The 115,343-nt window shown below is 43.9% G+C and carries 86 protein-coding genes and 2 tRNA genes (2 of these 88 running past the window's edge); 45 read left to right on the top strand and 43 right to left on the bottom strand.

What is annotated here, in order from left to right; all coding sequences use genetic code 11:
- The 3 genes from metF to O3Q51_08120 all read right to left on the bottom strand — a co-directional run.
- On the bottom strand, nt 1-98 hold the beginning of the coding sequence (gene metF, locus O3Q51_08130) for a methylenetetrahydrofolate reductase [NAD(P)H] (protein MCZ4408771.1). Its footprint begins 856 nt before the window's first position; the window shows 98 of its 954 coding nt (coding positions 1-98); it begins with the start codon at nt 96-98; the stop codon falls past the left edge of the window.
- Nucleotides 99-177: 79 nt separating this feature from the next.
- Nucleotides 178-3,216 carry a gliding motility-associated C-terminal domain-containing protein gene (locus O3Q51_08125; GenBank protein ID MCZ4408770.1) on the bottom strand — a complete coding sequence of 1,013 codons (3,039 nt, stop codon included), beginning with the start codon at nt 3,214-3,216 and terminating at the stop codon, nt 178-180.
- A 2-nt stretch (nt 3,217-3,218) separates the two neighbouring features.
- Nucleotides 3,219-3,605, bottom strand: a complete 387-nt coding sequence (locus O3Q51_08120; GenBank protein ID MCZ4408769.1) for a hypothetical protein — start codon at nt 3,603-3,605, stop codon at nt 3,219-3,221.
- A 232-nt stretch (nt 3,606-3,837) separates the two neighbouring features.
- Here O3Q51_08120 and lepA point away from each other — a divergent pair, with 232 nt between their 5' ends.
- From lepA to O3Q51_08100, 4 genes are all read left to right on the top strand, one after another.
- A complete protein-coding gene (lepA, locus tag O3Q51_08115) occupies nt 3,838-5,625 on the top strand; it encodes a translation elongation factor 4 (protein MCZ4408768.1) in 1,788 nt (595 codons plus the stop codon).
- A gap of 94 nt (nt 5,626-5,719) precedes the next feature.
- Nucleotides 5,720-6,205, top strand: a complete 486-nt coding sequence (locus O3Q51_08110) for an RNA polymerase sigma factor (protein ID MCZ4408767.1) — start codon at nt 5,720-5,722, stop codon at nt 6,203-6,205.
- Nucleotides 6,205-7,518: a hypothetical protein gene (locus O3Q51_08105; GenBank protein ID MCZ4408766.1), complete on the top strand. Its 1,314-nt coding sequence runs from the start codon at nt 6,205-6,207 to the stop codon at nt 7,516-7,518. The genes O3Q51_08110 and O3Q51_08105 overlap by 1 nt, the downstream gene beginning before the upstream one ends.
- Nucleotides 7,519-7,569: 51 nt before the next feature.
- On the top strand, nt 7,570-8,487 hold the full coding sequence (locus O3Q51_08100; GenBank protein MCZ4408765.1) for an outer membrane beta-barrel protein: 918 nt from the start codon (nt 7,570-7,572) through the stop codon (nt 8,485-8,487).
- A gap of 52 nt (nt 8,488-8,539) precedes the next feature.
- Here the strand turns inward: O3Q51_08100 and gatC are convergent, their stop codons facing one another.
- Nucleotides 8,540-8,842 (bottom strand): Asp-tRNA(Asn)/Glu-tRNA(Gln) amidotransferase subunit GatC, encoded by a 303-nt coding sequence (gatC, locus tag O3Q51_08095; GenBank protein MCZ4408764.1) that lies wholly within the window; start codon nt 8,840-8,842, stop codon nt 8,540-8,542.
- 89 nt (nt 8,843-8,931) lie between these two features.
- Here gatC and trpS point away from each other — a divergent pair, with 89 nt between their 5' ends.
- Complete coding sequence (gene trpS, locus O3Q51_08090) at nt 8,932-9,900, top strand: tryptophan--tRNA ligase (GenBank protein ID MCZ4408763.1); 969 nt, start codon at nt 8,932-8,934, stop codon at nt 9,898-9,900.
- Between the two features lie 40 nt (nt 9,901-9,940).
- Here trpS and O3Q51_08085 read toward each other — a convergent pair whose 3' ends face one another.
- The 5 genes from O3Q51_08085 to O3Q51_08065 all read right to left on the bottom strand — a co-directional run bounded on the left by O3Q51_08085 (nt 9,941) and on the right by O3Q51_08065 (nt 16,805).
- On the bottom strand, nt 9,941-10,303 hold the full coding sequence (locus O3Q51_08085; GenBank protein ID MCZ4408762.1) for a hypothetical protein: 363 nt from the start codon (nt 10,301-10,303) through the stop codon (nt 9,941-9,943).
- A gap of 93 nt (nt 10,304-10,396) precedes the next feature.
- Complete coding sequence (locus tag O3Q51_08080) at nt 10,397-11,650, bottom strand: hypothetical protein (protein ID MCZ4408761.1); 1,254 nt, start codon at nt 11,648-11,650, stop codon at nt 10,397-10,399.
- Between the two features lie 297 nt (nt 11,651-11,947).
- Complete coding sequence (locus O3Q51_08075; GenBank protein MCZ4408760.1) at nt 11,948-12,442, bottom strand: HNH endonuclease; 495 nt, start codon at nt 12,440-12,442, stop codon at nt 11,948-11,950.
- A gap of 21 nt (nt 12,443-12,463) precedes the next feature.
- Nucleotides 12,464-13,741 (bottom strand): amidohydrolase family protein, encoded by a 1,278-nt coding sequence (locus O3Q51_08070; protein ID MCZ4408759.1) that lies wholly within the window; start codon nt 13,739-13,741, stop codon nt 12,464-12,466.
- A gap of 13 nt (nt 13,742-13,754) precedes the next feature.
- Nucleotides 13,755-16,805 carry an amidohydrolase family protein gene (locus tag O3Q51_08065; GenBank protein MCZ4408758.1) on the bottom strand — a complete coding sequence of 1,017 codons (3,051 nt, stop codon included), beginning with the start codon at nt 16,803-16,805 and terminating at the stop codon, nt 13,755-13,757.
- Between the two features lie 112 nt (nt 16,806-16,917).
- On the opposite strand from O3Q51_08065, the gene O3Q51_08060 reads away from it, so the two are divergent.
- Nucleotides 16,918-18,534, top strand: coding sequence for a hypothetical protein (locus O3Q51_08060; protein ID MCZ4408757.1), 1,617 nt, complete (start codon nt 16,918-16,920; stop codon nt 18,532-18,534).
- A gap of 4 nt (nt 18,535-18,538) precedes the next feature.
- A complete protein-coding gene (locus O3Q51_08055; protein ID MCZ4408756.1) occupies nt 18,539-19,996 on the top strand; it encodes a DUF5723 family protein in 1,458 nt (485 codons plus the stop codon).
- On the opposite strand, the gene O3Q51_08050 is transcribed toward O3Q51_08055, so the two are convergent.
- Nucleotides 19,993-20,922, bottom strand: coding sequence for an isoaspartyl peptidase/L-asparaginase (locus tag O3Q51_08050; GenBank protein MCZ4408755.1), 930 nt, complete (start codon nt 20,920-20,922; stop codon nt 19,993-19,995). The two genes, O3Q51_08055 and O3Q51_08050, sit on opposite strands and share 4 nt — an antisense overlap.
- A 53-nt stretch (nt 20,923-20,975) precedes the next feature.
- Nucleotides 20,976-21,878, bottom strand: a complete 903-nt coding sequence (locus O3Q51_08045) for a choice-of-anchor J domain-containing protein (GenBank protein MCZ4408754.1) — start codon at nt 21,876-21,878, stop codon at nt 20,976-20,978.
- Nucleotides 21,879-22,283: 405 nt separating this feature from the next.
- Between O3Q51_08045 and O3Q51_08040 the strand changes: the two genes are divergently transcribed.
- From O3Q51_08040 to O3Q51_08020, 5 genes are read left to right on the top strand one after another with little or no spacing between them, the layout of a single operon-like run.
- Nucleotides 22,284-25,403: a SusC/RagA family TonB-linked outer membrane protein gene (locus O3Q51_08040; protein MCZ4408753.1), complete on the top strand. Its 3,120-nt coding sequence runs from the start codon at nt 22,284-22,286 to the stop codon at nt 25,401-25,403.
- Between the two features lie 2 nt (nt 25,404-25,405).
- A complete protein-coding gene (locus O3Q51_08035; protein MCZ4408752.1) occupies nt 25,406-26,761 on the top strand; it encodes a SusD/RagB family nutrient-binding outer membrane lipoprotein in 1,356 nt (451 codons plus the stop codon).
- Nucleotides 26,758-27,609 carry a cyanophycinase gene (locus tag O3Q51_08030; GenBank protein MCZ4408751.1) on the top strand — a complete coding sequence of 284 codons (852 nt, stop codon included), beginning with the start codon at nt 26,758-26,760 and terminating at the stop codon, nt 27,607-27,609. The genes O3Q51_08035 and O3Q51_08030 overlap by 4 nt, the downstream gene beginning before the upstream one ends.
- A gap of 5 nt (nt 27,610-27,614) precedes the next feature.
- Nucleotides 27,615-28,904 carry a T9SS type A sorting domain-containing protein gene (locus O3Q51_08025; GenBank protein MCZ4408750.1) on the top strand — a complete coding sequence of 430 codons (1,290 nt, stop codon included), beginning with the start codon at nt 27,615-27,617 and terminating at the stop codon, nt 28,902-28,904.
- 3 nt (nt 28,905-28,907) lie between these two features.
- On the top strand, nt 28,908-30,284 hold the full coding sequence (locus tag O3Q51_08020; GenBank protein MCZ4408749.1) for a TIGR00366 family protein: 1,377 nt from the start codon (nt 28,908-28,910) through the stop codon (nt 30,282-30,284).
- On the opposite strand, the gene O3Q51_08015 is transcribed toward O3Q51_08020, so the two are convergent.
- The 9 genes from O3Q51_08015 to O3Q51_07975 all read right to left on the bottom strand — a co-directional run bounded on the left by O3Q51_08015 (nt 30,281) and on the right by O3Q51_07975 (nt 42,615).
- A complete protein-coding gene (locus tag O3Q51_08015) occupies nt 30,281-33,991 on the bottom strand; it encodes a DUF3857 domain-containing protein (GenBank protein MCZ4408748.1) in 3,711 nt (1,236 codons plus the stop codon). The genes O3Q51_08020 and O3Q51_08015 overlap by 4 nt on opposite strands.
- A 230-nt stretch (nt 33,992-34,221) precedes the next feature.
- Complete coding sequence (locus tag O3Q51_08010; protein MCZ4408747.1) at nt 34,222-36,342, bottom strand: SpoIIE family protein phosphatase; 2,121 nt, start codon at nt 36,340-36,342, stop codon at nt 34,222-34,224.
- A 70-nt stretch (nt 36,343-36,412) separates the two neighbouring features.
- Entirely contained in the window at nt 36,413-37,888 is a 1,476-nt protein-coding gene (locus tag O3Q51_08005) for a DUF853 family protein (GenBank protein MCZ4408746.1), read from the bottom strand.
- A 121-nt stretch (nt 37,889-38,009) separates the two neighbouring features.
- A complete protein-coding gene (locus O3Q51_08000; GenBank protein ID MCZ4408745.1) occupies nt 38,010-38,681 on the bottom strand; it encodes a 2-C-methyl-D-erythritol 4-phosphate cytidylyltransferase in 672 nt (223 codons plus the stop codon).
- A 153-nt stretch (nt 38,682-38,834) separates the two neighbouring features.
- Nucleotides 38,835-39,884, bottom strand: coding sequence for a tRNA preQ1(34) S-adenosylmethionine ribosyltransferase-isomerase QueA (gene queA, locus O3Q51_07995; GenBank protein MCZ4408744.1), 1,050 nt, complete (start codon nt 39,882-39,884; stop codon nt 38,835-38,837).
- Between the two features lie 73 nt (nt 39,885-39,957).
- Nucleotides 39,958-40,680, bottom strand: coding sequence for a tRNA pseudouridine(55) synthase TruB (truB, locus tag O3Q51_07990; protein MCZ4408743.1), 723 nt, complete (start codon nt 40,678-40,680; stop codon nt 39,958-39,960).
- Entirely contained in the window at nt 40,677-41,477 is an 801-nt protein-coding gene (locus tag O3Q51_07985; GenBank protein MCZ4408742.1) for an undecaprenyl-diphosphate phosphatase, read from the bottom strand. Before O3Q51_07985 ends, truB begins: the two co-directional genes overlap by 4 nt.
- The gene (locus O3Q51_07980) at nt 41,474-41,734 is read right to left on the bottom strand and encodes a DUF3098 domain-containing protein (protein ID MCZ4408741.1); all 261 of its coding nucleotides are present in this window, start codon (nt 41,732-41,734) and stop codon (nt 41,474-41,476) included. The genes O3Q51_07985 and O3Q51_07980 overlap by 4 nt, the downstream gene beginning before the upstream one ends.
- 5 nt (nt 41,735-41,739) lie before the next feature.
- Complete coding sequence (locus tag O3Q51_07975) at nt 41,740-42,615, bottom strand: permease-like cell division protein FtsX (protein MCZ4408740.1); 876 nt, start codon at nt 42,613-42,615, stop codon at nt 41,740-41,742.
- A gap of 118 nt (nt 42,616-42,733) precedes the next feature.
- Here O3Q51_07975 and O3Q51_07970 point away from each other — a divergent pair, with 118 nt between their 5' ends.
- The 4 genes from O3Q51_07970 (at nt 42,734) to O3Q51_07955 (ending at nt 49,475) form a co-directional block, all read left to right on the top strand.
- Nucleotides 42,734-45,736, top strand: a complete 3,003-nt coding sequence (locus tag O3Q51_07970) for a class I tRNA ligase family protein (GenBank protein ID MCZ4408739.1) — start codon at nt 42,734-42,736, stop codon at nt 45,734-45,736.
- A gap of 78 nt (nt 45,737-45,814) precedes the next feature.
- A complete protein-coding gene (locus O3Q51_07965; protein MCZ4408738.1) occupies nt 45,815-46,633 on the top strand; it encodes a DUF3108 domain-containing protein in 819 nt (272 codons plus the stop codon).
- A 36-nt stretch (nt 46,634-46,669) separates the two neighbouring features.
- Nucleotides 46,670-47,905 (top strand): peptidoglycan DD-metalloendopeptidase family protein, encoded by a 1,236-nt coding sequence (locus tag O3Q51_07960; GenBank protein MCZ4408737.1) that lies wholly within the window; start codon nt 46,670-46,672, stop codon nt 47,903-47,905.
- Nucleotides 47,906-47,990: 85 nt separating this feature from the next.
- Nucleotides 47,991-49,475, top strand: a complete 1,485-nt coding sequence (locus O3Q51_07955; GenBank protein MCZ4408736.1) for a M28 family peptidase — start codon at nt 47,991-47,993, stop codon at nt 49,473-49,475.
- Here O3Q51_07955 and O3Q51_07950 read toward each other — a convergent pair.
- The 12 genes from O3Q51_07950 to O3Q51_07895 form a co-directional block, all read right to left on the bottom strand.
- Nucleotides 49,469-50,119 carry an oxidoreductase gene (locus O3Q51_07950; GenBank protein MCZ4408735.1) on the bottom strand — a complete coding sequence of 217 codons (651 nt, stop codon included), beginning with the start codon at nt 50,117-50,119 and terminating at the stop codon, nt 49,469-49,471. The genes O3Q51_07955 and O3Q51_07950 overlap by 7 nt on opposite strands.
- Before the next feature lie 2 nt (nt 50,120-50,121).
- Nucleotides 50,122-52,074 carry a (E)-4-hydroxy-3-methylbut-2-enyl-diphosphate synthase gene (gene ispG / locus O3Q51_07945; protein ID MCZ4408734.1) on the bottom strand — a complete coding sequence of 651 codons (1,953 nt, stop codon included), beginning with the start codon at nt 52,072-52,074 and terminating at the stop codon, nt 50,122-50,124.
- A gap of 36 nt (nt 52,075-52,110) precedes the next feature.
- Nucleotides 52,111-53,025: an EamA family transporter gene (locus tag O3Q51_07940; protein MCZ4408733.1), complete on the bottom strand. Its 915-nt coding sequence runs from the start codon at nt 53,023-53,025 to the stop codon at nt 52,111-52,113.
- Entirely contained in the window at nt 53,012-53,611 is a 600-nt protein-coding gene (locus O3Q51_07935) for a DUF502 domain-containing protein (protein MCZ4408732.1), read from the bottom strand. Before O3Q51_07935 ends, O3Q51_07940 begins: the two co-directional genes overlap by 14 nt.
- A 10-nt stretch (nt 53,612-53,621) precedes the next feature.
- On the bottom strand, nt 53,622-53,969 hold the full coding sequence (locus O3Q51_07930) for an MmcQ/YjbR family DNA-binding protein (GenBank protein MCZ4408731.1): 348 nt from the start codon (nt 53,967-53,969) through the stop codon (nt 53,622-53,624).
- Nucleotides 53,970-53,984: 15 nt separating this feature from the next.
- Nucleotides 53,985-54,356 carry a hypothetical protein gene (locus O3Q51_07925; GenBank protein MCZ4408730.1) on the bottom strand — a complete coding sequence of 124 codons (372 nt, stop codon included), beginning with the start codon at nt 54,354-54,356 and terminating at the stop codon, nt 53,985-53,987.
- Nucleotides 54,353-55,126 (bottom strand): cyclase family protein, encoded by a 774-nt coding sequence (locus O3Q51_07920; GenBank protein MCZ4408729.1) that lies wholly within the window; start codon nt 55,124-55,126, stop codon nt 54,353-54,355. Before O3Q51_07920 ends, O3Q51_07925 begins: the two co-directional genes overlap by 4 nt.
- The gene (hemW, locus tag O3Q51_07915) at nt 55,116-56,252 is read right to left on the bottom strand and encodes a radical SAM family heme chaperone HemW (GenBank protein ID MCZ4408728.1); all 1,137 of its coding nucleotides are present in this window, start codon (nt 56,250-56,252) and stop codon (nt 55,116-55,118) included. Before hemW ends, O3Q51_07920 begins: the two co-directional genes overlap by 11 nt.
- The gene (locus O3Q51_07910) at nt 56,253-57,761 is read right to left on the bottom strand and encodes a HAMP domain-containing sensor histidine kinase (protein ID MCZ4408727.1); all 1,509 of its coding nucleotides are present in this window, start codon (nt 57,759-57,761) and stop codon (nt 56,253-56,255) included.
- A gap of 74 nt (nt 57,762-57,835) precedes the next feature.
- Nucleotides 57,836-60,454: a hypothetical protein gene (locus tag O3Q51_07905; protein ID MCZ4408726.1), complete on the bottom strand. Its 2,619-nt coding sequence runs from the start codon at nt 60,452-60,454 to the stop codon at nt 57,836-57,838.
- Between the two features lie 43 nt (nt 60,455-60,497).
- Nucleotides 60,498-61,724, bottom strand: a complete 1,227-nt coding sequence (locus O3Q51_07900) for an RNA-binding S4 domain-containing protein (protein ID MCZ4408725.1) — start codon at nt 61,722-61,724, stop codon at nt 60,498-60,500.
- Nucleotides 61,725-61,738: 14 nt separating this feature from the next.
- Nucleotides 61,739-62,101: a YraN family protein gene (locus O3Q51_07895; protein ID MCZ4408724.1), complete on the bottom strand. Its 363-nt coding sequence runs from the start codon at nt 62,099-62,101 to the stop codon at nt 61,739-61,741.
- 47 nt (nt 62,102-62,148) lie between these two features.
- Between O3Q51_07895 and O3Q51_07890 the strand changes: the two genes are divergently transcribed.
- Nucleotides 62,149-62,793: a DUF4412 domain-containing protein gene (locus tag O3Q51_07890; GenBank protein ID MCZ4408723.1), complete on the top strand. Its 645-nt coding sequence runs from the start codon at nt 62,149-62,151 to the stop codon at nt 62,791-62,793.
- A gap of 14 nt (nt 62,794-62,807) precedes the next feature.
- Here O3Q51_07890 and O3Q51_07885 read toward each other — a convergent pair whose 3' ends face one another.
- Complete coding sequence (locus O3Q51_07885) at nt 62,808-63,707, bottom strand: LD-carboxypeptidase (protein MCZ4408722.1); 900 nt, start codon at nt 63,705-63,707, stop codon at nt 62,808-62,810.
- Between the two features lie 44 nt (nt 63,708-63,751).
- Here O3Q51_07885 and metG point away from each other — a divergent pair, with 44 nt between their 5' ends.
- Nucleotides 63,752-65,812 carry a methionine--tRNA ligase gene (gene metG, locus O3Q51_07880; GenBank protein MCZ4408721.1) on the top strand — a complete coding sequence of 687 codons (2,061 nt, stop codon included), beginning with the start codon at nt 63,752-63,754 and terminating at the stop codon, nt 65,810-65,812.
- Here the strand turns inward: metG and O3Q51_07875 are convergent.
- From O3Q51_07875 to O3Q51_07860, 4 genes are all read right to left on the bottom strand, one after another.
- Nucleotides 65,719-66,471, bottom strand: a complete 753-nt coding sequence (locus tag O3Q51_07875; GenBank protein ID MCZ4408720.1) for a DUF2461 domain-containing protein — start codon at nt 66,469-66,471, stop codon at nt 65,719-65,721. The two genes, metG and O3Q51_07875, sit on opposite strands and share 94 nt — an antisense overlap.
- A gap of 135 nt (nt 66,472-66,606) precedes the next feature.
- A tRNA-Arg gene (locus O3Q51_07870) sits at nt 66,607-66,678 on the bottom strand.
- A 31-nt stretch (nt 66,679-66,709) separates the two neighbouring features.
- Nucleotides 66,710-67,579, bottom strand: a complete 870-nt coding sequence (locus O3Q51_07865) for a homogentisate phytyltransferase (GenBank protein MCZ4408719.1) — start codon at nt 67,577-67,579, stop codon at nt 66,710-66,712.
- 5 nt (nt 67,580-67,584) lie between these two features.
- Nucleotides 67,585-68,331, bottom strand: a complete 747-nt coding sequence (locus tag O3Q51_07860) for a hypothetical protein (GenBank protein MCZ4408718.1) — start codon at nt 68,329-68,331, stop codon at nt 67,585-67,587.
- A gap of 10 nt (nt 68,332-68,341) precedes the next feature.
- On the opposite strand from O3Q51_07860, the gene O3Q51_07855 reads away from it, so the two are divergent.
- The 9 genes from O3Q51_07855 to trxA all read left to right on the top strand — a co-directional run bounded on the left by O3Q51_07855 (nt 68,342) and on the right by trxA (nt 84,905).
- On the top strand, nt 68,342-69,730 hold the full coding sequence (locus tag O3Q51_07855) for a DUF92 domain-containing protein (GenBank protein MCZ4408717.1): 1,389 nt from the start codon (nt 68,342-68,344) through the stop codon (nt 69,728-69,730).
- A 115-nt stretch (nt 69,731-69,845) separates the two neighbouring features.
- Nucleotides 69,846-70,901: a gliding motility-associated C-terminal domain-containing protein gene (locus O3Q51_07850; GenBank protein MCZ4408716.1), complete on the top strand. Its 1,056-nt coding sequence runs from the start codon at nt 69,846-69,848 to the stop codon at nt 70,899-70,901.
- Nucleotides 70,901-71,845, top strand: coding sequence for a type IX secretion system membrane protein PorP/SprF (locus O3Q51_07845; GenBank protein ID MCZ4408715.1), 945 nt, complete (start codon nt 70,901-70,903; stop codon nt 71,843-71,845). Before O3Q51_07850 ends, O3Q51_07845 begins: the two co-directional genes overlap by 1 nt.
- A 59-nt stretch (nt 71,846-71,904) precedes the next feature.
- Nucleotides 71,905-78,537 carry a gliding motility-associated C-terminal domain-containing protein gene (locus O3Q51_07840; GenBank protein ID MCZ4408714.1) on the top strand — a complete coding sequence of 2,211 codons (6,633 nt, stop codon included), beginning with the start codon at nt 71,905-71,907 and terminating at the stop codon, nt 78,535-78,537.
- Nucleotides 78,537-79,442 (top strand): type IX secretion system membrane protein PorP/SprF, encoded by a 906-nt coding sequence (locus tag O3Q51_07835; GenBank protein MCZ4408713.1) that lies wholly within the window; start codon nt 78,537-78,539, stop codon nt 79,440-79,442. Before O3Q51_07840 ends, O3Q51_07835 begins: the two co-directional genes overlap by 1 nt.
- A 9-nt stretch (nt 79,443-79,451) precedes the next feature.
- Entirely contained in the window at nt 79,452-83,099 is a 3,648-nt protein-coding gene (locus O3Q51_07830) for a gliding motility-associated C-terminal domain-containing protein (protein ID MCZ4408712.1), read from the top strand.
- Nucleotides 83,100-83,122: 23 nt separating this feature from the next.
- Nucleotides 83,123-84,073: a type IX secretion system membrane protein PorP/SprF gene (locus O3Q51_07825; protein MCZ4408711.1), complete on the top strand. Its 951-nt coding sequence runs from the start codon at nt 83,123-83,125 to the stop codon at nt 84,071-84,073.
- A 120-nt stretch (nt 84,074-84,193) separates the two neighbouring features.
- Complete coding sequence (locus O3Q51_07820) at nt 84,194-84,607, top strand: rhodanese-like domain-containing protein (GenBank protein MCZ4408710.1); 414 nt, start codon at nt 84,194-84,196, stop codon at nt 84,605-84,607.
- A gap of 1 nt (nt 84,608) precedes the next feature.
- Nucleotides 84,609-84,905: a thioredoxin gene (gene trxA / locus O3Q51_07815; GenBank protein MCZ4408709.1), complete on the top strand. Its 297-nt coding sequence runs from the start codon at nt 84,609-84,611 to the stop codon at nt 84,903-84,905.
- A 2-nt stretch (nt 84,906-84,907) separates the two neighbouring features.
- Here the strand turns inward: trxA and O3Q51_07810 are convergent, their stop codons facing one another.
- Nucleotides 84,908-85,492, bottom strand: a complete 585-nt coding sequence (locus tag O3Q51_07810) for a polysaccharide deacetylase family protein (GenBank protein MCZ4408708.1) — start codon at nt 85,490-85,492, stop codon at nt 84,908-84,910.
- Nucleotides 85,493-85,522: 30 nt separating this feature from the next.
- Nucleotides 85,523-88,912, bottom strand: coding sequence for a DUF2723 domain-containing protein (locus O3Q51_07805; GenBank protein MCZ4408707.1), 3,390 nt, complete (start codon nt 88,910-88,912; stop codon nt 85,523-85,525).
- Nucleotides 88,913-89,070: 158 nt separating this feature from the next.
- Here O3Q51_07805 and O3Q51_07800 point away from each other — a divergent pair.
- The 6 genes from O3Q51_07800 to O3Q51_07775 all read left to right on the top strand — a co-directional run bounded on the left by O3Q51_07800 (nt 89,071) and on the right by O3Q51_07775 (nt 94,421).
- Nucleotides 89,071-89,143: transfer RNA gene (locus O3Q51_07800), tRNA-Gln, on the top strand.
- Nucleotides 89,144-89,676: 533 nt separating this feature from the next.
- Nucleotides 89,677-90,006, top strand: coding sequence for a helix-turn-helix domain-containing protein (locus tag O3Q51_07795; GenBank protein ID MCZ4408706.1), 330 nt, complete (start codon nt 89,677-89,679; stop codon nt 90,004-90,006).
- An 87-nt stretch (nt 90,007-90,093) separates the two neighbouring features.
- The gene (locus O3Q51_07790) at nt 90,094-90,729 is read left to right on the top strand and encodes a hypothetical protein (protein MCZ4408705.1); all 636 of its coding nucleotides are present in this window, start codon (nt 90,094-90,096) and stop codon (nt 90,727-90,729) included.
- Nucleotides 90,730-90,793: 64 nt separating this feature from the next.
- Nucleotides 90,794-91,735: a hypothetical protein gene (locus O3Q51_07785; protein MCZ4408704.1), complete on the top strand. Its 942-nt coding sequence runs from the start codon at nt 90,794-90,796 to the stop codon at nt 91,733-91,735.
- Between the two features lie 773 nt (nt 91,736-92,508).
- Nucleotides 92,509-93,501 carry a hypothetical protein gene (locus tag O3Q51_07780; GenBank protein ID MCZ4408703.1) on the top strand — a complete coding sequence of 331 codons (993 nt, stop codon included), beginning with the start codon at nt 92,509-92,511 and terminating at the stop codon, nt 93,499-93,501.
- Between the two features lie 104 nt (nt 93,502-93,605).
- Entirely contained in the window at nt 93,606-94,421 is an 816-nt protein-coding gene (locus O3Q51_07775; protein MCZ4408702.1) for a hypothetical protein, read from the top strand.
- Nucleotides 94,422-94,610: 189 nt separating this feature from the next.
- On the opposite strand, the gene O3Q51_07770 is transcribed toward O3Q51_07775, so the two are convergent.
- Complete coding sequence (locus O3Q51_07770; protein ID MCZ4408701.1) at nt 94,611-95,882, bottom strand: tyrosine-type recombinase/integrase; 1,272 nt, start codon at nt 95,880-95,882, stop codon at nt 94,611-94,613.
- Nucleotides 95,883-96,381: 499 nt separating this feature from the next.
- On the opposite strand from O3Q51_07770, the gene O3Q51_07765 reads away from it, so the two are divergent.
- On the top strand, nt 96,382-102,231 hold the full coding sequence (locus O3Q51_07765; GenBank protein ID MCZ4408700.1) for a gliding motility-associated C-terminal domain-containing protein: 5,850 nt from the start codon (nt 96,382-96,384) through the stop codon (nt 102,229-102,231).
- A 273-nt stretch (nt 102,232-102,504) separates the two neighbouring features.
- Nucleotides 102,505-102,990 carry a DUF5004 domain-containing protein gene (locus O3Q51_07760; GenBank protein MCZ4408699.1) on the top strand — a complete coding sequence of 162 codons (486 nt, stop codon included), beginning with the start codon at nt 102,505-102,507 and terminating at the stop codon, nt 102,988-102,990.
- Between the two features lie 90 nt (nt 102,991-103,080).
- On the opposite strand, the gene O3Q51_07755 is transcribed toward O3Q51_07760, so the two are convergent.
- On the bottom strand, nt 103,081-103,326 hold the full coding sequence (locus tag O3Q51_07755) for a hypothetical protein (protein MCZ4408698.1): 246 nt from the start codon (nt 103,324-103,326) through the stop codon (nt 103,081-103,083).
- A 227-nt stretch (nt 103,327-103,553) separates the two neighbouring features.
- On the bottom strand, nt 103,554-104,354 hold the full coding sequence (locus tag O3Q51_07750) for an SUMF1/EgtB/PvdO family nonheme iron enzyme (GenBank protein ID MCZ4408697.1): 801 nt from the start codon (nt 104,352-104,354) through the stop codon (nt 103,554-103,556).
- Between the two features lie 189 nt (nt 104,355-104,543).
- Between O3Q51_07750 and kbl the strand changes: the two genes are divergently transcribed.
- The 9 genes from kbl to O3Q51_07705 all read left to right on the top strand — a co-directional run bounded on the left by kbl (nt 104,544) and on the right by O3Q51_07705 (nt 112,212).
- Nucleotides 104,544-105,749 carry a glycine C-acetyltransferase gene (kbl, locus tag O3Q51_07745; GenBank protein ID MCZ4408696.1) on the top strand — a complete coding sequence of 402 codons (1,206 nt, stop codon included), beginning with the start codon at nt 104,544-104,546 and terminating at the stop codon, nt 105,747-105,749.
- A 186-nt stretch (nt 105,750-105,935) separates the two neighbouring features.
- Nucleotides 105,936-106,391, top strand: a complete 456-nt coding sequence (gene rplM / locus O3Q51_07740) for a 50S ribosomal protein L13 (GenBank protein MCZ4408695.1) — start codon at nt 105,936-105,938, stop codon at nt 106,389-106,391.
- Nucleotides 106,391-106,777, top strand: a complete 387-nt coding sequence (gene rpsI / locus O3Q51_07735; GenBank protein MCZ4408694.1) for a 30S ribosomal protein S9 — start codon at nt 106,391-106,393, stop codon at nt 106,775-106,777. The genes rplM and rpsI overlap by 1 nt, the downstream gene beginning before the upstream one ends.
- A 98-nt stretch (nt 106,778-106,875) precedes the next feature.
- A complete protein-coding gene (rpsB, locus tag O3Q51_07730) occupies nt 106,876-107,760 on the top strand; it encodes a 30S ribosomal protein S2 (GenBank protein ID MCZ4408693.1) in 885 nt (294 codons plus the stop codon).
- 12 nt (nt 107,761-107,772) lie between these two features.
- On the top strand, nt 107,773-108,603 hold the full coding sequence (tsf, locus tag O3Q51_07725; protein ID MCZ4408692.1) for a translation elongation factor Ts: 831 nt from the start codon (nt 107,773-107,775) through the stop codon (nt 108,601-108,603).
- An 88-nt stretch (nt 108,604-108,691) separates the two neighbouring features.
- Nucleotides 108,692-110,245, top strand: coding sequence for a T9SS type A sorting domain-containing protein (locus O3Q51_07720; GenBank protein ID MCZ4408691.1), 1,554 nt, complete (start codon nt 108,692-108,694; stop codon nt 110,243-110,245).
- Between the two features lie 106 nt (nt 110,246-110,351).
- On the top strand, nt 110,352-111,065 hold the full coding sequence (gene pyrH / locus O3Q51_07715) for a UMP kinase (protein MCZ4408690.1): 714 nt from the start codon (nt 110,352-110,354) through the stop codon (nt 111,063-111,065).
- 9 nt (nt 111,066-111,074) lie between these two features.
- The gene (gene frr / locus O3Q51_07710; GenBank protein MCZ4408689.1) at nt 111,075-111,638 is read left to right on the top strand and encodes a ribosome recycling factor; all 564 of its coding nucleotides are present in this window, start codon (nt 111,075-111,077) and stop codon (nt 111,636-111,638) included.
- A 1-nt stretch (nt 111,639) separates the two neighbouring features.
- Complete coding sequence (locus O3Q51_07705; protein ID MCZ4408688.1) at nt 111,640-112,212, top strand: aminodeoxychorismate/anthranilate synthase component II; 573 nt, start codon at nt 111,640-111,642, stop codon at nt 112,210-112,212.
- Here O3Q51_07705 and O3Q51_07700 read toward each other — a convergent pair whose 3' ends face one another.
- A complete protein-coding gene (locus O3Q51_07700; protein ID MCZ4408687.1) occupies nt 112,213-113,106 on the bottom strand; it encodes a radical SAM/SPASM domain-containing protein in 894 nt (297 codons plus the stop codon).
- Between the two features lie 236 nt (nt 113,107-113,342).
- Between O3Q51_07700 and O3Q51_07695 the strand changes: the two genes are divergently transcribed.
- Nucleotides 113,343-115,343, top strand: partial view of an MMPL family transporter gene (locus O3Q51_07695; GenBank protein MCZ4408686.1) — the 5' portion only. The gene runs 360 nt beyond the window's last position; 2,001 of the gene's 2,361 nt are visible here — the first part of the coding sequence; the start codon lies at nt 113,343-113,345; its stop codon lies beyond the right edge, outside the window.

Here is a 115,343-nt window from a genome sequence, read left to right as displayed (position 1 = left end):
CTATAAATGTCTTCAATGCCTTTTCCTTTAAGAGGAGGCAATATTTCGAATGAGAATACGGTGCTCTTCGCTCGCTTAAGATGATCAGTAACTTTCACGCTCCGAATATTTAGGGGGCTAATATAAAAGACAAGCCCGATAAACGGGCTTGTCTTCTACTATAATAAATTGAAAGGATTATTGTTCGCTGCCTTGCTCAGTAATTATGGTGACATTTCCTGATTCAACCCTGTCGAGAGTTGGTAGCTTCAATTCATAGAAATAAACCCCTCCCGGAAGATCTTCAGGGTCCCACCCTTGATTTTCAGCTTGATACTGATCATACGAAGAACTTGAGAACACCTCTTGACCCCAACGATTGAACACAGCCAATGATGCGCCAGGGAAAAACTCGATGTATTGAATGGCGAACAAATCATTCAAACCGTCACCGTTTGGAGTAATGATGTTAGGAATGTTGTATTGGCAGGCCAGGGGCGTAAAAATCAAGGTGTCTCTGCCTAATTCAGGGCATCGGCCAAATGCATCAGCAGTAGCTACAGAAGCTATATAAGCTTGTGCCGGCTCAAACGCCGGTGGCGGAAAGCTTTGGAATTGATCAAAGTCAACGTCAGTAGGAGGAGTTACAACTCCCGGGTTCACTGAAGTGAGTTCCCAGAAGTACGTTCCATTGCCTTCTCCTTGCAACACCGCAGTTAGATTGAGAGAATCATCTTCAAAACAAAAAATGGGGTTCTCAGGTAGAATAGTCAAGTCCGGTTGCTGATACCACTTCATATTTCGGGTTACGGCATCATTCGGACACCTTACATCAGTATATGTAATGAGGTAGTCTCCGAAGTCAGGAGCGATAATTTCGGTAACGATGGCATCAGGAGCAGAAAAAATAATTCCGTCATCGTCGGCAGACCACGAACCTCCAACACTTTCAGGAACGACCTCTACGGCTTTGAATCGCGGAATTAGTCCGCAAATCGTATCACCCTCGAAGTTTACTTCAATAGCAGTTATGTTAGAAGTGTCTGCTGCAATTCCACAGACGCCGGTAATTGTCAGTATGATTTCTCCTGATGTGCTAACGGTGGTGCTGTAGTCGGTCGTGTTGTACGTATTTCCGTCCTGTGTCCAATTGATGAAGAAGTTCCCCGAATTTGCCTCCTGTGGTCCTGCCTCGTAAACAATGCTGGATCCGCCACAAAGAACGGTATCTTCGAAGAACGGTTCTATCATCGGAACAGGTCTGAAGTCAATTTCGGCTTGATCAGTATATCCACAATTATTTTCTGTGAATTCTATTGTGTAAATCCCGTATTCAGTCGCATTAATCGTGGTAAATCCAAATTCGTTTTCTTCAGAGAAGATGAGCTCAGCCGTTTGAGTTGGTGTTTCGAGAACTTCGTATACTCCTCCCGCAGGGTCATTATTTGGATTGAGTGAATCAATCAAGAAACAAGCAATATTGCTATTGAAAACGGGTAGTGGGCGCACGTACACAGAGAAGGTCGTATCGTGGATGCAGCCAAAGCTATCTTCAGCAACGAAAGTATAAGTATTGTTTCCAGGTGATTGAGGAACTATAGTAACGCTAGTATCCGAGTTGAAGACAATGTCCTCATCTTCCAACCAATACGCATCAATAATGTCGGGTGTGTAATAAATGGTGTCAAGTTCAAAGTCAGGGCCAAATTCCATACTCCATTCGAAGATGTAACCGTCATCCGCTCCAAGATTGTCTGCAATATTCAGTGTCCAGTCTCCATTTAGCGGACAGCCATTAAAGGCCGTTTCGAAGTTTTGCTCAGGAGTATAAGTTCCTGCCACCATTGCATTTCCAGCTTGGAAGGTACTAACAGGGACTGTATTTCCAGCCGCGAATTCTTCTCCCATTGTTAGCAATGGTCCATCGTCTGCAAAACAATAGTCAAAGCCAATACCTTCATCTTCTTCGGGCCCATCATTGGCGTCACCTAAGTAAGTTCCACCTCCGCCGAATCCGGGTCCTGGGAAAACTCCTTCCCCTCCAAAACCCTGGAATAGCGCAGCTGTTTGGCCATTGGGACAAGTCAACCAAGCTTCCAGGTCACCGAGATAGGTATGCTCCATATTGAGACAGACATTAACGAAATCTCCAGGATTCATGATAATGGGATCGTCTAAGTACCCTTCAATTTCTATTGTTGTTGAATAGATCTCATTCGCAGTCGTGATGTCCGGCAGATATCTACTGTCAGTAAAGTTGTAGTTCGGTTGCACCGCACTTGTGCTTGGACTCACACCCACTGTGTCAGGAAAGAGAATCCCTCCGGTGATAATAGTAGTATCACCTAAACAGAGCGTGTCACCAAATACGATATTTGAGAATATTGGTCTTGGAGCCATCAAAAAATAGGCATCGTAGGTCTCTTCTTGACCCATCACATCTGTAATGGTAAGAGTAGCAAAATATCCTCCGGGATCAGGAAATCCGTAAGTAAGAGTATTCAGTCCAATACCTTCAAAAACATCACCATTACCCATGTCCCAAGTGTACGTGCATTCTTCGGCGAGCTGCTCGTAGCCACTTCCTTCAGCATTAGATAAAGGAAATGAAGGGTTCGCTGTAAAAGTCAGGGTATCACCAAAACAGAATGTAATGACATTTTCATTCGGACCTATATCAGGAAATGTATCTGTCGATAATCCAAACGGAGGATCAATAAAAACAGAAACATTAAATGGCTGCAATTCCTGTAGGCAGTTTACTTGGGCAACAAAACCTGGGAAAGAGATATCTTCTCCTGATTCCCATACCAAAGTGATACAATTCACATCAACTTGCAAGAAGAATCCATCAGGATGAGTGACAGTGTTGAACATTCCTAATTGAGTTCCACCTGTCCCGGTTCCTTCATAAACCGTCAGTGTGCTGGTTCCATCTACCCCCCACAAATTGATCGTGTCATTGGCGTTTTGCTGCGGAAGTACGGCGATTTGAATTGGATCTCCCAATACGGTATTGGTGCAAATCGTCATTTGGTAGATTTCACCAGGCAAATAATTACCGTCCTCACCATCATTACTATCTGTAATTATTAAGGTATTATCGCAATTGGTAATTTCGATGGTTCCTTCATCCGATATAGGGATTGGCTCCTGAGCAACGGCAATGGCCGTTGAAAAAATAAAAAGTACAGCAAGTACTAGTTTAGAACAAACATTCATTGAGTGGGATTTCATAGTTATTTAGAAACACGGTTTCTCGAAAACTCTTTGCTGAATTGATCACTCGACTTGAGGATCAAATATTGATTGGTGCCTTTGATGCGAAAAGCCTTTTGACGTTTGCCGTCCATATGAATTCCCAGCGCCAAAATATTGAAGTCACCAATACTCTTAATTTTAACTTCCTCGTTGGTGTCCAATGTTTTTCCAGTAGCCTCGCCATCTAAAATCATGTAGCTGTGGTCGAGGTAATAAGTCCAATACTCAATGGTGGAAGGCTGCTTTTCGCTGAGTTCTGCGATTCTTTCTTCGGAATATCTTGACAAAAGTCTCGGGTCAAATTGCGATTGACCCATAGTACTTAGACTTACAGCTAAGATCAAAAGGGTGAATAAGGTTTTCATAATGACTTGACGTAAATTAGTTGAATTGCGTTGCCACAGAATCGCAAATATAGGAAGATAGATGTTGCATTTGGTGGCATTTCAGCTGTATGAACTTCTTCACTCGGTTATAATTTCGCCCATATCAAAATCTCAACAGCTGGAAAAATCGAATTGAAGAAGTTTCCGCTTTGCTTTTTCCTTAGGACATTACAAGCCAAAAAGCGTATTTTCGCACTCGATTTTATAAGGTATGAAGAACATCCGAAATTTCTGCATCATCGCTCATATTGATCACGGCAAGAGCACTCTCGCTGACCGATTGCTCCATTTCACGGGAACAATCTCCGATCGAGAGCTTCAAGAGCAAACGCTTGATGATATGGACTTGGAGCGTGAGAGAGGAATTACCATTAAGAGTCATGCGATTCAGATGGATTATGAATTTGAAGGGGAGAAGTATGTTCTGAACCTAATTGACACTCCGGGTCACGTTGACTTTTCTTACGAAGTATCTCGATCGATTGCTGCTTGCGAGGGTGCTTTGCTCATCGTTGATGCCACTCAGGGAATTCAAGCCCAAACCATTTCCAACCTTTATTTGGCTCTGGAGCACGACTTGGAAATCGTTCCTGTGCTAAATAAAATGGACCTCGATAGCGCCATGGCCGAAGAGGTAACCGACCAGATTGTCGACCTCATTGGTTGTAGCCCTGAAGACGTAATTCCTGCCAGTGGAAAAACGGGAATGGGTGTAGAAGCTATTCTGAAAGCAGTTATAGATCGCATACCCGCGCCTACGGGAGATCCCCAAGCGCCGCTTCAGGCCATGATCTTCGATTCAGTTTTCAACTCTTTCAGAGGAATCATTGCTTATTTCCGCATTAGAAACGGAAGCATCAAAAAAGGAGATGAGGTGAAGTTCGTCAACACAGGGCAAAAATACTACGCCGATGAAATCGGTACCCTCAAACTCAATATGCTCCCGAAAAAGGAGTTGAAAGCGGGAGATGTAGGTTACATCATATCGGGAATTAAGAAGGCCAAGGAAGTGAAAGTGGGAGATACCATTACCTTGGTAAATAATCCTTGCTCAGAGGTCGTAAAGGGATTCGAGGATGTGAAGCCTATGGTCTTTGCGGGAATCTATCCGGTGGATACCGACGAATACGAAGAGCTTCGCGCTTCTTTGGAAAAACTCCAGCTGAACGATGCCTCTTTGGTCTATGAACCTGAGTCATCCGCTGCACTTGGTTTTGGCTTCCGCTGTGGATTCTTGGGAATGCTCCACATGGAGATCGTACAAGAACGATTGGAACGAGAGTTTGACATGACCGTAATCACCACGGTACCTAACGTGGGCTACATTGCGACCACAACTGACGGAAGGACATTTAATGTAAATAACCCCTCTGAATTGCCTGACCCATCAAATATGGACAAGGTGGAAGAGCCGTATATTCAGGCGCAGGTTATCACTAAGTCTGATTTTGTCGGTCAGGTGATGAACCTTTGCATCGAAAAACGTGGAATCCTGAAGAACCAAGTTTACCTCACATCTGATCGTGTTGAGATTACATTTGAACTGCCTTTGGGCGAAATCGTTTTTGATTTTTACGATAAATTAAAGACCATTTCTAAAGGATATGCCTCCTTCGATTACCATCCGATTGGCTACAAGGTGAGCAATTTGGTGAAGCTGGACATTATGCTAAATGGCGATCCTGTTGATGCCTTATCTGCTCTGATTCACCGCGATAATGCTTACGATTTAGGCAAGAAGATTTGCGCCAAGCTAAAAGAGCTCATCCCGAGACAGCAATTTGAGATTGCCGTTCAAGCAGCTATTGGCTCTAAAGTCATAGCTCGTGAAACAGTTCGCGCCTTGAGAAAGGATGTTACGGCGAAATGCTACGGTGGTGACATTACGCGAAAGCGAAAACTTCTCGAAAAGCAGAAGAAAGGTAAGAAGCGCATGCGCCAAGTCGGAAACGTAGAGGTTCCGCAGCAAGCGTTCTTAGCTGTTTTGCAACTGGACTAAGAGCCACTTCCCGTTCTTTTTTCTTTTTCTTTGGTGATGGAGTAACTTTTCGGATACCCTGTCCGTCACACCCATGTAACCCTCTGATGAGCCTATGACGGTTGATGACTATAACCAATGTGTTGATGCCCACGCCGACGGCCTGTACCGCTTTATGCTCAAGCATACTCGTGATACAGAACAAGCCCGCGACTTGGTTCAGGAAGCCTTTGCCAAGATGTGGCTGAAGGTGGAGGACGTCAATGCAGAAAAAGCAAAGAGCTATCTGTTTTCGACAGGGTACAATACAATGATTGATCAAATAAGAAGAGATAAGAAAAAGGGAAACTTCAATGAGGTGGAAGCACAAAAGCTTGCGCATAGCAATCAATACTCAGACTTGAATGAAATCTTGCACGAGGCATTGGAGACATTGCCCGAAAGGCAAAAATCGGTGGTATTACTCCGCGACTACGAAGGGTATAGCTACCAAGAAATAGGTGAGATTACATCGATGTCTGAAAGTCAGGTGAAGGTTTACATCTTTCGCGCCCGAAAAGCATTGAAACAATACATCGGCAGCATTGAAGCCGTGATTTAATGGAAAAAATTACTCGACATAACTACGAAGCTTTCTTTCTCGATTACCTCGAGGGTAACTTGAGTGAAGAACTCAATACTGAGTTGCAAGCTTTTCTGTCTCAAAATCCTGATTTGGCTTCTGAGTTGGAAGAGTTTGAAAACGTTTCACTCGAGCCCGAATCTGATCCTGCCAATTGGAATGAATTGAAAGTTCCGTCATTCGATGATTTGACAAAAAACGAATCATTGCGCGAGCAATTGTACTTCAGGTGCGCTGAAGGCAATGCAAATGAGTACGACAAAAAACTCTTGGCTGAATTGCTTGCAAAGGATCAATTCAAAGACGAGTATGCGCTTTGGCAAAAGTTGAAGTTGGCCTCTACGGCCGAATCGGTTGACCGAGAAGGGCTGTATCAATTGCCGCTTTCTCTTCCCATTACTTCAGCGAACTACGAAGATTTTCTGGTTGCCCGAACGGAGGGAATTCTTTCCCGAGAGGAGAATCAAGCACTGGAGAATTATGCTTCGGGAGTCGAGACAGGCGAAAAGGATTTGGCGCTGGCCGATCAACTAAAGCTGGAAGCTCCAAAAGGAATTTTCTATCCGTTCAAAGATGAGCTTAAGAAAAAAGAAAAGAAAGGACTGGTTCTCTTTTACCGAGCGGCTGCCATCATACTTTTAGTTGGGTTGAGCGCCTCGCTGGTTTTTCTGCTCAATCAACCCGAATCTGCTGATCCGAGATATGCGCAAAGAGAAGTCGTTCAGTCTACTCCGGACACCTTGAAGGCAGCAGAATCGCAGGAAGAGTTTAAAGAGGATTCCATTCCCGATGATATTGAAGCCGAGAAGTATCAACTCGAAGAATGGGAGATTCGCGAGCCCGATCCTGTTTTTGTAGCCGAGAACGAAGAACCTGAAATCGAACGAGAAGCAATACCCAAGATGTCCGAGGTTCAAGAGGACTTGGATGAGTTAGAGTTCGCAGAATCATTAGAGTTCGAAAGTCCTGTAAACGAACAAGTCACACTTCCGGATTCTATAGTGGAGGTGCGTGATGAAGTTGAACCTTTATTTGCTGATCGCGCTCCTGAAACTACCTCAGTTGAATATCAAACTATAGGAGAAATGGCAGAGACTCGTGTAGCTGATGAGCTCAATCTATCGGACCAAGAACGAGATGAAATGGCGCTGAGTGTAGCTAAACGAATCACACATAAAGCCGGTGAGGCATTGGATTCTGAGTTAAAAAAAGAAGTGGATGACGAGGGTGACAGACTTACTTATTCCCTTAGAATTCGCGGCTTTAAAGTTTCGCATTCCACCAAAAAGTAACTTTTTAATACCTCTGTCCGTCACACTTTCAAATACCGAAAACCATAGAACATGAAAACGATAATAACCACACTAGCTCTTCTCTTTTGTATTGCGTCTTTTGCTCAAGAAGAGGAAAAGGCTGACACGACGGCTAAGCCCATTGAAACAATTGAAGTCACCATGAAGGATGGCAAAGTAAATGCACAGGTACGAACGATGAATCCTGACAGTACCTACTCAGATACCACTAGGATTGAGTTGAAGAACTCCTACATCACGATCGTAAGCAAATCTGAAGCAGATATAGACGATGACGACGACGATGATTGGGACGACTGGGGCAATAGCCCTAAATACCAATTAACTTGGTGGGACGGAATAGACATAGGTCTAAATGGAATTCTCAATAAGGATTATGGTACAAGCCTTTCAGATGATCCAACATCAGGAATGTTAGAACCTGGATTTTTTAATTCTAGATATATCGCAGTCAATTTTGGACAAGTTAAGGTACGACTGGCGCAAGACTACGTTGGATTGGTATCGGGATTGACTTTCCAGATATACAACTACAAGTTTTCCGGGTCCGACGAGTTGATCTTTGCAGGCGATAGCATGCTAATCTCACCTACAGGCGAGAAAAATGTTTCCAAGAATAAGTTAAGAGCCGAATACATCGGGATACCTCTTTTATTGGAATTCAATACTTCACTAGATCCGAAAAAGTCATTCCACATCACGGCAGGAGTTGTGGGAAAAGTGAGGCTTGGGAATATGTACAAGCAAAAATATTCGCTTGACGGCAACAACAATAAGGCTTCATTGAAGGGCGAACTGGGATTGAATCGATGGGCTGTTGATGCAACCGTGAGAGTTGGTTACCGAAGATTGACCTTATTCGGTCAGGTAGGGCTCTTACCGATTTTTGATAATGCCAATACCGAAGACGTATTCGCCGTATCCTCGGGATTCTTTATCAAGTTCTAAGGAAGAAATTTTTTCAAAGCTTAAAAGTGCAGGTGAGAGCTTGCACTTTTTTTTATTTCTCATCTGGATTTTCTACCACCTTGGGAACTTTGAAGTAGAACCCATCATGTTCGGGTGCATTTTTTAGCGCTTCCTTTTGCGAAAGCTCTTCGGTCACCGCATCTTCACGAAACTTATTCGTCTCCTCATTTACATGTATTAATGGTTCCACACCATCCGTGTTCAATTCGTTGAGTTGCTCTACAAAAGCAAGCATCCGTGTAAGGTCTTTCTTGATTCCTTCCTTGGACGCATCGTCAAATTCCAGTTTAGAAAGATTGGCGAGTTTATCGATCAGTGCATTGTCCACATTCATGACGCCAAATTTAGGGAATTACAACTTGTAATAAAGGTTGTGCTTTGCTGAAATTAAAGCAACTTGAAATCCCTAAATTTGCCCGAATTATGGCTAGAGTCTTAACAGGAATACAAAGCACGGGAATTCCCCACTTGGGAAATATTTTAGGGGCTATCAAGCCCGCCATTGAACTCGCTAATGAGGGGAGTAATGAGGCTTTTTTGTTCATCGCAGATTGGCATTCACTGACTACCATCAAAGATGCTGAGTTGAGAAAGTCTAACGTGCGATCAGTAGCCGCAGCTTGGCTTGCCTTCGGCTTGGATACGGAGCGCAATGCCTTTTACCGTCAAAGCGATGTTACCGAGGTGGCAGAGCTTACCTGGTACTTGAACTGTTTTACGCCGTTTCCAATGTTGGCAAATGCACATAGCTTTAAAGACAAAAGCGAGCGGTTGGCAGATGTCAATGCGGGTCTGTTTACCTACCCGGTTCTTATGGCTGCAGATATTTTGCTGTACAATGCCGATATCGTTCCGGTAGGAAAAGACCAGCTCCAACACTTGGAAATGACCAGGGACATTGCGGGATCATTCAATCATTTGGTCGGAGAGACCTTGGTGGTTCCAAAGGCCAGAGTGCAAAAAGAAACCATGTACATTCCGGGCACTGACGGGCAGAAAATGAGCAAAAGCTATGGGAACTTCATCGATATATTCCAGACGGATAAGAAGCTGCGAAAGAATGTGATGAAGATTATTACGGATAGCAAAGGAGTAGAAGACCCCAAAAACCCTGACGAGTGCAATGTCTTTAATATTTATAAGACGATGGCTAAGAAGGAGGAAATTGCTGACATGCGTCAAAAGTATGAGGCAGGTGGTTTTGGGTATGGACATGCCAAGCAGGAATTGTATGAATTGATCGTGGATCGCTTTGGGGAAGAACGAGAGAAGTACGATCAGCTGATGTCGAATCCTTCTGAAATTGAAGATCAACTGGCACTTGGGGCAGAGAAGGCCGCAAAAGTGGCCCGATCAGTTATTGAGAAGGTACGTGAAAAATTAGGGTATTAAAAAAGCCGCTAATTATTAATCGGCGGCTTTTTGTTTGGTCTTATTCTTCTACCTGTTTGGTTTTAGCGTGTTTTCTTTTTCGATCCCGTTGTTGTTTTTGATCTTTCATTTTGGCTATTTGCTCAGGCGTAAGGATCTCATTTAGTTTGGCCATATGTAGTTTCTTAATCTTGTTTTTGGTCTCTTGATCTGCGTCTCTTCCGCCAGCTTCTTCCATCATTTTGATCATTTCCTCATTGGCTACATAAACTGATTTGTACTGCTCGTCCGTAAGTTCGAGTTGAGTCTTCATTCGCTCTGTCATTTGCTCGGCATTTGGCATTTCTCGTTTTCCGCCTTCTTGAGCTGACGTGCTTAGACCTAGTCCAAAAAGCACGGCTATCATTAAAAATGTCTTTTTCATCATAGTTTGATATTTGACTTTTTGACTACGATTTTGGAAGAAGGTTTAATTAGTATTCGGTATTAAGGATATTGCATATCGAGCTCTGTATCCCTATTGATTTCCGGTGATTGACAGTCCCAGAAACAATGTTAATTCATTGAATGCAGCTGAAACATCACGTTTTCTCACACCCTCCAAGGATTGGTCTGTGGTCGGGTTGTACTCGATCGGATCGGAATAGTTGATGGCTTGTAAGACGTTTTCCGCTCTTGCATAAGTATACTGCAACCCCGTCAAGACTTTAAATCGCGATATTTCGAATAGCAGTCCCGAGCTAATGTGCCACTTATTCATGTTGATTTGAGGGACTCCATAATTATCATCTACATAACGCAATTCTTCCTGACTCCCATTGGTAAAATCTGTTCTTACCCCTGCCAAAATTGAAAGGTTATCTGATAGTACGCTCTTGTATCCTATAGCCACATTGGTAACTGGGTTGGCTTTAAAACTATAGGACATGAAGGACTGTCCTCTCAGGTTTTGATCGACATGCTTGGGAAGCCAATTGGCTTGCTGTTTAGAGGCTACAATGTTATAAGTCGCTATAGGAGAAAAATATTCCGCGGTAAAAAGCAATACATTCGATTTCTTCTTGAAATAATAGGCCCCACCAAAGGCAATGGAAAAAGGGCTCTTTACCCGCACATTACTTTTTTCTTGCACACCTAGAGTATTCTCATTGCTGACAAAATCATCCGTTGTATTGTCGTAAATGTTGCTTCGATAAAATCGTTTGCGCACATCAGCTTCACCGTATATCGGGATATCGGGCATGGTCAAATTTAGACCAAGGCTCAATCGATCGTTCTCCAATGTATATTGAAAACCAATCTTAAAAATGGCGTTGAAATACCAATAAGAGAGTTGCTCTTCAAAGCCACTTGTCGAAATATATCGCGGTTCTAGATTGTCAGCTATCGATACAGTATCTGAAGCTTGATAGGCCTCAGCAGATTGTATCGAGACCAGATTAAGACTTTTGTATGAGATGAACATGCTACTACCGAAATACATTCGGTCTGTTAGTTCATACGAAAATCCCAAGCCTCCCCATGTATCATTGTACTGGCGATCGTAGCTAATATAACCGTTGTACGTTTCTCTCCCATTTGTACGCTGAATGATATCCAGCTCAGTTTCATATTGTGCTGCATATTCTACCTTTTCAGAGCTGGGAGACATCAGCGCAAGTTGAACGCCTATTCGTTTATTTTCGGTAGGTAGGACGAATGATATGAAGCGAGGCTGAACCTTGAAAATGCTCCTTTCTGCATCGAGATTGTCTCCCGCAAGATTTTCCACTTTGTAAATTTGCCAAGAGAGCAAATTAGCACTCACCGAAAGAGACGGTAAATTTTCGTGGTTGATGAGTGCTGGGTTGTAAAAGATTGAGCTCGGACCCGATAATCCGCCAACTACGGCTCCCGCAAGCAAAGTAGAATGGGTATTGCTATTCCATGACCAATAATTATTAGACTGACTAAAAGCAGCCCGTGATGCTAATAAACTAAGGAATACGCAAAGGCCGTACTTTAGGAAAACCGATCTGAACTGTCGATTCCAAATCACACTGTTTAGAGTGTAGTGTATACCATTGAGCTAGTGTACAACATTAGCAACATTGCTCACGAGCCTTCTCAACTCGTAGCTTTTTGTATCTACCTTTTCTTCAAGAGGCCCGGTGGGGTCAGTAAGCCTGGTTCTGCTCGTCATTTTTCCCGGAAGCCTACCTGCTTTGGCGGATCTGTGTTTTTTAAGTTCGACTTTGTTTACCCATTTAAGGTTGTCGAAACGGTTGTTATCTCGAGAATAATCGATGTGAATGACAAATTCAGCATCGGGACTTGAGGCCTCTACGAAAAACTCAGCTACTAAGCGATGCAGGTAAATGGTTTCTCTTGACCCATTCCGAGTCGTAAAAGAAATGTATTGATAACCTAGAATTTTCCTCGGGTGGAAAGGCTCTTCAGGGCCCTCTCCTTTTTTCATGCGTACTACATTTCCGAGATTAGATAACTTGAAATGATGGAGCAATGGCTCACCATTCAGCTCGGTCATGAGAACCCATTTCTCGGGTGTATTTCTTTTAGCCATAATTGTCGGATTTACCCAAAATTAAGGTTTTCCATCCACATCTGGCAAACCATACTTTCTTGCGTACTTCAGGTAGAGGTCGTTCTGACGGTTTTCGGGATCGATCAGCATACCGTCTAAGTAGATACGGTGCACACGTCCCGTGCGAATATCAAATAGGTCTCCATCAGTCACGATGAAGTTCGCTTTTTTGCCGATTTCTAAACTGCCTGTTCGATTGTCAATTCCTAAAATCTTTGCTGCGTTGATTGTCAATCCCTTCAAAGCATCTTCGGGGGCTAATCCGTTTGCAATAGCTACGCCCGCCGCGAATGCCAAATTTCGGTTTTGGATGGGCTCCATATCGCCGTCCATTTGAAAAGCGAAAAGAACTCCGGCTTTCGTCAATTGAGCGGCTAAACGAAACGGAGCGTCGATGTGATCCTCCGATAGTCTCGGCAAGCTGATAACACGTCGTACCAGAACACTAATCTCGTTTTCTGCCAAAAGATCCGCTACGCGGTTTGACTCATAGCCACCTACAATAGTGACTTTTGCTAATTCTAAATCCCGTTTGAATGCAACTACTTCGCGAATCTCCTTGATGAAATCAGCTTCGATGTAGAGTCGTTTGCTTCCATCAAATATTCCTTTCATGGCCTCTAGACGCAAGTCGCGCTCCAAGGGGTAATTGCTTTGAGCGTATGCCTTTGCTGAGGCGAAAAAACTTTTCAACTCATTGATTCTCGCTTGGTATTCTTCGTCGGGTTCGAATTCCCTAGGATCGTCGCGCTCACCTTTACGCTTAAACATTCGCGGCCAATCCATCTGGATGCCTTCGTCCATTTCGTACACGGCATCTTCCCAGTTCCACCCTTTGAGTTTAACTACGGATGAGGTGCCGCTAATGGTTCCTCCTCTTGGACAAATTTGGGCGAAGAGAACACCGTTTTCCAGCACCGTAGAGGTGATGTCACTCTCAGCATTATAGGCGATAATACTCCGTACGTTCGGGTTCATATCTCCTACCTCGCGGTAATCTCGGGTTGCGCGAACAGCGAAAACTTCTGTTAAACCCAACGTTGTATTCGTCGCGATAAGTCCCGGATAGACGTGCCGTCCTTCCAATTTTTCCACTCGACTGTAGTCGGAAAAGGTGGCATCAGATGCCTTTCCAACGAAGGCGATGGTGTCGGCTCTTACCCCGACGGCGCCATTTTCGAAAATTTCACCTGTTGCAGTGAAAACTTTACCACCTGTAAAGATGACACTTCGGCTTTCCTCTTGGGCCTGAACCAATAAAACGGTCAGGATTCCCATCAATGCGAGTATTCTATTCTTTCGTATCACAGTGGTAATATCTTTCCATTTTACGTTTTGGCTTTTGGGTAGCGGAGCCGTTCGAAGCCGCTTTTGACATTTCATTGGCAATCTCATTTCGCTCAATTTCATCCCGCACTTTTCGCAGTTCCATTTCGTCTCGGTCAAAGTAAACTTTGCCATCTACAAAGGTTTTCATCGCCTTAGCATAAACCGACAGCGGATGATCGCTCCAAATCACAATGTCTGCATCTTTCCCTTCGGTGATGCTCCCAACGTATTCATCAATATGGAGAATTTTTGCAGGATTAAGGGTGACCATTTTCAGGGCATCCTCTTCACTCATACCACCGTAGCGAATCCCCTTAGCAGCTTCTTGATTCAGTCGTCTTCCCATTTCGGCATCATCAGAGTTAATGGCCGTCGTCACGCCCATTCTATTCAGCATTGAGGCATTGTGTGGGATGGCATCTTTCACCTCATATTTGTAGGCCCACCAATCGCTGAAGGTAGATGCCGAAGCTCCGTGTTCCTTCATCTTGTCGGCCACTTTGTATCCTTCTAAGATGTGAGTGAAAGTATTCAGCGTGAAGCCCATGCTGTCGGCAACGTGCATGAGCATATTGATCTCACTTTGCACGTACGAATGGCAAGTGATGAATCGCTCGCTATTGAGAATTTCAAGCAGCGCTTCCAGCTCAATGTCAGTTCTAAATGCTTCTTTTTCTTCTGTTTCCTCTTTTTTGCGTCCGCGTTTTTTCTTGGCTTTCTTTCCTGCCTCGTTCAGCTTTTTAAGCTGACCGTATTCCTTTGCTCGGTAAAAGGAGTCGTAGTAGAACTGCTCCACACCCATTCTCGTTTGCGGATAACGTGTATTGTACGAATCGCCCCAGTTGGATTGCTTCACGTTTTCGCCCAGAGCGAATTTGATGAATCCCGGCGCTTCTGCAAAAAGCATGTCGTTCATGTCTTCTCCCCATCTCATTTTAATGATGGCCGACTGCCCGCCTATAGGGTTGGCTGAGCCGTGAAGCAATTGAGCCGTAGTAACTCCACCCGCCAACTGTCGATAGATGTTGATGTCATTTGGAGAAACCGCATCGGCAATTCTCACCTCTGCCGTGCTGGACTGCGTGCCTTCGTTTACTCCTCGAGTGATGGCGATGTGACTGTGCTCGTCGATAATTCCCGGGGTGATATGCATGCCCGTTCCATCGATTGTGTCTAGGTCAACGATTCCTTGAAGAGCTGACAAGTTCCTGCCGACTGATTTGATTTTACCACCCGAAATGAGAACATCCGCATTTTCTAAAATACCATTTTCGTCCAATGTCCAAACCGTCGCATTGCGAATCAAAATGGACTTCTCTTCCGGCAGAGAATCTTGACCGTAAGCGGTCAATGGGTAGACCATTTCAGGCAGTGCGAGAACGCTATCAGTAGCCGTTGTATCTGTCTCTGATTTCTCAGTTTCTGATTTAGTTTTCGTTCGAATAGCGCTCCACAACACCTCTTTTCCGAAAGGGTTAATGCCTCGGCCATCCCAAATTCTATTATCCGTAAGGCTGGTAGCAGACAATCTGAATCGCCCTTTTCCTTCGGGATCGTCAAAAGCCAATACCACTTCATTTCCCTGGGTGGCAAATTCAACTTTCGAGGTGAGGGTATCCGTATCTTGAATAAGTGATACCTGGCCTTTTGGTTTTTCTTCACCTTTAAGGGAAAGCTCATAGTAGGTGTCGTTTATGTTCAAGTCGTAGTTTCCTTCAAAAGTGAGCACATCGACTTCTGTTATGATGTTTCTTTTGCCTTTGATCCAATGCTCAAATACTTTCGGAGAGTCTTCAGAAAAAATTTCCTTATCTGTAATGAAGAAATTGGCGAGGTAGCCGGGAGATAGTTTTCCGACCTTTTCTGCTCCCAATATTTCAGCTGGTATTGTTGTGAGGGAGGCCAAAGCTTCATCTGGCGGAAGGCCTTTTTCAACGGCCAGTCGCAAGTTTTTAAAGAAATCTTTTTCCTTTTTAACTCCATTCGCCGAAAGGGTGAGGGGCATAGCTGCCTCTGAAACGAATCGAGGATTGAAAGGCGCTCTTTTCCAATGCAGAAGGTCTCTTTGCGAAACATAGCGACTCAGCTCGGGGTCGCTCATGTCGAATGGCTTGGGAAAATCGAGAGGTGAAATGACTCCTGTTATATTCTCGCCGAGTTCATTCAAAACTTGGTACGACTCGCCCGAACCTGAAACGATTACCTTAAGATCAAACTCTTCAGCGATTCGCTGAATTCGAATCAAGTCATTCGCCTCTTTTGCTTCGAAAATGATAGGAAGATCCTTTTGGTCAAGTAGTGCTTGAAGCGAAACGTTGGTTTCTTTCTGCTGCGCCGAGGCATACCACTGCGCATCGTAAAGTGCTTGGCGGATCAGGGCCATTGCGCCCATCAGGCTAGAAGGGTAATCTTGGGTGCTACTGCCTTTACTAAAAGAGAAGTGCTGCGCCGCTTTTTCATCGAGCATCATCTCATTGGCCTTGCCCTCACCAATCAAAACGAGAGACGATGTTCCGCGACTTATTCCATCGTGATTATGGGTTAGCGCTATTCCAAATCCCATTTTCAGTAACCCTTCCGAATCCTTTTTATTCGGTTTGAAACTATCGTATGCATTCACTTCAGGATGAAAGGCCTCATTCCAATAGGTACTTTTATTTTCTTGTCGTTCGTATTGGGGTCCTTTCTTTGAACTCCTATCGTCTGACTTGGCTATACCATAGTCGGAGTTGAGTTCGATAAAAGAAGGATAGATGTACTTTTCCGAACGTTCGTAAACCACCGTATTCGCAGGTATGTCTTCCTGAGCTATAAGGCCTATGGCTTGGATTTTTCCCTTGTAAATTAAAAGATCACCTACCTCTGTTTTTCCCGGTTCGAGGTGAATCGTAGCTCCTTTAATCAGGTGGTGTAAATTGTCTTTTGACGAAATGCCCTTTTCGGGAAAAGTGACTTGCGCGGAGGTCGCGATGGCGACCATGGTGAAGCCTACCCAAGCTAATATTCTCTTCATATGTCCTTGATGGATTGCGAAATTAAGAAACACTTATTCCTTTTTCGCGTATGTCTTGATTGATAGCAAACGTTGTTAAGTGCATAAAGTTTGTGCTCCTTAAATCTATAATATGAAGTATAGCGTACTTCCGCTCTTGTTTTTATTCCTATTCACTTCTTGCGTAAAGGAGAAAATTGAGGTCAAGGACATTAGTTCTTCAATTTCTCCTGAATTTGGTGTTCCTCTGGCAAAAGCAACGATTTTTGCCGAAGAAGTTATCAATAGGTATGACGATGAAGGTTTGGTAATTACCGGAGATGACGGCGTACTAACTCTTGTTTATCAGGATACCTTAGAGTCCATTTCGGCAGATGAGTATCTAGATTTAAATGATCAACAGGTTGATGATGTCTATACTTTAGATGCTTCTAAGCTTTCTGATCTAATTAATTTTGGAACGGTTTCATTTGAGGAAGACGTCATTTACAGTCTTGATTTTGGAGATGACCGACTGGATTCGATTCGTTTCGAAACTGGAAATTTGACACTTTCGATCAATTCAGATGGCTCAATTCCTCTTAGTGGAGAAATGTCTATTCTCGACCCTTTCACGGGAGAGCCCGTTTTCAGCGTTGATTTTTCCGATGATTCCCCTCCAATTTCTGCGAGCATCAATGAAGATTTCACAGACTTGTTATTCCGATTGAGGTCGGATGACGAATTTGACAATGGAATTCGACTCTCTTTTCGATTCGAATTGACTGATAATGGTGGAACCTATCCCGATGAGATTTCTATTTCGCTTTCGTTAAATGATTTTTCCATAGCATCGGTAGGAGGATACATTTCTCCTCGAATCATCAATTTGGATGATCAACAAGCGGGAATCAGCATCTTTGATGACGACTTTGATGGGGTCCTTAGGTTGGAAGACCCCGCGCTCAATCTTTTCTTTTTTAACGGATATGGGATTGGTCTTCGCCCTGTTGTGAATGAAATAATCGGAGAAAACAGTGATGGCGAAATTCTCGTGGTTCCCGGATCGCAAATTGAACAGCTGCCGATTATATCAGCTGCTTCTGCACCTGGAGATATTGGCTTAAGCCAAATTCAAATTGATAACGAGACCATGACACCAACGGTTACAGATTTTATGGCGTTTGAACCTAATGAGGTGATTGGAAGGATTTCGTTGGAAATCAACCCTGAGAACGACCAATCTAATTTTATTTCTCGTGGCGCATCTCTGGATGTCAACTTTGAAGTGGAACTACCTATTTACGGATCATTATCTGACTTTAGCTTAAAAGATACCACTGATATTGATTTTGGTGATTTGGTAGAGTCAGCTAACGATATCCAAGAAATTGACCAATTGGATGTGCGCCTTTTTGTGAAAAATGCGCTTCCCATTGAAGCTGGTGTTCAACTCGTTTTTCTTGACGATGATTTCAATCGAATAGACTCACTTTTTGCCGAAGCGACGACGATCATTCCTGCAGCTCCGGTTGATTTGTCTGCTGCCGTTGGATCTCCTGATTATGGAAGAGTAATCGGTGAAACAGAAACGCGAATTGATGTCTCTATTCCGCGTGAGCGAATTGACCCGCTGAAAGACGTGACCCAAGTGATCGTTGAGGTATTTGGAAACACAACCGGCAACGGAGACAATCCCATCAGGCTTTATCCTGAGAACTTCATTGAAGTTAATGTAGCCGCTAAAGCCATTTTCAATCTTGAGCTATAATAGGATGAAGAAACTGATTTATATTCTTGCAATTCTATTTTCGGCTCAGGGCTATGCTCAATCGAGTGGGCAAATCGGACACTTCGATTTGGTGCCTCAACGAATTTATGCCAATCCTGCTTTTCAGCCAAAGGCCAAGTTTAACATTGCTTTTCCCGCTTTGGGTAACGTATATGTGCAACATGGAAACAACTGGATTCAACCGCAGAACTTCGTTGAAGGTGATAATTCGGTTCTCTCACCTGAGTCGATTCTAGCTGCGATTGATGACGAAGCTACCACATCATTTACAGCCGGGGTTGAACTTTTTCATGCTGGTTTGCGATTTGGAAAACACTACGTTCACATCAGAGCCGCCGAGAGAGTGCAAACGAGATTAAATCTGCCGGTAGATATTTTCAACCTGGCAGTATACGGAAACGTTGGGTCTTACCAATTTGAAGACAACACGGCAAATTTTTCAAACCTCGCTTTTGACGCCATTCATTTCAGAGAATATGCTGCAGGGTTCAACACTCAGATTACCGATAAAATAAATGTGGGTGTAACTGCAAAATACCTTTATGGCATGGAGGTGATCCAAACGGAGAAATCATCATTGAAGCTGCGTACTGACCCGAATACCTATGAGCTTACAACATCGGGTCAATTTCAGGTCAATACATCGGGTATCAATTCCTTGGTTTCTGATAATGGTGAAACGCCAACGGTTGAGGAGTATCTCTTGAAGAAAAATAACACAGGTTTTGCCTTTGACTTAGGTGGAACCTACGAAGTCATTGATGGGTTGCAATTGCAAATATCAGCTCATGATATTGGGTTTATTCGTTGGAAAGACGATATCGCCAATTACCAAACTAATGATGCAAGTTTTGCTTTTGACGGTGTTGATCTAACTGAATTTCTTTTTCAGGAAGATGCTGACTTTTCCGACGAATTTCAAAACGAGGCAGACAGCCTCTTAAACGAACTGGAAGAAACATTTGGTTTTGATAAAACAGAAGGGGATTTTAAGACAGGCCTCAACGGATTTATGCGTTATGGCGCGGCTTACACTGTTTTTGAAAATGAGAAGTTTACCGGAACAGGATGGTGCAATGTTACTCACGGCATTGGCGAAAGCCTGATCGATTTTCAAGCCTCCTTGGGATATAATCAAACCCTTTGGAATTCAATTCAAGCAGGAGTTCATATGACCAAATCAGGTGATTTACCTTTCACCTTGGGCGGTGGATTATCTCTAAATGCAGGATTCTTTCAAGTCTACGCTATGGTAGAAAACTTTAACGTAGCACCTCTTGCCGAGGTCACAATCATTAGCGAAGACAATCCGTCAGATCGGTCGACCGTCATACTCCCTGCTTCTGCCGCAGATTTAAGAGTGCATTTTGGAATAAACTTCACCTTCAACAGGGATTTTGAATCCAATCAAGGAAGCGGACGCGCAATGATGAGGCGCTAAGCGTATATCGACGTTTCCCTCTCGCCAGTGGACTTAATAAATCCTCTGTACATCCCGTCCGTATTGAAAGGCATCACGACGTTTCCTTCTGCATCTACACCTATCATACCTCCGTCGCCGCCCATTTTCGGGATAATTTTATTAATGACTTCTCCTGCGGCTTCCTCCAATGATTTATTGCCATATTTCATCATGGCGGCCACATCGTAAGCGGCCACTGCTCTGATGTAGTACTCGCCCCAGCCGGTAGATGAAATGGCACACACACCATTTTCAGCATAGGTTCCCGAACCTATGATAGACGTGTCACCGACCCGCATATAGCGCTTATTGGTAATTCCACCGGTAGAAGTTGCCGCAGCCAAGTTGCCTTTTTGATCTCTGGCAACCGCTCCGACGGTTCCGAATTTTTTCAATTCGTGATCAGAGTGATCGAGCAATGTTTGATGTGTGTTGCGGATTCTCTGCAGTTGTCCGAAGCGGTAATCGGTCGAGAAATAGTCTTTCGTTTCAATATCCAGTTTTCTCAGTTCTGCAAACTTTTCGGCACCATCGCCAATCAAGAAAACGTGCTCGCAGTGATGCAGTATTTCTTTGCAGAGTCGTATGGGGTTTTTCACGCGCCTTACTCCGGCAACTGCTCCCGCATTTCTATCAGATCCATCCATAATGGAAGCATCCATTTCATGGTCGCCTTCATGGGTAAAAACGGATCCTTTACCTGCATTAAAAAGTTCAGAGTCTTCCATCACCATCACGGCAGCTTCGACTGCATTCAGTGCCGAACCTCCTTTGGCGAGAATTTTTTCACCGGCCTTCAGCGAGTTCTTCAATGCTCTGTGGTATTGTTTTTCTTTTTTTTCGGTCATCGCCGATTTGAGAATCGTTCCTGCTCCTCCGTGAATGGCTAGTGAAAAGTTTTTCATAGGCTAAAAAATGAGCGCGGCCTGAATAGCCGCGCCCAATTTAGATGTTTGGTTTAGTTAAGAACAGTCCTTACGACGGAAGTGTTTTCACCAGCGCGCAGCCTCAAGAAGTAAATGCCTTGAGCTAAGCCGTTTCGATCAATACTAATCAAATTCGGACCTGCAGGTAAAATGCGGTTTGAGATCACTGTGTGAATCTTGCCGCTAATATTCATCACTTCAATTGAAATCGTTTCGGATGTGTTTAACGAAACTGACAAATTGATGGAAGCACCTTGGGCAACAGGATTGGGTTGAACTCTGACATATTCGAAAGTCTCGTTTTTGCTAACGCTCAAAGTCGTTTCATCATTCACTTCGATATTGTCAATGGCCAATTCATTTCCACCGTTTCCGGGGCCACTACCACCACCGGGAACGAAAGGTTGAGTATTGTTTCTGAAAGCCACATAAATGGTTTCATTGGCATAGCCAAGTGCACCGAGATCAAGCGTTCGGTGTATGGGGAAGTCTACTTCTCCCGTATCGCCCATGGTGAATTCTGGCGCCAATAAGCCGAGGTCATCAAGCTCGGGACTGCTGCTGATAAAAACCTGATAGCGATCTCTAAAAAGGCCGCTTGAAGTGATGGCCATGGCGTCCCATTCCAAAATGGCTCCTTCGCCTATGGCAATGCCAGGAGTCACGAGCCAATCATCGCTAGGCCCTTCATCATTTGCATACCAAGAGACGGAAAATGCGCTCAAGCCAAATTCCCAGCCTTGAGAAGTGATGTTTCGTATCGTCCAAGCACTATCGGCCATAGTATCCAAATCGGGATCGTCAGGTGTTAAGCCATCCAAATTGTAGAGCGTATATCCTTCAAGGCTATTGCCTTCGAAGTCGTCAAAATAAAGTTGAGCTTGCATTGTGCCAAACCCAAGAATCGCCAAGGCGAGTAGGTAAACTTTGTTCATAGTAATAGTATTAAGTGAGTAAAAGAAATAGATAGAAATGGTGGGGGACTCCCAAAAAGAGATGTGTACTAGCAGTCGAAGATCGGCTGCAAATTAAGCCTGTGAAGAGGCTTAAACGGAAGGTGTTTTATAAAGTACATCGAGGTCAAATATAAAAAAACGGAATTGAAGATCGCAAGTAAATTGTCTGCATGAATGTAAAACGAGATTAAAAAAATCCTTGCGAGAACGGATGAAAAAAATTAATATTGAGCAGTCTTTGGCTTCAAAAAATGAAATTAAGATCAACATACAGACTTACTCATAAGCCGATTGCTCTCCGCAATTTGCAGCCGATCTTTGATTGTTAGAGTGCCGATTTCTTTGGTATTTCTCTTCTAACAATTAACACTCAATTCTTTTATCATGAAATTAATTAACGCCTTCGTCGCGTTGCTGAGCCTTTCGGTTTTCTCATTTTCCGGATTTGCTCAGGAGTCAGTTACCGGAACGGTTACTGACGCCCAAACGGGGGAAGCCTTGCCGGGAGTTTCGGTTGTGTTAAAGGGCACAACAAACGGAGTTCCCACCAACCTTGACGGTGAGTTCACTTTAAAACTATCACAAGAAGAAATTGAAAATGACACGTTGGAATTTCGATTCCTTGGCTATAAAGTTCTTGTGAGACCTATCGGCGGACGGACGGTTATCGATGCATTCCTTAAACCTGATCAAGAATTACTTGATGAGGTCGTAATTACTGCCATCGGTATCGAAAAAGACAAACGCAAATTGGGCTACTCGGTAACAGAAGTCCAAGGTGACGAAATAATTAAGTCACGTGAAACCAATATTGTCAATGCACTGAACTCAAAGGTGGCGGGTGTTCAAGTTACATCTACTTCGGGTAGTCCGGGGGCTTCCTCGGTAGTTCGTATCAGGGGAAATACTTCCATCAATGGGAACAACGAGCCACTTTATGTTATCGACGGAATTCCCATAGACAATAGCTACCGCGGTTCGAATTTTACGGATCAGGCCAATCGGGCTATCGACATTGATCCCAACGATATCGAGAGCATGACCGTGCTGAAAGGTGGAGCTGCCTCCGTACTCTACGGTTTACGTGCCTCCAATGGGGCTATCATCATCAACACCAAGCAAGGAAAAAAGGGCAAAACGAAAGTGACGTTTAGCTCTACGACGACTTTTGACGTAGTCAATAAACTGCCTGAAAAGCAGAGCATTTTCGCACAGGGGGATAACGGGCAATTCGTTCGTGGCTCCAATTTTTCTTGGGGACCTAGGATTGATACCATGTTCAATTCATCGATCGATGATGAATTCTTAGTGCCGGCCTCCGATCCCACTGCAACTACAGGCGCTCGGAGTTTTGACAATTCTGAGAACTTTTTTCAAACGGGTGTCACTCTAAACAATAGTCTTAGCATAACGGGAGGTAATGACCAGTCATCCTTCTACCTTGGACTGGCAGACTTGCGTCAAACGGGAATTATTCCGCTGACGGAATTTAACCGAACCAGCATTCGCTTGACGGGTAGTACTCAAGTAAGTGAAAAATTGAGAGTGCGCGCCAGTGCCAATTATATCACCAGTAAGGCAGATCGCGCCCAAAAAGGGAGCAATCTATCGGGTGTAATGCTTGGTCTTATGCGCACACCGCCTTCTTACGATCTGACAAATGGTAGCAGCAACCCCGTAAATGATGAATCGGCATGGTCAGAGCCCGACGGCACTCAACGCACTTACCACGGAGCTTACGATAATCCGTATTGGTCCGTTAATAAGAATAGAAATGAAGAATCACTTAATCGATTGATCGGATTTGTTGAGGCCAGCTGGCAACCCTTCGAATGGATGAATGTGATGAACCGAACGGGAGTGGACACCTATTCCGAGCAACGCAAGAGCTATTGGGACCGCCAGTCGAATGAGTTTACGGATTTGGGAGGAGCAATCTTCGATGAAACTTTTAACCAGCGAAATATTACCAACGATTTGATCGTGACAATTGACCACGAAATTGCCTCCGATTTCAATGCTCAATACATCATTGGACACAGCTTTCAGGATTTTAATTCGACTTCCTACGTTGTCGACGGATTTGACTTTGTGGTAGATGATTTCTACGATATGTCCAATATCGCTTCTATCAATGTTACGGCGGACGATTTTCTCGATAGGAAAAGAATCATCGGATTGTTCGGAGATTTTTCTTTCGACTACAAGCGAACTTACTACTTGACTTTAACAGGTAGAAACGACTGGTCAAGTACGCTTCCCGCCGACAACAATTCGTTTTTCTACCCTTCGGTAAGTCTTGGGTTTGTACCTACTGAAATGTTGTACTTGGGCGTGTTGGAATATGTAAAGCTCAGAGGTAGTTATGCAGTGACTGGAAACGATGCTTTTGCTTCCTACCTCACCAGTAATTTTTTCGTGAGCGGAGGCTCGACTCAAGGTCAACTGTCATACTTCCCTGCTTCTGTTATCGGTAACAATGAGCTGAGTCCTGAGTTTACCCGATCATTCGAAATTGGTACGGATGTACGAACCAGAAACAACAGAGTAGGTTTGGATCTTACCTATTACCACACTTCTTCAGTCGATCAAATCGTGCAAATACCGATTGCTAATTCTACAGGATATTCTTCTGTGATTACGAATATTGGGGAAATCGAAAATCAAGGAATTGAGGCTTTGGTAAATGTGAATGTGGTTGAGCGAGAAGTTTCTAAGCCCAACAAGGTTTGGTGGAACACCTCACTTAATTTCACCCGAAACAGAAGTGAGGTCATTGAACTCACCGATGGTCTTGATAATATTGCCTTGCCGAGCAACGGATTAGCGAGTACGCAAAGTAGGGTCGTGGTTGGAGAGCAATACGGTGTTCTCTTTGGATTTGTATGGGAAAGAGATGATGCCGGAAATATTTTGGTGAATGAAAATGGACTTCCCATAAGGAGTGCCGAAGCTGACATTATCGGGGACCCAAATCCCGGTTTTACCATTGGCTGGCGAAACAATATCGGTTGGCGAAATTGGGAATTAACTTTCTTGTTGGATATCCGAAAAGGTGGTGATATCTACAATGGAACTCGTGCCGTCATGACATCACTCGGAACACATGAAGATACCGAAGACCGCAATGAAGAAATTATCTTCGAAGGAGTATTTGCCAGTGGTGAGAATGCAGGGCAGGCAAACGACGTCTCTGTAAGGAAAGAGGATCTCTACCGAAGCTATGGTTTGGTAAATGTATCTGAAGAGTTTGTTGAGGAAGTCAATTGGGTCAGAATGAGAGACGTCTCTTTGACTTACAATTTTTCTCCTGCCTTCTTGGATAAGATTGGAATTGAAAGAGCATCGCTCAGCCTTACAGCTCGAAACCTTTTCTTAATTACCAATTATACCGGGATTGATCCCGAAACCTCGCTCGGTGGCGGATCAAACGCCTTTGGCCGAGACTATTTCAATAACCCGAACACCAGAAGCTACGGGTTCAACCTAACTGTAACGTTATAGACATGAAAAGATTTATCTACCTATTCGCCGTTTTCTTCGTTGCCGTTTCGTGCAATTTGGAAGAAATCAATGAGAATCCCAATGTTCCGACAGATGTTCCCCTTAGCACACTATTACCGCCTACGCAAAAAGCGCTAGCGGATGTGCAAGGTGGGCAGCTCTTTCGGATTAACAATATATTCTCGCAACACATGGAGGGAATTAGTGGTCGCCCTTTAGATTTTGAACTTTACAATCCCGATGAGCTGTTTGTAGGAAATGCATGGAGTGATATACACCTAGGAGCCATTGTCAACTTAAAGATCATCCAAGATAAGGCCATTGAAGAAGGCTCTCCGCACTACGCTGGTGTTGCAAAGATTTTACAGGCGCAGGCTTTTGGCCTTCTTACTGATACTTGGGGTGATGTCCCGTATTTCGAATCAGCACTCGGGCCTGATGAAATTAACCCTGAGTATGATTCCCAAGAAGTGATTTATGACCAAATCCAAAATCTCTTGGATGAAGCCATCGACCACCTTGAGGAGGAAGAGAGCATCTTTACACCTGGTCCCGATGATATCATTTACAACGGAAACCTTGCCAATTGGATTACCGCGGCAAATTTGCTCAAAGCTCGGTACCTCATGCACACCACCAAGCAAGACCCGACAGTAGCCGGAGAAGTATTAACTTACTTATCTCAGGCATTTACGTCGACTGCTCAGGACTTCGAGTATCCCTATCTGGGAACTGGTGAGGATATTAATCCGGTGAATGGGTTTTTTGAATCAAATGAGACCATGATTATCGACCAAGATTATATTGATTTGATGGAATCGTTGAGTGACCCTAGACTAGACTTTGCTTTTGAAATACTACCCTTTACAGGTGGACAACGAAAGCCGGGCGAGTATTTTGCATCGCCGGAATCACCCGTTGAGCTGGCAGGTTATTTAGAGCAACTTTTCCTCTTGGCAGAAGCTCGCCTCAGAAACTCAGATACACCTGGCGCTCAGTCTGCGCTGCAAGAAGCAGTGGCACTATCGATAAATGAAATTTCTTTTGGTGAGGTTCCTCAGGACCAAATTGATACTTACCTCGAGGATAATGCGAATCTCTCGGGATCTTTTGAAGAAGATTTAGAGATCATTATCCGAGAAAAGTACATTGCTCTTTTCACTACCCCAGAACCTTGGACCGATTTTCGCCGCACTGGATATCCGGAATTGCAGCCAAATGAGAATGGAGCTTCCGCGGCGAATCCAAACGGAGAAATTCCCCGTCGACTTATTTACCCGCAGAGCGAGCGACTAAGAAATCAAAGTTTTCCTTCAGTGAATCCAACTATGCAAGACCGATTTTGGTGGGACGAATGAGAGCACTAGGAATCATAGCGATCGTCCTTTTGCTGTTTTCCTGCCAAGGAGAAAACACAGTAGAGCCTATTCCTAAAGAAAATGTGAGTGCTGGCCCCAAAGGCAAGTTATTCATCATCGGTGGTGGCTCCAGGCCAATGGAAATGATGGAGGAACTGGTGAATATGTCGGTATCAGACAATGGATACATTCTCGTGATGTCGCAGTCGAGCATTGAGCCCGACACATCGTTTTACTACGTCGCACTTCAACTTAAGGAGTTCACAGATCAACCGGTGATACACGTTGATTCTGTCTTAATACAAAGCTTTTCTTTGGATAGCATTGCAAATGCCGACCTGATCTATTTGACGGGTGGAGATCAGAATCGCTTCAAGCGGAATGTTCCTGAAAGTGCAAAAGAAGCCATCAGGGCAGCTTACCGGCAAGGAGCGACCGTTGCGGGGACTTCTGCAGGAGCCGCATTAATGAGTAAAGTGATGATTACTGGCGATCAACAGAATGAGCCCGAATATGAGTCGACCTACCGCAGATTGGAATATGGCAATGCCATTACCTCTGAGGGCTTAGGACTGCTGGACAGCGTATTGGTCGATCAGCACTTCGTGGCACGGAGCCGCTACAACCGAATCCTTTCTGTTATGGCCGATTTGGACTACCCAACGGGAGCTGGTATTGAAGAGTCCACGGCTTTAGTGGTATTGCCGAAAGGCGCTACCGTAGTGGGAAAAGGGCAGGTGCTGGTTTTCTCAAGACCTGCCGAGTACACCGAGAAAAATGATAAAATTGGTTTTAAAGACATGAATTTTAACGCGTATCTTCAAGGTGATACGTTTCAATTAAAATAGGAGATATGAAAAAAGGAATACTAAGTGTTCTGGCTCTTGGAGCCACATTATTTTCAACAGGTCAGACTTACCTGAGCGAACGACTCGGTAGCGATACCGATCTCAATGTTGAACCAAGCTTTGGCCTTTGCCTTATGGGTGGAGCGGGAGAAAATGACCAAGCAATGACTTGGTTTTTAGAGAAGGCAAATGGTGGTGACGTTTTGGTAATTCGCGCCGATGGAATCGGTGGGTACAATGATTACTTGTTCTCTGAACTAGGCGTGACCCTGAATTCGGTTGAGACAATTTCCTTTGAATCTGCCGAGGCGGCCACCGATCCCTACGTTTTGCAAAGACTAGGAGAGGCCGAAGCCATTTGGATGGCAGGGGGAAACCAAGGGACGTATACCAACTACTGGAAGGATACCGAGGTAATGGATGCCCTGAACGATCTCATCAATGTTCGTGGTGGAGCCCTTGGGGGTATTTCTGCGGGAATGGCCATCTTAGCGGAGGCGTACTTTCCGGCCACCTTAGGTTCATTGACATCGGAGGAGGTTTTGGAAGACCCTCTGGACAATAGCGTTTTGATCGGCTACAACGATTTTATCGATGCCCCTTTCTTGGAAAACACCATTACCGAAACCCACTTTAACGATCCAGATAGGATTCGGTATGGCCGCGTAATGGGCTTTATGGCTCGGCTGAAAAACGATCAATCTTTCAGGCCAAAAGCTATCGCCTCGAACGAGTATTGTGCCGTGACTATCAACGATGAAGGAATCGCCAGAGCGTGGGGTGAGTTTCCCGAATTTGATGATGATTACCTCTATTTCCTTCAGGAAAATTTGGGCAATCAAGCGGGACCTGAAGTGATGGAACAAGATGTGCCATTGACTTGGATTAGAAATGAGCAAGCGGTTAAAGTTTACAAAGTTCCGGGAACTGTAACGGGCGGAAACTTCTTTGATCTAAACACCTGGGAAACGGGAGAAGGCGGCACTTGGGAAGACTGGTGGGTAGACAATGGCGAGTTGTTTATGGCTTCGGGAGATCCATTGTCTTTGGCCGAAAGAGATGGCGAGGATATTTCAATTTTCCCCAATCCGACGTCTGATTTTCTAAATCTACCTCTGGAATTGACTGTTCGAGATCGCTATGAAATTTTTGATTCTAAAGGTCAGATTGCAAAGAGTGGAATTGTTAATAATGGTTCAAGAATCGAAGTTGCCAATTTAACTGAAGGGTTTTATGTAATCCGAGTGACCAACATAGATAGAGTCTTAACTTCACGCTTCCTTAAAATTCAGTAGATCTTGCTAAAAAAATCCCCTGATGCGCTGGTGATCATTTCACTGGTCTTGATTCTCTTCACCATTCTCACTTGGATCATACCGGCTGGAGAATACGCGCGTGAAGTTGTAGATGGTCGAACTGTGGTAATGGCTGGCACATACGAAACCGTAGAGGCCAGTCCGCAAAATTGGGCTGATCTACTTGTGGCACCCATAAAAGGATTTGTAGGAGCTGCGCACATTATCGCTTTCGTGATTTTGGTCGGAGGCGCTTTTTCTATCCTCACCGCCACGGGGGCGCTGGATGCTGGACTTGGATCTGTGCTGAAATACGCCGAGCGCAATCCTGCTTCCAAGCATTTTGTAGTCCCAGTCCTGATGGTGATTTTTTCTCTGGCGGGCTGCACTTTCGGAATGTCGGAGGAGAATCTTGTTTTTATCCTCATTACCATTCCCCTTGCCAGGAGCATGGGCTATGACAATCTCGTTGGAGTGGCCATTCCGTTTTTAGGATCGGCGGCAGGGTTTGCAGGGGCGGCTATCAACCCTTTTACTGTGGGAATAGCACAGGGAATCGCCGAGTTACCTATCGGTAGCGGTGCGGGTTATCGCTGGGCAGTATGGGCTGCATTCACTATCATCGCCATTGTTTTTGTGATGCTTTACATTAGAAAATTGGAAAAGCATCCCGATAAAAAGTTAGTCACTGACGACGATCAAAATAACTACCAAACCCAGAAACCACCACTTTTAGACGGTCCGCGAAAATTGGTCTTGATTCTATTTGTGCTGGCAATTGTTTTGTTGATGGTCGGAGCCAATGAATTTGGTTGGTACATCGATGAGATATCAGCTTTGTTTATCGCATTGGGATTGCTTTCGGCGGTTGTCACACGGATGGGTGTGACAAAAACCGTAAGCGCTTTTACTGACGGTGCTAAGGATATGCTCACGGCAGCAATAATAATTGGTGTTTCGCGGGCTGTTTTGGTAGTGGCCGAAGACGGAAAAATCATTGACACAGTGCTTTATGCCATGGCAAACGGGGTGAAAGATTTACCCGATACGATTAGTGTTCAAATGATGTTTTTCGTCCAGGGAGCTCTGAATATTTTCATTCCGTCGGGATCTGGTCAAGCCGCCATCACCATGCCGATTATGACACCATTAGCTGATATACTCGGCATTGCGAGACAATCAGCAGTGCTCGCGTTCCAATTTGGGGATGGGCTCCTGAACGTGGTTATTCCTACAAGTGGAGTTACCATGGGCATTCTTTCGATAGCCAAAATCCCCTACAACGTCTGGATCAAGTGGGTATGGAAACTCATTTTGGTGTTCACCATTTTCTCGATGCTCTTTTTGGCCCTACCGCAGTACTTAGATGTTTGGCCTTAATTAAGGGCAAGCTTCATGTCATCGGACTTGATGATTTTTCGGCACTGCTCTTTGAATGCAGGGAAATCTTCAGGTGGAACCTGATCTTGCAATAGCTTAAACTTACGCGTTACCACAACATCCTTTCCATCCATTTTAGCGCTCAGCTCATACTTGATGTAGTCCGATTCCAAAATTTGTTTCTCCGGAAGTTGTGTCGTTTTTCCTTCAGGTAATTTTATTCTTATTACCTCTTCATAATCTTCGAATGAGAAGGCCGACCAGAGTTCTACAGCGCTTTGTCTATCGTCAGAAGACATAAAATTAAGACTGGTAATCATGTCTGTAAGCGGAACCGACATGATATCCATACCACTGATGGAAGTGAGGGCTGAAGGGATTTTAAAGTCATAGTGGTAGCGAACGGAATCACTCAAGTCGTCAATTCCTGAAATGAACTCCAAAGTCGAGAATTCAATCTCTGCGAAATCCGTGGAAACTGCCTCGCGCATTTCTTTAATTCGAGCTTCTTCACCCAGGTTTTCATAGGTATTTCTCATCCTTGATGCAGCAGTACCGGCCTTCAAGTTTTCTCTGCTCACCACTAGATTGTCATCCTCAAACGTCACGATCGCCTTTCGCGTTACGCTGTTTTTAAGTCTGTTTGGATCAGTTAGATAACCCGCAGCTGTTGGTTGACCTTCTTTTTTGGTGATGTCGAGGATGAACGCATTGTTCACCGAAGGATACAATGCTCCAAAAGGCAAATTATCATCGGTCAGTTCGAGGTAGTAATCTTCCCCATCCAGATTTGCTTTGGCTATGCAATGATTGAATTCAATTCCGGGAAGGACGATCTCGTTGAATCCGTTGTTTTTGGAGTTAACCAAAACCAAATGGGCATTAACTCCTACGGCCTTGCACATTGAAACGAAGAGTGTAGAGACATCTTTGCAATCACCCTGTTTCCTGCTGATTACGTCATTTGCTTTTTGGGGAACCAAGCCCGACTGGATGAAGGAAACCGAGCTGTATCGGATTTGCTCGACGATGTAGTCATAGATCAGTTTGGCCTTTTCTTTTTCGCTTTGTGGATCTTCGTCGGCAAAAATTTCTGCGACTGTTTCTTCAACTTCGTAATTGATTTTGGCTTTTGTTTTAGAAAGATCTGCATACCAATCTACCACGTACTCCCAGTTATCGATACTCGAAATGTGCAATACTTTCGCCACATCTACCAAAGAGGGCATGTTCGGTTCGTAGTCTACTTTTTCGATATCAGTTAGCTCCCATACATAGAGCTTGGTGTTGTCTCCCAAGTCTTTTACCGTGGGCTCGAGCTCAAAGTTTTCCGTTTTGTAATTAAAGTCTTTGTCTCCTTCTATCAGCAGATTGTATTGTGCTTTTTGGGTTGGCCCCCAGTAAGACAAGTAGAATTTATCCCAAAATTGATTCGCTAGTTTACCGGAGTAGTAATTCTGCAATCGGTAGGTAATGTGAATCGCATCTCCTGGCTCAAGATTGTCAAATACGATATCAGCACCATTTTGCTGTGCCTCTATTTTTTGCCCGTTTGACTTCAAAACCTCTGCTTTTTCAACTCGGCCATTTTGATTGCCGTATACAGGTATCGTGAAGTTTTGCCATGACTCAACGCCCTCTGTATCGAAAGCTTTTGCCACGAGAATGCGCTTAAATTCATTCGCTCCGTTCAGGTAAATCACATTCTGGATTTCATCCAAAAGGATCATTGAATTGTCCTCGGGGTTTTCTTCTGCTGAGGGAGAATTCTCATAGATTTCGTAGACATCGGGTTTTTCAAATTCCATGAATATATCCTCTTCTCCTTTTGCAAGGCGAATGGCCGAGTGAGTATCATAATCATAAGGGTCGAAAGAAATGGCCTTTTCGTAAGCCTCGATGGCTTGACTTTTCTTGCCGGCATCAGAATAGATTTCTCCTAGTCTAACATAATACGCGCCTACGTACGGGCATATTTTAATGCACTCACGGGTAATGCGCTCGGCTGCTGTGTAATTTCTCAAATTGTACTGAACCAATGATTTGGTATTTAAGAAACCTACCGCGATAGGATTGTATTCAACCATTTTATCGAGAAGCTTCAGTCCATCTTGGACTTCACCCGCGTCGAACAAGAGTGATACCAGCTCATTTGCCGCCTCTTCGCTATAATTGTTTTTGAGGTACTTCTCCATTACCTTGATAGCACGGGCATTGTTGCTGTTCACCTTTGATTCGATCGCCGTCTTCATCAAGACGAATTCATAACTCTCCGGGTACTTCTGGTATCCGCGCTCTGCCAGATTAAGAATCTTTTCATTTTCATTACGACCCGCTGCAAGGGAGATTTTCTTGGAAAGAACGTCTACGGTTTCGCCTTCATCGTCTTCAATTTTCTTTAAAATCGCACTGCTCGTCTCAAAGTCTTCAATTTCTAATGCTTCATCGAATAGGATATTTCGGGAAAGGCCTCGGTCAGGAAAGTTTTGTTTTAACTCCTCCAAGCTTTTGCTCAGAGCTGTTCTGTTTTGATCTCTCATGTACAACTGCACCATTTGAAATAAGAGGTAGCTGCTGTTTGGAAATCTTTTGCGCGCTTCGAGAAGCACTTTCTTTGCTTCGTACTTTTTGTCATTGGACAGCAGGTGCTGAGCCAATATCAAGTAGTTTTCCAGGTGATCGGGGTTCTTTTCGATTTCACTTTTGAAAAAAGCCACCGACGGACTTTTAATCGTTTCAGAAGGGGAGTTCCCTTTGGGGTAAGCCGCGTATTTGGTGCTTACCGTGAGCCCTTCTATATTATCTCCTTCCTCATCGGTGATGCGAAGCAAGAAGTTGGATTGATCTATTTCGCTCGATCCTACTTGTACCAGAAGACGGTTGTTTCCTGACAGGAGTTTTCCTGTAAAGACATAGGTGTCCATTCCATTGTTGCGCTCTGCGGGCTCTTGAAATAATAATTCATCATTTAGCCAAAACTTGAGTGAACCCGATGTTCCTATTCTGAAGCAAACCTTTTGATCTGTTGGACTTTGCACAAAATTCTGAGCATATATAATTGAGTTTGAAGTGTAGAAGTGATATTCAAAATCTATCCATTTGTCGTATCGAGGGGAGTAGAGGTCAAACCACTTTACCTTGGCTCCTTGCTTATTGATAAATTCATATTCTGCTTCCGGGTGAGCCAAAACACCAAAATCTTTATCAAATCCACTTTCAGAGATATTCTGAAAATCTCCCACGAGATTCCACTTTTCGATGGCTCCGATTTGTTCAAAGTAATCCTTCGCCTTGTTCATTTTCGCGCTGGCGCGGTAGTGATAACCCAAGTGCTGAAGAGCTTTGGCTTTTAAAGTTCCTTTGGATCTTTCAACTATAGACTCCAAAAAGAGCACTTCATCGTCAGTTCTTTTTCCAGTGTCAAAAGACCAAAGTGCATCCAAATAATAATCAGAGTTCTCAGCTGTCTTATAAAATTGATCGTAGTGATAGAATAATGTCTCCTTTCCAAGAGCTGCATCCACCAAAGAAATTCCTAAGTGAGCGCTTGCTTCATCAGGTGTGTCAAGCAGTTCTTCAAATGCTTTACGAGATTCTTTGAGTTTATCCTGTTCGAAAAGATCCCAGGCTTTTGTTATACCTTCAGATTGAGCTTGAACGGAGCTTCCTGCGATTAAGACTGCCAGGAACAATAGTATTTTCTGCATAAAACATAGATTTGAAAGCTTGCAATATAACGATGCTTCAAAAAAGATAATTCTATTGGGAGTAGTTTATTTCGCGAAGATGTTGCTCCGGTTTTTCGGTTCCGGTTAAAACTTGCTTTAAATGAGTGTATTATGAATGGTGCGGGAGGCCGAAGAACCTCGTCTGATTTTCTTTCAAATATTGAACGAGAATGTTCTACACGACATGAAAAGAGATCTCCTTGAGGGGCTTATTTTATTCGAATTCCCATTAAACAGACATCATCTATCTGCTCGGTTTGACCTTTCCAGTTGGAGAAGAATTCACCCAATTGCTTCTTTTGATTCTCCATTTCTTCGTGGCTCAGTCCTCTTATGAACTCGAGGAGACTTTTTGCTTTGAGCTTCTTTTCTTTTGGCCCTCCGAACTGATCAGGGAAACCATCTGTAAAAGTGTAAATAGAGTCGTTTTCTTCAAGGGTTATGGTCGTAACGGTAAATCCATTATCGGTATTTTCGATAATGCCGTTCCCGATTGAAAGTCGATCTCCCTTTAATTCAATGATTTCTCCTTTGCGAACGATGTATATATTGTTTTTCGCTCCTGCAAAGCTGAGTTTTCTCGTTTCTTCATGATAGGCACAAAGCACCATGTCCATGCCGTCCTTAATGCTGAGGTCTCCTACGCGTTGTTCATTCAGAGAAGATACGATGACGTTATTTATGTAATTCAGAGCGTCTGCTGGATTGGCCAGGTCTGCTCTAAGTCGGCATTGCTCCAATGCTTGATAACCCAACATACTCATCATTGCTCCGGGTACACCGTGCCCTGTGCAATCTACAGCTGCAAAGAGTTTTAGTTTGGCTCCCAAATCCCAAGGAAAGGCCTCTGATGTTTCGCCCACCCAATAAAAGTCACCACTCACAATATCACGAGGCTTGAATAGAATAAAGTGATCTTGAAAAATGCGTTTTACCTTTTTTGCTGAAGGAAGCAATGACTTTTGGATTCGTTCGGCGTAGCGTATGCTATCCAGAATTTCATCCTTTTGTTGCTCTACCACTTGCTTTTGCTCACTTATTTCTTGGGTTCTGATCACCACCTCTTTTTCCAATTCTTCATTAGCTTTTGCCTTCATGAGGTTGATGGTCTCTAGTCTTTCATAGGACTCTTCTCTGAAAAGTTTGAACTTATCGACGATCGCAAAAGAGAGCAATATCACTTCTACTGCCGAACCGATTTGTAAACCATATGCTGTATAGAAATCGCTGTATAGGATCCCAAAATTATTCAGGATGAAAAAGAAAACGCTCCCCACCAATACGATGAAGGCAAATAGAAAGTATTTGGCCGGCCTGAATTTCTTTTTCACTACAGCCACGACTATTGGTACAATGGCGATGTTCAGTAACAGCGCGAGTACGTTAATCCCAAGTACTGAAAGCTTGAAGAAGAAAGGAGTATGAATCAGGGCTAGGAGTGAGTTTACTGCAACAAAACCACCCATGACATGGAATGCTTTATAGATTCTCGGAAAAAACTCCTTTAGATTCAAAAACGTCTGGGTGAATCGAATAAGGGCAAAAATGCTGATCGATGCGAAAAAAGGATTGGCAATATTGGCCAAGTAAGTTGATTCGGGCCATAAGTGCTCAAAGGCAAATCCACTCAGTGAAAGCTGCAGCATCAGCAAAGCGAAAATATAGATCACATAAAAAAGTGAACTTCTATCGTGTATGATTAAATAGAGGAATAAATTGAAGATGAGAACGAAAAGAATGATTCCGAAGTAAATTCCTCTGAGCAATCTATCGGTTCCATCCTGTTTGTCGAGTTTGGATTTTTCCCAGAGTTTCAACGGTACTTGCAATTGCTCTCCCTCTGATGAAACACGGAGCAACAACTCTTTTGATCTGTTGGCTTCAATGCTAATGGGAAACTGATAATTCCGATGGTCTATCGGTCGCTCCTTGAAAGTCAGTTCATCTCCTGTGCGGTATAGTGCCGAACTTTGCCCCCCTTCTACCTCATAGAGATTGCACTCGTTAAGTATGGGATTGTTCACCTCCAGGATTCGATCTATGGCGTGATCTTCAAAATTGAAGACCCTCAACCTAAGCCAGTGTTTAGAATCGCTGAAGCCAAAAGTGGGAATCCCGCTGACCTCCTTGAACAGGTCGTCATTGAGCACGGCGACATCAGAAGCAAAATTGAATTGGTCGGTAGCTTCCAAATGACCAATGATCAAAAGTTGGTCATTAATCGGCTTTATGAAATGCCTTTCAGGCTCTGTATTATCGGCCAGAATCAATATGGCAGAAAAGAGGCATAAGGAGAGGAGCGAAAGAAATATGGACTTCTTAAAGGGCATGCTTCTCCTGATACGCAGAAATGGCTTTCGGGTTTAGTTAAAACCCTTCATTATCGGGAGGACTTATTTTCTACCTTTTTCTTCTCCTGCGAGAAGCTGAAGAGATACCCAAAACCCCAAGTATACCTCGCGTCAATTCTCGCACTATTGTGTTAGTAACACTGCTTTTCATGATGGTCTCTAGAGTAGATTTTTCTTTGCGCGATGTGGTTCTCGGGCGTGGAGCAGATTTTTCTTCAGCTTCTGCCAAGTCGGCTCGTTCTAATTTTTCCAAGAGTATTTCGTGGGCGCTTTCTCGGTCTATGGAGCGGTTATATTTCGAAGCGAGTCTGCTTTTGCTGACAAGGGTATTTATTTCGCTGTCAGTCAGAATGCCCATTCTAGATTGAGGTGCTTTCAGCAAGGTGTGAACTACGGGAGTGGGAATCCCTTTTTCATTCAGTAGGGTAATGATGGCCTCGCCGATTCCCATTTCGGTCAGCAGTTGATCCATCGCGTAAAAGGTTGTTATCGGGTAATTTTCAGCGGTCTTCTTGATGGCCTTTCGGTCTCTTGCCGTGAAAGCGCGCAGCGAATGCTGGACTTTCATACCCAATTGAGAAAGGATATCTTCCGGTACGTCATCAGGGAGTTGGGTGCAAAAGAAAATCCCCACTCCTTTTGAGCGAATGAGCTTGATGATGGTCTCGATTTGATCGTGAAGTTCCTTGGAAGCTTCTTCGAAAATCAAATGAGCTTCATCAATAAAAATTACCAACTTAGGTTCAGAAGCATCGCCCTGCTCGGGGAACTTTTCGTAAATCTCAGCTAGCAGGCAAAGCATAAAAGTGGAGAACAACTGAGGCTTTGACTGCATGTCGACCAGCCTCAACACATGTATGATTCCATCCCCGTTGGAGTCTTTGGCCAGCAAGTCATTCACGTCGGTGCTGGGCTCGCCAAAAAATCGATCGGCACCTTGTTGCTCCAATTGCAGCAGCTTTCGCATAATGGCTCCCACACTTTGACTGCTGATTAGGCCGTAAGACTTTTGAATCTCATCTTTTCCTTCTCCATTGATATATTGAAGTGCCGTTCGGAAATCCTTGATGTCCAAAAGCGGCAGGGCATTGTCGTCGCAGAACTTGAATGTGAGCGCAACGACTCCTTGCTGTGTATCATTGAGACCGAGGATTTTGGAAAGTAGCACGGGCCCGAATTCACTGATCGTGGCGCGCAGACGAACTCCGGGTTCGTCAGAAAGGGTAAGAAGCTCTATCGGAAATGCTTTGGCTTGCCATTGACTTCCGATAGACTGGTGTCTTTCGTCTATTTTCGGATGATGTTTGCCTGCAGCGGCCATGCCGCTCAGATCACCCTTAACGTCCATTAGCAAGACAGGCACTCCTGCGTTTGATAAGCCTTCGGCGATGCCTTGAAGGGTTTTGGTTTTTCCCGTTCCGGTAGCTCCCGAAATCAGGCCATGACGATTGAACATGCTCAGCGGTGCCTTCACTTGCAAACCCGATACGGGTTGACCATCCAAAATGGCACCACCCAAAATCATGGATTCACCCTTAAAGGTGTAAGCTTTTTCAATCTCGGAAGTAAATTCTTCTTTTTTCACAAGTCTGATCTTAGAAATTCAATGATAGGAATTACCAGTGGAACGACCTTGAATTAAAGGATTAACCTTTTAAGAAGGAGGCTGCAATCAACAAATCTTCTCTCGTGGTGATTTTGATATTCCTTCGATTGCCTTCTACGATGTCAATTGATTGGCCCATATTTTCCACCACCGAGGCGTCATCGGTAAACACGCTTTGGTACTCCGTTTCGTAGGCTTTTTTGAGAATGTCAGTTCGGAAGCACTGAGGTGTTTGAATGGCTACCAATTCATTTCTGGGAATGGTGTGGCTCGAGTCGCCATCAATTCTGCGGATGGTATCGATGACCGGCACTGCCGGTATAGCTGCTCCCGATTTGGCGGCGCTTTCAAAACAACGTTCGATGGTGTCGGCAGATACAAATGGCCTCACCGCATCATGGATGGCCACCAATTCCACATCATCAGCAAGGGCTGCTATTCCGTTTTTAACGGAGTGGAATCGCTCTTCCCCGCCTTCTACCACAGTGTGTTCAAGGTCAAATCCGTAGTCATTTTGGATTTTCCTCCATTCGCCGTGAAGGCTCGTGTAGAGCACCAAGATGAATTGAAGTTCGGGATCGTAAAGTCGAAATGCTTCAAACGTGTGAAGCAAAACGGGCTTTTCCGCAAGGGGTAAAAACTGCTTGGCCGTGTTGAGGTTCATGCGGGTGCCGGTACCTCCCGCCACAATGATTACCGCCCTCTTTGACATAATTGAGTTATTGTTTCTCAGATTTTGAAGTGTCTCGGCCAGTAAGTTCAAGATCAAGGCTTGTGCAGTTCTGAAAATAAGGAGTCAGCTCTAGGCTAATGACTGTTTTCAGGACAAGCATAACGAAGATATTGGACTATAATGGTTGAGACACTAAATGATGAGCATTGCGTCTCCGTAAGCCTGAAAGCGGTACTTTTCCTTAATAGCCACTTTGTAAGCTGCCATCACATTTTCGTATCCGCCGAAGGCAGCAACTTGCATTAGCAAGGTGCTTTCGGGAGCGTGGAAGTTGCTGATCATTGCATCGGCAATGGAGAATTCATAAGGAGGGAAAATGAACTTATTCGTCCACCCGTCAAACGGCTTTAAAAGTCCTTCGGTAGAAACCGAAGTTTCAACTGCGCGCATCGCGGTTGTGCCAACTACACAAACCTTTCCTTTGGAAGTTTTGGTACCGTTGACAATATTCGCAGATTCTTCGCTGATGGCCATTTGCTCGCTGTCCATCTTGTGTTTTGTGAGGTCTTCTACCTCTACAGGGCGGAAAGTTCCGAGTCCGACATGAAGTGTAATCGGTGCAAAGTGAATTCCTTTGAGCTCCATTCGTTTGAGCAGTTCGCGACTGAAGTGAAGACCTGCAGTAGGCACTGCAACTGCTCCCTCTTCTTTGGCAAAGATGGTTTGGTACCGTTCGTAGTCTAATTCTTCAATCGGGCGATCGATGTATTTCGGAACAGGTGTTTCTCCCAATGACATCATCGTGCTTTTGAAATCCTCATATGGGCCATCAAAAAGGAAGCGAAGGGTTCTACCTCTGGAAGTGGTATTGTCAATTACCTCAGCTACCAATTCGTCATTTTCGCCGAAATAGAGTTTGTTTCCAATTCTGATTTTGCGCGCGGGGTCAACTAAAACATCCCATAATAAGCTTTCGCGGTTTAGTTCACGAAGTAGGAATACCTCGATCTTAGCACCTGTTTTTTCCTTGTTTCCGTAGAGACGAGCAGGAAAAACCTTGGTGTTGTTCATCACAAAACTGTCGTTCTCACTAAAGTAGTCGAGGACGTCTTTGAACATTTTGTGTTCGATCTCACCCGTTTTGCGATTCAAGACCATCAATCGGCTCTCGTCACGGTTTGGAGTAGGATATTGTGCAATAAGTTCTTTAGGAAGAGTGAATTTAAACTTTGAAAGCTTCATTCAAAAGGCGTTTTTATGGTCGAAAAAATGCGGCTGCGAAGTTAATGAATAAGGTCGAGTTTTCCAGTGCATTTTAAACATCTTCCCGAATGTCTTGCACTAGCCGTTGGAATTCAATGGGATCGATGGCATTTTCAACGGAGTAATCACCAATCATTGTTCGGCGCAATTCGGATAGATGAGCGCCGCATTTTAGCGTCTCACCTAGGTCGCGAGCAATTGATCTTATGTACGTTCCCTTACTACACTCTATTTCAAACCTGACCAGTGGCAGAGATGAAGTGTCTGTTTCAAATTTGCTGATGATGACAGGTCTGGCCTCAAGTTTTACCTCCTTTCCCTTTCTGGCAGAAATGTAGGCGCGCTTTCCATCCACTTTTTTCGCAGAGAAAATAGGGGGCATTTGCATAATGGCTCCGCGCATTTTACTCACAGCCTCTTCCACCATCTTGTCGGTGATATGATCTGTTGATTGGTGATTCTCTGTTTCAGTTTCGAGATCGTAAGATGGCGTTGTAGCGCCCAACGTAAAGGAGCCTGTGTAGGTTTTGTTCTCTACGGTGAGGTCAGTGATTTTTTTGGTAAACTTTCCCGTGCAGATGATCAACAGTCCTGTAGCTAATGGGTCGAGTGTGCCCGCATGGCCGACTTTAATTTTTTTCAGGTCAAACTTTTTTCGGATCGTATACCTCACCTTGGCGACGGCGTCAAAGCTGGTCCATGTGAGCGGTTTATCAATTAGAAGTAATTGACCATCTAAGAATTCTTCTACTGTAAGCTTTCCGTAATTGATCATGCGAAAAGCGAATAACCGATTGCGATAGCTCCTACTGCAAGGCAGTAATAGGCGAAATAGTCCAGCTTACTCTTTTTTACGATGGCAATCATCCAGCGACAAGCTAAGATCCCCGCAAAGAATGCTGCCGCAAAGCCTGTGACTAGAGCCAAGTTGTCAATATTTCTGGAGGGTTGAGCTTCTAGAAAGTCCTTGTATTCTAAAATCATTGCTCCAAAGATGACAGGTAATACCATGAGGAATGAAAAGCGTGCAGCACGTTCTCGACTTACTCCTGCTAGTAATGCTGTGGAAATTGTGGATCCCGATCTGGAAACACCGGGTAGCACGGCAATGGCTTGAGCCACACCAATAAGCAGAGCTCTGCCAAAAGTCACTTTTCCCTCCTTTGCAGGAATGCGGGTAGTGCTGTACAGCAAAACTGCCGTGAAGATGAGAGAACATCCAACCAAAAGGAGATTCCCCTCGAAGAGCATTTCAATTTCATCTTTGAAGAAGACACCCACGAAAAAGACAGGCACCATACTGACGAGAATAAAAGCCGCAAACTTGGTGCTCTCGTTCCATTTGAATTCGAATAGTCCTTTGAAGAGATCGGCAATGTCGTTTCTGAAAACGACAACTGTACTTAGTGCAGTAGCCCCGTGCAGAGCAATAGTAAAAAGCATACTCTCGCCTGCTTCAAGGTCATCCCCAATTATAGCTTTAGCCAATTCCAAATGGCCTGAGCTGCTCACGGGTAAGAATTCCGTAAGTCCTTGAATGATGCCCAAGATAAGGGCCTCTAAAATACTCATGATTCAGTTGGAGAGGAAGAGTCTTTCTTGACGATCGAGTAAAAGATGACCACATATCCGACCATGACAACGATCGGTGCTAAGGTTATTCTTCGAAAGCTAAAGATGTCTTCATTGAATTCCATTGGGTCTTCTGTGCCACCTCCGATCATTAGGATAAATCCTAAAACTACGACTGCGATCCCAATCAACATCACTTTGTAATTCGTTGCACTTAGTGCGAAGCTTTCCTTTTCTTGATTTTCAGTTGTGCTCATCGGATTCAATAAATTTTAGATGCGTCCATTCTCAAGTAACGCCTTACTGCAAATAACGTTGATATTCCTGAAATTACCATTCCCAAAAGGGCAACGAGACCAAAAAGCTTAACAAACATTATCAGGTCGTTGAACTCAAAAAACTCGGGGACCTCGTGCCTTACAGCGAAAAGAATTCCCAAAATTAATAAGATCGCAATGAAGCTGGCGTAAAGTCCTTGCAGGATTCCATTCCAAATAAAGGGGCGTTGGATAAAGCCTCCCGTAGCTCCAACCAGCTGCATACTGCGAATAACAAAGCGCTTGGAATAGATCGTTAGTCGAATGGTATTGTTAATCAATGCTATTGCTATGAGGAGGAGTAAGGCACTAAAGGCCAAGAGAGCTATCCCGATTTTATTGATGTTGTTTTCGATTTGCCGAATCAAATTCGGGCTGTAAACTACTTCATTTACACCTTCTCGGGCCTCTATCTTACCGGCAATATTGGAGATGCTATCAGGGTGTGTGTACTCCACGTTCAACTTAAGATCAATCAATCCCGGTAAGGGGTTGTAGTCCAAAAAGTCCATAAACTCCTCTCCAAGATCTTTCTGCAGTTGTGCCGCCGACTCTTCTTTGCTGATGTATTCCGTAGCGCGAGAATAGGCTTCAGCGTCAATTTCTTTCTTCAGACGAATGATTTCACCTTCACTCAAGTCAGAGTCTAGAAATACTTCTACACGAATACTCTCTTTCACGTAAGTGGAAAGCTTCTGAGCATTGAGAATGAGGATGGACAAAATACCCAGCATAAAGAGCACCAAGCTGATGCCGATCACCGTTGAAACGGCGCTGGTTCGCGCTCTTCTTCTTGCGTACTTGTCAGGAGTGGAGGCCATAACAGTCGGCTAAAGTAGGAATATTTATAGTTTGCAACTAAGGCATTGAAGAAACATCTTTTCACTCTCGACTCACCCCCAATGATTTGATAACTTTGCCGCTTCTAATCGAATGGTAATGGAATACAATTTTCGGGAAATCGAAGCCAAGTGGCAGAAAATCTGGAAGGATAAAAAAGTATACAAAGTGAATGAAGATCCAAACAAGAAGAAATTCTATGTTTTGGATATGTTCCCTTATCCTTCGGGAGCAGGCCTGCACGTAGGCCACCCGCTGGGATACATCGCTTCGGATGTTATCGCGCGGTACAAAACGCACAAGGGATTCAATGTGCTTCACCCGATGGGTTTCGACTCTTTCGGACTACCTGCCGAACAATATGCCATTCAGACAGGACAGCACCCCGCCATTACCACCAGAGACAATGTGGCTCGCTACAAGGAGCAACTTCAGCGAATGGGTTTCAATTACGATTGGAGCCGCGAGGTGCGCACGAGCGACCCCGATTACTACCGCTGGACGCAGTGGATATTCTCAAAACTTTTCGAGAGTTGGTACAACAAAAAAACAAACCAAGCCGAAGATATCTCAACCCTTGTTGCCGCCTTTGAAGAAAATGGAACTTACGGAGTGGATGCCTTCATAGATCGAGATTGGCACAAACAACTTGATCTATCTGATTTTCCTTTCGGGGAATATTTCGCAGGAGAACTCACGGCCACCGATTGGAAGGTTTTGAAAGATCACCAGAAACAAGAAGTTTTAAGTCACTACCGATTGGCTTACCTAAGCGAAACCTGGGTAAACTGGTGCGAGGCTTTGGGAACCGTTCTGGCCAACGACGAGATCAAAGACGGATTGAGCGAACGCGGTGGACACCCCGTCGAGCAACGATTGATGAATCAGTGGAGTCTCCGGATTACTGCCTATGCCGATCGACTTCTCGAGGGCCTGGAAAAAGTCGATTGGCAAGATTCTATCAAAGACATGCAGCGCAACTGGATTGGAAAGTCCATTGGAGCTATGGTTCGTTTTATGCTGGCCGATCATCCCGACCACATTGATGTTTTTACAACTCGTCCCGATACGATTTTTGGTGTCAGCTTTATGGTTTTGGCACCCGAACACGACTTGGTAAAGAAGATCACCACTGACGATCGTCGCGAAGCGGTAGAAGCCTATGTGAAAAAGAGCATGGCCAAGACCGAGCGCGAGCGACAGAGTGAGGTGAAGACCGTTACCGGAGAATTTACCGGAGCATACGCCACCCATCCCTTTTCAGGAGAAAAGGTTCCTGTTTGGATTGCCGATTACGTTTTGGCAGGCTATGGAACGGGAGCAGTAATGGCCGTTCCATCGGGTGATGAACGAGATTACGCTTTCGCCAATACATTTGATATTGAGATCCCGAATATCTTCGAAGGAGTTGATATTTCGGAGGAAGCTTTTTCAGGAAAATCAGCGAAGCTCCAGAATTCTGGTTTTCTCGAAGGAATGACCTACGAGAGGGCTATGAAAGCGGTAATTCACGAATTGGAAGAAAAGCGCATCGGGTACGGAAAGGTCAATTACCGTCTACGCGATGCCATCTTTTCGCGCCAGCGTTATTGGGGTGAGCCATTCCCGGTTTACTACAAAGACAATGTGCCGCATCTTTTGAAGGATGATCAGCTACCACTGACACTTCCGCCTGTAGATAAATATCTTCCAACTGATTCAGGTGAGCCACCATTGGCTAGAGCCAAAAAAGAAGATTGGCCCATCTTTGAAGGCGATAGAATGGAGCACAACACGATGCCTGGTTGGGCCGGATCGTCATGGTACTTTCTCCGTTACATGGATCCCAAAAACACTGACCTGCCTGTTTCGCCAGAAAAGGCTGACTATTGGGGGGCGGTTGATTTATACATCGGTGGTGCCGAACATGCTACGGGTCACTTACTGTATTCTCGTTTTTGGACCAAGTTTTTATCTGATCGCGGCTTCATTCAGTTTGATGAGCCTTTCGGCAAAATGATCAACCAAGGAATGATCTTGGGTCGGTCGAGCTTGATTTATCGTTTGGATATTTTGAATTATGATATCCCGGGATTCACCGATGGCGAAGATTTGCCTTCTCCTCGATCTTTTCCTGAAATATTTGTCTCAAAGGAGATTTACGACGACTGGAAAAAGCACGAATACCTTACCGAAAATCGCCAGTATGTCATTCAAAAGCTACAGACATTGCTCCATGAACAATTGAGTGAATTTGGAGGAATGGATACGAGTAATGCTACCGCAGAATTTTCCGTAACCCCACTTCACGTTGAGGTGAATTTGGTTGAAAACGATGTTTTAAAAGTCGAAGAGTTTAGAAAGTGGAGAAGGCAATACGAAGATGCTTATTTCATCTTGAGCCAAGATGGAAAGTACCATTGCGGCCATGAGGTGGAAAAGATGTCTAAGCGATGGTACAATGTGGTGACGCCCGATGCGCTTTGCGATCAGTACGGGGCTGATACCCTACGGATGTACGAGATGTTCCTCGGGCCTGTGGAGCAATCGAAACCTTGGGATACGCAGGGAATCAGCGGAGTCCACAATTTTTTACGAAAATTCTGGCGCTTGCTCCACGATGGAGATGGAAACGTTTCAGTGAGCAATGAAGCACCTACGAAGAAGGAATTGCAAGCCCTCCACCGCTGCATCAAGAAAGTGACAGATGACCTAGAGCGACTCTCGTGGAATACCGTAGTGAGTACTTTGATGATTGCCGTTAATGAACTCACAGCCTTGAAGAGCAATAACAAGCAGGTTCTCGAGACTTTGGCCATTTTGATTTCACCTTATGGGCCTCACTTCGCTGAGGAAATCTGGGAGAAACTGGGAAACACGGACTCCGTGCTCAAGCAGCCTTGGCCCGCTTTCGAACAGAAGTATTTGGAAGATGACGAGTTTGAATACCCTGTTTCTTTCAATGGAAAGATGCGCTTCAAAATGGCATTGGCAGCTGACATGTCAAAAGAAGAAGTGGAAAAAGCTGTCCTTGATTCGGCGGAAGCTGCGAAATATTTGGAAGGGAAAACGCCTAAGAAGGTTATCGTTGTGCCCAAACGTATTGTGAATGTTGTGATATAAAAGCAATTTTTTTTCTTCATAAACGTCTACTATGTAGTCTTCCACCTCCTTTGGAACGGAATTTGAATAATCCTTTTCATGAAGCAAGTAGCACTTCTCATCATAGCCGTCTTTTTGACCTTGTTTGGTTTCTCACAGAAGAGACCCCCTGAGGCGAGTCTGGATACTCTTCCCGTGATGGATTTGCCTGAGATTGATCAAACTGCCTTTGGAGAAGGGGAATATCTTCGATTCAGGTTGCATTACGGAATTATTGATGCAGGTGAGGCCGAATTGAATGTCTACAAAAGCAAGAGAAAATACCAAGGTCGCGAAGCGCTGCATGTCATTGGAACCGGAAAGACGCTAGGCGCATTCAACTGGTTTTTCAAAGTGCGAGATCGGTACGAAACCTATCTGGATGAAGAAGGAATCTTCCCGTGGGAGTTTGTTCGTGACATTCGAGAAGGTGGCTATGAAAAAAAACAGACGTACAGCTTTCACCAACATAAGGCTGCGGTAAGCACAAACAAAGGCGACACGTTTAAGATTCCACCATTGTCGCAAGACATGCTCTCGTCATTTTATTTTGCCAGAACCATCGATTTTTCCAATGCACGGGCAGGAGATGTTTTCACCATTCCAACCTTTGTCGATGGCGAAGAGTTTCCGTTAAAGATCAGATACCTCGGAAAAGAAAATCTCAAATCGAGGACAGGGACTTATCGTTGTCTCAAATTCGTACCCGTAGTTCAAGAGGGTAGAATCTTTGAAGAAGAGGAGGATATGATCGTTTGGATTACTGACGATAAGAACAAAATTCCCGTTTTGGCGCAAGCTAAAGTACTGGTAGGTTCTATCAAGATGGAATTGGTCGAATACCAAAACTTGTCAAATCCCATCGCAAAAATCGACTGATTCGGTCTTCGATTTCTATATTCGCACTCGATGCAAATGCGTTTCACAAATTCTCTCCTTTTATTATCCATTCTATTTCTCACTTATTCCTGTTCACAGGGTGAAGAAAATATAGAGGACTTAGATCCTGAAGATGTTTCCATTCAGGTAGATGAGGTTCCTAAACGGTATGGTATCGAAGAGGATGCGTACAAGATTCACGAAGGGACGATCAAAAAAAATCAGTTCCTAGCCGATATCCTTCTGGGGTACGGAGTTCCTTACGGCGAAATTGCTGAGTTAGAAGGAGCAAGCAAGGATGTGCACGATGTTCGAAAGCTGAAAGCAGGGGATAACTATGCTGTATTTACCAATCGGGATAGCACTAAGAAGGCCAGCTTCTTTGTGGTAGAAACCAGTCCTGCTAATTATGTTGTTTATCAATTGGGGGATAGTATTTCGGCATATCTAGGTCAAAAGCCCATTGAGACGAAATTGAGAGAAGCCGGAGGTATGATTAATAGCTCCTTGTATCAAACCATTGCCGATAACGACCTTCCTATCGATTTGGCTATGGAGTTGAGTTTGATTTACGCCTGGACTGTCGATTTTTATCGTATCCAAAAGGGAGACTATTTTAAGGTGATTTTCGAAGAGCGTTTTGTCGAAGGCCAGCGTATTGGAGTAGGAGAGGTCATAGCCGCTGAATTCGGTCACCGCGATGAGATTTTTAGTGCTTTTCTCTTTGAAGAAGGAAAGGTGAGTGATTATTTCGACCTTGAAGGAGAGAATCTGAGAAGGGCATTTTTAAAAGCACCGGTCAAGTTTTCGCGAATTTCCTCGCGCTATACCATGAAGCGTTACCATCCCGTTCAGCGCCGTTTTAAAGCACATTTGGGAACTGACTATGCAGCACCTCAAGGCACGCCTATTGTGGCTACGGCAGATGGAGAAGTAATTGCTTCGGCATATGGGAAGTACAATGGAAATTACGTGAAGATTAGGCACAACAGTACTTATACAACGCAATACCTGCACATGTCAAAGCGGGCAGTAAATAATGGAGCCTATGTTCGCCAGGGTGATGTGATCGGTTATGTGGGCTCTACCGGATTGGCCAGTGGTCCACATGTCTGCTACCGATTTTGGGTTAATGGCAAACAAGTGGATCCTTACCAACAAGATCTTCCTTCAGGCGATCCGATTCCCGAAGAGTTTAAAGCTGATTTCAGCACTACCGGCGATAGTTTGAACCTTATTTTAGAGCAAATAGAAATTGGTGAAGTGAGCTAGTTTCCCTTCAAAAACTAAACGGCTGATTCCCTTCTAACTGGTTAACCTTGCTTTTTACTATTTTCGCGCCTCACTTATTCACCTTATGAAGACAAATATTTTTCTTTCCACCATTCTTTCCGTTGCATTTTTTGGGGCCTTCGCCCAAAACACTCAGTCGCTGGTTGAGGAGACTGTAACCCATTCGGGAGTGCAGGCTAAAATTGAATTTATTGCTTCAGATGAATTGAAGGGAAGGGATACCCCTTCGCCTGAGCAAGAAATTGCAGCCAAATACTTGGCCACTCGCATGAAAGAGTGGGGAGTGAAAACGGCACCGGGGATGGATAGCTACCGTCAAAAGGTGAATTTTAAGAAGGTCACACCACCCGCCTCAGGTGCATTTATGGTGAAAGATTCGACTTATGCGCTCGGTGAGGACATCCTATTGCTCGATGGAAGCTCAGCAAACCTAGAAGCCAAAGTGGTTTTCCTGGACTATGGAAGTGAGGACGATTTCGCAAACGCTAAAGTAGAAGGCAAAATAGTCGTAGTTCGCCTTGGCGATAAAGGAGAGCCGAATGTTCGCAAGGCGTTCATGGCTGGAAGAGCAAAGAGAAAAAGAGCGGCAGAGAATGGAGCTTTGGCTTTGATCGAGCTCTATTCATCCACTCAAATCAGCTGGAAGATTATCAAGAATTACATCGGTGGTCCGAGTATCTCTTTGGATATGGGCGAAGAAAAGGAAGAGGGACTTCCTCATCTTTGGTTAAATGACTCTTGGAACACCTCGGCCGATTTTTTTGCTGAAAAGGTAAAAAAGGCAGAACTGAATATCGACGGAGCCACAATTGAGCGTTTCTTCGCTTACAACGTGATCGGAATGGTAGAGGGAACGAATCCTGACCTTAAAGATGAAATCGTGGTCTACTCAGCTCACTATGACCACGTAGGTTTAGGACAGCCTGATGCCGAGGGTGATACCATTTACAACGGAACCCGTGACAATGGAATAGGCTCCATCACCGTTTTGGAAGCCGCTCACAATATTGCGAAGTACCCGCTGGATCGTACTTCGATGTTTATCTTCTTTACGGGAGAGGAAAAAGGACTACTCGGAAGCGAGTGGTTCGTGGAGCACCCTGTTGTTCCTCTCGAAAGTATCGTTATGTGCTTCAATAGCGACAATGCGGGATACAACGATACGAGTATCACCACCATCATTGGCTTGGAGCGCACTACGGCCACCGAAGCGTTTATCACTGCTGGTGAAACATACGGATTAGGAACCATTGCCGATCAAATGCCCGATCAAAATCTCTTTGACCGATCAGACCAAGTGAGTTTTGCCGCAAAGGGTATTCCTGCTGTAATGTATACGATGGGTGTAACTGCTTTTGACGATGAACTGTTAAAGTACTATCACCAAGCAGGTGATAACCCTGATTCGGTGGATTACGACTACCTGTTCAAATTCACAAAGGCCTACGTGCATGCCTGCAGATTGGTAGGAAATATGCCTGAAAGACCATACTGGACTGAAGGGGATAAGTACTACGAAGCGGGAGAGGAGTTGTATAAGACTCAGTAAGCCTCGGTCATCTCATCGTATTCATAATGCTGAACTCCCTTCTCGGGTGATTTGGCTAATCTGAGCATGGCGCCTGCCACCGTTTTCACATGGATGGGCTTGTACTTTGTGAGCGATCCCATCATGAGTGGAGAGACGAGTTTCATACCGACCGTCCCTATTTTCTCACCCAAGCGATCCTCTTTTCTTGGGCCCAGCAAAAGTGATGGATGAAAAACATGCAGACTTGCAAAGCCGATATTTTCCAAATCTCTTTCCATCTCGCCTTTTACCTTATTGTAAAAAACACTGGAGTCAGCACTGCTGCCAATGGCGCTTACTACACTGAAGCGTTCAATGCCTTGTGACTTGGCCGCTTTCGCGAAATCGATCACATAATCGTGATCTACTTTGCGAAAGGCCTCTTTTGATCCTGCGGTATTTATGGTAGTACCCAAACAACAAAAGGCGTGGCTTGCCCCATCGCAAGCATTTTTCAGATCATCCAAATTGTCGAAATCGACTTTTGTCCAAGCTACTTTTCCAACTTGCTCACCGTCTCTGCGTGTTAAAGCCGTAACGGTCATCACGTCTTTATCAGTTTTCATCCTATCGACAAGAAAGGTGCCGATCAAGCCTGTGGCTCCTGCGATAACTGCTTTCATGTTTAGGCTTCTTTAGGTTCGATCCAATCGCCGTGCTCGCGAATGAGGTCAATCAGTTCGTCCACCGCATTTTCGGAAGGGACATTTCGTTTTACCACTTCCTTCTCTTTGTAAAGGGTAATTTTTCCTACACCTGTCCCGACGTATCCGTAATCTGCATCGGCCATTTCACCCGGGCCATTTACAATACAGCCCATGATTCCGATTTTCACGCCTTTCAAGTGTTCGGTGCGAGCGCGAATCTTCGCCGTTGTTTCTTGTAAGTCGAATAATGTTCGTCCACAAGACGGACAAGAGATGTATTCGGTTTTGCTGATGCGTGTTCGGGTGGCTTGAAGGATTCCAAAGTTCAATGAGTTTGTTGTTCGGGCATCCACCAAATCCGATTGAACCCAAATCCCATCTCCTAATCCATCTAAGAACAATCCACCCGCATCGGTGGAAGCGTAAATTTGGAAATGATCTCTATCGAGGTTGTCGTATTTTCTTTTGATCACCACTGGAATATCCGATTCGCGATTCATCAACTCCATAAATGCACGTCGCAAAGCTGGCATTGCGTGCTCATTTTCAGTTTCCAGCACCAAAACGGAATGTTTGGAAGCCTTTAATTTTTCAATGAAAGTGGAGTCGAAAAGATCCATTTCGTCGGCGGATATGAAATTTATTGTCGAGCTCAATTCCCCGTTTTCCAAAAACGATTTGGCAGAGATCAGAGGATACACCCTCGGTTTGTGTGATTGCTCGTTCCAAGTGTGCTCATTTACTATTACGCCAAGCGTTCCAGGGATTTGAAAATCTACGGTGTTCTCCCCGATGAAGATGTAATCCGCAGCTTGATCGCCAATGTTCCATTTGTCCAGTGGTACACTGTAGCTATAGCCGAAAGGAAAAAAAGAGGCGGGTTTGATTTCAGCTTTTCCCGAAAGGTCTCCTACCACAATTGGTGCTTGACCATCTCCCATATTGGCTACGCGATACGTATTGCGACGTGTGTATGAAAAAGGATCCAATGGGTTATGGCTGATTTCTTTTATCGTGGTGTGAGTGTTTCTATTTTCGTAGCGGTCGACTAAGATTCGAGCTACGGGAATCTCTTCTTCGGGTTCTTCCGTCAAGCTTACGCGAACGGTGTCACCAATTCCATCTTCCAATAATGTACCGATTCCCACGGCTGATTTGATTCTTCCGTCTTCGCCTTCTCCTGCCTCGGTTACCCCAAGATGGATCGGGTAATTCATTCCCTCGTCCATCATGCGCTTTACCAAAAGGCGGTAGGCCTGCACCATCACTTGCGTATTGCTGGCCTTCATGCTGAGCACCAATTCGTGATAATCGTGGTCTCGGCAGATGTTCAAAAACTCCATCGCCGACTCGACCATTCCCTCCGGCGTATCACCATAGCGACTCAGAATGCGATCACTCAGCGACCCGTGGTTCGTCCCAATTCGCATAGCGGTTCCTTCCTCTTTGCAGATTTCCACTAATGGACTAAAGCGCTTTCGGATTCGATCCAACTCGGCCTGATAGCTTTCGTCGGTGTATTCTATTGTTTCAAATTTTTTCTTGTCGGCGTAGTTTCCGGGGTTTACTCTCACCTTCTCTACGATGCGTGCAGCAATTTCTGCGGCATTTGGGGTAAAGTGAATGTCAGCAACCAAAGGGGTGTCGTACCCTTTGGTGCGAATACCTTCTTTTATTGGCCGAAGGTTCTCAGCGTCTTTTTTACTCGGGGCGGTAATGCGCACGAGCTCACAGCCCACTTCTATCATTCGGATAGACTGCGCAATGGAGCCTTCTGTATCCATGGTGTCGGTGGTGGTCATGGATTGAACGCGTATCGGGTTGTCGCCGCCCATTCCAACCGAGCCGATTTTCACCGATCTGGTTTGAAAGCGCTCGTAGGCAATTGGATTCGGGCAATAAGTTTTTTCGTCTTTGATGGTCGCCGACATAGGTTTTTCGGTTTAATTATGAAGTTAACGCTTTCCTTAATCGTTTGTTTTTTGTTTCAACCTCGCTTTTCTGAAGGGGAGCTTTCCTTTCTTTTTCAAGGCATTAAGATACAATGCTCCGAGGATTAGAATCGTACCCATATAAAAGCCGAAGGTCATTTCTTCGCTGGAGCCGAAAATGAAAAAGGCTAGGATAATTCCGTAAACCGGTTCGAGATTGATGGTCAGCGAAACGGTAAAAGGCGTCAGCTCTTCCATGACTTTGACGCTTGCCACAAAGGCGAATGCGGTGCATATGCTTCCTAAAAGAAGTATCCAAACCCAATCTGATGCAGGAATATCGATTAGGTTGAGACCCAGTTTTCCTGAAAGGCCTAGCCAAATGCTGATTCCCAAAACGCCTCCGATCATTTCGACCAGGCTAATTCTGTAGGGATTATCTTTTTCGATCAATCGACCGTTGATGACGGTAAAAAGAGAGGCTAAAAAAGCGGATGCCAAGGCCATCACGATACCTGCGGCATATTCCGTTTCGAAACTGAAAATCAAAACCAAACCGATCACTACCATAGATCCAAAAAAAAGCTCGGCAGGATCAATCTTACGCTTGAAAATGAGTGGTTCTAATATTGCCGTGAATAAGGACGCCGAACTCAGACAAGCCAAGGTGACACTTACATTCGAAATTTTAATGGCTTGAAAAAAGGTGACCCAGTGCAGAGCAATCAGAAAACCGACACCGAGATATGTTTTGGCATTCAGCCATATAGACTTGTGAATTTTCCCGGCAGGGTAAGCGAATAGCGCTATAGAAATGGCGGCAATGAGCATTCTCCACCACACGAGCAGATCAGAATCTGTTTCTATAAGCTTTCCCAAAATGCCTGTGAAGCCGAAGATGAAAACGACCACATGCAAGAGTAGGAGGTTTCCGACTTTAGCTTTTTTCATCTTCCTGTTCGTCCACTTTCTTCCCAACATCTGCTACACCACCCGATACGATGAATTTCATAAAGTCGGCAGTATTCACGACTACGGGAGTCACGTTTTCTATGGGGACGATAAAAATATTTCCTGAGAAATTGTAGCTATGTGGCAGGTAGACCGCTATTTTGCCCGTTTTCAGATTCAGTACACTAAGGTCGTCGTTGGTAATAAACCCGGGTTTTTCTATTTCGCTTTCTCGGTTTAGCTTTACCAGTACGGGACGCGAAAAGCTTTTCTTCTGTCCAACGAAAGCCGAGAGCAAATCTGTGATCGCGGTATAGATGGTTTTTACCAATGGAACCCTGTCCAGTATTCGGTTGGCCCGCTTGTAAATCGGTTCTGCGATGAATGTAGAGCCCAGAAAGCCTAAAACGGTAATTCCTCCAAGAAGAATCAATATACCCAAGCCGGGAATATCCATTGGAATGATCTCATCCAACATCACAAAAAGCTTGTAGACGATGTATGCGATTAATGAAATCGGCACGACCAATAGCAGTCCGCGGAAGAAATAACCGACAATCGCTTTTACGAAAGAATTCTTTTTCACAGTGGCAAAGTTAAGCTAGTTCTGCTTGGGTCTTCTTCGGAAGTGAGGAAACTACCAAGTCGTAGGAATGATCAATTAACTTCTTTTGAAATTTGGAGTCGAGGCCCTCAGCACTAACTGTATTCCAGTGCTTTTTACTCATGTGCCAGCCCGGTATGATCAAGTCGGGATAGGCTTCTCTTAGCTCTATGGCGTATTCGGGATCGCACTTCAGGTTAAAACTTTGGTAGTTGTCGATATTACACAGAGCAAACATTTTTCCCATCACTTTGAAGACAAGCACATGCTCATCGAATGGAAAACTCTCGGTGACTCCCTTGCGGGCAAGGCAGTATTCGCGGTATTCGTCAACGTGCATTTTTTGAATTAAAGTTTAGTAGGATTCTAATTTTTCAGTGATCACATTAAGAAATGACTGAATCAATGAGTCAGGTGAAATATAGCCCTGGTGTTCAAAGTGTAAAGTTTCTTTGTCTGCACTGATATCCAGTTGATCAAAGTATATAAAGCAATTAGTAACACATGAGTGATTAATGTCGATTTCCAACATTTTGTATTCCGATTTTCGGTCAGTTATATCCTGTACGGTACTCTCTTGAATCTCAAAAGCAATTGCCAAATTGGATAAAACATTTGTAAGCTCTTTTATTGCAATAGATTGGAATGTTGTCCGCCCATTTTCGGTCTTTTTAAGTCCTCCCTGCCAATTCTTTTTATGTGTTTCGTTCCACTCCTTTCTATTCATGACTCTGCTAATGAAAAAAGAATCGGTCTCGATGGAGAAGCGTCATTTTCGAAAGGCGCTGTTTGCAAGTTGAGCAGGTATTTTCCATCGCTGACTTCATCAGGTACAAAGATCATCTCTGTGATGGTGCAGGTATTGTCTCCTTCAAAACCGCTTTTCCAAAAGGCGTGATGCGCTTGAAGTCGCCCGCCATCGACTTCACGGTCGACTGACGGAAGATCCAGCAGTAGGTGTTTAATTCCTTTTGATCGCATAAGTGTCAATGCTTCGGGCTCCAGAAAAGGAGGGTTCGTTCCCGAATAAACCATTGATTTTTTATCAACGGGATTGGGTAATGTTCGAAGGATTAAGGCCTCGCATTTCACATCAACGATGGCCTTTTCTATTTGATCTTTTGTAATAATCAGGTCTCCCTGATTTCGGAACACGACTTCGCTTTCCCTGTAAATTTCAGGCTCAATGCTGACCAGAAGTGCAGTGAAAAAGTATTGTTTAAGAATGGAATTGACGGAAAGCACTTCTTCATCAATGTGCCCTGATGATTCGGTGTGAGTACCGTGGCCATGTGGGTTGAAGGAGATGTTTCTGAAATTCACATTGCCTCCCTCGGCGATGCTTCCTGTAAACAAATCGTTTCGAACGGGTTCAATCGTCATGGGGTCGACGTACCATGCTCGCGGACCTTCAGGACTCAGCGGAATGGAGATATCCAGTGGGCTGCTTAAGTCAGCCTGATACTCAGTGCCGTTAAGGTCGATTTTAATCTTCATGTCCTAAAATAAAGAAATCTGATGCAATTCCATCGGCGAGGAACATTCCCTTTTTGGTTAAGGTCAATTGATCGCCTTCGAGTTTTGCGGAGCCATCGCTGATGAGTCGTTCTATTTCGATTGAATAGATCTTTTTGAAGTCCACGTCAAACTCCTGCTGACCTCTCTTCAGGTCGATACCTTTAGCAGTGCGAAGTCCCGTCATCACCCATTCGTTGAAGCGCTCTTTGCGACTCAAGGTTTCTTTGGTGGTGGGCAGTTCTCCCGTTTCAATTGCCGAGCAATACTTTGGATTATTAGCTACATTCCAATATCTGGAAGTTCCGTTGAACCCATGCGCAGAGGGGCCGAGAGCGATGTAAGGCACTCCTGCCCAATAGGCCGAGTTGTGTTTGGATTCAAATCCCGGCTTAGCAAAATTGCTGACTTCGTATTGGCGTAAGCCTTTCGAGGCTAAGAAGTCCACCATGTACTCAAAATGTATGGCCGCGGCTTCCTCGTCTACCGGTTTTTCTTTTCCTTTTTTCACGCGATGACCCAGCGCCGTATCGGTTTCTACTGTAAGGCAATAGGCCGATATGTGATTCACCCCCAGGTCGACTGCTTTACTTAAGTTTTCTTTCCAATCATCCATCGTCATATTGGGGATGCCGTAGATGAGATCAATCGTCATGTTATCAATGCCGATTTGCTTAGAGATTTTGACGCAATTCTCAGCTTCAGCAGCAGTATGAGCTCTGTTCATCCAACTCAGGTGCTCGTCGAAAAAGCTTTGAATTCCAATGCTTAATCGGTTGATACCAAGATGTGCCCATCCTTTTGCTTTTTCTTTTGAAACATCATCCGGATTGGTCTCCAATGTGATCTCTGCATCGGGATCAATATGATAATTCCTGTGAATGGCGCACAGGACTTTTTCCAATTGGGTGATCGTCAAAATACCTGGTGTTCCACCACCAAAGTAGATGGTACGAATTGTATCTGCCGTTTCATTTTTCCGCATCTCGGCTTCTCTGGTTAGAGCCGAAACCACTCGATCTACGAGTTTGTTTGATGTCGAGAAGTGGAAATCACAGTAGGTGCAAGCCTGCTTGCAAAAAGGAATATGGACGTATATTCCCGACATTTACTGGTTGGTTTTCAGTACAATTCGGAAAGTCGTTCCCGAATCCGGCTCACTTCGTTTCACGAAGATTTTTCCGCTGTGGTAGATTTCTATTATACGCTTTGCCAGCGAAAGTCCGAGACCCCATCCACGTTTCTTTGTGGTATATCCGGGTTGAAAAACGGCCTTATGCCCTGACGCGGGTATTCCTTTTCCGGTATCGGTAATATCGATGTAGACGTTTTGAATTTCATTGCAAATTTCAACGGTGATTTTACCTTTTCCATTCATCGCGTCAACTGCATTCTTGATGATGTTCTCAATCACCCAACTGAAAAGTGGTTGGTTAATCATGGCTTTGATTTCGCCGTCTTGATTCTGCTTGATATTAAATTCTACCTTTTTACTGATTCGCGGTCGGAGGTAGTCGATGGTGCTATTCATAACATCCGATATGACCGTATCCGTAAGTTCAGGAGCCGAACCGATTTTGGAGAAACGGTCAGTAATGATCTCCAATCGTTTGATATCCTTATTCAATTCAGCGATGGTCTCCTTATCGGTGCCCCGTGCTTCAAGAAGCTGTACCCAGGCAATCAAGCTTGACAGGGGTGTTCCGAGTTGATGAGCGGTTTCCTTTGCCAACCCTATCCATACTTGGTTTTGTTCCGCATTTCTAAAAGTGCTGAAAATGAGGTAGGAGATAAATAGGAACAGACCAATAATAACCAATTGGACAAATGGGAAATACCGAAGTTGGGTGATAATGATCGAATCAGTGTAATAGATATAATTCACCACGCGGTCTCCAAACTTCACTTGGATAGGCTCATTTTTCGCAGCCATCTCAGCAATTTGTGCAATAGCCATAGTTGAATCTGCAACTAAGGTTGAGTCGATATTGCTAAAGTTGACTATGCCTGTGCGGGATGAATCTGTGACCAAAACAGGCACAGACCCTGAGTTCATTACCGTTTCACTGATAAAGGAGTTGATGAGGTCATCCAGTGTTTTTTCTAATTCGGTAATAATTCGAGAATCCTTGTAATACACTCGGTGATCGAAGTAGGTGTTACTAACACGAATGGGCTTGTATTGAGCCCGCATGGCTGCTATAGTACTATCTGCTTTTTCGGGAGTAGAAATATACTTGTAGTCTATGTTGTTGTAAGAAATGATCTCATTTTTCGCGTCAACAACAAGTACGGGAATTGTGCTATTGTTTTGAATGATTGTTTGCAAAAAGGGCAATTCACTATCTGTGGCAGGAGCAATTCTACCAATGGCCTGTGCCCAGACGTCGGCTTTGTTGCGCTCTTCACGCCGCATATCTGAAAAGAGCTTTTCAGTATAGTTGATCAGGGAGAGCCGCCGCTGAACGGCTTCACTCCATAGTTGAACCTTTAAGCGTTCTTCTTGCCGTATTTTATTTACAATGTAGTTGGAGTACCAGAGCGATAATCCCACTATCACAACAGCGAAGATGAGCAGTACTGCTTTCCATCGCTGCTTCCGCGAGTATAAGTTCATTCGATTTTTCTCTCAATTACTGAGTAGATCTATGCTATAGGCGGATCGGGTTTGGACTCAAATTTAAGAATCTTTTAAAGATCATCATCGTCCTCCAGATCATCGTACAAGTCTTGATCTTTTTTGCTCAGCCTTTTCTTCTTCTTACTTTTTAACGTATCTGTCGAAGAGGGCTCACCAAACTCAACATCAAATTGAATCGGCTTCGTTTCATCTGATTTTTCAGGTGGGGCATTAAGAGTAGTGTCTGATTTAAAAAGTCCGAACTCTTCTTTCAAAATGCCCTTGAAGGTTTTCGTCTCTTCTTCAAACTTCTCTTTTCGTTTTTCCCTGGCGGTTTCTTTGTCGCTGCTGAATTCAGGGTTTTTAATGGTTCCGGCCATACGCATGAAAATGCGGAGTCCCGTATCGTCATCTACGACGTAACCGAATTCGCTGTCTTTTTCTCGACCGGTTCTAAGAAGTTCGCTCAAGCGAAAGCCAATGGAATAGTCGATATTATTGTCAAAATCGTGGGTGCCCGATGCGGAAATGTCCAAAACCGATGTAGCAATTTTCATCTCGGGAATTGTGATAATTTGATTCTCGATGGTCAAGTTGTTTTCGAGCGTTTCGAATTCAACGTTTCTCAGTCGCTCCTTCAATGCATCCACTTTGATGAAGGTATTCCAGAGGGTATTTCCTTTGATGTAATCTGCAATGTCTATAAGCGATTCAACCTCCTTTAGCTCGCCGTTTTCTATTTTTAGGTTAACATCGGCCTTGACACTTTCTTTGCGAATGGCCAGCGTGGTATCCAGACTGCAAGTCAGGTTTACCGCACCGTTAAATAGCCCTTCTATTTGATCGTGACTGATCACTTTTTGCCCGAAATCATCGAAGTTGGCAAATAGCTCATCTACGTTCATTTGCGATAGCGTAGTGTTTGATCCGAGTTCAAAACCAGTCTCAACTTGATTGAGCCGAAGGCTCCCCGTAAGGGTTCCTGAAGCCAATGTCATCCTAGCAGGGTTTAATGTAAAGAGACCATTGCGGTAGTAGGCTTTTCCTGATAGGGCTGTTGCGGTGAACTCTTTATAGTCCAATTGATCGACTTCAATGTTCAGTTTGAATCCCACTTTTGCAGGTAATCTGAAGGCGGTTGAATTATCATCACCTTCAGATTCACCGAGTAATTGCTCCAGGTAGATTCTTTTCGATTTTAAGTCTGCTACAACTTCCAGACTTCCACCATTTCCCGTCAAATAGGGAAGTGCATTATTGATTTGGCCTTTGATTTCAAATTTATTGTCTCCGACTTCGGCCGTCAACTGTTTTGTTCTGATGGAGTTTTCTACAATCTCAAAGCTCCCTTCGATTTTTTCAAATACCTGAGACCTTCCTTCGGTTTTAAAAGCACCATCTTCTAGAACGATAGCGCCTAGAAAGTTTAGGCCTCTTAATAATCTCTCTGTACTCAGATCGGTGCGGTCAAAGTTTCCTTTGAGTTGACCCTTAACATCGATCCGTCCTTCCAGTACCTCAGCAAAGCTTATATTCAGGAATTCCTTCAGGTCTTCCAGCTCTATTCTTCCTTGAAGAGCCAGATCGAAATCGGGGGCATTTAAATTAGCGATCTCTCCGCTGGTTGAAAAACGACCCGGGCCGATTCCAGCCTCCAAACCTTTGATTGTGACGTTGGTTTTTCCTTGCGCCAACTCTAAAGTACCACGACCTGAATATACATCGGCTCGCCCTGAGCTTTCTGAATGGATGATTTCTCCTGCGAGGCCGTCAAAGTTTAATGTCAGTTCAAATCCATTTTTCGTGGCAATGCTTAGATCCAGATCGGCATTGCCGGAAGGCTGATAAGTTTTAAAAACGCTTTGATTGGGAAGCGGGATGAGGGCTACCGCATTTTCCAATTCTGTATTTTCAGAATTGATCTGAACTGTCCAGAAGGCATTCTCGGCAGAATTGTCATAAGCTCCGTTGAGCGTTGTTTTTTCCTCCCCAAGACGAATCTTTTCTGATTCGAAGGTGTAGACTTTGGCCTTGGTGTCAATGTTTAGAGCTACCTGTCCGTCGATAGTCGTTTCCTTATACAGGGTATCGTCTTCGTAGACAATAGAACGGGCAATAAAATCAACATCCGACTTTAGGTTGAATATATCTTCACCGAAATTACCATTGGCTTCTCCACTAGTTACATGGATGTCTAGCGCTAATCGGGAGCCAGTTTTCAATACATATTCGAAATCTTCTACCTCTACATTTGTCAGTGAAAAGGTTTGCTCTGTAGTGTCACTCGAGCTTTTCCAAAAGTGGAAATTGTCCGAGCCATCCGCGAATATTTGCATATTGAAGAAACCACGGTTGATTTCTGCCTCGCTTACTTTATAGTTCTTGCTTAGAAAATCGAGCAAGCCGATTTGTAAGTACAGATCTTCAATATAAATCAGCGTGTCAGGATCATTGCTCACCGCTTCAGGAATAACCACTTGGCTGAATCGCAATGAGGCGTATGGGAATTTTTGGAGCAAACTGAGATTGATGTCCTCAACATCAACCGGCACGTTGAGGTGCTGATTCAGTTCGTAGACGATGGCATCCTTTACTTCGGGTTCGAATTTTTTGGCCAGAAAAAATGCCGCGGCCATAGAGAGGATTACCACCACAACCAGGATTAAGGCATATTTTAATAGTCGGCTCAAACGGATAAACTTCTGAATGAGAGAAACGCCTTAACCACTGCTATTATTTCAGCATTTTGAGATTGTTGATCTCCTGTTCATTTAGAAATCTCCAGTGTCCGCGGGGCAGATCTTTTTTAGTAAGGCCGGCAAATACCACCCGATCCAATTTCATGACTTTGTAGCCTAAGCCTTCAAAGAGCTGGGTGAGGACGCGGTTCTTACCGCCGTGAATTTCTACTCCTACTTCGCGCTTGTCTTTGCCGTCACCGACATATGAAACCACATCAGCCGCCATCGTTCCGCTTTCTAACTCAACCCCTTCTACCAGTTGTATGAGATGCTCTTCTTTTACATTTTTGTCAAGGAGTACATGGTATAGCTTTTTGACATTGTGTTTTGGGTGGGTGAGCTTCTTGGCCAGATCTCCGTCATTGGTAAACATGACTAACCCGGTAGTACCGCGGTCGAGTTTTCCTACGGGTAGAATATTCGTATTTCCCACACCGCGCATCAATTGCTTCACGGTGCTACTGCCCTTGTACTCTTTCATGGTGGTCACGAAATCCTTGGGCTTATTCATCAAAACGTAAATCAGCTTTTCAGGCGAAAGCCGCTCTCCGGCATATTTTACTACATCACCCGGATTTACTTTAAATCCCATTTCGGTGATGGTTTTTCCGTTTACCTCTACCATTCCCGATGCTATAAACTCATCGGCTTCACGGCGAGTACAAAGCCCCGAATTGGATAAGTACTTATTTAAGCGAATTCGGTTATCGCGTTCTGAGGCTTCAGATGGAAGAACTTCTCCACCACGTTTTCCTTTATAAGGCTTATTGCGCCCTCGTTCTCTATCAAATTTTGATTTGTAAACGGGAGTATCTTCAGTGCGCTCGAATTTCTTTCGACCGTGTTGTTTATCATAATTCTCGCGGCTAGTGGCGAAATTCTTTCCACCTTCTCCGTCGCTTTTTCTGTCATCGGATTTAAACCTTGAAGAACGCCCCCTCTTTTCAAAAGACTTTCTATCTCTTGTGTTATCCTCGTTTCGATCAGAATCAGGAACTGACCTTGTAGGTCGTTCTCTTTTGTCAAAAGGTTTTCCCGCTCTCGGTCTGTCTCCGCTTCTTCTATCTTGATTATTGTCCTTGTCGCTGTCAAACCTTTTGCGACCCGAACTCTTTCCATAGGACTTGTTTCCCGAGGGCTTTCTTGAACCCCGACCTCTTCCTTCAGATGAATTGTCTTTTGATCTGCGACGGTTGCCGTCTTTATTATCTGTACTCATGTATTTATTTCAGCCTACAAAGTTGGGTAAAATGCTTCTTCTATGTGCTCTAATTCGTGATTTCCTCTGTTTAAGATAATTGTAATCACATCAAAACGGCCCTCTTTTTCGATATCCTTTAATCGCATATACTCGTTAGCAGCGGAAATAATGTGTCTCTGCTTCTTTCTATTGATGTATTCTTCCAGCCTTCCGGGAAAAGGTTCTTCTCTGGTTTTAACTTCTACAAAGACGATAAAGTCCTCTATTTCAGCGATAATATCGATTTCCTTTTTACCAAACCTCCAATTCTGTTCAAGAATTTTGAAACCTCGACCTACCAAATGCGTAGAAGCCAGAGATTCGCCCAGTTTGCCGATTGAATTGGTCGATGACATACTAACAAAAAACTTGTGAACCCTAAAGGTTCCTTAAACTGTTCGTTATGAAAATATTTACAAAAAAGATTGCAGCTATCATGCTGGGGGTTATGATGGGATTCGCAGGCTTCGCCTCCGGACCTTTCCAAGGAACCATCAAATTTACCAAAACGATTGGACCGGTCACGGCCAACTATGTTTACTATGTAAAAGGTGACTTAGTGCGTGTGGAAGAACTCGGCGAAAACGGAGAAATCCAAGGTATCATGATTGTTGATACTAAGGCTAACACCGTAAAAGCTTTGAGTCCCGAGCGTCAAATGTTCATTGATGTACCGAATAAGCGACCAGCTCGCGAAACGGATGTCTATGTGCAAAAGACCAATAAGACACAAGAAATTAATGGATACCAATGCACTCAGGTAAAGGTAACCGGAAAGGATGACGGTCGAGAAGTAACCTTCTGGGTTGCAGATGATGACTTTGACTTCTTGGTGCCAATGCTAGAGACATTGAACCGAAAAGATAAACTCGCGGTTTACTTTATGAATGTACCTGATATCGACGGAATGTTTCCGATGAAAGGTGTAGAGAAGAAAACTGACGGTGTAGAACTCACCAATCTTCAAGTGAACGAAGTGGAAAAAGGTGAATTGGATGACTCATTATTTGAGATTCCTGCAGAATACACCAAGTTCGAAAGAGAATAGACTAATAGCCACTACTACAGCAAAGAAGGCTGGCCGTTTCTAACGGTCAGCCTTATTTTTTTTCCATGTGTCCAAGCTCGATTGTCATCGATATGACCTGATGGAAAGTTAAAGGCTACAGGAAATGAATAAGGAGCTACTCTGTCAGCGATGATTTCTTCGGCTGTTTTCCCGAATGGAACTTTGTTGTCATTCATTTCGGTCATTCCTCCAACGACTAACCCGGAGAGGTTTTTAAGAATACCGGCTCGATCCAGCGCCAACATCATACGGTCAACATGATAGAGATATTCATCCAAATCTTCCAAAAACAAAACTTTCCCATCAGTGGAAGCTTGGGCAGTAGATCCCAATAGGCTGTAAAGCATGCTTAGGTTTCCACCAATCATTGCTCCTTCGCCATTTCCTTCTCGGTTTAATTTGTGAGTTGGAGCTTCGTAGTCTACTTGTTTTCCTTCTAGCAATTCAAATAAAGAGTCCAGCGCCTCTTTGGTATTGGTTTCGTAACTCAGCGGCATAGTGGAATGGATACTTTGCGTGTGAAACACATTCAATAAATGACTGTGCAAGGCAGTAATATCGCTGTATCCGCAAATCCATTTGGGGTCATTGTTAAAGGCCTTTCCATCGAATCCCTTCAGAAGTCGCGCCGTACCATAACCGCCTCTAGCAGCGAAGATGGCGCGAACATTTTTATCTCTCACTGATTCGTTCAAGTCGGCCAATCGCTCGGCATCCGTCCCCGCAAATTGATTGTCTCTTTTGTAAAGATTCTCACCAAGTGAAACTTTGAATCCTCTTTTTTCGATTTCCGTGACAGCGGAGTCAATAAATTCTTTTTCAACGGCTCGGGCAGTGGAGATGATTCGAATTTCATCGCCTGGTTGAAGATAGCTTGGGGTATGTGCCTGCATGTTTAAGTCATTATCTTTGCGCACACAAATCAAGCATTTTCCCATTGAATAACCCAAAACGATATACAGTTACTGCTGCTTTGCCTTATGCAAACGGCCCCTTGCACATTGGTCATATTGCGGGAGTTTACGTTCCAGCTGATATTTATGTGCGCTACTTGCGAATGGCTGGAAAAGACGTGGTCTTCGTTTGCGGAAGCGACGAGCACGGTGCTGCCATTACGCTCAAAGCAAAAAAGGAAGGAAAGACACCCCAGGAAATCGTGGATGAATTTCACACGATCAATAAAAAGTCCTTCGCTGATTTTGGAATTGATTTCAATATCTACCACCGCACGTCTGATCCGCTGCACCACAAGACGGCTCAAGACTTTTTTCTCAAGTTGAACGAGAAGGATTCGTTTACACAGAAAACCACTGAGCAATATTTCGACGAGGAAGCCGAGCAATTTTTGGCCGACCGTTACATCACGGGAACGTGCCCGAAATGTGGATTCGAGAATGCCTACGGTGATCAATGTGAAAACTGTGGTTCGACCTTGAACCCACGCGATTTGATCGATCCAAAATCCACACTTAGTGGATCAAAGCCCGTTTTGCGTGAGACTTCGCACTGGTTTCTACCCATGGAAAACCACGAAGGTTGGCTCAAGGCTTGGATCGAAAAAGGTACGTTGAAAGGTGTACGGCAGCACGATCCTTCAGAATGGAAAAAGCAGGTAATTGGTCAGTGCAAGTCTTGGATTGATGGTGGTTTGCAGCCGCGCGCCATGACCCGCGACCTCGATTGGGGAGTGAAAGTACCCCTCGAAGGCGCCGAAGGAAAAGTGCTTTATGTTTGGCTTGACGCACCGATTGGTTACATCTCGGCCACCAAGGCCTGGGCCGAAGCCGAAGGAAAAGACTGGAAGCCTTATTGGCAAAGTGAAGACACCAAGTTGGTGCACTTTTTGGCCAAGGACAATATCGTTTTCCACTGCATTATCTTCCCGATTTTGCTCAAGGAGCACGGAGATTTCATTTTGCCGGACAACGTGCCTGCTAATGAATTCCTCAACCTGGAAGGGAGAAAAATTTCAACTTCCCGAGATTGGGCCGTATGGCTCCACGAGTACCTGGCCGATTTTCCCGGAAAGGTAGATGAGCTCCGTTATGTTTTGAACGCCATTTCCCCTGAGTTCCGCGACAGCGAATTCACCTGGGAAGATTACCGCGCTAGAGTCAACAATGAGCTAGTTGCCGTTTTCGGGAATTTTGTGAACCGCACCTTGGTGCTGACACAGAAGTTCTACGACGGGCTGGTTCCGGAAGTAGGCGAACGAACCATCGATACGACTCAAGTCGACGAGGCGATTTCTTCGGCTCCCGGCAAGATAGCTGATGCTATCGAAGCGTATCGTATGCGCGACGCCCAGAACGAGATGATGAACTTGGCCCGAGCGGGTAATAAGTTCCTAACCGAAACTGAGCCGTGGAAACTGAACAAAACCGAGCCTGGAAAAGCAGCGGAGGTCATCGAAAAATGCCTTCAGTTGGCGGCAAATCTGGCCATAGTATGTGCGCCGTTTTTGCCTAACACTTCTGCGAAGATGGCCGAGATGCTCAACATTGAATTGGGAGATTGGGCGAGTGCCGGCAGAACATCTGTTCTCAAGGCAGGTCACCAAATCGGAAAGGCTGAGTTACTCTTCCAAAAAATTGAGGAAGAAGAAATCCAAGCACAGCTCGACAAACTCAAAAAGGAAGAAGAACCAAAATCAACCCTGATGCCCCAAAAGTCAAACATTGCTTTCGACGATTTTGTGAAAATGGATATTCGCACCGCCACCATTCTGGAAGCGGAACGGGTACCAAAAACGGATAAGTTGCTGAAGATTTCTTTGGACACGGGCATCGACAAGCGTACCGTGGTTTCAGGTATTTCCGAGTTTTTCAAACCCGAAGAAATAGTCGGAAAGAAAGTAAGCGTATTGGTCAATCTCGAACCTCGAAAACTTCGTGGAGTTGAATCTCAAGGGATGATTTTAATGGCCGAAGACGAAGAAGGGAAATTGACTTTTGTAAGCCCGGGTGGCGATTGGCCTAATGGGAGTGTGGTGAGGTAGTCAATATAAAAGCTCACCGCTTTGTTCAAGTATTTTCCTAAAGGCATCATCTTTTTGTAGATGTCAACTACTTTTTTGTCAAAATCATCAGAAAGGATGTCTTGTTGAGTGATGTCCGTCATGGCGGCAAATCGCTTACGGCGAAGTAGCTCGATGTTTTTGTGATCTTGGCTGTAATCGCGGGGAGCAGTTTTGAGCTGATCTTGTTCCGATAATTTTCCAAAGGTGTTTTTGAACGATTTTTTGTCAATGATTTTCTGCAGCTCATCTCCGTTATAGTCGATGGCACCCCTGATTTTTTCCAGCTGTTCCTTTGTGGGAGACCAGATTCCGCCACCGATGAAATTACCCGTAAGTCCCAGTTGAACGTAAAAACCACTTGGCCCTCCTGACAAGTTCATCTCCACCCCGAAATGATCCTTGTAAACAGGTTTCTCAGGATGGAACATCAAGTTATTGTTGATGCGCGAAATGGCCTTCTTTCCCGTCACGGGCTTAAATTCCCCATCTGCTTTGGCAACCTTTGCCATTAGATCATTGGCCCAGCTGATGACAAAATCCCGATTCAGCTCGTAGCGCTTTCGGTTTTCGTCCATCCACTCTTTGTGGTTGTTTTGGTTAAGGTCGCGAAGAAAGTCAAATACTTGGTAGAAGCTCATGGAATGAATCTTAGGTTCAGAAGCTCTAACAATGAAATCGAGCTTTTGTGAAAGACGAAATTCGAGAAGATATATTCAAAGCCTTTGAGAAATATTCCGCGGCTGCCCACAGATGGAAGAATTGTCACGAAAAAATAGCCCCGCCAGGAATCGAACCTGGATCTAAAGTTTAGGAAACTTCTATTCTATCCATTGAACTACGGGGCCTCAAAAGCAACAAAATTAAAAATTCTCGTTTTTAACGATTAGCGAAAACCGCACCTACCCAAAGGACATATTCCAAGAAAAACAAAACCCAAAAGCTGAGGTAAAACCGTTTCATTTGCCTTTTTTCCAGTGGGTTCGTCCTAGAAGCCAAGCTCAAAAAGGCGATTCCCAAAAGGGCATGACCGATGGTGACGACCCAACCTGAACCAATTCGGAAATCGAAAAAAAGAGGAGCGAAGGCTCCGATTGAATAAGCAAAACCCAATAGCCAAACTCCCGCCGAAAAGGTTTTGGCAGCGCCCTGCTTGATCGCCAGGCTGCCGATATCGATTTGCGCATCGCCTTCGATGTCGGGTATGTCTTTGAACCAGGCAATGCCCGCACTAAAGAGAACTACGAAAACCGTGAGCGTCCAGACCTCAACGGGGAAATCATAGCCACCCGAGTAGAGCACATAAAAGCCTAGATTGATCAAAACACCTCGCACGATGATAATGGCAAAAGCAGCGGTTTGGTGCCGACGTTTCAAGTAGACTCTTTTCCAAGAGTAGATAAACCCAAGAGCCGCGATGAGCGCCACCAAGCCCAAGAGGAAAAAAGAGGCGTATGCCGAAATAGTCAAGGAGGCGATCAGCGATCCGAAAACGATGAATTGCGCCGATTGAACGCTGAGGTTTCCCGCAGGAAGGGGAAGATCGGGTTTGTTGATGCGATCCAGATCGATGTCAACTAATTGATTGTACCCCGTGATAAACACATTGCAGAGCAGCGCCGCAACCAAGCTCAGAAGGAACAGGAAGCTGAATTCCCACTCGCGAACGGCCATCAGGTAGAGGGCGGTTACACTCACCGCAGAACCAACAATGGTATGCGGTCTTGTAAATTCCCACAGCGTTTTCAAGGTCCTCATTTCACCAAAAAGTATTTGAGTTTTGCCATTCGCGAAGTTAGCAGACCTTGTTCCACGGTTCGACCGCTGAGAGTTAATCCTTTTTCCAAGTCATCCCACTCTTCACGACTGAGCGATTTTATCACCGAGGCCAATCCATCCCACATGGTAGCCAAAACTCCCAAAGGAAGTATGTAAGTCAAAAGTAGCCACTTGAGTGAAAAGGGTCGCATAAAGGGAGCCAACAGAAAAGGGCCGATAAAAGTTGCGAGAAAAACCTTGAAAAATACATCGACGCGAGGGCGAAGTGGTTCGATAATTAGAAGGTGACTGTTGTTTTGGCTCGCTTTCTTCGCAATCAATTCCCGCTCTTGGCTGTCGAAATGATGGAATGCATTGAACATGATGTATAAGTCTGCATCGGGCAATTCTGATTTGAGCACATCCAATTCTACAATCGCATGACCGTCATCTGAACTTTCGGAGATGGAAGGGAATTTATCTGTCAACAGAACAGTAGTCCCGGTCTTTCTCAGTGTGGCCGTCGCATTCACTGCCGACTCTCCTGAACCAGAAGCCAAGTCAACAATCCGATTAGGGCTAAGCTCTTCCAAGAGTTTATTGACGGGTAAGTACAGTTGAGTGATTCGATCCAAAGTCGATAAGAAAGCCACTTGATAAGCGCGCAGCCAAGAGGGAAACCAAGTCTGATCTTCCAATTCGGGTGGTCGCCACTTCTTTCTCTTATTTTTGACGTCGATCAAAAGAATTGATTTGGATTTTCTCCTCGCTGGTTTAGTGCTGTTGTTTGTGTTGGTGGCCGAAGTTTTTCGCCGCACGGGAATTGTTCATCCCGTATTTGCGAGAAAGATACTTCACATTGGGGCAATATCAGTCTCGGCTTTTTCGGTTTATTTTCTTGAAATCGAACAGCTACTGCTGATCATCGGTTTAGCTATCCCTCTTTTGGCAGCAGCCGTTTTTCTGGGTTTTTTCAGAGATGACGAGACCGGGCGCAGGAGTTACGGTATCCTTTATTTCGCCATTTCCTTTTTTGCACTGACCTATTTCTTTGGGGCTGACCAGCCTCATTTGGTGTACTTTCCTCTGATGGTCTTAGCATGGTCAGACGGGCTTGCCACGGTAGTCGGCTATGGCTTTGGCAAGCGTAAACTGGATTTTTCGCCGGAAGGCAAAACGCTGGAAGGAGCCTTGACTTTTGCCGTTGTGACTTTCGTTGTCTTGGTATTTGGGAGTCGCTTATTGCCCGAGTTCATTCCATCCATCGAGTGGAAACAAGCATTTTTTATGGCCGTATTTCTCGCCATTCTGGAGTCGTTGTCGCTAAGGAGTTTTGACAATCTATGGGTTCCTGCGGCCTGTGCTTACTGGATTCTAATTCTCCCTGTAGGTGATTCAATCTACTATTCTTTAGTCATCCCTGTTTTGGCATTTTTTGCCTTTCGGCGAAAATGGTTGACCTGTGGTGGGGCATTTGCGGCAGCCATTCTGGGTTGGGTTTTTGTGGTCAATTCCCAACCTAAAATCATCGTATTTCCAGCCGCGTTTTTCTTGATTGGAAGTCTGCTTTCAAAGCTTCCGGGATATAAGGATGAAGGCTCTGTGAGAGATGCCGATCAAGTCTTTGCCAATGGATTGATTCCTGCCGTGTGCTTCATGGTGTACTTTATTTGGGCCGATTCCGTTTTCTTAATTGCAGGTGTTTCAGGGTTTGCTTTTGCCTTGAGTGATACCTCTGCTTCTGAAATCGGTGTGCGAATGGGAGGAAACCATTACAAAATTCTGAATGGAAAGAAAACTGCGGCAGGTGTTAGCGGCGCTATCACCTTTTCCGGCTCTCTTGCGGGAATGATCTTTGCTTTTATTCCTGCTGCGCTTGCCTATTTGCCACTGTTCGATTTTAGCTTGACGCAATGCTTGATTATAGGTGCTGCTGGGGTTATTGGGAATTTGACCGACAGCCTCATCGGAGACCTCTTCCAAGCAAAATACACGAATCCGGATGGTACCATTCGCGAAAGCGCTAAAGACAAAAACGAAAATCCAACCCGTGGCTTCTCACGGATAAACAACAGCACAACCAACCTTCTCGCTTCAGTGATTGCTTGTCTCTTTGGTCTTTTAATGGCTGGCTTAATTTGAGCTTTTCGAGAGCTCCTCGATTTCCAACATTTTACTGTGAAAAACTATGAATTACCGAAACATTACGCCCACTCTGATACGTATCTTTAAAAAGATAAATTATCAACTCCCCTTGATGACTAGAAACTTCCGGATTAAGGAGGCATTTATTCTATTGCCCATACTTTTTTTAGCGTCTTTTCTTTCCGCTCAAGATTGTACAAATCCTGAAGCGCTCTGCCCTGGCGAAGGTGCGCCTAACTATTCATACTTGGATGGTGCACCATCAAGCGTAGGTGCTGGTTTTTGTTTTGCGGATGCCCCCAATGCGGTTTTCTATTCATTCGAAACGCAGAACATCGATCAATTTCCATTTATTGATTACCAAGACAGTACAGCCACAATACAATTCAGCGTTGACTCTTGTCTCGCCGATACGGCCATTGGAATAGCTGTATTTGACGCTGTAGACATTTGCGATTCGGGTTCTTATTCTTCGCCTGTTTTTTGCACCACCGATACAACGGGTGGCGGTCAAATTTTCTTGACGGCACTCGAGCCTGCTACAACATACTACATCATGATCACGGGATTGAACGATGGACTGGGTGGCCCTGATTCTGAGTGTAGTTTCAATCTTGATGTTTCCGGACCTGCTTTGGAATACGACCTTGGTGCCGAAGGATATCAGAGTGGACGCGATCCGAATAGTGCTGCATCCAATGTTGAGGTTTTTGAGGGTGAAACGGTTGTGTTAACCGCCGATGGTGATTTCGGTAATTTGGAATGGTCGGGGCCTCAACTCAATCAAACCACGGGAGATGAAGTCACTGCAGAACCGGAAGGAGTAGATATCACGGTAACGTATATGGTGACCGCCGAGATAGGCGGGTGTACATACACTGATGAGGTGAGCGTTTTTATCCTGCCTCCGATCGTTGCCTCTAACACGTTCACCCCAAATGCTGATGGATTCAATGATGTATGGTTTATCGAAGGAATTAACGATTGGCCAAACGCCCAAATATTTGTCTACTCGAGATGGGGCAATAAGGTGTTCCAAGCCACTAATTATGAAAACGATTGGGGAGGAGACGACTTGCCTGCTGCCACCTATTATTACGTTATCGAACTCAACCCCGTTGATTTCGACGCTGAGCCCATTACCGGTTCTGTAACAATACTAAGATGATGAGGAAGCTGTTCATATTGATTTTCGTACTGGCTTATTGCTCAATAGCAAAGGCTCAGCAAAACGCGCAGTTCACAAATTTTCTCTTCAATTCATTTGCGCTTCACCCCGCCCAAGCGGGAATGCAGAAATGCCTCGATGCCCGAGTGGGATATAGAAATCAGTGGGTGGGTTTTGAAAATAATCCACAGACCCTATTCATTTCGGCGCATCAGCGTATTGAGAAGATCAGCAAAGAAAAGGGAGTGATTCACGGTGCCGGAATTATCATCGAGGGTGACAATACCGGTTTTACAGGAAGGACATCACTACACGCCGTCTATGCTGTTCATCTACCCATTACGCGGAAGACACGTATTTCATTCGGGTTTGGACTCGGAGCCCTCCAGTATCGCTTTGATGCTTCTCAGGTCAGAGTTTTAGGACCCAATAATGGTCCTGACCCCATTCTTCAAGAATCCCAGGCAGAATTTGCTTTTCCTGATATTAAAGCGAGCATTTGGCTTTACAGCAAATACTGGTTTATTGGACTGAGCGGTCATAATTTAACGGGTCCCACCTTCAACGATATTGGCGAAGATGTGCAGATTCAGCCGAATTTTAATTTGACGGCCGGTCGCGTATATCAGGGGGGTGACAAGATGAAATACATTCCTGCAGCACAATTGAAATTTACTGGTAACTCTACACCTTCATTTGACGTAAACTTCTGGGCAGACTACGACGATGTGGTAGCTCTCGGTGTAGCGTTTCGATCAGAAGACGCGGTAGCAGGGATGCTGAAATTCAGTTTTCTCGACTACTTCACCGTTGCGTACGCATACGACGTGACTTACTCCAAAATTCGTCTCGGCTCTTCAAATAGTCATGAGATCATTTTAGGAATAAGTGCTTGTCCGCGAAACCAAAAAGCAGGCTTTGTGCCTTGTAATGCATACGACTAGAAAGTGAAATGAAAGCTGCCCCTTATATTCGGTTATCGTTGATTATCATCTTTTCAACGATGCTGTCCTTCTTTGGCATGGGCCAGTCACTCTATTGGCAAGGTCAGTCCGGAAATTGGAATGATCTGGATAATTGGGGCGATGCATCAGGCGCGCCCGTACAGGATCTTCCCGACGAAGGAACTCATGTGTACTTTTCAGCGCAAAGCGCAGGGGTGATTAACCTTGCAAATCAAGAAATTCAAATAGCTTCCTTAACGGCTCTAAACGTTGACCAAATCACTTTGGAGTCAGATCAAGGCGCTACCCTAGTCATTGGCGGAAGCCTTAATCTCGGAGAGGAGGTTTCTTTGGGTTCAAGCATAGAACTTCAACTTACAGGCGAAGGATATTCCAACCCTACTCTTTCTATTCCTTCTACTCTCGAGAGCCATCTGGCTGATTTTCCTGCACATTACGAAAGAATTCCAACTTCAAACGGCACGAGAGGTTCTTGTCCGTTTTTTGATTTAACACCAGACCCTACACCGCCTACGTGTAACGATTTTAACGATGGAACTGCGGCTGTGCTTGAACCTACCACAGGTGTCGGGCCTTATACGTATCAATGGATCGGTGGTCCTACCACCAGAGAATGGACGAATGTTGGTGCGGGAACTTACACCGTATTGGTATTTGATCAAGGTCAAGGAGGAGTTCCTTGTAATATTGATGTATTCGTAAATGAGCCCGGACCACTTACCGTGTTTGCACTTAACCCTACAGCTCCCACTTGTGCAGATCTTTGCAATGGTCAGGCAGCTCCGATCATCATCGGAGGAAACGGCGGCTACGATCTGGACTGGTCCAGCGGTGAATCAGGACCAACCGCCTCTGCACTTTGTGCAACTTTCACTTTGACAATCGAGGATGTTGAGGGGTGCGTCGCAGATACTACAGTAACGTTTAGCAATATTCCCGAGCCAATTTTGATCGACGAAGTGGTTACCGATATCACCTGCTTTGGGGCAGATGACGGTTTCATTGATATTTCTGCCTCGGGTGGTACAGGAAATCTTGGATTCGCTTGGTCAGGTCCGAATGGATTCACTTCTGTTTCCGAAGATATTTCAGGACTTGAGCCCGGGGATTATACTATAGAAGTAACAGATGACAACGGTTGTACCGTGGATGAGACTTATGCTGTTGTCGAGAATCCGGTATTGCTTGTTTCGGCAACCGCAACGGATAATTTGTGCAATGCAGACAATACAGGCTCGGTCGATTTAACGATTTCAGGAGGTTTGTCGCCTTATGACGTTTCATGGACAGGACCGGGAGGCTTTGTTTCTGTGGATCAAGACATTGCGGATCTTCTAGCAGGTACGTATGAGGTGACCGTCACCGATGCTGCTAATTGCGTGGTGGTTATTCAAGAAACGGTGGATGAGCCAACACCATTGACGGCAGTCATTACACCTTCAAGCCTACTTTGCTTTGAAAATAACTCTGGACAACTTACTGCAGCGGCACAAGGTGGAACTCCGGGATACAATTATGCTTGGGCAGGTCCAAATGGATTTTTTGGATCAGGACCTACGATAATCGCACTTCCTGCAGGAACTTATACGCTCACTCTCACGGACAATAACAATTGTGTCTTTACAACAGATGTAGATTTGGTGGAGCCCGATGAGCTGATGCTGGATTTTGTTGAATCACCCATTTCGTGTAACGGAGATTCAGATGGAGCCATCGATTTGACTATTACGGGAGGAACTGCTCCATTTTCTTTTACTTGGACAGGTCCGAATGGGTTTACTTCAACAGATGAGGATATAACCGCCCTTTCAACGGGAACTTATTCGGTTGAGGTAACTGACTTCAACAACTGTGTAATAGCCGATAGCTATGACCTTGCACAGCCATTGCCAATAGATCTTTCAGCTGTCACAGCAGATCCGAGTTGTGCCGCACAGAACTCAGGAGCGATTGACCTTACCATTACCAATGGGACTGCCCCTTATGATGTTTCATGGTCTGGGCCAAATGGTTTTTCGTCGACCGATGAAGATAACGCGAATCTGGTAGCAGGAGATTACACGGTAGAAGTTACCGACGCGGGAAATTGTTTTGAGACTGCTACATACACCTTGGTTGATCCAACAGGATTGGATGCTACGTTTACGACAGGCGATGTCTCATGCTTCGGCGGTACAAATGGAAGTATCTCAACATCCGCATCAGGAGGATCGGCCCCTTATGGTTTCGCTTGGACAGGGCCAAACGGCTTCGTGTCATCTGATCAGAATCTAAGTGATTTGGAAGCAGGAGACTACACACTGACCCTAAGTGACGACAATGGCTGTGAGGAAACCTTCTTAGTTACCATAAATCAACCCACTGATATTGTGGTTTTGAATACCATTACCGATGTGCTTTGTTTTGGTGATTCGGATGGCGGAATTGAAATTACACCTTCAGGAGCTACCCCACCTTACACCTTTCAATGGACAGGGCCTTCAGGTTTTTCCTCTTCAGCTCAGAATATTTCAAACATTTCAGCAGGGGATTATTCAGTGGAGATTACGGATGATAATGGGTGTCTGTTCGACTTTACCTATACTGTAAATGAGCCGGGAGCTATTGTACTTGTTGAGACTATTACCGAGGTGCTTTGTGCGGGAGATTTTACCGGTGCTATCGACCTTACCGTTTCGGGTGGAGTGTTGGATTACGACTTTTTATGGACGGGCCCAAATGGTTTTACTGCCAGTACAGAAGATGTTTCCAATATCGAAGCAGGATCTTACACAATAGATTTGACTGATGGCTTGGGCTGTAGTGCTTCAGCTACTTATACTATTCAGGAGCAGTTCGATGTACTTCTTACCGCTACTTCAACCAATATTTCTTGCTTTGGCGCCGGAGACGGATCCATCGATTTAGCTCCTTCAGGCGGTCTAGCACCGTTCACATTTGATTGGACGGGCCCGAATGGATTCACATCGTCCGATGAAGATCTAATAGGTCTGGAGGCAGGAATTTACGATGTACTGACTACCGACTTCAATGGTTGTACCGAAACCTCACAGGTAGAAATTCTTGAACCGTCAGAGATCGTTTTAGATATCGTTTCTACAAATATTAACTGCTTTGGTGATGCCGATGGTACAATTACACTAACCACTACCGGTGGAACCGCTCCGTTGGATTTCTCATGGGTTGGACCGAATGCGTTTACTTCAGCTAACCAAAACTTATCAGGATTAGAGCCCGGTGATTACGAAGTCACCGTGGAGGATGCAAACGGATGTTCAGTGAATGATGTAGTGACCATTTCAGAAAACGCTGTTTTGACGGTGTCTGTTGAAACTTTCAACTCCAATTGTCAGCAATCAGATGGTTTGGCAGTAGCCACTGCAGTGGGAGGAACAGGCGTTTTGACCTACGTTTGGGAAGATGAATTTGGAACTGTACTAGTTCAAAACGATAGTTTGATCGATGTGCAGTCCGGAACTTATGTGGTCATTGTATCTGATGAATTGGGCTGCACCATACAATCAACTGCCGTGATCTCTGATGATAACGGAACGCTAACCGGTATCGTAACAAATCCTATTTGTGCCGGTGGAAATAATGGAGCTATCGATACGGAACTCATCGGTGGAACGGCGCCATTTATCTATGAGTGGACAGACGGAAATGGATTTACCTCGGATCAAGAAGATCTTACCGATTTGGTTGCGAGTACCTATGTTTTATCGATTACCGATGCAAACAATTGCGTATTTTCAGAGGCCTTTGAAGTAATCGATCCAATTGCTATTACTGCAGTGGTGAGTTTAATAGAAGTGAGTTGCGCTGGTGCCGATGGAGTCATAGATTTGACGATCGAAAATGCAGCCGATCCTTTTGACGTCAATTGGACAGGCCCTAATGGTTTTGTCGGAGACGGTGTATCTCTCAGTGCTTTGGAGCCTGGAGATTATGATTACACCATTCTCGATGCATTGGGTTGCAGTATTTCAGGAGCCGTTTCGCTTGCGGAGGCTCCATCTATCGATGTTGTAGAAACAATCACCAATATTGATTGTGCAGGTGATGCTAACGGTATAATAAGTCTGGAAGTTTCCGGTGGAATTCCACCATTGCAGTTCTCTTGGATAGGCCCTGATGGATTTACTTCCTCTTTTGAAGATATTTCAAGTTTGTCTCCCGGAGACTACGATTTGACCGTTACGGATCAGTCTACTTGTACAGAAAATCTGACGTTTACGATTACAGAACCAGATTCTATCTTGGTTGATATTGCCATCTCTGAACCGGATTGCAATCAGTCCAATGGATCCCTGCAAGCAACAATTACAGGAGGAACGATTTCTCTAGACTACAGTATTGCTTGGTCTGATAATTTAGGAAATCCTATTTCAAGCGATGTACTTGTTGAGAATTTAGCACCTGGAACTTATAGCTTAATTGTCACTGACGACAATGGTTGCGTTTACATGGAAGACATTACATTGAGTAACCCGGGCGGAGATATCACACCAACAATTACTCCCGTTACCTGCGGTGGTGAAATGGATGGATCGATAAACCTAGAGATTCTCAATGTCGCTGAACCCTTTGCTGTTTCTTGGACTGGCCCTGATGGATTTATTTCAAGTGACGAAGACATTATCAATCTCGCTGCAGGTATATACACCTACTCCGTTTCAGGAGCAGATGGATGTGTTTTTAGTGAATCGCTCGAAGTGACTTCACCCGAAGCGATAGTTGTACTTGCCTCAACTGTCAACACTTGCTTTGGTGAAGATAATGGTCAAATCGAAATTGAAGTTTCAGGAGGAGAGGCACCTTACGCCATAAGTTGGATTGGGCCGGATACTTTTGTTTCTAGCGATTTGGTGATTTCTGATTTAGTGGCCGGGGATTATGTCCTCGAAATCATTGATAACGCGGGATGTGACTTTAGCGATGTTTATACCGTTACTGAGAGTCCGGAAATTATTACAGAGATTGCTTTCCAAAATGTTGTTTGTTTTGGTGAAATGAACGGCTCCATTGATTTGACTATTTCGGGAGGTCTTCCTCCATTTAGCATTGAATGGTTGGGCTCTGATGGTTTTAGTTCTACTGATGAAGACCTAACAGCATTGGGCATTGGAGATTATACTGTGATTATTTCTGATTTCAATGGATGTTCGGTACAAGACACGGTCACTATTGCTCAACCGGATGAGCTTGTGGTAATTGAAGAAGTTACCGCCTCAGGATGTTCAGATCTGCCCAATTCAGGTTCGATTTCGCTTTTCCCGGAAGGAGGACAAGTTGGATATGTCGTGGTATGGACAGGCCCTGATGATTTTAGCTCAACTCTTTTTGATATTATAGATCTCTCGACGGGAATATACGATTACACCGTGACTGATCAGGCGGGTTGTGAAGTCAGTAATTCAATTGAGATACTTGAAGTAGAGCCTCTCTCGCTAGAAGCTAATGTTATTGATCCCACTTGCTTTGGATCGTCCACAGGGGCTATTGAGCCATTAATTGGAGGAGGACTCGCCCCTTATCAACTAGTATGGGTAGGACCTGACGGATTTGAGGCGTCTACTGATACGATAGAAAACCTCTTTGTTGGTGAGTACAGTCTTACCGTGATTGATCAAGCCGGTTGTGAGCTAAGAGAAACACTTACTTTGAATCAGCCGGAGCCAATTTTGATAGAGTTGAATAGCGCAGCAGCGACTTGTGTCAATGTTGCCGATGGCTCTGTCGAAGCCTTGGTCACGGGAGGAATACCTGAGTACTCCTTCCTCTGGGCTGGCCCTGAAAGCTTCGAATCCGATGAACAGAACATCATCGATTTATCACAAGGCGAGTATATCTTGACGGTTATGGATGCCAATGGTTGCGAGATTTCCGATACAACGGTTATCGATGTTCTTTTTGACCTTGATGTAAATGCAGGATTGGATGCGGCTCTTTGTCCATCAGATTTGCCTGTTACCCTGGATGGAGAGTTGGCAGGTGGAGATCAATACTTTTGGACACTTAATGGCGATACCATTTCGTCCTCATCTCAAGTGTTAATCGATGAGTCTTTTGATGGAATTACAGATCTGATCCTTATCGGCTCAAATGGAGCATGTTCAGAAACTGATACTGTCTCTGTTGAAATCTTGGAAAGTCCTGAAGTCGATGCAGGAGAGGATGCACGGGTATTTATAGAAGAAGTCTTCTCACTAGGTGGCGACCCAACTTCTCCTGACGAGGTGACATATTTATGGATTCCGAATCCTATGTCTGTATTTGACAGTACTGCGGCTAATCCAACAGGCTTCCTTTTGGAAAGTGAAGATTTCGTAATAACCGTTACTGATCAGAATGGATGTCAATCTTCGGATAGTGTATTTGTTGAGGTTTTGCCTGACATAGACGTGACGTCCGGCTTTACGCCAAATGGAGATGGAGTGAATGATACATGGATCATTGACAATATCGAACTTTTCCCTTCGATGGTCGTACATGTCTTCAATCGATGGGGAGAGGAAGTGTTTGAATCACAAGGGTACAACTCGACTATTGCATGGGATGGAACATATGAAGGATCTATTCTTCCAAGTGGTACCTATTACTTTACTCTTGAATTAAATGATCCGCGGTTCCCTGACCCGATTACGGGACCACTAACCCTGCACAGATAATGAAAAGGCTATTTGTCATATCGTTTCTTCTCTTCTGCCTTCAGGGTTTGAACGCTCAGCAAGTACAGCAGTTTTCGCAGTATTTCTTGTCTGGTTTTACTTTCAATCCTGCTTTTGCTGGTAGTACAGAAAATTTCAATGCATTGGCGACTCACCGAACACAATGGACTGGAATTACCGATGCTCCCAGAACTTATTTCTTAGGACTGCATGCACCAAGTGCCAATGGTAAGATGGGGTTTGGAGGTTCTCTTTTTACGGATGTAGCCGGACCAACCCGTAGAACGGGAATACAAGGAGCCTATTCTTACCAGCTAAAAGTTACCGAGAACTCTAAAGTCTCTTTGGGTGTTTCTTTTGGAATGACGCAGTTTGCAATAGACGGAACTCAGATTACACTTAGAGATAACAATGATCAAGCACTCACCAATTCGATGCAGGCTGAACTCAAGCCCGATGCCTCTTTTGGTGCCCTTTGGTATGGCGAGAAATTTCATATAGGAATTTCGGCAACACAGCTTTTTAACAACAAACTTGATCTGTTTCAGGGAGATACGGAAGGCAGAATGGCTGTCCATTATTTCCTGACAGGTGGTTATAAGTTTACTATTTCGGAAACATTTGACGTTGAGCCTTTTGCATTGGTGAAGTATGTCTCGCCAATTGAACCTCAGGTAGATATCAGTGCCAGAGTATTGTACAATAGTAACCTTTGGATAGGAGGTTCGTATCGGACGAATGATGCTGCAGTAGTATTTGCTGGCTATCAAATAATGGATTATCTCACATTAGGCTACTCTATTGACTTCACAACGTCTAATTTGAGAAATTACTCGAATGGAACCCATGAAATTTTCTTGGGCATTCGATTTGGAAAAGAAAAAATGATTGAACCAGAACTATAATTTCCCCTTATGAAAACTAAATACATCGTATTGCCATTGCTGCTGTTCTTCTTCAGTTTTGAACTGGCAGCTCAATTGGATACCAAGCACTGGATTCCTCCGTTTTTTGCGAAGGTTGAAGACCAATCAGGGACATCCAATATTAGGGATCACTTTGTGAGTCTTTCAACTCCCGCGGAGGACACGATCCCCGTTGTTATTCGAGATGGTTTTGGTCAATTGATTGATACTGTTTTTATTTCCAAGGCTATGCCGCAGGAGTACACCTTCGGTCCCACTGGAAATGCAACGGGTAATCCCGCTACATCCGTATATCCATTCAACGTTATTCCCAGGGATAGTTTGAATATGCCGATCAGGTCTCAGGGGCTTTATTTTGAAAGCTTCCAGCCATTCTTTGTGAACATGCGTCACAAATCGGGTTCCCAAGGTTTTTCCTTGACTTCTAAGGGTCAGGTAGGGCTTGGAACAAAGTTTTTCACAGGGCACATTTATACGACTTACAATACCAGTTCTGACCCTTCATGGAACGAAGACAGGCGTTCGCACTTTGTTTCGGTCATGGCAACTGAGGACAATACCACGGTTACGTTCGATCTTATAAAGGATCCGATTACCTATATCGGTCAAACTCCCGGCGAACCAATTTCAGTTACACTAGATGCTTTTGAATCTTATGTGATTGGAGTGGATCATGCAGATTTTGACAACTCAACGATAAATCTGGCAAATGGTACAAGGGTAACTTCAGATAAACCTATCGTTTGTAATTCAGGATCTTGGCTTTCGGGAAATGAAAGCGGTCAATGTATTGGTGCAGACCAGTTAGTTACCGCTGATGTCACAGGTCAAGAATATATTCTGGTGAAAGGTCTTGGAGACGAGACTACCGAACGACCTATGGTTGTTGCGATTGAAGATGGGACAGAAGTCTTCGTTAATGATGAGACAACTCCCATCGCGGTCCTTGATGAAGGGGAATTCTATTTTATAGAAACAGAAAAGTTTACGGCAAATGACAATTTGTATATTCTGGCTACTGAAAAAGTGTACGTCTTTCAGACGGTTTCCGGATCAGCCACCAATATCGGCCCCACCGTTGGCTTGAATTTTATTCCACCTTTGAACTGTGTAGGGGCAAAAGAAGTAAATCTACCTTTCGTAAACAGTCTCGCAGGAGGCAGTGGTGAAGGTCGGATCAATATTATTACAAAAGCAGGGACATCAATTTTTATTAATGATGATACGACACCCCTTACAGGATCTCAAACTGTTACGGGTAACTCTGAGTGGGTAACCTACGCTTTCAATCCCCCAACCGATAATGTGAACATTGTCAGTGACTCTGTGATGAACGTCGCACTTCTTACGCGTGACGGTGTAGTGGGTTCAGCGGGATATTTCTCCGGATTTACCTTGGAGCCTGTTGTTGGACTTAGCGCGGGAATAAGTGGAACAACCCCTTGTATTCCCGGTAACGCAGTACTTCAAGTATTTGGATTTGACACGTATCAATGGTTTTTCGAAGGAGAGGAAATTGAAGGAGAAACATCAAATACCTTGGTTCCTGAATTCGCAGGTCAATACAGCGTGGAAGGAATTGATATTGCATGTGGATTCCGATTTCCGTCCAATCCTTTTATTATTCCCTATTGTCCTTCGACTCTGGGAGCTGCGAAAGAAGCTCAAGTTGTTCAAGAGACCGCTCCGGGGTCAAGAATATTTGACATTACATATAGGATTTTCATTGAAAACTTAGCTGAAAGTGCTAGTCAGAATATCCAGATAATTGAAAATATAGCAGGTGGATTGCCTGTGGGTGCTACCGCTGAACTTATTGGAACGCCATCTTTGGCATTTGGAATTCTTTCAGGAGGTCTGAATCCATCTTTTGATGGCGTAATTGATCGTCGTTTATTGCCTGGAACAGGTGATTTACCAGGTTCTGCTGCCGATGCGATTGACCTTACTATTCGTGTGGACATGAATGCCGCCGAGCAGGATGGGTTCTTTAATCAGGTAACGGTTACCAGTATTGATGAAGGAGTTAATGATGGTGTAACAGGTCCTTTTAACGGTCAAGACTTCTCACACGTAGGAACTAATCCCGATCCTAACGGAAACGGTGAACCCAACGAGGAAGGAGAGAATGAGCCAACTTTGACTTGTTTCTTCCCAAATACATTTGAATATGCCGCTGAGAGCTTTTGTATGAGCGATGATCTTCAAGCCATCGAACTTGATGGAGTGAGTAGCGGAATATTTACAACTGATATCGACGGTTTGGCGATTGATCCGGAAACGGGATCGATCACACCGCAAGACAGTGATGCTGGAACGTACAATGTTACTTTTACCGTTGAAGGAAGATGTCCTACAATCACAGAGACCGTAGTGACTATTATACCTGTTCCCGTTCCGGGCGCAGATGTTGCAGCAGATGTATGCGAACAGTCAGAACTCGTTGACTTGAATGATATTCTCCAAGGGGAAGATGCCGGAGGCGTATGGACTGATTCGGAGGGTAATGTAGTAGGAAACAGTTTTGACCCTCTGTCACCGGGCTCCAATGTCTTTACTTACACTGTTATCAACGAGCCTTGTCCGGCTGAGTCAGCAGAGGTGACAATTAACGTTATCACAGCCCCTAATCCAGGTGTTCCTGCTGAGAATACATCATTTTGTTTTGATCAATCTCAGGTGTCGGTTGACGAGCTCATTTTAGACGCCGATGCCGATGGTGTATGGACTGATGCCGATGGTATCGTTATAGAAGATACGTACACATTTGTTGGTTCGGGTGAATTCAGTCTGACCTACACTGTGACTAATGCTATTTGCGGAGACCGCTCAACAGACGTCGTTGTTTCAGTAATTCCTGTGCCCGATTCGGGAGTTTCAGTGGGTGACGAAACATTCTGTGAAGGCCAAGAACTCAATCTCAATGACTTGATCATTGGTGGTGATGATGACGGACAGTGGTTTGATCCTGACGGAGGTGAATCAGAGGACGTAATCAATGCAGGTCCTTTAGGATCTCAATCCTATACATACACAATCAACCGAGTGCCTTGCCCTGAAGTTTCTACTGAAGTCACATTCGAAGTGGTTGAAGGTATATTCCCGGGAGTGCCAACTGATGATCAGACTAATATCTGTTTAGATGATCCGGTTCAGAATCTCTTCTCATTCTTAGAAAATGCAGATGCAGGTGGTGTTTGGACAGATGCAGATGGCAATACAATTTCAAATATTTTCGATCCATCGGAAGAAGGTGACTTTGAATTCACATACACTGTAAGTAGTGTAGAGTGTGGAGATATTTCAGCTACTCTTTTTATCAACGTCTCTGAAGAAAACTGTGAGGTGCCCGTGGAATTTGAAATTCCCCAAGGATTCTCTCCGAACGGTGATGGAATAAACGATGAATTTATTATTCCGGGCCTTAATGAGCTATACCCCAATAATTCACTTCAAATCTTCAATCGATGGGGAGCTGAAATATTGAGTGCATCTCCTTACAACAATGATTGGGATGGAAAAGCCGCATCGGGATTGAATTCCGGTGAGCCACTCCCTGTGGGAACATATTGGTACATCCTCGATTTGGGTGATGGATCTGAGCCGATTATGGACTTTATCTACTTGAATCGATAACTAGAACTCTAAAATAAATGGCTATGAGCTATTCGACTTTGAAAAAAATAGTGCTGGGTTTTGCCGTAGTTTTTATGACTGCAGATGCCTTTGCTCAGCAAACCCCTTTGTACACAATGTACATGTGGAACCAGTTGGTGATCAACCCTGCCTATGCAGGTAGCCGTGAGGCCTTGACTGCTTCAGCCGTTTTGCGAGAGCAATGGGTTGGTATTGAGGGCGCACCGTCTACTCAGGTACTGAGCATCCACAGTCCACTGCCCAATGATAATATTGGTCTCGGTTTTACGGTTCAAAATGACAATGTCGGTCCCGTAAACAATACAGGCATTTGGGGAGACTTCGCCTACCGCATGCAAGTGACCCAAAAGGCAAAACTCTCCTTGGCCTTAAGAGCAGGTTTTAGCGTTTATCAAGCAGACCTGAGGGATCTCCAGACCGGTGATGCCAATGATCCTGCTTTTAACCAAAACGTGAGCAATAGCGTTACTCCAAATTTTGGATTTGGAGCATACTATTACTCTGAGCGAGGTTATGTGGGAATAGCATCGCCGAGTATCATCGAAAATGAATTGAATAGCGGGAACAATACCCCTGGAAATGATTTCGAAGATTTCAATAACCGTCATTACTACCTTTTAGCAGGTTATGTTTTCAACATTAGTGCAGATAGTGGTTCAGTTATGTTCAAGCCATCTACAGTGATTCGTGCCGTAAATGGTGCTCCTGTGAGCTTCGATATCTCAGCTAACTTTCTACTCAAGCAAAAATTATGGGTGGGAGCATCTTATCGTTATCAAGATGCCGTTGCTGCTATCGTTTCTTTCAATTTTACAGATCACTTGCAAGCCGGATATTCTTATGACTTTGGCACAAGCGACTTAAATACGTATCACAACGGATCTCATGAAATTATGCTGACCTATGACTTCTTTAAAGACGAAGTCAAGACCAGAGACCCCAGGTACTTTTAGAGATTTTTTGAATCGATTTAAACGAGCCCCGGATAATTTCGGGGCTTTTTTGTGACCTATCTCACCATTTCTTGTGCTGCTGTTAATGTACCTTTGTTTGTCAATCGATTTATGAGTCCTATGGAAAAGCTTCTTAAGTTTTACACGTTTGTTTTCTTGTTCATTTTTCAATCTTGCTCCGTGCCTGCTCAAGAACAGGGGGCTCAGTCATCTCCAGTTGAGGTTGAAGTCAGCGAAGCTTCTGAATTGATTGCTCAAGGCAATCTGATTCTTTTAGATGTCAGAACTCCGGGAGAGGTGAACCAAGGGTATATAGAGGGTGCGCTGAATTTGAATATTTCAACATGGGATGAATTTAAAGCGGGAGTGGATCAATTGGACAAGACCGAGCCTGTAATGGTATACTGCAAAGTGGGAGGAAGGTCTCATCAAGCAGCCGTTTATTTGGTTGAAAATGGATTCACTCAAGTTTACGACATAAAGGGTGGAATTCTCGCATGGGAAAAGGCAGGAGAACCTCTTAAAAAGGACTGATATGGCTAGCTTCAAAGAAATAATTAGTGGTGATAAACCAGTCTTGGTAGACTTTTTTGCAGAGTGGTGCGGCCCTTGTAAAACGATGGCTCCTGTGCTTAAAGACTTGTCTTCAGATATAAAAGGAAAGGCTACGATACTCAAAGTGGACGTCGATAAAAACCCGCAGGCAGCGCAGGCATTTCAAGTGCGTGGAGTGCCAACTTTTGTGATATTCAAAAATGGCAAGTCTGTTTGGCGTCAGTCAGGAGCTATGCCAAAGAGTGTATTGCTGCAAGCTCTTGAGAGCCAATATTAGCATTATTCTAAAGCAGAAAATGAGTAACCCTTTTCACTCAGCCTTTTAAGGCTTCGAGGGAGTGCATAAATCATGTTTTTATAGGCCTTTTCGCTATCGTGAAAAACCACGATACTTCCCGATGAAGCATTATCAACTACATTCGATAAGCACTTTTCAGGTGATACATCACTGCGCCAATCGGCCGCCAGTACGTCCCACATGATTAATTTGAATCTCGACTTCAGCGCTTGAACCTGACTTCGTGTGATACGGCCATAAGGAGGGCGAAATAGCTTTGAGTCTACCACAGACTCACACTCCAAAACATTTTTGAGATAGGAGTAATCGGAAAACTCCCAACCATTCATGTGATTCCATGTGTGGTTAGCCGTTTTGTGGCCTGCATCAAGCAGAGCTTGGTAAGCTTTCGGAAAACGGACCACGTTTCCTCCTATGCAGAAGAAGGTACCCAAGGCATTGTGTTCCTTTAAAATATCGATAATCTCTAAAGTGATCGACTCCGTTGGACCATCGTCGAAAGTCAGGTAAATAACGCGCTTGTCTCTGCTCTCATTCCAGAGCAAATCGCCCGCAAAGGGCTTCAAGACTTCGGGTGTTTTGACCAAATACACTTTTTAGAATCTCATAGTGGGCTGAGTGCGGTATTGTTCGAGCTCTTGGATTTTTACATCAAAGGCCTTGTCAAGTTCTTGGAATCTTTGGTCTAGTTCATCACCAAATCCTTCTTGCGGATAGCGCTGCTTCACGTCATCGCGCAGTCTTCTCATCACTGAGTAGGAAATCTGAATGTCTTGCTGAAGCTGAACCGCAAATTTCGGATCAAGGGACATATAGTATTCAAAATCTTCCGCGTATCGTTCGAAAACGATTTTTGTGATTTCATTCGCTTTCTCGTTCTCACCTAATTCGTAATAGTTCTCTGCAATCGGAACCATCAGTTTATCGAATGGCACATTGTGATTGGGCATTACCTCAAGGCTTCTGTCCAGCACTTGGAGGGCCTTCTCTTCCTTCTGTTCTATGATGAGCTCTTCAGCCAAATTGGAGAATTGCAGACGCAAGTTGTTTGTCATACGGAGGTTGTTCTCATCCATATAGATTTGATTCTCGCTGTCCATTCCTCCCCATTTGAACTTGTTCATCACATTGTCATACATCTTCTCGGTATCCACCTTTCCGTATAGGTTCGGATTCCGATTATCAGGACTTCTCACCGGAGTAAGTCTGTATGCTAGTCCTTCCAATTTGAAGTAATTTTCCAAATTAATGTAGCTGTCAGGGCCCGTTGTTACTGCAAAATAAATAGGTCTTTCCCAATTATTGGTGGCAAGCAGGTCGAGCTGCATCATGTTATTTTTCAAAAGGTAGCTGCGGTCTATTCTCCATTCTACACGATCTGAAACGAAGGCTGTATCTTCAACACTTATTACCCCTCGACTCAACAAATCGTCTTTATCTACCTCGATGTAGAAGCTTTTCGTTGGAATCACTGCCAGTTTGGCTCCTCCACCCATGCTTCTCAAATTCTCATCTTTTGCGATGTAGGCAATTGCTTTATCCACGTCAACGGGTACTCTTTGTGGATTGGATGATTCATCCATCAAAACAACGTCGCGGGTACCTTGTCGGTACTTGGTTTCTGTAAGAGAGAACGGCACCGGATCAGATTCGTACGCTTTTCTCTTCATCTGATTGATGTACCAATCCGTATTCAGGAGGCTCAGGTTTACTACCCTTACATCTGTGCGAATTCCTTCCACTTCCTGGGCGTACCAGAGCGGGAATGTATCGTTGTCACCATTGGTAAACAAGATGGCATTTTCTTCAGTAGAGTAGAGGTAATTGGCCGCGAAGTCGCGCGCCGTATAGCGGTGAGATCTGTTGTGATCATCCCAGCCATCGGCACCCATAAGTATAGGAACGGGTAGTGTAATGAGCGCTGCCAAGACAGCGATAGGTGTGGCCGATTTGACCGATTTCCCTAAAAAGTAAAACAGGGCAACTGCACCTACTCCGAGCACTCCCATGTACCATACCGAGTAAGAGAAGAAATGACCATTGTCTTGTAAACTTTCCAGAAGGTAAATTACTCCCCCTGCTCCCAATACTGCACCGGCAGTATTGATCAGTTGCTTTTTCTTGATGTTGTATGCGGCATCAAAAAGGGCATAGACTCCCAGACCTATCCAGATAGCAAACGCATAGAAGGATCCCGCATAAGCATAATCACGCTCACGTGGCTGAAAAGGAGTTTGGTTAAGGTAAACTACGATGGCTATTCCTGTAAGGAGAAAGAGCAGTAGCGTTACGAACCAATCGTCAGGACGACGGTATAATTGGTAAAGCAAACCTATCAATCCCAATATGAGGGGTAATAGGTAGAATCGATTGTAAGCGAAGTTATTGGTGATGCTACTCGGTAAATTCTCTTGTGAGCCAAGGCGTTCTTGATCAATAAAATCTACTCCGCTAACCCAATTCCCACTCATCAAATCGCCGTGACCTTGCACATCGTTTTGCCTTCCGGCGAAATTCCACATGAAATAACGCCAGTACATAAAATTGAACTGGTAGCGGAAGAAGAACCGCATATTCTCTGTGAAAGTAGGTTTGTTGATGATAGTGGGTTGTCCGTCTTGACCGACGGTTCGGATGGGTTTCCCTTTGAAATCTGACCAGCTTTTGTAAGATTGAACGTGATTTGCCTGCGAACTGTACATTCTTGGGAAAACGGATTCAAATTGAGGGTCGTAATTCACCACGGATGATTTCCTGTCATCAGAAATCACATATTCATGCGATAGCTCATAGGGCTGATCTGAATTGGCAATGTACTGTTCAGCATCAAATTTTTCAGAAAACCATTCTACAACTCGGCCTGTCTTAGCTTGCACTGTCCATGCCTTAGCGTGTAAGGGTTCTCCATCACTACGCGGGTTTTGCGCATCTGTGGGTGAGTTGAAAAAATGACCGTAGAGAAGTGGTCTATCTCCGTACTGCTCTCGGTTGAGGTAGGAGAGAAGCGTAAAGACGTTTTCCGGATTGTTCTCATCCAATGGTGGGTTCGCCGACGATCGAATGACAATGGTTGCGAAAGTGGAGTACCCAAGAATGATGACTACAACGGATAGGATCACTGTATTCCAAACAGGCTTGTTGTTCTTGTGGGTGTAATACAATCCAAAAGTTAGCGCCGTAATTCCTATAAGGGCATAAACGATCACTCCCGTGTTGAAAGGCATTCCGAGGGTATTCACAAAGAAAAGCTCAAAGCTTCCTGCCAGAGACACGACACCAGGGATAATACCTGCTTGGATGATTCCCAAAATGACTAATGAAACAAAACCGGTAACTACCAGACCTTTGGTTGTCGGCTTGTTTCGCTTGAAATAGACCACGAAACAAATAGCAGGAATGGCGAGGAGGTTGAGTAAGTGAACTCCTATGGAGAGCCCCATCAAGTATGCGATCACGATGATCCACCGCATTTCATTCTTTCCATTGGAGAGACTTTCCCAGCGAAGAATGGCCCAGAAAACTGCTGCCGTGAAAAGCGATGACATGGCGTATACTTCGCCCTCAACAGCTGAAAACCAGAACGAATCTGAGAAAGTGTACGCTAAGGCTCCGACAACTCCCGCGGCCATTGTTGCGATTATTTTACCTGTGTTGTTGGCAGTATCTTCACCTTTCAGCGCCATTTTTCTCCCAAAGTGGGTAATGGTCCAAAACAAGAAGAGAATGGTCAAACTACTACTGACTGCCGAAAGGATATTAATGGCCATCGGCACACTTTCCGTCGAAACGAACATGGAAAACAGTCGCGCCAAGAGCATGAAAAGCGGTGCTCCCGGAGGGTGTCCGATCTCGAGTTTATAAGCAGTTGTGATGAACTCACCCGTATCCCAGAAACTGGTGGTGGGTTCGATGGTCATTACGTATACGATGGTGGCTACGAGAAAAACTCCCCAGCCCGTAATCAGATTCAGTTTTCTAAAGTCCATATGGATGGTCAATTATGGCTGCGAAAATAAGAAAATAACCCTGCTTCGTTCCGACACTTTGGAACCATTAAGAAGTATGGGGATTATTTGTGTTTTTTTGGAGATTGAGTGGCGGTAATTAAGAGAATTATTACATTTGCACTCCGTTACCAAAAAATTGTCCCATGGTGTAACTGGCAACACGTCTGTTTTTGGTACAGAAGAGTCTAGGTTCGAGCCCTAGTGGGACAACTTCATCAAAAGTGTAAAACCCTTAGCATTAAATTGTTAAGGGTTTTTTTGTTTTATGGTGTGATGTATATTGTGCCTACATGTGTTGATTTGATATAGTTTCAGCAGTGTAGCGAACCGAATTTACACTTTCAATTTTCAGAAAGGCCGCCCCCTGTTTCCAATCTTCAAATGCCCCACGGTGGATTAGTGTATAATCAACCTCCCTTCAGGCTTTAGGTAAATATACTTTTCAAAAAAGAGTCTTAATATCTTGAAAAACAGATATATATTATGTTTTCTTTGGTTTTTACTATCTGATTGAGAAGGTTAGACCAAATCTTAGCGAAATATCCCAACTCATTGATAAGGATTAACATTTTTGATTTTCTACAGCGTCCGCGCTTATTGGTCTAGCGGAGATTATTGACATTTTCCGTTGAAAACTCTAACCAAATGTGAATTGAGTGTAGTGTGTAAATGCTCCTTAACCAAATAAATTCGGCAATGCTTAACTAATGAAGGTTAAGCCTAACTAAATTAATATTACGCCTATGGCAGATTTTACCTTAATCCCCCTTTCGCAAGAGAGCCTATTCGAAAAATTAGAAAACCTGATTGACTCTAAACTCTCGGGACTAACTAACGCTGCAAATATTCCAGAAGCTAAAACTAGTGAGGAAATTGTAACGCGTAAAGAAGCCAAGCACCTACTTGGAGTTTCCTATCCTACTATGAGGGAATGGGAGAAGCTAGGCTTACTAAAGAAACGCACGATAGGCAGAAGAGTCTATTATTTAAGATCAGAGATTATGGAGGCACTTTCATCATCTCTGGAAACAAAAAAAAGCGCAGTGGCTTCGAAAACATCTGCGCTTAATTAATCTATTCAATAACCAAGCATGGCTATCGCGGTTCAAAGTTAAGACTTGTTTTTAACTGCCGTGTAGCCTAGCGTTAAATTCTAATACATGGATACAATTAATTCATTTAAAGTCAAGCCAGTACAAACGAAATCATTTTGGTTGGCAACGGGCAAGCAGCTAGAAGGTGCAGGTGACGCTCGCTTAAAAGACACTCATCTCTATGTAACGGCCACCTTTCCGCAAAGGATAGAAGATATAGAGGGTATAGGTATGCTCTTTGACGGGTTTACCAAGGGTCTGAGGTTGGGTTTAAGAGATGATAAAAGCTTCGATGAGCAAACTGTAGACCATTTCGTAAAAAGATCAGATACGGACAAGATTTTTGATTTTTGGAATGAAAGCGGTGAAGAGTCGCAACCTCTTTTTGAAATAGGTCAATCTAAGAAGGGTTCAGGTGGATTGGTTTATACTATTCAAGCGTCAGAAGCAGGTTTTCTAATGCAATACCCTGCTTGGAAGAAATCTAAAGGAGTAATAATTTTCTCGCAAAGTCTCTCCCTAGCGGAAATCCACCTCTTTGACATGGCTAGAAGCGTAACTGATTCAATAATATTCGCGGATCAGTTTTCTGAAATCCTAGCGTCTATGAGAGTTCGGAATATTGAAGCTTGTAAACCGTTGGCCGCTCCTGATCAGTGGAGCGAACTGAAGAAAAGCTACCTAAAAGAGATCTATTACTAACCCAATATTAATAAACCTTCCCTTGAGGACGAAATCCGTCCTTTTGGGGAGTAATTCCATACTTATGCTTGATAACGTATCATTAAATAAATTCTCATTAACTAGCGGTGAGTACCACATGTTAGAGAAGAGATTCAAAGGGCAAACAAGAGAGACAAGAACTGATAATGTAGTTCATAAACACACAATGAAATTCGGTAGTTTGACTATTTCATTTTCGCAAACGATGCTAAATATCTCTGGAAGCATTACAAAGTTCTACTTTAGAAACAACGTTGAGCAACTATCCTTTGTGCAGCTTCATCATGCAGTGAGCCAATTAGAAGAATATCTTAATCTCGGCTTGGCAGATTGTATTTTGTCTAAGGCAGAGTTTGCATTTAATTTTGGGCTTAGTCATAAGCCAGAGGTGTATGTGCCGATTTTTGGTAAACATTCACGATTAGGATTACCTACAGTAAGTCACGGTTCGACGGTTTACTTTGAGCATAACAGCAGAAGGTTGAAATTTTACAACAAAGGAAATGATGCCATAGCGAAGAAAATGGACTATCCTGATGTACTACAACCTATGAATATTGGACGTATAGAGTTGACCTTCAAATCAAAAATGAAGCGACAAATTGGATTTAACACTTTGGGAGAGTTACTTGAAAAAGAGAACTATTCAGCCTTGGTCGATTACTGGTATAACGACTACCTGACTATTCATAAGCTGAGTGAATTTAACAAGGAATGGGGTTTCTCTTCATTGTCGCAGATGGTAAACTATGGATTTAACGAATGGTGTAATAGTAAAGGCTACAGTTATGTATATAGTGCCATTGAGCAAGAAAACCACAAAGGCAATATTACAAACGGGAGAATGGCATCAAGAATGAAGTCAAGACTCAACAAAGCATTTAGTGATTCTACAGATGCTCAACAAGGCAATTTAATTGAAGAGATGGACAATTGTGTGAAGTATTGCTTTAAAGAGGCTAAAATCCAGCTTATGAGAGCTTAAAACTAAAGATGCGCATGCTACAATTATTCATTTTATGAAATCAAGTGCTCAAAATATAAGGTGAGGTAAGAAAAGACGTGTAACGCGATAGAGAAAAAGAAGGCTATTTTGATTATATGTAATGTGCTTTTCTCAACTTTTATCGATGATTTAAACGTTCTTATACTTCCTATAAAGGGATAGCAAAGGGGTTTTTGGGCTTTGTATATACTTCTGTAGGGAAATAGGGTTTTATCTTTTAATTAGTTGGTTAGGTTAAGAATCAATAACTTGTGTGAGCGGACGCGGGAAGGAGATATAGAACCAAATATTATCACTTTTGATTATTCTTCGTAAGGTATAATCAGAACCCCCAACCTTCTTGTTAGAACAAAAATCGATTACTATGAAGTGGAATCCGAAAATGAAACTTTCTTACGACAGGAAAGGGCTGAAGTATATTGTTTCGTTCTTTGCTGCAATTTGGCTTATTAAGTTGTTAGCAAATGGTACGATTAACTTCCAATTGTCAATGTTGGCCTTCTTCTACTGCATTGGAATTTTCTCTCCTGTTATAATAGGATTACTCTTGACTTTCTTGTACTTTCTATTTTTCAAGAAAGAAATTTATGTACCTACTTCGATAGGGGTTTTTTGGATTATGGTAGTCTTAGCGGTCTTGGCCTTTTTAGGTTCTATTAATTGAGTTCTAAACGGGTGCTTTGGGTCTTGTCCACATCACGTAAGGGATTTAAAGATTTATTTTTGATTGATTTAGGATTACTTTTGGACTGATGAATCTTAAGCAGCTATCATTTCTACTCTCACTTTTAGTAACTCTCAGTGTTGATGGGCAGTCAAAAACTTTTGTAAGAGATTACACCTATAGGGCAAGTGACTCTGACAGCAAGATAACTTCCAGACAGAGAGCTTTAGAGGAAGTTAAGGCTTTTCTAGTGGAAGAGTTAGGAACCTATGTTGAAAGTTATGTGAACTATGAGGTCGAAGAGCTGAATGGGAAAATGACCAAAGACTTCTTTACAAATGAGATTAAGACGTTTAGCGTAGGAACAACCAAAACAAAAATACTTGAAGAGAAATGGGACGGGTACGAATACTATATAAGAGCTGAAATACAAGCAGACCCAGAAGAAGTCTTAAGAAGAATCAATGAAACTCTTTCAGTCCGAAAAAAAAGCTTGGTGATTGATAGTCTAAAAAGTCTTATTAAATATTCTGATGTTGAATTGGAAAATCAGGCCAATCAAATGGAAGAATTAGAAAGAAAATTAGCTGTTAAAAGCAAAGAGTTGAATATCCAATTAGCAAGTTATAACAAGGCAAAAAATGAATTAGAACAAATCAAATCTCAACTAATCCAATATCAAAGAGAGGAGCAAGAAGTAAATAATGAAATAGAAGCTATACGGCAGAAAGTTTTGTCAGCAGGCACTAAGGCTAAAAACTTCGTTAGGATTGGGATGACTGAAGAAGAAGTTGCTACTCATCTTGGGAGAAAAGTGTATTCAAGCGGGGATGAATATGAATTAAATGAGAGAGCAAGAATAAGACTGATTCATTTGGAGCCAAGTCGGTTCGGGGGGTATGATCAGTCTGTTTTGGCATTTTATGCTCTTGGAAATATTTGGATTCATTTCGCTGAAGATTCTGGTCTGGTTGATGGAGTTTGGGAACATGACAAAATGCTATTGATTGAAAAAGCAACACCTCAATCAGTTAGGGAAAATTTAATGGAAAAATACAATATTGGTAAAAAGCTCTATTGATTCAGTTTTAGCTTCTAAGAAAAAAGACACCCTTTAAATTGTAGGCTATATTCACACAAGGGAATTTTCAGCAAAGAAATCCTTTTAGTAAGCACGAATCAGAGATGTCAACAAAGAGAAAGATTCAAGTTCCTAAATTGCCAATAGATGAAATAGTAGTCGATTCTATGGCGCTCTCAGATTATGCCAAAGAAGCATATAAAGAATCTCTAAAAGCAAAGACTGATAATGACACATTCCACTATTATCAGGGAATTTTAATGAGGCATCATATTCTGAACAGGGATATTCACACCCTAATGGGTTCTCCAAAGCATTTTAGTTTAAACACCATTGAAATAATTCTAAGAGCGATGCTTGACGACTTTCTTCATTTATCATATTTGAAGATGTATAGCTCCAAAACTGATGAGGCAATTATTAAGTTGAATGCAAAGGAGTATGCAGAATCCTTTAAATCGATTAAAGAAGCTGCGGATATTAACGAGCAAGTTTTCGAAGGAAAAGACAAGAACTTACCCACCCAAGGTTATTATGATCATGTTCTCGCCAAATTTAAAAGCGTAGATCAGAATGCGAAGTATTTCAAGACGGATGAGAAAACGGACTTTAAAGGTTTCCTCCAGATGAAACAAGTCGTTGCGAAATTATGCGCGCAGAAAAATTATGCCAATAATGCTGTTCGAGCATACTATTTATGGAAAAGTTATTCGGGGATCGTTCACTATTCAAGTGTATCATTCGACCGAGAGAAACATTGGCATGATGGTTATTATAAAATGATACAAGAATCACTTCTATATTCTTTTAACACAATAGGTTTGGCAATTGATTTTTTTGATTCGAATGGTCATTTTAGTTTCTTTTGTGATGATAAGTTTTTAGAAAGGGGATATGTGTTTTTTAGTTTCGATGAGTGAACATATAATTAAAATTGATATCCTGCTTTTTACTCTCGGATAGGCTCTAGTTCGTACCATTTGCGTTTAAACCCCAGAACAAAAAACCCCTTAACAGTCTATCTGTCAAAGGGTTTTTTACTTTACACTTGTCCGCGGGAAGGGATTACGTCAGTCCTTTTTGTGGTGATTCCCAAAGCTCAATGCATGTTATACAAGATTTGCAAAAGCACCCGCAAATGCCTTTTGCAATGTTGTTGCATGCTCTTCCTGACTTACATTTATATACTTAAGTAGCATTGCGACAGATTTATGTCCTGTGCAGTTCATTATGGTAAGCAAATCTACTCCTAAGTGGTAAGCATTTGTTGCAAAGGATCGCCTGCCAGTGTGAGATGTTATCAATTCGTATTTAGGTTTAGCGGGTTCATTGGCTGAGAGTTGAACGTACTTATTAATGCCTGCTAGTTTGCACACTTCTTTTAGGTATTCATTAAAGCGTTGTTCAGAAATAAACCTCGGAAGCTTTCCATCTCTTTTATTTAAGGTGTGGGCTATTTGATGGCTTATAGGCAATATTACTTGATTCCCTGTTTTATGTTGAAAGATTGAAATAAAGCCTTTCTCATGATCAATATTCTCTGGCTTGAGCCTTTTTAAATCCGATATTCTTAGCCCTGTCCACAAGGCTATAATGAAGGCATCTCTCACTAAATCGAAAGTGCTGTCTAGTTGTAGCGGATAATTGAATAGTAGGTTAATTTCCTTTAGGTCAAGAACAGCGTGGCGAACATCCTCTTTGACCTTTAAAAAGGTGTTAGTAAAGACTTCTTCGTTTACATTGATTCCTTCCTTTTTTGCCCTTCGAGAAATAGACTTCAAGTCTTTAATTCTACTTCCAATCGTGTTGGTGGAAAGCTCAAGCGAGTCTTCTAGGTAGAATTTAAAGGCTTCATAGAAGGAAGAGTCCAATTCGCTGAATTTGTAAGTCCTCTTTTGAGCTTGCTGAAAGCCTTCAATTTTCATAAGGGTGTTCTTGTACTGTCTTATGGTTAAAGTGCTGAAACCGCCATTTTTTTGCCCATTACGGGTAGGCTTTTTAATCTTGCCAGCTTCCGCTTTTTCAATCCAGCTTTTAAGGAAGCTAGTGATGCTTTCATCCTGTTCGGTTTCGGGTTGTGAGTTTTCCCCTGTAAGGATGATCTTCAGCTTTTCCTTGTCAACTCTGCCATTATTTAGAGTCATCTCGTAGTAAGACTTCTCAGCTCTTGCAGAAAGTTCGGTTAAATAATCGTTGATAGCCTTCCTATTGGAAAGGTGGCTTCTGTCGCGCAGTCTTTCTGTCTTCTCGTTCCAATCTTCAGCGGCAACTTTAATCCCTGTGCTGTAGACAAATCGTTTGCTTTTGTAATGAAGAACCAGCTTGATCATCTTAGCCGTATCATCACTTTTTCCGAATAGGGTAAATCTTGGTTTTGCCATTTTAAAGCGTTTGTCCAAAGGTAATCTTTTGTGTGGTGTGACGTAAAATGTGACGAGATTTTTTTGTTCTATTCGTTTATTAGCTTATCAAGGTTGCCCCTTAATTAGCTGTTAACATTGGTTTGTGGTAGATAATAGTTATAATGAGATAAGATTATAGAAAGGTAGAAAAGGATATTATTGTCCTAGTGGGACAACAAAGCCTCCGCAATTGCGGAGGCTTTTTTTGTCCGATCAGCTTGAGAGGCTTATCTCGATGTCAATTGGGAGTGGGCTTTGCCCACACTTATTTATCTCCAGTGTCTTTTTTACTTTGCGAACTACCAAAACTCAAGCAATTCTGATTTCTTACCAAGGAATTGTGGCACCGGCATTTCTCAAACACTTCAACCCTTTCTAGCCCCGCTTCCAGTTACTCACAAGTAAGTATTTCCCTACTTTTTAAGAATGGCTATCTTGCACGTCGTTGTATAACCAAGACTGACCAAATCACCGTGCCGTGAGATTTATTAAGTATTTCAGGATTTTAGCAATATTGCTACCCCTTTTTTTGCTATCCCAACTTTTGAGTGCACAGCCTGTAACTGTCTGTGAAGGGGAAGAGTTTGATCTTGAGGCCTATCTCTTACTTGAATTTCCATCATGTGCTGTGGACTCAATCGAAATCACGAGTTCAGGAATTGCGAGCATTGCCCTTGGAGAATACGATGTTCCTTTTCTAGTCGACGCGGATGGGACGATCAGCGTCGAAATTTACGAGAATGGAGTGCTCTGTTCAACTGAGGTTATCGACTTTGATCTTGTCGAAGCGAATTTCACCGCAACGGCCATTCAGGGATCGTGTTTATTGGTAGACATTGCGCCACCTGCGAACTCATCTACCTGCACCTACACTTACACGATAGAAGGAAATACAATCCCCGGTCCCATCTCACAATACCAATTTTCAAATGGAGGATTGAACGATATTCTGCTTAATGTTCAGTGTGGATCTTGCTTTGATAGTCAATTGTTACAAATCGATGTAGACGGCCCAATCGCTGCATTGGACGTTACTGCCTCTAACATCTTTTTTGATACCGATCTACAGACTTTTGTCCTCTGTACGGAAGATCAAACCGGTGTGGTAACACTTACAGATGCCTCCCAAGAAGTTTCTGCAGGCGCCACATATACTGTTACGGTTATTTTTCCAGACGGAACTATTGAAATCGGCTCCACCTTTCCGCTACCTTATGAATTCACGGTAGACCAGCAAGGAATTTATACCGTAGAGTATGTCATCGACGATAATGGTTGCATATCGGAAGCATCCTATGAAATATTTGTTTCCAATCCGAATGTTTCGACTGAGCTTGAAGTTCCCGTTACAGTGGGCACTTTCACCTGCGAAGACTCAGTATTTGAGGTGAGCATATGCCCGAATGGATGTCCTACAAATCCTCCCGGGACGGTCTATGAAGTGATTTTGGAGTGTACCAATTTCTTCTTCTCGACAACTACGGTTCCAGCTCTCGTACCCGTTCCGCTGAACGTGGCTTCTTGCGGTGCTACTTGCGAAAGCGGAGGGGCTGATATTCCTTGTAGTTGTGATCTCGTGGTGAGGGCGCTGAGGCCATGTACCAACCCGGTTTCCAATACCATTTGCCCTTTTCAAATCCAACCTTTGCCAAATGCCAATTTTGATATTTCCCCATTTGATGCATCCAATACATATTGTGAGGGCACCTCACTCTTTTTCGACCCAACTTGGATCTCCGAAGATTGCAACGGACCAAATCCTGCGCTAAGTATTTGCGAGATTCAAAACCCTGAATGGTCGATAAGCCCTGCAACGGGGTGGACAGTGCCGGGCAATAACTTGAATGTGAACAATCTCTCAGCACAGTTTAACGACCCCGGTGAATACACCATTTCATTCGAGTGGTTTAACAGTTGTGGAACTTCTGTGAGGACTGAAACCGTCTGCATCGTTCCCGACCAAGATCCGACCGTTCAATGGTTTGAGAACCCGGTTTACTGTTTGGGTGAAACCATCGATCCTACGATCGATTTGCCCGATGTGCCTTGTATTGATGCTGATATTCTCTGGTCGGGAACAGATCTGTCTATATCCGATCCATCGAGCCCGAGTCCCATCGTGGAATTTACAGAAACAGGCTCCATACAGCTAGAGCTTGAGGTGCAAGGTCTTTGCAATGACTTCAGTGATTTTGTGACTTATACAGTTTGTGATGAGCCTCAGACCAATCTGTCCCAAACGGACTTGGAGCTTTGCGTTGGCCAAGAGTTTTGTTTTGAGCAATTGTATACCCTCAATTGGAACAACTGTGTCGGAGATGTCACTTGGCAGTTTGACTCTTTGCCCGGATCTCCGATTTTAAATCCCGTGGGTTCCGACTTATGCTTTACTTGGAATGGAGCTGAGGAGTTTGAATTTTACATCGAAGCGGAGAATACTTGCGGCATCGCCTACGACACCATTTCGGTAGTCATAACCGATGCGCCGTCCTGTCCGATCGCACAGCCCGGTGATTTTTGTTTTGGAGATCAAATCGATATTTCTCCACCTCTCGGAGCCGACCCGGCATCTATCCAATGGTTTTTCTCTACGGATAATGGAGGTTCTTTCAGCCCGCTCCTTCCCGGAATGCCGGATAATCCAACTGTAACCACTCAATATTATGTTACTTCTACGGTCAACGATTGCTTTTGCATCAGCGATACCGTAGAGGCCACACTTATTCCTGAGCCTTCATTTATTCTTGAAGTCAGTAATTTGAATCCGTGCCCCGAAGAACCCATTTATTTAACATCTCAACCCCTCGTCGGTGACTTAACTTGGGATGACGGGACGACAACTACCACGGCGGACACACTTTTTATAGATGCTACAAGCACTGCAGTTACCTATGAAGGAACTTTAAGCTATGGTACTGTCGATGTCCAATGTTCGGTTACGGAATCGATTGATATCAACCCGATCCTAAACCCACTGTCCATCACGTGTAATTTACCCACGCTTATTTGCGAGGGTGATGACCCTCTGTCGATTCCAATTGTTTCGCCTTTGGGTGGAGCCAATTTCATTGTTGATTCCAATGGTGATATTCTTCAGTCTGATGTTACCACTATAGATCCTTCAAGTCTACCACCTGATTCTTACCATTTCGTTTACGAAATAGTAGAGGCGAGCTGCACATTTCGGGATTCTTGTGCTTTTGACATTACGGCACCGCAGAGTCCTGATATCCTTCCGATCACGGATACGCTTTGCTACAACGAGGTTGTCGACTTTTTAGATGCAAACAATTTGGGAGGTATCTGGAGTTCATCTTGCCCTTCGGCAATTAGCAGTTCCGGTTTATTTGACCCTGAAGGTGCTGCATGCACTTCCGGATCAGTAGTAGAAATCTATTACTCCGGAAACTGTATTGTGAATGATACCATTGAAGTTTTTTTAATTGAGATTCCTCAAATTTCTATTGTTCAGAGCATTGAATTTCCCTGTCCCGGAGATGTGGTTACCTTTTCGCTGAATCCGCCTCAGAGCGATGTAAATTGGACAAATGCAGCAGGTGACTTTTTGGGCACGGGACCTTCGATTGATGTACAAATAGATTCTCCGATTACGATAATTGCAGATGCCGATGTAGGAGTTACCACCGTGAGCTGCATAGCGCAGGCCTCGATTTCTGTGAGTCCTGAAGTGAACCCGATTGATATCGACTGTTCTCTTTTTCCTGCCGTTTGGTGCACAGGTGATAATCCGATTTCTATTCCCGAGGTTTCCCCGGAAGGAGGGACAGGCATGATCATGGACGATTTGGGAAATATTTTATTCACTGATCCCATTCAAATTCAAACGGAAGACCTCGGTTCGGGAACCTTCTTTTACGTTTATGAAATTACCGATTGGGGTGCCGGACAATGCACGTTTCGCGATAGCTGTGAATTCCTAATAACAGAACCAGCCATTCCTGTTTTTCAGGAAATTCCCGACAGCATTTGTTACAATGCTGTTTTTAACTTCAACGAAGTTTCAGGCCTTTCAGGTCAATGGTCTTCATCCTGTCTCGGAAGTATCGACCCCTCAACCGGTCTGTTCGACCCCTCTTCTGCTGCATGTCTTGAGGGTACAAATGTGGAACTAATCTATTCGGGAACATGTATAGAAAACGATGCGCTTTCTATTTACTTGATTCCTTTGCCTGAAGTCACTATAGATATTGCGCAGGGATCTATCTGTGCCAATGAGTGCCTCCCTTTTTCACAAACGATAACGGGAGATTTTGACTTTTATGAATGGACAATTTCCTGGGCTGATCAAGAGCTTAGCTTCATCAATGAAAACCCCACTTTTTGTCCTGATCAAGAGGGGCTTAACAGCGCTGTAACGGTTTTAGTAGAGCTCTCTGTTTTTTCTGATTCGAATCCACAGTGTTTGGTGACCGAAACCACAAACATCGAGGTGATCAGAATCCCTGATGAGGTCTTTCCTTTGGTTTCACCTCAGTGCATAGAGACGGCTATCTCTCTGCCACCTTGCGAGGAATGTGAGTCGTATAGCATAGTTTTCTCTAATGGTTCAGAGGAATTTTCTTGTACTGTGCCGGGAGATAATTGCGCACCTCCCGAAACGGGAATTTATGCTTATGAGTTGGTCTACGATTTTGGCGCCTGCCAAAGTGATCCCATAGTGGGAGAAGTCCAAATCGTAGATGTTCCTTTCTTGACTATCCTTGAAGCAGAATACGACACTTGTTCGCCCGTAGTGGATTATTCCTTGTTCTATGGCGGCTATGATTTTACCGTGACTTGGCAAACCTCTGGTGATCTAGCTCAGACCACCCCTCTAGGTAGTGGCCTTTACGAAACGATCATTGACCATTCAGAGGAAGTGGAGGTAGACTCGCTGTTCACCGACATAATAACACTCCAAAATATTTGTGGCATCGCCGAGGAGTCGAGCTTAGTTTTTCATGCTGCTGATCCTGATTTTACCCTTGATCCTGATAGTAGTATCTATTGCCAAGGGCAAACGGTGCTTCTGGATTTGGGTTTTGCTCAGCCAATATTCGTTGACAGTATTACCATCAACTATTCATCCATCGAAGGAGCAGGAGGGATTGTCTTAAACGAAATTCCATTAAACGATGTGCCTTTTGATTTCAATTCGGATTCAGACACTTTGGTGGTGAATTTTGTCGTTACGGCATTCAATTCGTGTGCGAACGTTTCCAAAACCCTGACGGCATTTATCTTACCAACCGATGTCAGCGCAGATTTTGATATTCCTTTTTCGCCTCCCGTCTGTATCGGCGACTCTATCCCGATAGTTTTCAATAGCACGGGAAATGTTGACGCCACATTGAGGCAAATCGAAACAGATGACCCGAATGTCGAGGTTTTGCAGATTCTCGGAAACTGGTATTTGATTCCTCAAGAAGGAACAGCAGATGGCGAACTTACGGTCAATCTCACTGAGTTTGGCTTTTGTGGAATTGATTTCGATCAGGAGACAATTGCGCTTGGGCCTACACTCAAGCCTGAAATCCTCAGTGAGGATGTATGTCGCGGTGGGCTGGTTACTTTGGTTCCCGTACTTGAGCAAGATGCCGACTTGGTTTGGCAAATTACGCCTGATAGTGCGTTGAATGTTGATTTCCCACCCCCTATTCTTTACCCGCAGCCAGGTTTGTATTACCCATCCGTTTTGGCTTCAGCCGAAGGCTATTGCGACGGTAGCTATACTGATACGGTTGAGGTATTTGACCCCATACGTCCTTTATTACTTTGCGATGCTGATTGCGATGGGGGCCAAGGTTGTTCAGTAACTTTCGATGCCGTGTCAGTTTGTGTGGGGCTTCAGAATCCTGATATATTCAATTCGTTTGAATGGTATGTCAGAAGAAGTTTCTTTCCGGCTGCAGGGCCGGAAGTCGAAATTTCCATTGATGATTTGGTTCCTTGTGAGGATAATTTTGTTCGGCTTGTCGCCAGAGACGAAAACAATTGCAGAGTTGAAGTCACCGAGAATATAGAGTTTACGGACGTTTTGCTCTATGCTCCCAATGCGTTTACTCCCAATGCAGATAGCTTCAATGATGTATTTAGGCCTGTTATTTCGGGAGCTCCTGTAAATTACTCTATGAGAATATTCGACCGTTGGGGTAATGTGGTTTTTGAAACGAACGATCCTGAAGAGCCATGGCTGGGCAATGTAGAGGGTAACGAGTATTACTCAGATGCAGAAGTGTATTCGTATCTAATTGAATACTTGCCTTGTCAGCCCGAAGAGGAGGAGAAAAGGATAAAGCGCACTGGTATGATTACGCTCATCAGGTAGTATAATCGTACCCTGTCTTGTCCAGACGAAGTACTCCCACTTTCAAATGTTGGTAGTGTTAATTGCTTTAAACTTTTCCATCGGCCTATTGACTTGATTCACTCAAGATTTGATGGTATCTCAATGTTTCGGATAGTCTTTTTTCAAAAAAATGTGTTTAAAGATCTTTTTGCCAGTACATTAAGAAGTTTTTAGGTGTAGAATCTTAATGCGTTTGTTCACCTCTCTCCATTTCCTCGATGTAAGGGAAACAAACAATAAAATTCTACCAAAATGAAAGTATCTAAATTCCTACCGATGGTTCTTTTTCTTGGCGTCTTGAGCTTCTCAAGTTGCAACGATGACGATGATGACGAAGATCCGGCTCCGCCTACACGAACTGAATTACTAACTGGAAGAAACTGGATGGTTGAAGGTTATAATATTGAGCCAGCAATAGATATCGATGGCAATGGCACACAAGAAAACAACCTCATTCCGTTTATTGATGCGTGTAATCTGGACGATTTTTATGACTTCAATGCCGATGGGTCATACACGATCGAAGAAGGTGCTTCAAAATGTGATCCCAACGATCCTACCATTGTACAGAGTGGAGACTGGCTCTGGAATTCTGACAACACTCGATTAATTTTCGAGGCTTCCGGAGGAACAACTACTGAGGCTGAAGTCATTTCTATAACTGCTACGGAGGTGGTCGTGGAATTTACCAGCGTCGACCAAGGAGTTACTTACACTCAAACTCAGACCTGGAACTAAGCAGCATCTATTGATTGTAATAAACGGAAAAGCCCCACTCACGTTTGAGCGGGGCTTTCTTGTAAACCGATTGTTGCGAAAAATCAGTTCTTAATTTTGTTTTACTTTTTTGATCATTGCCGTATTTACCAGTTGATCAGTCGATGTGTACATGGGTTTCACGATGGTCTCTGCCAAGTTTCCCTCTTTGAATAGCTTGTCCATTTCAGGACTTAGCAATTCTCGATTTTCGATGCTTTTCTTTTTGGTTTTTCCTTCTTCTGAAGAAACTCCGGAGGCAAAGCTTTGCCCTCCGAGCATTAGAGCCAATGTAAAGGCCGCAATGAGAGCTTTCATAATAGTTCGTGTTTAGTTTGTTTATTGTTTTAACCAACACAAACATACGGCCGGCACCATGCGGGTTTCCAGTTTTTTGGGATAAGCGATCTTAGAAAATTACAAGCGGTGTGAAGGAATGTTAATTCATCGTTTTAAGCTCATTTTTTGGTCAAAATAGCAATCGGACGGAAGCCAACTTCCGGAGAAGCTTCGTCAAAAGCCATCAAACTTTCGTTTCGGATATCTTATCCCGGACTTCGCCAAGAACCGCCTGCCGCTTGATCTGAGTCTGCCAAGATCTCTGCTACATTCCCATTCATTTGCCTTAGGCCAAAACCATGGGCAGCATAGCCATCAACAGGAGCGGTAACGTCAGCAACATAATCAATGTATCCCCCTTGTCCCGTTTTCGACGTGAGTGGAATTATTTCAAAGTCACCTGTTTCCTGATTTCGGTGAATATGCTCAGAACCGATTCCATTAAAATTTGCCAAATAGATACCGTCTGTGCTACGCAGGTAACGCGAACCCCATGAGTAGGGGGATGAAGCTTCGCCATTCGCCGCTCTAACCCATTCTGATCTTGTAGGAAGCCTGAAAACAACTCTCATGTCATCGGGAAGTCCGATGTCTATAGTCTCATACACTAATGTGAGCCAATCGCAGTAGGCTGCGGCGGCTTCTGCCGAAACGTTGACTACGGGATAATTCTGGTAGGCGGTGTGAGTGAAATAATGCTCTGCGTAGGGTTCTGATTCAAATAGCTCTGTCCACTTGTCGGATTGAACAGCGTTTTTTTCTTTTAGCTCTTCGTTTTCTAAGAAATTGAGAAACTCAGCATAGTTTAAATTGGACACTTCCGTTCTAAACATATAAAAAGCCCCAGTTTCGATTTTTTCATCATCCAGATCTACCAATCCATTCGGGACGTAAGCGTATTTGGAGGTAAAGGTTTTCTTGAGTTTGACCTCGTCCTTCTGTGGTTCTTTAAATGCCGAAGTGATTACAAACAATAGAAAAAGGGCAAAGAACGAATTTGCTTTCATGTCGAAAAGAATTTCTGTTGAACATGAAAGATAAGAAACAATTCTTCTATCCCTTGCTCTTCTGTTTGGCATCTTACCCAATACCCAATACCCAATACCCAATACCCAATACCCAATACCCAATACTCAATACCCAATACTCAATACCCAATACCAACTAACTATTACCTTTGTGAAAAATCCATTGACATGTACGGTAAACTCAAAGATCACCTTCAGAAGGAAATAGAAGAAACCAAAGAAGCAGGTTTATATAAAAAAGAACGAATTATTACTTCGGAGCAAGGCGCAGAAATTACCTTGAGCACAGGAGAGAAGGTATTGAACTTTTGTTCGAACAATTACCTCGGATTGTCATCACACCCCGATGTGGTAAAAGCCGCTAAAGAAACATTGGACAACCGAGGATATGGAATGTCATCTGTTCGATTCATTTGCGGAACACAAGACATCCACAAAGAGTTGGAACAGAAGATTGCCGATTTTCATCAGATGGAGGATACCATATTATACGCTGCTTGCTTTGATGCCAATGGAGGAATATTCGAGCCTCTACTTACAAAGGAAGACGCAATTATCAGCGATAGCCTCAATCACGCTTCGATCATTGATGGTGTGCGTTTGTGCAAAGCGGCACGTTACCGTTATCAAAACAACGATATGGCCGATCTGGAAGTGCAGCTCAAAGCCGCCAACGAGAGTGGTGCTCGATTTAAGTTGATTGTTACAGACGGTGTTTTCAGTATGGACGGTGTTGTGGCCAATATGAAAGGCATTTGTGATTTGGCCGATAAGTACGACGCCTTGGTAATGGTGGACGAATGTCATTCGGCGGGATTTATTGGCAAAACGGGGAGGGGTTCGGTAGAACTTTATGATGTAATGGATCGCGTGGATATCATCACGGGAACGCTGGGGAAAGCTCTAGGTGGCGCTATGGGAGGATACACCACTGGGAAGAAAGAAATCATCGAGTTGCTTCGTCAGCGATCGCGACCATATCTTTTCAGTAATTCATTGGCACCTTCCATTGTAGGAGCGTCGATTAAGGTTTTTGATGTGCTATCGGGAAGTACGCATCTTCGCGACAAGCTGGAACACAATGTGAACTATTTCAAAGAAGGAATGTCAAAACTCGGCTTTGATATAGTCGACGGTGACTCGGCCATCGTACCCGTAATGTTGTATGATGCCAAAATTTCTCAAGTTATGGCCGATAAGCTCTTGGAAGAAGGTATTTATGTGATTGGCTTCTTCTATCCAGTTGTTCCAAAAGAGAAAGCAAGGATTCGTGTTCAGTTATCGGCAGGACACGAAAGGGAACATCTTGACAAAGCGATTGCTGCTTTTGAAAAGGTGGGTAAGGAAATGGGAGTATTAAAAGCGGTTGTTTAATTCCGCATCTACGATTATTCGGAATCCGTTATTTGGAGTCCTTCTTTATCTTGATTTCAACTCACATCCTTTCTGTTCAATACCTTGGTGAAAGAAAGTCTGCCCCCATCTTTGTGAGTAAAGAAAAACATCTTATCTTCGCAGCCCCATTTTAGGGGAGTAATCTAGCTAAATAGCTTTAAGACAGTGGATACACTTAGTTATAAAACCGTTTCGGCCAACAAAGCAACTGCTCGTAAGGAGTGGGTTTTGGTTGATGCTGAGGGTCAAACCCTCGGTCGATTGGCCTCGAAAGTAGCGAAATTGATTCGCGGAAAGTACAAGACAAACTACACTCCTCATGTAGATTGTGGTGACAATGTTATCGTGATCAACGCTGAGAAAGTTGTTCTTACCGGAAACAAAATGGCCGATAAGGAGTACATCCGCCACACTGGCTATCCGGGTGGTCGTCGCTCTTTAACAGCGAGTGAACTTATAGCTCGTAAGCCAATTGCCTTGGTAGAAAAAGCAGTGAAAGGTATGCTTCCCAAAAACAAATTGGGAAATCAGCTTTACAGCAACCTATACGCGGTTGAAGGGAGCGAGCATTCTCACGAAGCACAGAAACCTAAGAAAATAGATCTCAACACAATAAAATAATGGAAGTAACCAATACGCTAGGCCGCCGCAAGACCTCCGTTGCACGTATTTACATGAGCAACGGTACAGGTAATGTGACTGTAAATGGTCGCGACTTCAAGGAATATTTTCCTACAATGCCTCTTCAGTACAGAATTCGTCAGCCTTTTATGTTGACAGAAACTGAAGGCAAGTACGACGTAAAAGTAGTCGTGAAGGGTGGAGGAATCACAGGTCAGATCGAAGCAGTTCGCTTGGCCATTTCCAGAGCTCTTGTTGAGATAGATGAAGAGATGAAGCCACTTCTTAAGGCAGAAGGTCTTCTTACACGTGACCCAAGAATGGTAGAGCGTAAGAAGCCGGGTCAGCCTAAGGCTCGTAAGCAATTTCAGTTTAGCAAGCGTTAATACTTACGCTGCTTGTTTAGTATCTAAATTGACGGGATCTCTTTGTTATAGAGCTACCCGTCAATTGTTTTTTTAACAGAATGTAAACCAAATTAAGTATGTCTGACAAAGACCAATCACAGTTTAAAGAAATGCTCGATGCGGGCGTTCACTTCGGCCACTTAACTCGTAAGTGGAATCCAAACATGGCTCCTTACATCTTCGATGAGAAGAAAGGAATCCACATCATTGACTTGAACAAGACTTCTGCGAAGCTGGACGAGGCCTGCAAAGCCATACGCCAAGTAGCTAAGTCGGGAAAGAAAATTCTTTTCGTGGCTACCAAGAAACAAGCGAAAGCCATCTTGGACGAAAAGATCAAGCCAACGGGAATGCCCTACATCACTGAAAGATGGTCAGGAGGTATGTTGACCAACTTTGCCACAGTTCGTAAAGCGATCCGCAAAATGTCCAGTATCGACAAGATGCAGCAAGACGGAACTTTTGACACTTTGTCAAAAAGAGAGCGTCTGCAAATTCAGCGTCAAAGAGACAAACTGGAAAAAACATTGGGTGGTATTGCAGAATTGACTCGTCTTCCCGCGGCCATTTTTATTGTAGATATTCATAAGGAGCACATTGCTCTTGCTGAAGCAAAAAAATTGAACATCACGACTTTTGGAATGGTTGATACCAACTCTGACCCAACAAAAGTTGAATTCCCAATTCCTTCAAATGACGATGCATCTAAATCCATCGCGGTAATCTTGGATAAAGTTTCCAACGCTATTATGGAAGGAATGGATGAGCGCAAAGCAAGCAAAGACAAAGCAGCGGCTCAGGAGAAGAAAGACGCTGAGAAGAAGGAAGCTGACAAGAAAGCAGCAGCAGAGAAAAAGGCAGCTGATAAAAAAGCAGCTGATAAAAAAGCAGCCGAAGCGAAAAAAGCTGACGAGAAAAAAGGTGAAGATAAAAAGGCTGAAAGCACAGAAAAAGCTAGTTAAAGACAAATTAAGATCATGAAAATTACAGCAGCAGAAGTCAATAAGCTCCGTAAACAAACAGGAGCAGGCATGATGGATTGCAAAAAAGCCTTGGTAGAAGCCGAAGGTGATTTCGATAAAGCCATCGATATTCTTCGTAAGAAAGGTCAAAAGGTAGCCGCTAAGCGCAGCGACCGCGACGCGACCGAAGGTGTTGTTCTTGCTAAAACGAATGAAGTGAATGACATGGGAGTTATTCTCGTGTTGAATTGTGAAACTGACTTCGTAGCTAAGAACGATGATTTCGTGAATTTGGCGCAAACGATCCTCGACAAAGCTCTCGAAGAGAAAGCGGGTTCATTGGAAGAATTGAATGCCATGAAATTCCCTGGTTCTGATCTCACGATCGCTGAGAAAATTATCGAACAGACTGGGGTAATAGGTGAGAAGCTTGACCTTAGCAGTTTCGAGAAAATCGAAGCGGATAGCGTCGTGGCTTACATCCACCCAGGTAACAAGCTGGCTTCGTTGGTAGGTCTTAACAAAGGAAACTATAACGATCTTGGTCGCGACATAGCAATGCAAGTAGCTGCAATGGCTCCTGTTGCTTTAGATCAAGCAGGTGTTCCTCAGAAAGTCATCGACAACGAAATCGAGATAGGAAAAGACCAAGCTATTCAAGAAGGTAAGCCAGCCGACCTTGCAGAAAAAATTGCAAAAGGAAGGTTGAATAAATTCTTCCAGGAGAATACTCTACTGAATCAAGCTTTCATTAAAGACAATAAAAAGTCAATCAAGCAGCACCTTTCTGATGCTGACAAGGATTTGACGATCACTGAATTCAAACGTTCATCATTGAGCTAAGAATTGATTGGATTTATTTGAAAAAGGAGAGACATTGTTCTCTCCTTTTTTATTTAGCTTTGGTTGTAGCCAAAACTAGATTTTTACCATGCGTAGCTTCGCCCTCATCCTTGCTTCTCTTTTTCTAGCTCAAGTTATCACTGCCCAAGAATACCAGATGTGGTATACACATCAGGACAAGATGTTCAAGAGCATTACTAGTGATCCTGGCTCAGGTTACCGCGGAGTTAAAGTTGAAAGTTATGAGGTCATCGGCGAGGATACGGTTATGACTTTGTCAAAAGCCGTACAAGCTAAAAATGCATACGAGTTTGCGATATGTTTTAGTATAAAATACGGCTGGGCAGGTCATAAGGTAATCTATCGATCCACTACCGGTGAACATTGGATTACGAATATGTACGGTGATTCGACCTTCATCAAGGCCCAAGCTGAAGTCGGGGAAATATGGCCTTGTTTTCAATCCGATGTTTTCGGTGATGCGCGAGCAGAAGTTCTCAGTATTAGTGATTCTACTTTCCTTGGAATTCAGGATTCTGTCAAAACAATCAGGTTTGGGCTGTACAATAGCGACACGGATGAATTGATTTCTGAAATAGGTCGAATCCACTTAAGTAAACACCACGGCCTGATTAGTACGCTCAGTTTTACGACGATCAATGCAGGTTGGTGGGATGACGGCGTCTTTTTTACTGCGCTATTTGCCCAAGAGCCATACTATGGATTTCAAGTGGACCATTACTATGAATTAGTCGGTATCAGCAATGCAAACATCGGTTTGACCAATCTCACCGAAGACGAAATTTACGACTTTCAGGAGGGAGATATCCTGCATGTAGTAGATGAATACGAAGGTGGAGGTTTAATCGAAATAAGAGAAATCGTTCAAAGAATAGAAGATGGAAGTGAAGTGAGTTATGTCGTGGACGGCGCTTCAATCTATTATTCAGGCTCTTACTTGGATCCTGTAATTGAAGGATACAACATCTTGGAAGCGCAGAATTACAGCATGACGTTGGGAGCATGGCTATATCCTGAAGTCGATATGGATGCTTTACCAGGTACCATTGCTGCTACTGCTCTAGATGTCGGCGAGGGTCCGACATCTACCGGAATGCATATAAATGAGAGCGATTACAGGGTCAAAACCACTCGAGATGGCTCAGCTTTTTATTATTTGTCTGAGCCGAGCTTCATGGATTTTGATACATGCTATTACTATACCGGAGGAGGGGGCTACTGTGACGACGTATCCGATGTTTATTCAATAGAAGGTCTGGGTGGGCCATATATGGAATGTGATAATTTTTCAGTGCGGCTGGTCTATTATTTGAAAGGCGGTCAGGAATTCGGGGCACCGTTAGGCTGGGAAGAGTGGGTTTTATCAGCTGAAGCGCTGGGAATAGCAGAATTTAATGTGTTCCCCAATCCTGCGAGCGATCATTTATATCTGCTTTACCGCGATCGCATTACGTCATTTTCATTGGCAACCCTCTCGGGTAAATTGATCCAAGAGTTCACCGAAGATCAAATAACCGGTGGGATTGATCTTTCGGAACTATCAACCGGATTTTATCTCTACGCTGCATATTCCGACGGCGGTTTGATCAAAAGAGGCAAACTAATCATTGCACAGAAGTGATATCAGTTTGGTCTTTGATAAACAAGGACTTATAAGTTAACTTCAATCATCGACTGACCTCTCCTTTTTTTTTGATAATTTTCGGCCCCCAAAAGGACCACCTGACATGCCCGTAAAATACAAACGTATTCTTCTCAAACTTAGTGGAGAGGCCCTGATGGGCGAGAAGCAATTTGGAATTGACAACAATCGCTTGGCGCAATATGCCAAGGAAATCAAGGAGATTCACGAATTGGGAGTAGAGATTGCTATCGTAATAGGTGGAGGAAACATTTTCCGAGGTCTTCAAGCAGCCGAAGGCGGAATGGAGCGAACTCAAGGAGATTATATGGGTATGCTCGCCACTGTAATCAATGGAATGGCATTGCAGTCTGCACTCGAGGTAACGAATATTAAGACTCGATTGATGTCAGCTATTAAGATGGAGCAGATTGCCGAACCCTTCATCAGACGAAGAGCGGTAAGGCATTTGGAAAAAGGTCGTATAGTAATTTTCGGAGCAGGAACGGGGAATCCATACTTTACTACGGACTCAGCGGCATCTCTCCGTGCTATAGAAATCGAAGCAGACGTGATATTGAAAGGAACGCGGGTAGATGGAATCTACACGGCAGACCCCGAAAAAGATAGCTCGGCAACAAAATACAGCTCCATCACATTCAACGAGGTTTATGAGAAAGGCCTTAACGTAATGGATCTTACAGCATTTACGCTTTGCAATGAAAACAAGCTACCCATCGTAGTCTTTAATATGAATTCGCCTGGTAATTTGCGTCGTCTGGTAGAAGGTGAAAATGTAGGGACATTGGTCAACTTTTAAACTGAAATCATGCAAGAAGAAATAGACTTTATTCTCGATACAGCTAAAGAGTCAATGGATAAATCCATTAAGCATCTCGAGAACGCATTGTTGAAGATCCGTGCAGGTAAGGCATCTCCTGCTATGCTTGACGGAGTCATGGTAGATTATTACGGATCTCAAACTCCGCTCAATCAAGTTTCCAACGTGAATACGCCTGACGCCAGAACCCTCTCGGTTCAGCCTTGGGAAAAAGCTATGCTGGAGCCGATTGAAAGAGCGATTATCAATGCCAATCTTGGACTCAACCCTCAGAACAATGGCGAATTGGTGATGATTAATGTTCCGGCACTTACGGAAGAACGCCGAAAGGATCTCGTTAAGAAAGTGAAGGCGGAAGCCGAGGATGCCAAAGTAGGTATTCGCAATGCGAGAAAAGATGCTAACGACGAAGTCAAGAAGTTGGAAAAAGACGGTTTGAGTGAGGACTTGGCGAAAGATGCTATAGAAGAAGTTCAAAAGATCACCAATCAATTTTCAGATAAAGTTGATGGCGAGGTCGAGCGCAAAGAAAAAGACATCATGACGGTTTAAGATGAACCGCATTCTGGTCGTAGATAATTACGACTCCTTCACTTTTAATTTGGTGCACATTCTCGAGGCTATTGCCAATGAGGATGTCGATGTGTTTCGAAACGATGATATCGAACTCACACAATTAGCCAAATACGATTACGTCGTTTTTTCTCCCGGTCCCGGTCTACCAAAAGAATCTATGAATTTGGTTGTTTTGATTTCTGAAGCTATCAAGCAAAAGAAGAAAGTACTCGGTGTTTGTTTGGGACATCAAGCCTTAGCTGAAGCCACCGGAGGAAACCTGAAGAATCTCGAAGAAGTACATCATGGCGTCTCGCATTCTATCATTGTCGAAACGAAGGAGCCACTCTTTAAAGGGCTTCCCGATACCTTCAAAGTAGGACGTTATCATTCGTGGGTTGTTGATGAGGACAGATTGCCAGGTCAATGGCAAGTGACTTGTCGGGATCAGGAAGGAGAAATCATGGGAATGCAGCATAGAGAGCTACCTGTTTTTGGAATTCAATTTCACCCTGAGAGTATTTTAAGTCCGGAAGGAAAGACTATTCTCAAGAATTTTTTGGAAGTATAATCAAGCCCATACCCTCGTCCCTTCCGAGCAGTTCTTGCAAATTTCAATCTCACTTCTAGATCGAAGCAAGGCCGATCTAAAATTTGAGTAAGCTTCACCTCGCCAAATGTTCCCAAAGGTATCTGCGCCAATTTGCCCCATTTGATGCGTGGCATCTTTATCAAAGCAGCAGGGCACTACTCGTCCATCCCAAGTTACCACTGCGGAGTGCCACATCTTCCAGCATTGATCATCAAGCAGATTCTTTATTCCCCACTTTCCGTCAGGATTCTGCTTATAGCGCGCATATTTATCGATAGTAGGAATTAAGGGATTGCCATTTTCATAATCATAAACTTGGGCAGTCTTGAAGTGAACTCCGTCTACTCCGAGCTCTTTCCCGAGTTTTTTCACGTCTTCAATTTGATGCTCATTGGGCTTGACCACCAGAAATTGAAAGTAAACTCTCGGGAAGAAGCTATTAAGCTCTTTCCGTTTGGCCAGTATCGTCTTCGTTCCTTCGATTACCTTCTCGAGTTTTCCCTTTTTGCGGTAAGCCTCGTAAACATCCTGAGTCGTACCGTCGATGGAAATAATCAATCGATTTAGACCTGATTTCACGATTCCCTCTGCACTCTTTTCATTGATGAAATGCGCATTGGTGGAAGTGGCAGTAAAGATTCCTCGGCTGTTGGCTTTGGCAATGAGCTGATTCATATCAGGGTGGATGAAAGGCTCACCTTGGAAATAGAAAGTCAAGTAGACCAGGTCTTTTCCTATTTCGTCTAAGAGTTGATCGAGCAATCCTTCCTTTAAATTTCCCGTGGGGCGTGTAAACTGCTTCAAACCGCTGGGGCATTCGGGGCACCCCAAGTTGCAAGCAGTAGTGGGTTCTACTGAAAGGGCGATCGGCATGGGGTGCGAAGTGGGAGGCCCCGACCTTCTGCTCTTGCGAAAAGAGCGGTATAATTTCCACGCATTTTGGAAGCGACGCCTTGTCAGGTGCTTCAATAAATAGCCTGTTTCGTGAAAGTCCGCTAGCATTATTCGCCAAAGATATACGTCATAGCTTAGCCGTTTACCATTCTATCTTATATTTGCTCCTCACTTAGGACTAGCGATACATGTGGGAAAAAACAGCCGGATTTATTTTGCGCAACAGAATTGCGCTATTGGCTGTAGTTGTGGTAGTTACTGTTTTTATGGCCTTTCAGGCGCGAACAGTGACCATGACTTACAAGTTCGGCGGGATTCTTCCAAAAGATGACAGCACCCAAATAGAATACGACCGTTTCACCGATCGTTTCTCAGAAGACGGGAATATTTTAGTTCTTGGAGTTCAAGGAGAAAACCTCCATACATACCCGACTTTTGCAGAGTGGTATACTTTGGGTTACGACCTCAAAGATATCGATGGAATAGACAGTGTTTTCTCGGAAGCCCATCTGTACACTTTGCAAAAGAATGCCGTGGAAAAAAAGTTTGATGTTCGCAAACTCGTTCAGCGAAGGCCCCAATCTTCAGAAGAGGTAGACAGTCTAAAAAAGCAAATCAATAGCCTTCCCTTTTACCGAAACTTACTCTACAACGATTCTACCAATGCGAGCTTGATGATGCTTTTCGTAAATCGGGATGCATTCAACAGCAATAGACGGGTGGAGGTATTGGAGCAAGTAGAAGAAGTTGTAGAAGCATTTTCCGAAAAGACGGGACTTCAAGTTCACTATTCAGGTTTGCCCTATATCCGCACCAAGCAAACGGCCAAGATCAAGCAAGAGCTAGGAATGTTCGTAGGCCTTGCGGCAGGTGTCACGGCTCTGCTCATGCTCCTTTTCTTTAAGAGTTTCCGAGTCATGTTTATCAGCCTTTTGGTGGTAATCATAGGTGTGATCTGGTCCATTGGAACGATCGGACTTCTTGGCTTTAAGCTAAGTGCGTTGATGGGGCTTATACCTCCATTAATCATCGTAATCGGAGTGCCCAATTGTGTATTCCTGCTGAATAAGTACCACAACGAATACCGTCACCACGGAAATCAGATTAAAGCGCTCAGCAGGGTGATCCATAAAGTGGGTAACGCCACATTCATGACCAATGCCACGACGGCGATGGGTTTTGCAACTTTTATATTTACGCAGAGTGCCATATTGCAGGAGTTTGGTGTTGTAGCTTCTATCAATATTCTCAGCGTTTTCGTTTTATCGCTGATTATCATTCCTTGTGTTTTCAGCTTTATTGCTCCTCCGAGAGAGAGACACGTTGCTCATCTCGACCGTAAGTGGGTCGACAAGGTAGTATCCATTCTCCATGGATTGGTCAGTAACCACCGCCGAAAGGTTTATATCGGTACTGTCGCAATTCTCGCTATTTCTATCTACGGTGCCACACTTGTTGAGGCCACGGGAAACATAGTGGACGATTTGCCAAAAGATGATAAGATCATCACTGATCTCAATTTCTTTGAAGATAATTTTGCCGGTGTGATGCCGCTGGAAATTTTGGTCAATTCGCTGGATAGCAGTCAAGTCACAAAGGCTAAAACTCTCAAGAAGATCGAACGGCTTCAAGAAGTCTTGGAGGCCTATCCGGAGATTTCGCGATCACTTGCAATTACTGATGCGATCAAGTTCGCTAAGCAGGCCTATTACAATGGTCTTGAAGATCGCTATAGTTTGATTTCCAATTACGAGAGATCGTTTGTAGGGCCCTACCTTAGGGGGAACGAGTCAGATGCGAGTAAGATTTCACAGATGTTTCTGGATTCGACTCAAACCGTTACGCGCATTTCTGCTCAGATAGCCGATATTGGAACGACGGAGTTGGATAGTCTGATGGAAAACCTCAAGCCAAAGGTGTATGAGATTTTTCCTCGAAATGAGTATAAAGTTACCCTCACGGGAACGAGCATTGTATTTCTGAATGGCACCGATTATTTGGTTAGAAACCTATTTATCAGTCTTGCCATCGCGATTTTTGTCATCTCCATATTGATGGCCCTTCTTTTCAATTCGGCTCGAATGGTGATTATTTCACTTTTCCCGAACTTGTTGCCGCTGCTTTTCACCGCAGGATTGATGGGGTATTTTGGGGTAGCCATAAAGCCTTCTACCATTTTGGTTTTCAGTATCGCCTTCGGTATTTCCGTCGATGAT

The organism is Cryomorphaceae bacterium 1068 (genome assembly GCA_027214385.1).
Classification (GTDB): domain Bacteria; phylum Bacteroidota; class Bacteroidia; order Flavobacteriales_D; family Cryomorphaceae; genus JAKVAV01.
Note: the sequence above shows the minus strand (reverse complement) of the source record. Positions and strands in the feature narration are given on the sequence as shown.

Excerpts from the sequence above, each read along its gene's own strand:
- O3Q51_08125 (MCZ4408770.1), bottom strand. The coding sequence starts at position 3,216 with ATGAAATCCCACTCAATGAATGTTTGTTCTAAACTAGTACTTGCTGTA.
- O3Q51_08120 (MCZ4408769.1), bottom strand. The coding sequence starts at position 3,605 with ATGAAAACCTTATTCACCCTTTTGATCTTAGCTGTAAGTCTAAGTACT.
- lepA (MCZ4408768.1), top strand. The coding sequence starts at position 3,838 with ATGAAGAACATCCGAAATTTCTGCATCATCGCTCATATTGATCACGGC.
- O3Q51_08110 (MCZ4408767.1), top strand. The coding sequence starts at position 5,720 with ATGACGGTTGATGACTATAACCAATGTGTTGATGCCCACGCCGACGGC.
- O3Q51_08105 (MCZ4408766.1), top strand. The coding sequence starts at position 6,205 with ATGGAAAAAATTACTCGACATAACTACGAAGCTTTCTTTCTCGATTAC.
- O3Q51_08100 (MCZ4408765.1), top strand. The coding sequence starts at position 7,570 with ATGAAAACGATAATAACCACACTAGCTCTTCTCTTTTGTATTGCGTCT.
- gatC (MCZ4408764.1), bottom strand. The coding sequence starts at position 8,842 with ATGAATGTGGACAATGCACTGATCGATAAACTCGCCAATCTTTCTAAA.
- trpS (MCZ4408763.1), top strand. The coding sequence starts at position 8,932 with ATGGCTAGAGTCTTAACAGGAATACAAAGCACGGGAATTCCCCACTTG.
- O3Q51_08085 (MCZ4408762.1), bottom strand. The coding sequence starts at position 10,303 with ATGAAAAAGACATTTTTAATGATAGCCGTGCTTTTTGGACTAGGTCTA.
- O3Q51_08075 (MCZ4408760.1), bottom strand. The coding sequence starts at position 12,442 with ATGGCTAAAAGAAATACACCCGAGAAATGGGTTCTCATGACCGAGCTG.
- O3Q51_08070 (MCZ4408759.1), bottom strand. The coding sequence starts at position 13,741 with ATGGGAATCCTGACCGTTTTATTGGTTCAGGCCCAAGAGGAAAGCCGA.
- O3Q51_08065 (MCZ4408758.1), bottom strand. The coding sequence starts at position 16,805 with ATGAAGAGAATATTAGCTTGGGTAGGCTTCACCATGGTCGCCATCGCG.
- O3Q51_08060 (MCZ4408757.1), top strand. The coding sequence starts at position 16,918 with ATGAAGTATAGCGTACTTCCGCTCTTGTTTTTATTCCTATTCACTTCT.
- O3Q51_08055 (MCZ4408756.1), top strand. The coding sequence starts at position 18,539 with ATGAAGAAACTGATTTATATTCTTGCAATTCTATTTTCGGCTCAGGGC.
- O3Q51_08050 (MCZ4408755.1), bottom strand. The coding sequence starts at position 20,922 with ATGAAAAACTTTTCACTAGCCATTCACGGAGGAGCAGGAACGATTCTC.
- O3Q51_08045 (MCZ4408754.1), bottom strand. The coding sequence starts at position 21,878 with ATGAACAAAGTTTACCTACTCGCCTTGGCGATTCTTGGGTTTGGCACA.
- O3Q51_08040 (MCZ4408753.1), top strand. The coding sequence starts at position 22,284 with ATGAAATTAATTAACGCCTTCGTCGCGTTGCTGAGCCTTTCGGTTTTC.
- O3Q51_08035 (MCZ4408752.1), top strand. The coding sequence starts at position 25,406 with ATGAAAAGATTTATCTACCTATTCGCCGTTTTCTTCGTTGCCGTTTCG.
- O3Q51_08030 (MCZ4408751.1), top strand. The coding sequence starts at position 26,758 with ATGAGAGCACTAGGAATCATAGCGATCGTCCTTTTGCTGTTTTCCTGC.
- O3Q51_08025 (MCZ4408750.1), top strand. The coding sequence starts at position 27,615 with ATGAAAAAAGGAATACTAAGTGTTCTGGCTCTTGGAGCCACATTATTT.
- O3Q51_08015 (MCZ4408748.1), bottom strand. The coding sequence starts at position 33,991 with ATGCAGAAAATACTATTGTTCCTGGCAGTCTTAATCGCAGGAAGCTCC.
- O3Q51_08010 (MCZ4408747.1), bottom strand. The coding sequence starts at position 36,342 with ATGCCCTTTAAGAAGTCCATATTTCTTTCGCTCCTCTCCTTATGCCTC.
- O3Q51_08005 (MCZ4408746.1), bottom strand. The coding sequence starts at position 37,888 with ATGATTTTGGGTGGTGCCATTTTGGATGGTCAACCCGTATCGGGTTTG.
- O3Q51_08000 (MCZ4408745.1), bottom strand. The coding sequence starts at position 38,681 with ATGTCAAAGAGGGCGGTAATCATTGTGGCGGGAGGTACCGGCACCCGC.
- queA (MCZ4408744.1), bottom strand. The coding sequence starts at position 39,884 with ATGAAGCTTTCAAAGTTTAAATTCACTCTTCCTAAAGAACTTATTGCA.
- truB (MCZ4408743.1), bottom strand. The coding sequence starts at position 40,680 with ATGATCAATTACGGAAAGCTTACAGTAGAAGAATTCTTAGATGGTCAA.
- O3Q51_07985 (MCZ4408742.1), bottom strand. The coding sequence starts at position 41,477 with ATGAGTATTTTAGAGGCCCTTATCTTGGGCATCATTCAAGGACTTACG.
- O3Q51_07980 (MCZ4408741.1), bottom strand. The coding sequence starts at position 41,734 with ATGAGCACAACTGAAAATCAAGAAAAGGAAAGCTTCGCACTAAGTGCA.
- O3Q51_07975 (MCZ4408740.1), bottom strand. The coding sequence starts at position 42,615 with ATGGCCTCCACTCCTGACAAGTACGCAAGAAGAAGAGCGCGAACCAGC.
- O3Q51_07970 (MCZ4408739.1), top strand. The coding sequence starts at position 42,734 with ATGGAATACAATTTTCGGGAAATCGAAGCCAAGTGGCAGAAAATCTGG.
- O3Q51_07965 (MCZ4408738.1), top strand. The coding sequence starts at position 45,815 with ATGAAGCAAGTAGCACTTCTCATCATAGCCGTCTTTTTGACCTTGTTT.
- O3Q51_07960 (MCZ4408737.1), top strand. The coding sequence starts at position 46,670 with ATGCGTTTCACAAATTCTCTCCTTTTATTATCCATTCTATTTCTCACT.
- O3Q51_07955 (MCZ4408736.1), top strand. The coding sequence starts at position 47,991 with ATGAAGACAAATATTTTTCTTTCCACCATTCTTTCCGTTGCATTTTTT.
- O3Q51_07950 (MCZ4408735.1), bottom strand. The coding sequence starts at position 50,119 with ATGAAAGCAGTTATCGCAGGAGCCACAGGCTTGATCGGCACCTTTCTT.
- ispG (MCZ4408734.1), bottom strand. The coding sequence starts at position 52,074 with ATGTCGGCGACCATCAAAGACGAAAAAACTTATTGCCCGAATCCAATT.
- O3Q51_07940 (MCZ4408733.1), bottom strand. The coding sequence starts at position 53,025 with ATGAAAAAAGCTAAAGTCGGAAACCTCCTACTCTTGCATGTGGTCGTT.
- O3Q51_07930 (MCZ4408731.1), bottom strand. The coding sequence starts at position 53,969 with ATGCACGTTGACGAATACCGCGAATACTGCCTTGCCCGCAAGGGAGTC.
- O3Q51_07925 (MCZ4408730.1), bottom strand. The coding sequence starts at position 54,356 with ATGAATAGAAAGGAGTGGAACGAAACACATAAAAAGAATTGGCAGGGA.
- O3Q51_07920 (MCZ4408729.1), bottom strand. The coding sequence starts at position 55,126 with ATGAAGATTAAAATCGACCTTAACGGCACTGAGTATCAGGCTGACTTA.
- hemW (MCZ4408728.1), bottom strand. The coding sequence starts at position 56,252 with ATGTCGGGAATATACGTCCATATTCCTTTTTGCAAGCAGGCTTGCACC.
- O3Q51_07910 (MCZ4408727.1), bottom strand. The coding sequence starts at position 57,761 with ATGAACTTATACTCGCGGAAGCAGCGATGGAAAGCAGTACTGCTCATC.
- O3Q51_07900 (MCZ4408725.1), bottom strand. The coding sequence starts at position 61,724 with ATGAGTACAGATAATAAAGACGGCAACCGTCGCAGATCAAAAGACAAT.
- O3Q51_07895 (MCZ4408724.1), bottom strand. The coding sequence starts at position 62,101 with ATGTCATCGACCAATTCAATCGGCAAACTGGGCGAATCTCTGGCTTCT.
- O3Q51_07890 (MCZ4408723.1), top strand. The coding sequence starts at position 62,149 with ATGAAAATATTTACAAAAAAGATTGCAGCTATCATGCTGGGGGTTATG.
- O3Q51_07885 (MCZ4408722.1), bottom strand. The coding sequence starts at position 63,707 with ATGCAGGCACATACCCCAAGCTATCTTCAACCAGGCGATGAAATTCGA.
- O3Q51_07875 (MCZ4408720.1), bottom strand. The coding sequence starts at position 66,471 with ATGAGCTTCTACCAAGTATTTGACTTTCTTCGCGACCTTAACCAAAAC.
- O3Q51_07850 (MCZ4408716.1), top strand. The coding sequence starts at position 69,846 with ATGACTAGAAACTTCCGGATTAAGGAGGCATTTATTCTATTGCCCATA.
- O3Q51_07845 (MCZ4408715.1), top strand. The coding sequence starts at position 70,901 with ATGAGGAAGCTGTTCATATTGATTTTCGTACTGGCTTATTGCTCAATA.
- O3Q51_07840 (MCZ4408714.1), top strand. The coding sequence starts at position 71,905 with ATGCTGTCCTTCTTTGGCATGGGCCAGTCACTCTATTGGCAAGGTCAG.
- O3Q51_07835 (MCZ4408713.1), top strand. The coding sequence starts at position 78,537 with ATGAAAAGGCTATTTGTCATATCGTTTCTTCTCTTCTGCCTTCAGGGT.
- O3Q51_07830 (MCZ4408712.1), top strand. The coding sequence starts at position 79,452 with ATGAAAACTAAATACATCGTATTGCCATTGCTGCTGTTCTTCTTCAGT.
- O3Q51_07825 (MCZ4408711.1), top strand. The coding sequence starts at position 83,123 with ATGAGCTATTCGACTTTGAAAAAAATAGTGCTGGGTTTTGCCGTAGTT.
- O3Q51_07820 (MCZ4408710.1), top strand. The coding sequence starts at position 84,194 with ATGGAAAAGCTTCTTAAGTTTTACACGTTTGTTTTCTTGTTCATTTTT.
- trxA (MCZ4408709.1), top strand. The coding sequence starts at position 84,609 with ATGGCTAGCTTCAAAGAAATAATTAGTGGTGATAAACCAGTCTTGGTA.
- O3Q51_07805 (MCZ4408707.1), bottom strand. The coding sequence starts at position 88,912 with ATGGACTTTAGAAAACTGAATCTGATTACGGGCTGGGGAGTTTTTCTC.
- O3Q51_07795 (MCZ4408706.1), top strand. The coding sequence starts at position 89,677 with ATGGCAGATTTTACCTTAATCCCCCTTTCGCAAGAGAGCCTATTCGAA.
- O3Q51_07790 (MCZ4408705.1), top strand. The coding sequence starts at position 90,094 with ATGGATACAATTAATTCATTTAAAGTCAAGCCAGTACAAACGAAATCA.
- O3Q51_07785 (MCZ4408704.1), top strand. The coding sequence starts at position 90,794 with ATGCTTGATAACGTATCATTAAATAAATTCTCATTAACTAGCGGTGAG.
- O3Q51_07780 (MCZ4408703.1), top strand. The coding sequence starts at position 92,509 with ATGAATCTTAAGCAGCTATCATTTCTACTCTCACTTTTAGTAACTCTC.
- O3Q51_07775 (MCZ4408702.1), top strand. The coding sequence starts at position 93,606 with ATGTCAACAAAGAGAAAGATTCAAGTTCCTAAATTGCCAATAGATGAA.
- O3Q51_07770 (MCZ4408701.1), bottom strand. The coding sequence starts at position 95,882 with ATGGCAAAACCAAGATTTACCCTATTCGGAAAAAGTGATGATACGGCT.
- O3Q51_07760 (MCZ4408699.1), top strand. The coding sequence starts at position 102,505 with ATGAAAGTATCTAAATTCCTACCGATGGTTCTTTTTCTTGGCGTCTTG.
- O3Q51_07755 (MCZ4408698.1), bottom strand. The coding sequence starts at position 103,326 with ATGAAAGCTCTCATTGCGGCCTTTACATTGGCTCTAATGCTCGGAGGG.
- O3Q51_07750 (MCZ4408697.1), bottom strand. The coding sequence starts at position 104,354 with ATGAAAGCAAATTCGTTCTTTGCCCTTTTTCTATTGTTTGTAATCACT.
- kbl (MCZ4408696.1), top strand. The coding sequence starts at position 104,544 with ATGTACGGTAAACTCAAAGATCACCTTCAGAAGGAAATAGAAGAAACC.
- rpsI (MCZ4408694.1), top strand. The coding sequence starts at position 106,391 with ATGGAAGTAACCAATACGCTAGGCCGCCGCAAGACCTCCGTTGCACGT.
- rpsB (MCZ4408693.1), top strand. The coding sequence starts at position 106,876 with ATGTCTGACAAAGACCAATCACAGTTTAAAGAAATGCTCGATGCGGGC.
- O3Q51_07720 (MCZ4408691.1), top strand. The coding sequence starts at position 108,692 with ATGCGTAGCTTCGCCCTCATCCTTGCTTCTCTTTTTCTAGCTCAAGTT.
- pyrH (MCZ4408690.1), top strand. The coding sequence starts at position 110,352 with ATGCCCGTAAAATACAAACGTATTCTTCTCAAACTTAGTGGAGAGGCC.
- frr (MCZ4408689.1), top strand. The coding sequence starts at position 111,075 with ATGCAAGAAGAAATAGACTTTATTCTCGATACAGCTAAAGAGTCAATG.
- O3Q51_07705 (MCZ4408688.1), top strand. The coding sequence starts at position 111,640 with ATGAACCGCATTCTGGTCGTAGATAATTACGACTCCTTCACTTTTAAT.
- O3Q51_07700 (MCZ4408687.1), bottom strand. The coding sequence starts at position 113,106 with ATGCCGATCGCCCTTTCAGTAGAACCCACTACTGCTTGCAACTTGGGG.